Here is an 82269-nt window from a genome sequence, read left to right on the forward strand (position 1 = left end):
TTTCTTAGGTTAATAATTATTTTATGATTCTACCGTTATTATTAGCAATTTTAATGCACTTATGTTCAACCAGTAACGTTTACCTTTCTCGTCTGCGGTGGCTGTGTTCAGTGCCGTTGTACATTAGTTAATAACGTAGTTTATGAGGAGAATAGTTTTCTTTTTCTTTCTGCTGCTGCTAAGTCAGCAGGCCTTTGCACAACGCAACATAGAAACCCGCCTGGGATATAGTTACAACGATGATTTTGTGTTTTCAGATGAGTGGCAGTATCTCTCCACTGATATTTACCTTTTTAACGGGAACAAATTTACACGCGTACTGAATGAACTTGAACGGGGTGTGAGAAGGCCGAAGAAGAAATACGGTAATGCGCTGGAGTACCTGTTTATAACTGCGCAGCTCAAGAATATGAAACTCTTCGGTAACGACGCAATTGTATACCCGCTTTATAATTTCTACATCAACCAGGACAAAAGGGAATATAAAACGCAGGTAAGCGACTACCTGGAGGTGGTGCGTATCATTGACAAAATGCCACTTTCCTCTACTCAGAACAGTATAGATGCGGTGATCAATGCCAAAGCTGTTACGAACAACGAAGGAGATCAGGTATTCAGTCTGGTGGCAAACCAACTGGTCAATCTTTCAAAACTTACAAATCCGTCTGGCGCTGTACTTTCTTTGGTTGGGGAGTTCGGGAATCTGCTAAATGCGCGTACCACGAAAAGAGAGTATAAGTTCAGCTCTACTATCCGTTTATATGAAGGCCAGGATTTTGACACGCGCCTGCACTCTGTGCGCATCTATGTGTTTGTGCCCGGCGATGTGAAAACAGTAACCATTAAGTCAGTTAAGTTAACAGATTACCTTTCAAAAAACTCAAATAAGCTCGATCGTAAAAGCCTGGAAGAGTTCATCGGCTACAAAGACTACCCTTACATGGTGGTGGCTAACTACAAATCGTTGTACAAGATGGATGTGCTGACAGGGGATGAGGTGACACTTGACCTGATAGAAAAGCGCAAGCAGAAGATCCAAAATGCTTATGAGCATAAACTGGTGAACGACGAGACGTATCGGCAGGAAAAGCTTTATGTAGAATTCTTGCGTGTGTTTGCAGAAATGAAGCAGAACCTGAATACTTATCGCCTAAACTACCGGAATAACAGCCCGGAAGTAAATGCCAAAAATCTGTTTGGTATTATTCAGGAATACAAGCGACTTAAGAGCACCTTTGATGCCCGTGAGAAAGAGTTTGATAAAAATACTACTTATCAGAATATTTTCAGGACAGAGTATGAAGCCATACTTGGCAACGCAGATCTGTACCTGGAAGCAGACCATAACCTGAAAAACGGTAAGGTGCTGGTAAATACGCTGCGTGATCTTGAGAATGATCCTAAAGCCTGGAATAACCCTGAAAAACGTGAGGTGGCGCTATCGAAACTCTATGCCGTAGAGCTTCCTAAGCCGGAGTATTTATCTGCCTCCGTAGAGGGAGAGGCCATAATCAGGCTGATCAAAAAGTTGGAAGACCTGCAGTTTAATGAAGTATACGCTAAGGAAATTCAGAAACTGATCGAGCTTCAGGCAAATGATGATACCTTGCCGCAACGGAATGCCATACTCGAAAAGGTAACATCCAGTAAGTGCCAGAGTTGTCGTGAAAAAGTGCGTGACGCGATAGCAGATTACAACAAGCGATACGATTCTTTTAAGCTGAAGCAGGCCTTGAAGAAGAAGGATGAACTGAACCAGGCTGCCGAGCAAACTGTGTTCAAGCACCTGAAGCGGCAGCTCTGCATCGAGAATAACCTGCAGACAGTGGCAGCTACTACTAACCAGATGCTGGACCAGTATATAAGCCGGATGCATGAAAAGAATAATGAGTTTGGGAAAAGTATAAAAGAACTGGATCAGCTGAACAAGCAGGAGCCCGAGTTGGTAAAACTACTGAAGGTGCAGGAGTACAATGCGAAGCTGCAGTCTTTGATGAAGGAAGTAGAAAGTAATTTTGAAGTGCTCAGCTCCCTGGATAAGAACTTATGTAACTGCAACGACGCAAGCTAAGCCGAAAAACCTCAAGCTGCACAGGCGCGTTTCAAGGCTATATGCAGGAATTTTTAGATACCGTACTTGGCTTAGGAGATGATTCGCTGAATTGGTGGCAGATGTCTATAAGAGCAGTGTTGGTATTTGCAGCAGCGCTTCTTATCGTAAGGGTAGGTAATCAACGCATCTTCGGGAAGAATACAGCTTTTGATATCATTTTGGGTATCATTTATGGCTCTGTGTTAAGCCGCGCCATAACAGGCAATGCACCGTTTTTCCCTACCATAGTAGCTGCACTAGTGCTTGTATTGCTTCACAGGTTGTTTGCCATACTGGCTTACCATACCAGCTTTTTTGGGAATGTAATAAAAGGTCGACCAAAAATGCTTGTAAAGGACGGAGAGTTGCAGGAAGATGTGATGGAGACAAACAGCGTTACCAGACATGACCTGGAAGAGGCCATGCGGATCAAAGGAGGCATCGACGATATTAAGGATGTAGAGAGGGCCTGCCTGGAAAGAAGTGGTGATATCAGTATTATAGTCAAGAAAGACACGAAGTAAAAGTAAAAGGGGCTCCTGCAATTGCAGGAGCCCCTTTTACTTTTTTATACTAATACCTTTTAGACTTACGCCATTTGGGCATCAAGTTTCTGCGACAATACATTTTTAGGCACAGCGCCTACTTGCTTATCAACGATCTCACCATTCTTAAACACTAAAAGAGTTGGAATGCTGCGGATACCGAACTTAGCAGATGTTTGCGGATTAGCGTCTACGTCTACTTTACCGATCACGGCTTTACCTTCGTATTCGCCTGCCAATTCCTCCACTATTGGGCCTACCATGCGGCATGGGCCGCACCACTCTGCCCAAAAGTCTACCAATACTGGTTTATCTGAATTGATGATCTCATCAAAATTTGCATCTGTGATCTCTATTGCTTTGTTAGCCATAACTTTAACGGTTTGTTGTGTTAAATTCAGTTATTAAATATAGTAACAATTGTAGGTTTGGCAAATATCTGCCCAAAGTGTGTTTACCTGACAAGCTGTCCTGTTACTATACTAAGTATTTATAATTGTTTATACTGATTACTTACGTCTATTTACACTTATAGATATAAATCATTTGTATCAACAAATGTTGTGAATAAAAGTTTATTCCGCAATAGCCAATGCAAAAAAATACGACAAAAAGCTGCTTTGTAGCTCCTGGGGCTCTAGAACACCATTAAATTATTATGATGATGGGCAGGGACTCACAAAACAAATTAGCAGGCAACCGCTCTGGTAAAAGTAGCATCTAAGGTTAAGTAGCAGCAGAAAAGCATGTTAAAACAACTGTTACAAAAGCGTTAAAACGTAATCTTTAGATCTACTTAATCAATAAAACTATGAAGTTGTCCAACTACTGCTTTTCTTTTGCGCTGGTGTGCGTTACCTGCGCTTCGGTGTTTGCCGCTCCGGGCTCGCTCGATAAAAAAGCTACAGACCGGGTGGCGACGCTCACCAAAGTATGGGGGCTGATGAAGTACTACCACTCAGAGGCAGCAGCCGGAAGTATAAACTGGGACTCCGTGTTCGTGGCTTATGTCCCTAAAGTAGTGGCTGCCAAAGACCAGAAGGAGTTTGCTCAACTAATGGATAAGTTTTATACTGAGGTGCCTGCACCAAAGCTTGCTGCTACTTTTAATCTACCGAAAGCGGATACCATAAGAGCTGTTTTCTCTGCAAAAGAGATTAGTGGTTACCATGTTAGTCTAGGGTTAAAACGGCAATTGCAAGAATTATATGAGCGCCACCTGCCAGTAAAAAGCAAGTTCATTACAGACAAGTACAAAGAGTATACCTTGGATTATGTGCTTTTTCAGGAGAACCCCATGGCAGAAACCGCCTACCCAGACAAGGCAACCCGTTTGCTGGCATTAGCCCGCTACTGGAATACTATCAACTTCTTTTACCCGCATAAGCTAACCATCGGCAAAAGCTGGGAAAGTATACTGCAGCACTACATTCCTGTTTTTGCCGATGCCCCGAACAAACTTGCTTATCACCAGGCCATACTTCGCTTAAACAAAGAATTAAAGGACAGCCACACGTTTGTGAACAGCCCAGCTATCAATGCCATGTGGGGTCCTAATCCTTATTTCTTTGTGAAATACATCGAAGGCAAATTTGTGATTACTAAACTGCAGTCTGACTCTCTTGCCAAAGCTGAAGACATTAGAGTAGGCGATGTGATCGAAAGTATAAACGGAAAGCCGGTAAGGCAGCGCGCAAACGAGCTGCACCCATTTTTGGCAGGCTCTAATGAGGCTGCCACCAACCGCGATATTGCTAATTACCTCCTGAATGTAGACAGTGATGCCAGCGTGACTTTAGAGATAGGGCGAGGAGGCAAACGCTTTACCAGGAAAATAAGCCGCTATCCTTATCAGGAACTGATGAAGCTAAGTGATAAGCCACAGGAGCAGTACCAGCCATGGAAGGAAGTTGAAGAGGGTATATTTTGGGTTGATTTTGCTGAAATAAAAGACCCTGTCAAGCTTAATGATCTGTTTGAAGACCTGGAGCGAGCTAAAACGGTGATTATGGATTTAAGAAAATATCCAGACTTCAAGGTTTACCAGCAAACGCTGCCGACCCTGCTTGCCAATAGCTTTTTTGCTTCTACTACAACAAATGCCATAGTAAACTACCCCGGCTACTTTACTCAAAGCAAAAGTATGTTTGAGCGTACAGATACTTCAAAACTTGTTCCCTACAACGGCCGGATGGTTGTGTTAGTGGATGAGTACACCCAAAGTCTTGGCGAAAGCTTTGCCTGCATGTTGGCGCAACGACCAAATACCATCATCATGGGTTCACAGACAGCCGGAACCACAGGCAACATAACCTGGCTGCCTTTGCCCGGTGGTGCCAATGTAGCTTTTACAGGTGTGGGAGAGCGAGGTGTAAATCATACTTTTGAACAACGTAAGGGAGTGAGAATAGATAAAATGGTGAAGCCAACTGTAGCCAGTATAGCCGCAGGTAAAGATATTGTAATAGAAGCGGCTGTAGCAGAGGCAAGAAAAGAGACAACTGCAAAGGCGACAGTTAAGAACCGGTAATAGGCCGTAAGTACAAAAGCAAAACGAGGTATGCTACTGTGTAACATACCTCGTTTTATACTTTCCGGACATCCAGAATTAAATCCTGATCTAAAGAAGCTTACACTCTCCCAGCCCCATATCCTTGATGGAAGTCAGGAACACCTTCGGATCAATTCTATACTTGCGGGAGTAGGTTGGCAGGGCGAGTTTCTCGTCCGGCACGTGCAGGGTTATCTCCAGTCGCTTCTGTCCGGCGCTTTCCATGATAGCCGTTTCCAGCGCCTCCGCCAGGTTCGGTGTAAAGTGCTGCAGGTTGATGTTGAGCTGCACACCCTGCGCCATCTTGTCCATCACATCACCTAATAGCTGTATGTTTTGCGGCTTCAGTTCCCACTGGTCCTCGGTCTTGTAGCGCAACTGCACTTTGCCCCGGATGAACAAGTATAAACCCATCTTCAGGTACGGCGAGAACTTTACGTAATCCTCTCCGAACAGTGCCATCTGCATGGATGTGTCATAATCCTCAATGGTAAACAACGCAAAGGGGTTGCCGTTGCGGGCGGTGCGTATCACTACATCGGTTACCATGCCGGCCACGTTCACATCGCGGTTTTTGTACTCTTCTATAGTAGAAAGTGCGCAGGTGCAGTAGGAGTCTATTTCCAGCTTAAACTGGTCGAGCGGGTGGCCCGACATGTAAAAACCTACCACTTCTTTTTCGCGGCGAAGCATCTCGGCCTGCGTCCAGACAGGTACATCCGGGATTTTAGGCATTGGCGCGGCCACGGCGGCACCGCCACCAAACAGCGATTGCTGCGCGGCCTGTTGCTCTGCCTGGTAGCTGTTGCCGTAGCGCACAGCCTTTTCCAGCAAAGGCATACTTTCGCCTTCCGGTATCTCGATCAGCTGGGCGCGGTGATACAACTCCCAAGAATCGAAGCAGCCTGCCAGCGCCATACTTTCAAAGGTCTTCTTGTTTACCGCACGCAGGTTAATGCGCTTAGCAAAGTCAAAGATATCCTTGTAAAGGCCGTTTTCGCGCTCAGAAATGATAGCGTCTACAGCGGATTCGCCGGTTCCTTTTATTGCACCTAAGCCAAAACGGATGTTGCCTTCTTCGTTCACGTTGAACTTGAGCAAAGACTCATTCACATCCGGACCAAGTACCTGTACGCCTTGCTTTCGGGCTTCCTCAATAAAGAACGTCACCTTTTTGATATCGTTCATGTTGTTGGTCAGTACCGCAGCCATGTACTCTGCCGGGTAGTGGGCCTTCAGGTAGCCCGTCTGGTAAGCTACTACCGAGTAAGCGGCGGAGTGGGAGCGGTTGAAGCCGTACTGGGCGAACTTCTCCATCACGTCGAATACCTCTGAGGCCTTCTTAGCCGGGATTTTATGAATTTCGGCGGCTCCGGCAATGAATTTCTCACGCTCCTCGGCCATTTTCTTCATGTCCTTTTTACCCATGGCACGGCGCAGCAAGTCGGCGCCTCCCAGTGAGTAACCCGCCAGGATCTGGGCGGTTTGCATGATCTGCTCCTGGTACACCATGATGCCGTAGGAGTAATTCAGGATCGGCTCCAGCAGCTCATGCGGGTATTCCACCTCTTCCCGGCCATGCTTACGGTTAATGAAGTTCGGGATGAACTGCATCGGACCCGGACGGTAAAGGGCGTTCATCGCGATCAGGTCTTCAATGTTGGTAGGCTGCAGGTCCTTAAGGTACATGCGCATACCCTCCGACTCGAACTGGAACGTACCTATGGTGTCACCGCGCTGGTAAAGCTGGTAGGTTTTCTCGTCGTCAATCGGAATCTCATCAATATCAATCACAACGCCGTGGTTCTTCTTGATCAGCTCCAACGCATCTTTGATGATGGTGAGGGTTTTCAGACCCAGGAAGTCCATCTTCAGCATGCCCGCACTCTCGATCACCTTACCATCAAACTGCGTTACCAACAGGTCGGAGTCTTTGGAAGTAGAAACCGGGATGTAGTTCGTGATATCGTCCGGGGCGATGATCACACCTGCCGCGTGGATACCAGTATTACGAACAGATCCTTCCAGCTTTTCGGCCAGCTTCAGTACGGCGGCACGATGATCTGTCCCTTCGCGTATGGCTGCCAGGTCCAGGTTCTCCATAAAGGCCTTCGCCAGGGTAGTACCCGGGGTGTCCGGCACCATCTTGGCCAGTTCGTTCGCCTCGGCTAGTGGCAGAGAGGTAGAGCGCGCCACGTCTTTGATAGACGATTTAGCGGCCATGGTACCGAAGGTGATGATCTGGGCCACCTGCGTTTTGCCATACTTCTCCACCACGTAATCGATCACACGCTGGCGGTTCACGTCGTCGAAGTCAATATCAATATCGGGCATCGACACACGCTCCGGGTTCAGGAATCGCTCGAACAGCAGGTTATACTTTATCGGGTCGATGTTGGTGATACCGATGCAGTAGGCCACCGCCGAACCGGCAGCAGAACCACGACCCGGGCCAACGAACACGCCCATGTCGCGGCCACGGTTAATGAAATCCTGCACGATGAGGAAGTAACCTGCAAAGCCCATGGTCTCTACAATGCGGAGCTCGTAGTCCAGGCGTTCCTCTATTTCAGGGGTGATGTCGGTATAGCGTTTCTTGGCACCCACGTACGTCAGGTGGCGCAGGAAGGCATCCGGACCGGCATGCTCCGGCGGAATCGGGAAGTTGGGCAGCAGGATATCGCGCTTCAGTTTAGGCGGTGTTATCTTGTCTACGATCTCGTTGGTATTGTCCACAGCTTCCGGCACATCCCTGAACAGCTCGTTCATCTCGGCCTGCGTCTTGAAGTAGAACTGGTCGTTGGGGAAACCAAAGCGTGTTTTCGGGCCAGCCTCGTCAATGCGGTTCAGCATCTGGCGCACGCTCGATTGGTGGCCATACTTGCTGCGCACGTTCACCACGGTGTCGTAGATCACCTTCTGGTCATCCGACAGGAAACGGTAATACTTTGTGGTGAAGTCACCAACCGGGGTGCTCTGGTCCTCGCCGGTGTTCACGCAAAGCAGAATGTCGTGTGCGTTCCAGTCATCCTGGTCCACATAGTGCGAGTCGTTGGTGCAGATAACCTTAACGTTATACTTTTGGGCCCACTTCAGCAGCACCTGGTTTATGTCTTCCTGGCTCTTGCCGGTGCCATCGATATTCTGCAGGCCGTGACGCTGAATCTCGATGTAGTAATCTTCACCGAACACATCGAGCCACCATTTGAAGATCTCTTCAGCTTCTTCCTCACTTTTCCAAAGTATGGCCTGCGGCACCTCGGCGCCAATGCAGCAGCTGGTCGCGATCAGGCCTTTGCTATACTTTAAAAGCAGTTCCTTGTCGATACGCGGCCACTTGCTGTAGATGCCCTCGATGTAAGAGAGCGAGCACAGCTTGGCCAGGTTCTGGTATCCCTCCTGGTCTTTGGCGAGCAGCAACTGGTGGTGGCGCACGTCTTTTACCTCTTTGCTGAAGGTTTTCTGATGGCGGTCCTTTACCAGGTAAAACTCGCAGCCCACGATCGGCTTCACGTTATACTTGTTCGCCTCTGCCACAAAGTTGAAGGCAGCGAACATGTTGCCGTGGTCGGTCATGGCCACGGCGGGCATGCCATCGGCCTGCGCCTTTTTCATGAGCGCGCTGATGCTGGCCTGGCCGTCGAGCAGCGAGTACTGGGTATGGGTGTGTAAATGCGAAAAAACTGGCAAATCTCTAGGAATTAGAAATTAAAAATTATGAATCAGAAATGACCTGTCTATAATAAGTTGTCAAATCACAATAGGCTTTTTTGGGATGTTAAAATTACGGAAAATAGGATGGCTGCCCAAACTAAATCAATCAATGTGCTAACAAAAAAGCAGCAGGAATAATCTCCTGCTGCTCCTGATTTTTATGGTTAGTTCAGCCCTACTTTTCAAGCGCCTTGTTTTGTTCTATCTGCGGATTTACGACAAAAAGCGTTCTGGTTGGGTAGGCTATTTCTACTCCCATACTATCGAACTCCCTGTAAATAGCCAGGTTAATAGCTTGTTGGGTATCCATGTAAAAAGTGTAATCAGGGTTTAGTACATAGTATACCACCTCAAAATCGAGGCTGGAGTCGTTGTAGGTTTTGAAATGCGCACGATCAAACTCAACATCTTTCTGGTGCTGCACAATAGCTCTTAACACGCTCGGGATTTTTTCAAGGTGCTCGTAAGAAGTCTGATACGTTACGCCGATGGTAAAAACAATACGCCGGCGTTGCATGCGCTTAAAATTATGGATGCGCGAACTGGTAAGGTCGCTGTTGGCAAAAACAAGTTGCTCACCTGAAAGGGTTTTAATCCGGGTGGTCTTTACGCCAATATGCTCCACAACACCGTTCTTATCATCTACCACTAAAAAATCTCCGACCTCAAATGGCTTATCCAGGAATATCACGAAGTAGTTAAACAAGTCACCGAGGATGTTTTGCGCTGCCAGAGCCACAGCTATACCACCCACTCCTAAACCTGCGATAACGGCAGTAAGGTCGTAGCCCATGTTGTCGAGCAGAAAGCCAAGCCCGATGAACCATATAACAAAATTCACAATCAGTGAAATTGCCCCCAGTTCATTCACAGTGTCACGGTTCGGGTGTCTTTTATTTAAGTATGATCTGATTATCAGAAGTATAACAGAAATTAGAAACCTGATAACCATGATAGTTACAGCCACTGTTATGGCTATTTCTAAAATATTGCTGGCTTTGGCTGAAAGGGTAAGGTAGTTTAATGCAAAGTAGACGATAAGAAAATATAGAACAGGTATGCCAAACCTGCTAAAGCTCTCAATAACGTAATTGTCCAGGCGTGTTTCTGTGTTTTCTGTCCATTTTACCAATCGAAGCAATATGGAGCGTTTCAGGAACTTGACCAGCAGAATGCCAATCAGAATTGCACTTACTACGATGATGTAGTCTCTGACCGTATTGTGGTAGTAAACTCTATCCAGTAGTTCTTCCATGTAAAGAATCTGTTTTAAATTAATGTTCTGACAGTTATACCTCGATGACTGCCTAATGTTTTACACGGCTTATTGGTATGTGCTTTAGAAGGGCCGGCATACAAACGGATTCAACCTGCTGGTGTTTGCCGGATTAACCAGATTTATAAGTTTTAGGATGCTGGTTTAAACTATAACTCATATACTTGGGCCATACGTAAGTATAAACCTGTGCCGGAACAGGTGCAGCGAACTATAAAACTATGACGGAAACAGTACCAGGAGGAAAATTAAGTGAGATGTTCAGGTCGTTGCGTTCGCGTAACTACAAGCTATTTTTTGTGGGACAGGGAATTTCACTGATCGGTACCTGGATGCAGCAGATTGCACTTAGCTGGCTGGTTTACCGACTTACAGACTCCGTTTTCTTACTAGGCGCTGTAACTTTTTCAAGCCAGATTCCCTCTTTCTTACTGGGCCCTTTTGCGGGTGTGGCTGCCGATAAATTTGAGCGCCGGAAAGTACTCCTGGTCACGCAGGTACTTTCCATGCTGCAAGCTTCTACGCTGGCAGTGCTGGTTTTAACTGATAGCATAGAGATCTGGCATGTGCTGGCACTGAGTGCTGTATTGGGCACTATCAATGCTTTTGATATTGCCACGCGGCAGGCATTTGTAGTTGAACTGGTAGAAAAACGGGAAGATGTAAGTAATGCTATTGCCTTAAATTCTTCCATGTTTAACATGGCGCGCCTGGTAGGGCCAACGGTGGCAGGTTTGATCATTGCGGTAGTAGGGGAGGGTATCTGTCTTCTGATCAATGCTATTAGTTACATAGCTGTTTTGGCTTCGCTACTGATGATGCATTTAAAGCCGTTCGAGCGGGTGCAACAGCAACGGAAAGCATGGCAGTCTTTGAAAGACGGGTTTGAGTATGCTTTCGGTTTTGCGCCCATTCGTGCCCTTATACTTATTGTAGGGCTGCTGAGCCTTTTTGGGATGCCGTTCACTGTACTGCTGCCCGTGTTTGCCAGAGACATACTGCATGGTGGGGCAAACACGCTGGGCTACCTGATGGGTGCATCCGGGTTTGGGGCGCTGGCAGGCGCCATGTTCCTGGCCCAGCGGAAATCAGTGGTCGGGCTCGGTAAAGTGATCATCTTTACCATGCTGCTTTTTGGTTTGTCTCTGATGGCATTTTCCTTCTCGGAGCTACTGGTGTTGTCGCTGGTGCTGATGCTGGTCAGTGGATTTGGTATGATCGTGACCATGGCTTCGTGTAATACATTACTGCAAACAATTGTGGAAGACGATAAGCGGGGGCGTGTGATGAGTTTGTATGCCACGGCGTTTATGGGAATGGCCCCAATCGGAAGTATGCTGGCTGGTTCTGTGGCCGAGCATGTGGGGGTGGCTTATACTTTGCTGGGTTGCGGTTTTTTATGCGCTATGAGTGTTATTCCTTTTGCTGTAAACCGGCCTAAGCTGAGACAGATGGTGCAGCCAATTTATGAGCGGCTGGGTATTGTGCCTGAAATTGCCACTGGCTTGCAATCAGCCTCGGTTTTAACGGCTCCACCGGAAGAGAGGTAGCGCATTTATCTGTCGCAGGCTGCCCATGAGAACTTGAGAATATAGTAAAGCCATTTGAGTAGTCCTGAAATAGGTTGACTATTTATTGATTGCACAAACATTGTTAAAAAAGCTCAAACATCCACCAAAGGTGTTTGAGCTTTTTTGTTGTAGGACTTAAGTTTGATTTCCTTTTGCTGATGCATTTGGACCGGTGTTAGCATGTGGCAGCTCAGGTGAGGTCTGCTATTGTTATAGACACTAATGCTTTGAGCAGCTTGCTGCATTGCTTCGCTGATGTTGTTAAGTTGCTGTGATAAGCCGAACTCATCTTTGAGGATGCCATTTACGCGTTCTGCAATCGCGTTCTCGTACGGATCGCCGTTCTCGGTCATGCTAATGGTGATGTGGTTATCCTTCAGGTGGTCCGTGTACAGCTTACTGCAGTACTGTAGCCCTCTGTCGGAATGATGTATAAGTGCCTGGTCATTGTATCTCCTGTTCATAATGGCCATTTGTAGCGCTTTCAACGTAGAGGCAGCCTCCATGTTTCCGCATAGTTCATACCCCATGATCTGCTTGGAATATGCATCTGTTATCAGGTGCAGATACCCATGGCCGTCTTCACTAGTGTCGATATAAGTTATGTCAGCGACCCATACCTGTTCAGGCCGGACAAGCTCAATGTCTTTGATGAGATTGGGGTACTTGCGCATCCAATGCTTTGAGTTGGTGGTGACCGTATAGCGCCTTCTTTGGCAGACGAGCAGTCCTTCCACCCTGAGCAGGTCAAACAACTTATCTCTACCGATGCCAATCTCATTTTTCAGCAGAAAATGCAGCTTTCGGGTTCCCAGCCGTGGCATCTGCCGGCGCAGGCCAAGCACTAGCTCCCTGGCTCGTTGCTGCTTGTTCATTACTGAAGAATGCTGGGCTTGCGCTTTATAATAAGCTTGTTTGCTATAGCCAAACAACGCACAGAACGTGTTTACTTTTCTTGGGTAGGTTCTGGCAAGCTCCCGGATTGTTTGGCTCCGTCTTTTTTTAAGATACTGATCCCTTCTTCTTGTTCGGCAATCTCGATCAGCTTTTCATAGGCAACCAGCTTCAGCTTGGCGTCTGCCAGCTGTTTCTCCAGGTCTTTGATTCGTTGCTTTTGCGGGTCTTTCATCGGGCGGCCCAAGGCACCTGCTTTTGGGTAGTGCAATTTACCATACCTGCGGCACCATTCCAATACCCGCGAGTTGCCTTTGATGCCATACTTGGCCTGGATTTGGTCTTTGTTCAAAAGCCCTTGCTCATACTCGGCCACTACAGATCGCCTGAAGGCCTCACTGTACTTAAACTGCGGGGCCGCGCCTTTTACTTTGATTACTTTGTAACTCATGCTGTTGACTGTTTTTTAGTCAACTTTTTTTAGGACGTGACAATTACACTAAAAGAGCCCGCTTGTGTAGCGGGCTCTTTTAGTGTAATCAGGAAATCCTGTGATCTCTATATCTTAAGCATGGTTAAAACTACTTCTTTTTTACAAGTAGCTTCTCGCCAATACTCACCGAGAAATCAGATTTGTTATTCCATTCCATAATGTCTTTGATCGTGGCGCCATACTTACGTGAGATCTGGTACATGCTTTCACCGGCGGCTACGGTATGATATAACGTGCCCGAAGTTGAGGCCGATGCGTTAACCACTTTTTCCTCTTCAGAGGCTTTAACAGGAGAGGCTGCGCTGGCAGGTGCTGAAATTCTTAACTCCTGACCAGGCCTGATATTGTTGTCCGGTAGGTTGTTCCAGGTTCTAAGGTCTTCCAGCGAAACATTATAAGTTTTAGAAATCTGGTAAAGCGTTTCTCCTTTCACAACTGTATGATAGCCGTTTGCTGACTGACTAACACTGCTAACAGCCACAGGATTGGATTCTTGTACAGGCTTTGCAGCCGGTGTGGTAAGAGGCTCAGCTATCAATAGTTCCTGTCCTAATTTCAGAGGCTCATCACCTAAAATGTTCCAGGTGTTCAGGTCATTTACTGTTACAGCGTACATTCTGGAAATGCTGTAAAGTGTTTCGCCCTGCTTAACCTGGTGCCTTGCAGGTTTAGGGGCAATGGCCTTTACTTGAGTTTTTGGAGTAGATTCAACAGCATCAGCCTCTTCCTCAATTTCCTCAACAGGTTTCTGAAGCAATGGCTCTACCTCCTCAACTTCCTCTTGTTTTTTTGCTGTTAAAACCTCTTCTGCTGCTTTTACAGGTTGAGCATTTTGCTTGGGTTCTGTTTGTGTGGCAGCAGGTTCTTTGGTAACCGGATATAACGCTGCAGGTGCCGGCTTTGTATCTGTTACCGGTACTTGACTGGTAGCCTGTTCTGGTTGTGAAGTCGCAGGGGTACTGATTGATTTTACCGCAGCTTTTTCATTCTTTATCTGAGGCTCTTCCTTCACAGTAGGCACAGGGGCAGCCTGTGCTACAGGTACTGGGGTCGTTGCAGTTTCCTGTTCTTCTTCCTGTTCAGGCTCTTTTTTGAAGCGCTTAAGGCTATTGATAAATCGTTTAAAGATATTCTCTTGTGGCGCATCATTTTCCGCAACAGTCTGCTTGTTCGCTACTACCCTGGTATTATCGGGAGTAGTGGTAGCTATACTTTGTTTCTGATTCAGGTCGCGTACCTCCACTGGTATGCTGGATGGCCTGCGTTTCTGTAGCCATAGCACACGACCCGGTACCGGTACCTCGGAGCGGCTCATGCGGTTTTTGAAAAGCAAGTATGTTAACCGGATTCCGTAATGCTGTGAGATCATCTGCATCGTTTCACCGGGCTGCACTACATGGTAATCTTTTTCCGCACTTAAATTTTTCTTCTCTATGTAATAGGCTGTTCCTGGCACAATGGGGTCAAAATTGTGCAGGTCGTTGTAGCGGAGAAACTTACGTGTAGAAATGCCTGCCTGGAGTGCTAGCTTATCTTTAGTATCATTAGGACGGGCAATCAGCGCATTCAGGCCATTTCTTTTCACCATAACGGCCGCAGCCATCTGCTGTGTAGTTGTAACAGGTTTTGAGATTTCTGACTTTGATGCAAAAACGCCGCGTTCACCGTTACGAACCGGCACCATCACATAATAATCCTTATCTGAAGGAATGGAATTGCCTAAAAGCCATTTATTATACTTCTCCAGTTCTGCAAAGTCTGTTTTTGTTGAAAGTGCTATGTCAGCCAAGCTCTGACCTGGAGTGGCACGCATTTCGTGAAGCGAGAGTGCAGGCTTGTTCTTACCTACAAAATTATCGTAAGCGATCTTGTGCGCCAGAAAGGTAATGACATACGGGTGTGATTTCTCCGTAACTTCCATCTTCTTTGATCCCTTGTCTGATGGGCTGGAATAAGTTTTTACGCCTGTATAACCCAGGTAGTAGGATAAAAGCGAGGTAAACCAATTATCGTAGTTGCTGTTGCTGCGCTTAAAGTATTTGGCTGCACCGCGGCTGGCCTCAATAATATGCCGGCGCTCGTCCACCACATTATCCATGCGCAGGTTAAAGTCCATGGCTGCCTCTTTTTTGAATTGCCAGTATCCAACAGCATTAGACGTAGACACAGCATCCCCGATCAAACCACTTTCCTGAAGCGCGAGATATTTGAAATCATCCGGAACACCTTCTGCTTTAAAAACACGCTCTATAATTGGGAAATAGGCATCTGCCAGCTCTACTTTAACCTGGAAGTATGATTGGTTGCGGTGCAGTGCATCTACTTTTTTCTGAATCAGTTGTTGTGCCTCGTCAGATATTCTGAGATGCACATCGGCAAAGTAAACGTTTTTGGGTACAGTAACATTCTGTGCCAGTGTTAACAATGGCAGAAGCAGTAAAACGAGAAGGGGTAGCTGTTTTCTCATACGGTGGTAAATTGGTAATTATACTTTGGCTATAATAATTCTGAACTGGCTCTACCTACAGTTGAATGAACCTAGGCTAATCATCTCTGCTTTAATATATTCAGAAAACAATATAGAGTCTGCAAAATTACGGGATTTTATCTCTCTTTATAAAGTAACAACGAAGTATTTTTGGCCAAATTTTTTGAAAGGGTGAGTAAATATTCTTTGTAGAGCAGTGCGAGAAGGATATAAAAAAGGCGACAGGTCGTAATAACCTGCCGCCTCTTCTTTTATAAGTAAGCTGTTTATTTTTTCCGGGCTATCATCAGACCATCGCGTACGGGTAACAAAACATTCTCCACACGGTCATCCTCCTGCACCTTTTGGTTAAAGGCAAGTAAGGCGGCCGTATCTTCATCTAGTTTCTTTCTATACTTTTCCAGCACTTTACCACTCCACAGCACATTATCTACAATAATATAGCCGCCGGTTGCAAGGCGGTCTATCACCAGATCATAATAATTCGCATTATTTATCTTATCGGCATCAATAAATACCAGATCAAACTCAGCGTTTATATTTGGGATAATATCTAAGGCATTCCCAATATAGTATTTGATACTTTCCGAAAACCCTGCCTCTGCAAAATATCCTCGCACTCTGTCTTCCAGTTCCTCATTCTTATCGATGGTATACAGCGTGCCACCTTGCTGTAGCCCTTCAGCCAGACAAAGCGCAGAATAGCCTGTGTAGGTGCCAACCTCCAGTATCTGCTTAGGTTTGATCATGTGCGAAAACATAGCCAGTAACCTGCCCTGCATGTGTCCTGAAAGCATGCGCGGCTTCATTACGTTCAGGTGCGTTTGTCTGTTTACTTTATGCAGCAACTCACTTTCCGGAGATGTGTGTGCCTCCGCATAGTGTTGTAAATCTTCGTCTATAAATTCCATAGGTATGTGTTCGCGTTGCTTAATTCATTTTTATAAATAAGCTTTCCGGGCAACTATCAGGCTGGTACGTAGTTCAGGAAGCTTAGCCTTTCCTCCCGAAGTACATCGTTGGCAATATCTACCAGGTCGCCGGCTTTTATACTTTTGATCTGATCAAATATCTCGTTTAACGACTCCACCTTGCCCTGATCCAGAATACTTTTACCGATCATCATCATCAGGCCCATGTTGCTTTCTTCTGCCATTGCCAGTTGGCCCATCAGCTGTTCTTTAGCTGTGTGCAGTTGTAATGAGCCCAAGGGCTTTTCACGTAACTTCTTCAGCTCTTTTAGTACAAGGGAAGTAGTACGTTTCAGCTGTTTTTTCTCTGTGCCAAAGTAAATGGTAAGTAAGCCGGTATCGAGGTAAGTGGCATAGTTGGCATCAATCGTATACACCAGGCCGTGCTTCTCGCGTACTGCAAGGTTCAGACGTGAATTCATGCCGGGGCCGCCTAAAAGGTTTACCAGCATGAAAAACGGGATGCGCCGGTCATCTGACAATGCATACGCCGGACAACCCAGCACGCAGTGTGCCTGTGAGATAGGTTTTTCAAGCGTAATTATTTTCGGTTGATAACTCGAAAATGCCTGGCGTTCCCGATGCTTATGTACCACCGGAATATCTTTCAAATACTTTTCAGCCAGTTTCACTACCTTCTCAAAAGGCAGGTTGCTTACTGAACAAAAAAGTAATGAATCGTTGCTAAAGTTACGGTTAATAAAATTCAAGAAATCCTGCTTCGTAAAGCTGGAAACACTTTCTGTGGTACCTAGTATATTGTTTCCTAACGGATGGCCGTCAAACACTACAGCGTCAAACTCATCTACAATGGCCTCTTCCGGAGTGTCCAGATACATGGCCATCTCCTCCAGGATCACTCCACGCTCTTTTTCAATCTCTTTCTCCGGAAAGATGGAGTGAAAGGTAATGTCGGTGAGCAGCTCAAAAGACTTTTCGAAGTGCTTGTCGAGCACTGAGCTGTAAAAGCAGATCTTTTCTTTGGTAGTATAGGCATTAAGTTCGCCACCTACTGATTCTAAGCGGTTAAGTATGTGAAAAGACTTGCGTTTTAACGTGCCTTTGAAAGCCATGTGCTCCCAAAAATGCGCCAGCCCTTGCTGTTCAGGCAGTTCATCACGACTGCCGATGTCCATAATAAACCCGCTGTGGGCTATTTTGGTGTTCAGCACCTGCTTGTGCACTACTCTTATTCCGTTTGGTAATGTATGGATATGATAATCAGGCATTCAGTTCTAAATTAGCCTGCAAAGGTACGGCAAAGAGTAATGAGTTAAAAGTTATGTGTGGTGAGTATTAGGTTAATTGACGTTGTTGCGCCCTCCCACGTTTATTACGAAGCCAAGGGAAAAAACAGAGTAAGCAGCTGTAAGGGTATCGCGGTTTCTTAAACCGATATTGGTGCCACTTGTATACTGCAGCTGTACAGAAGGATTTAACGTTAAGCGTGTATAAAAAATTGGCTCAAGAAATATGTTGTCTTCTTCCTGGCCTGCTACATTGTTTAATTTATAGTCATGCATGTTAACGTAGCTGGCTCTCAGAGCAGTGCCGTAGTTTAAAGGAAATTCCTTACCTAGCAATCGTAACGACTCTTTACGCTTAGAGGTGAAGTTTACCTGCACGAAATATTTGTTGAAGTTCGCTTCGTGTCGGTTGTAAGTGATAACTCCCGTTTCATCGTTCTCCTTTTTGTCTGTCCGGTCGCTGCTGCCACTGCCAAAGCCTCCATAAACTTCCAGTATCCGGTTATTCTCAGCGCCAAATGTTGTGAAATAACCTCCGCCTGCTTCCAACTGGTTATAACGCATGTCCCTTTTCCGGCGCTCGCTGCTTAGCATCGATCCATTCAGCATCACTGCAAAATGATCAGAAACTGCATAAGCAGTGTTAAAAGTGATGTTGCCTTTAAGCGTTGCATGCCCTCCGGCACTAAGCTCCCCTTTCTTCGTGAACATGGGTACATTCGGGACAGTAGGCATATAAGCTGAAGGGCCGCAACCAGTTAGCAAGAGCAAAAAGAAAATAGACAGAAGTAGGAGTGGCTGAGTAAAGTTCTTCATGAAAGGGTATGATTGTATGCTACTACATTTGATTTTTTAGATAGATGCATGGCCTGCAGGCACTGCTGTGACGTTGCGCAAAACAACAAAGCAACGTTAAGCCATGCAAAATATTCTTATTTACAAAGGTAAAATGATTTTAAGAACCGCAAGCTGACTCCACGAGTTTATCTGCGATTTTTTGTGTATTACTTGCAGATAATCAAATATATAGATAAATATATACTTAGGCTTTTAGTACCTGGAGGTAGAGCTGGTGCAGTTGCGCAGTGGTCTGTTCCGGCCTGAAGAGGAGGGCGTGCTTATACCCTTCTTTGATCATTTGCTCCCGCAAGGCTGCATCAGTGTCTAGCTGCCGGATGGCTTTTGCTAATGCATCTACCTGTCCTTGCTCTGGCATAACGTAAAGTGCTGCATTACCACCGGCCTCCCTGAAACAGGACCCTGAAGATGTGATGACAGGAACCCCGCTATTCAGCGCCTCTAGTATAGGGATGCCAAATCCCTCAAATACGGAAGGGTAAGCAAATAAATCAGCCATCTGGTAAATAGCAGGTAATTCATCGAACTGAACGTAAGGCAAGAAATGCACGCGGTCCTGAAGATTTTCCTGCGCAATGTATGATTTTAGTTGGGTAGTGTAGGCAGTTTGGCGCCCAGCAAGCACCAGGTGATGGTCTGTGCCTGCCTGATGCCATGCCTTGAGTAGGTTTAACTGGTTCTTGCGGGGCTCGTGAGTGCCTACACTTAAAACATACTTGCCTGGGAGCTGATACTTTTGCCTTACCTGAATTTTAATGTTTTCATCAACAGGGGCATGAAAAACCGGGTCACAATCCTGGTAAATAACATCAATTTTTGCAGGAGCTATCTTAAAATAGGAAACGATGTCTTGCTTGGTTTGCTCACTAATGGCAATTATCCGGTGAGCCTGCTTGCAGGCGCTTCGGAATTTATAAGTATAAATTGCCCTGTCGATTGGGTTGTATAACGCAGGATAACGCAGAAAAATTAAGTCGTGAATGGTGACGATAGCTTTTGCGCCACTCTTCCTTACATTAACAGGTAACTCATTACTTAAACCATGGTAAATGGCTAACTGATCTTTTCTTATTTGCGCCGAAAGCCCTAACACCCGCCATAAAGAGGATAGCTTTTTGCCCCATCCTTCTGGCTGAATCACGTGCACATTTGCATTTGCTGGGTAAAAGTTGTTAAATAGTTGATTCTGACGCGGCGTATACAACAGGTATTCATTATTAGGGTATGCAGTTGCAAGAGAGGAAATAATAAAGCGACTGTAGTTACCTAAACCGGATGTATTTGTAAATGCGCGCTTGGCGTCGAATCCTATAAGCATAGTGGCTGGGGCAAGTTTACATGCAATATTACAAATTGTTTTGCCTAATAGTGAGAGTTGCCTTGCCCATCATAAAATGATAAGATAGAAACTTTCCATAACGGGAGTAGTTATAGGGTGTCCTAGCCGGGCCGATGAAAATTTGTTTTATCTCGTTTTTACAAGCATAAGCGTTTGTTTAGGTGTAGGCAGAATTGCTGACAATGACTATCTTAGATTTATAGAAATAACTGTTATAACTAATAAAAATTAGCAGGTAAAATGAAGTATCTACCCATAAGCCAGGATCTGTTTGTGCACAATCGCCACCATCTGGCAAAGCATCTAAAAACCTCCTCATTGGCAATTCTCAATTCTAATGATGTAATGCCTACCAATGGCGACGGAACCATGCCGCTTCATCAGAACAATGATTTATTCTACTTATCAGGCATTGACCAGGAGGAAAGCATTTTGATTCTTTTCCCGGATGCCAGAGACGCTAAGATGAAGGAGGTGCTTTTTATCAGGGAAACCAACGAGCATATCCAGACCTGGGAAGGTTATAAGTTGACTAAACAGCAGGCCAGGGATGTATCAGGAATAAGTACAGTATACTGGACGACCCAGTTTAATGATGTGCTCAATACCCTGATGACTGAGGTGGAGCATGTATATCTTAATTCTAACGAACATCAGCGGGCAGTAATAGAAGTTGAAACCCGTGATGCCCGTTTTACTAAGTGGGTAAGAGAGCGCTACCCTTTGCACAAATACGAAAGACTGGCGCCACTAATGCATCAACTCAGGGCTGTGAAATCAGAAACAGAAGTTGAGTTGATCCGCCAGGCATGCCACATAACTGAAAAAGCTTTTAAAAGGCTTCTTAGCTTTATTAAATCAGGGGTTATGGAATATGAGATCGAAGCAGAATTATATCATGAGTTCCTACGTAACCGATCCAGGGGGCCAGCTTATCAACCCATCATTGCCTCTGGTGCAAATGCGTGTATCCTGCACTACACGGATAATAACCAGCAATGTAAAGAAGGTGACCTTGTATTAATGGATTTTGGGGCAGAGTACGCACATTATGCTTCTGACCTTACCAGAACTGTTCCAGTCAGCGGCAGATTTACAAAACGGCAAAGGGAAGTATACGAGTCGGTTTTGCGTGTGATGAAAGCTGCTACGCAGATGCTGGTGCCAGGAAATACGCTGGATCAGTATCATGCCTTTGTAGGAACTGTAATGGAAAACGAACTGATCAGGCTGGGCCTCCTGGAGGAACATGATGTGCGTAATCAAGATCCTCAAAAACCGCTATATAAAAAATATTTTATGCATGGTACATCTCATCACATCGGCCTGGATGTGCATGATGTAGGAGACCGGTACAGACCCTTTGAGGCAGGGATGGTATTTACTTGCGAGCCGGGTATTTATATAAAAGAAGAGAATTTAGGGATTCGATTAGAGAACGATATCCTGATAACAAGTAATGGGCCTGTTGATTTAATGAAAGACATTCCGTTAGATGCAGATGAGATTGAGAATCTGATGCAAAAGTAATTTTGATTAAATTAAAGGAAAAGGAGGTTGCTGCTTTGATTCAGTTACCTCCTTTTTTTTATGTATTCGCACTGTAAATCAGGTTCTTAATTCAATTTATCAGAACCAGTACAACTTTGTAATATCTTATCAGGTTGAAGTATTATATAACTATGCTTAGCCAGGGGTAGCACTGCTATTTGATAGTAGTGCAATTTGATGCGAATACTGTTGTTCGGTATTTTAACTTAAACTAGCATTGCTTATGGAAAATAATTACTCCTCTCTTTATACAAGTACAAAGTATACATGCCATTCTACTTTGTTGCATTCTAATTGACTTATGACTTATGGAAGCATGTGAATGGTTTCATTTATAACTAATAATTACATCTTATGAAAACAATAGCTACTAAATTGACTGCAGTAATAAGTATGCTACTATTTTTGGTAGTGTCCATTCCTACTACGGTAGTTGCTCAAAACTCCGATAGGCGGACAAACCTTCAGATATATGGAAGCGCTTTGCAATACGATGGAGAACTTGAAGATCAGAAATTTGAAAGCAACAGGTTAGAGTGGGGCGGGGGCATCTCACTAAACCGTTACCTGAATTCAGCTCTGGACGCTGGCCTGCATCTGACTTATGGAAGCGCTGAAGCGAGCAACAGTGCTCTCGGTAATTTTGATGCTCAATTAGGTACTGCCATGCTAGGGTTGCGCCTTAAAATGTATGGTAACATTTTAAAAGAAGATGCTTTTATAGGCCCATACTTAACCGTTGCAGGTGGTGGTGCCTGGGTAAAAACAGATGCCACCAGAGCCGACGGTACCACACAAGAGGATGATAAGTTCTTCACAGGTGCCTTAAGAGGTGGTGCTGGACTTCGGTTTCAGTTCTCTGAATCTGTGAGTGCATTTATCGAATCAAATTACATGATTATCGGGCAAGATAAGATCGACGGATATGATATGGGGAACAATGATCGTTTCCTGATGCATAATGTTGGTTTAGGGTTTAACTTAGGCAAGGCCAAAGACACGGACATGGATGGTGTTCCGGATCGCCGCGACAAGTGCCCTGATACGCCAACGGGTGTGCAGGTGGACAAAGAGGGTTGTCCGGTTGACACCGACGGTGACGGGGTGGCTGACTACCAGGATGCCTGTCCAACGGAAGCCGGTGTGGCCAGCCTGCAGGGCTGCCCTGACCGCGACAACGACGGCGTAGCCGACAAGGATGACCAGTGCCCGGATGAGGCAGGAACGGCCGCCACTCAGGGTTGCCCGGATAGCGATGGCGACGGTGTGGCTGACAAGGATGACAAGTGCCCGGACACGCCGGCAGGCGTACAGGTAGGCGCCGATGGCTGCCCAATGGATGCCGATGGTGATGGCGTGGCTGACAACGAGGATGCCTGCCCGAACACCCCAGGTCCTGGCACAGCCAATGGTTGTCCGGAAGTAGACGCGGCCACCAAGAAGCTGATCGAGGAGAAGGTGCGCTTTGAGTTTGACAAGGCCATCGTGCAGGAGGCTTACAAGCAACTGCTGGATTCAGTGATCGTGGCCCTGGAGAAATACCCGGATCATGTGCTGCTCATCAAAGGGCATGCGGACTTCATCGGCAGCGAGGAGTACAACCAGGCGTTATCAGAGCGCAGGGCAGAGGCCGTGAAGGAGTACCTGGTACAGCGTGGGGTGAAGAACCCGGATCGTTTGGTGACCCGTGGCTATGGCGAGAGCCAGCCGCTGGTACAGGTCAACCAGCGCCTGAGCAAGCGCCGCACCGAGACAGCGCGCCGCATCAACCGCAGGGTGGGCTTCGAGCTCAACACCCCGGACATGCAGCTCAACATGGAATAGAAGCTTCGGCTTTTAAATAAAAACAGGAAAGGCGCCGCAGAGAATTCTGCGGCGCCTTTCCTGTTTTTATGCGACATCGGGGCTGTCTTAAGTTATTTGCTTGTATACCTATTGCTATTATGTAGCAAAATTTATGTGAGAGAATGGGTGGTTTGTTTGATAAGTGATTTGAACATTTTACCGAACCTATACAACCAAGTTGAAGATTAGAAAACCAAAATGATATCTGTTGATAAGGTTATAAATAAAATAAATTGATGGCAATCAATTCTTTTTAAACTATTTAAGACTACTTGTTACCTAGTATAAAGCTTCTCTACACGCGAACATGTAAGAATTACCTGAACGTTCTTTATCTTTTGGTCGTATGTTGTACCTGCATTTAGCGATAGTAAAAGACGCTAATAGTAACAACTGATTAAAATAAGTAAATCGGAAGTTAGTAGTTATGGACATTAAAGAAGTGGAGCTTTCCCTATGAATGTATAGACAAATGTTAATATGTTTGTTACATTTGTAAAAGCAAACAGAAATGCCTCTTGTTTAAAGCCTGTTAAATTTGACAATCTTTATACTTTTAGGCGGATCTATACCATAGATTTTGTTTTTTAACTATATAGTGCATTTATAATATTAAGTTTTTATATATCTTTCGAACTTGTATACAACATGCACGTATTGTCATATATAAATATATCCTTTAGAATTATGCGAACAAGAATTACAAAACTATGTAAAACTGCGTTTGTGCTGGCATCCTTGCTTTCTGCAAGTCCATCTCTGCTTGCGCAAACCTCGGATCGACCGAATAACATACAGTTGTATGGAACGGCTCTATCCTACAAAGGTGAGCTGGGTAGTCAGTTCTGGGAAAGCACTTCCAAGGGAGGTGGCCTCTCTTATTATCGTTTCATAAGCCCGTCTTTCGATGCTGGTTTAGACCTGACATATAATAGAGCAGAGCGGAATTATACAAGAACAGCAAAATTTGACGGTAATATGGTTTCGGCTATGCTTGCTGTTAAGTTAAAAATGTATGGTACTATTCTGAAAGAAGACGCTTTGATCGGACCCTACTTAGTAGGTAAGTTTGGTGTAGCTCGTCTTGATTTCAGTGGTATGAATGATGCTGGAGCATTTACTGAAAAAGGAGCAACTGGTATTGGTGCTGCAGGTGCCGGTATACGTATTCGTTTGACAGATGCGATCAGCTTGTTCGGAGAAACAACTTGGATGGCTACTGCCAGCGATAATATTGACGGAGTTGACCAAGATGAATGGGAGCAATTTTTAGAGCATAGAGGTGGTATCGCCTTTAACTTAGGCAAGGCCAAAGACACGGACATGGACGGTGTTCCGGACCGCCGCGACAAGTGCCCTGATACGCCAACGGGTGTGCAGGTGGACAAAGAAGGTTGTCCTGTTGACACCGACGGAGACGGCGTGGCTGACTACCAGGATGCCTGTCCAACGGAAGCCGGTGTGGCCAGCCTGCAGGGCTGCCCTGACCGCGACAACGACGGCGTAGCCGACAAAGAAGACCAGTGCCCGGATGAGGCAGGAACGGCCGCCACTCAGGGTTGCCCGGATAGCGATGGCGACGGTGTGGCTGACAAGGATGACAAGTGCCCGGACACGCCGGCAGGCGTACAGGTAGGCGCCGATGGCTGCCCAATGGATGCCGATGGTGATGGCGTGGCTGACAACGAGGATGCCTGCCCGAACACCCCAGGTCCTGGCACAGCCAATGGTTGTCCGGAAGTAGACGCGGCCACCAAGAAGCTGATCGAGGAGAAGGTGCGCTTTGAGTTTGACAAGGCCATCGTGCAGGAGGCTTACAAGCAACTGCTGGATTCAGTGATCGTGGCCCTGGAGAAATACCCGGATCATGTGCTGCTCATCAAAGGGCATGCGGACTTCATCGGCAGCGAGGAGTACAACCAGGCGTTATCAGAGCGCAGGGCAGAGGCCGTGAAGGAGTACCTGGTACAGCGTGGGGTGAAGAATCCGGATCGTTTGGTGACCCGTGGCTATGGTGAGAGCCAGCCGCTGGTACAGGTCAACCAGCGCCTGAGCAAGCGCCGCACCGAGACAGCGCGCCGCATCAACCGCAGGGTGGGCTTCGAGCTCAACACCCCGGACATGCAGCTCAACATGGAATAGAAGCTTCGGCTTTTAAATAAAAACAGAAAAGGCGCCGCAGAGAAATCTGCGGCGCCTTTTTTTTGTCCGACTGGAAACATTATAACGAAGCCTATAAGCAGGGGAGTAAGCTGTAGCTTTTGCCTAAATGCCTCATTCGACCTCAACTATCTTTGCTTCTATCATATCTGTTTGATGGTAGTGGGAGTAAGGGGGTAGCTTAATTATCTCTGGTACTTTTTGTTTAGCTTGGCTTACCAGTTGAGCTAAATTTCAGAAACAAAGCAAGTAGAATTGTCTTTAGAGGCATTGCAAAAACTTACTGCCTGACTAAAAAAGTTTTTTCGCTTCAGAGTAGCCTGTAATTAATAACTTGATCATTGTATGTACGTATTGGCATATATAAATATATTATATGCCCATTATGCGAAAATATTTTACAAAATATTATACATCTGTTTTAATACTGGTGTATGGTTTGTTGTCTGTCTCAAGTGTATTTGCACAAACTTCTGGTCGGCCAAACAATCTTCAGTTGTTTGGAACAGCTATGTCTTACAAGGGAGAGCTAGGAAACCAGTTTTGGGACAAAGCGGAGAAAGGTATTGGTGTTTCTTACAACCGTTTCCTGAGCCCATCATTCGATCTGGGATTTAGCTTGGTCTACAATAGCCCAGAACTTTATCTCACACCTCCTACAACCTATTTCACAGATCAATTGGCATCTGCCATGCTGGGGATCCGCCTTAAAATGTATGGGACCATACTTCCAGAGGATGCATTAATAGGCCCTTACCTCACTGTATCGGGTGGAGGTATGTATGTGAGCGCAGAGGGTGCTACAGATGGACAGGAATTCAATGATAATTTTGTAACAACGGTATTGCAAGGTGGCGCTGGAATCCGTTTACGGGTTACAGACGGATTCAACATATTTGTTGAATCTAATTATTTACTAACCGGTAATGATGAGTTTGACAACAAAACGGGAGGAGATAATGATCGCTTTTTAGAACATAGACTTGGAATAAGCCTGAACCTAGGCAAGGCCAAAGACACGGACATGGATGGTGTTCCTGACCGCCGCGACAAGTGCCCTGATACGCCAACGGGTGTGCAGGTGGACAAAGAAGGTTGTCCTGTTGACACCGACGGTGACGGGGTGGCTGACTACCAGGATGCCTGTCCAACGGAAGCCGGTGTGGCCAGCCTGCAGGGCTGCCCTGACCGCGACAACGACGGCGTAGCCGACAAAGAAGACCAGTGCCCGGATGAGGCAGGAACGGCCGCCACTCAGGGTTGCCCGGATAGCGATGGCGACGGTGTGGCTGACAAGGATGACAAGTGCCCGGACACGCCGGCAGGCGTACAGGTAGGCGCCGATGGCTGCCCAATGGATGCCGATGGTGATGGCGTGGCTGACAACGAGGATGCCTGCCCGAACACCCCAGGCCCTGGCACAGCCAATGGTTGTCCGGAAGTAGACGCGGCCACCAAGAAGCTGATCGAGGAGAAGGTGCGCTTTGAGTTTGACAAGGCCATCGTGCAGGAGGCTTACAAGCAACTGCTGGATTCAGTGATCGTGGCCCTGGAGAAATACCCGGATCATGTGCTGCTCATCAAAGGGCATGCGGACTTCATCGGCAGCGAGGAGTACAACCAGGCGTTATCAGAGCGCAGGGCAGAGGCCGTGAAGGAGTACCTGGTACAGCGTGGGGTGAAGAACCCGGATCGTTTGGTGACCCGTGGCTATGGCGAGAGCCAGCCGCTGGTACAGGTCAACCAGCGCCTGAGCAAGCGCCGCACCGAGACAGCGCGCCGCATCAACCGCAGGGTGGGCTTCGAGCTCAACACCCCGGACATGCAGTTGGATATGAAATAAAATGTATTGAGGAGACTGTAAAATAAACTGTGTCAAAGGATTAGGAGTATTACCTTTAACACAGTTGACATGGAAGAAAAAAACGAGCTGGATCTGGAAAAGATCAAGCGCCAGTTCCTGGAAGAGTTTAGGAGCGGCAAACCCACCTTTGGCAAAGACGGCGCCTTAGGCCCTCTGTTAAAACATTTCTTAGAAGCCGCTTTGGACGCGGAGATGGACCTGCACTTGGACGCTGAGCAGCGCCAGCAAGGCAACCGCCGCAACGGCAAAGTATCAAAGCAAGTTCGCACCTCAGATGGAATGATTGAAGTAGAATCATCCCGCGATCGCTCGGCAAGCTTTGAGCCGCAGATCATCCGCAAACGGGAGACGGTGCTGGCCGAGAACCTGGAGCCCCGCATTTTGAGTATGTACGGTTTGGGCATGAGCCTTCGGGACATCTCTTCGCATCTGAAGGAGATGTATGACATGGACATCTCCCACGACACCTTAGCCGCCCTCACCGAGAAGATCGTGCCCCAGGTCAAGGAATGGCAGGCCCGGCCATTGGATGGGCTCTACTGCATTGTCTGGCTAGACGCCATGCACTACAAGGTCAGACAGGAAGGGCGCACCATCTCTAAAGCTGTCTACAATATTCTGGGCATTGACCGCCACGGCCACAAAGAGCTGCTGGGCGTGTATGTATCCGAAAGCGAAGGGGCTACTTTCTGGCTCTCGGTACTTACCGATCTGCAGCAGCGGGGCGTGGAAGATATGCTCATCGCCTGCATTGACAACCTCAAGGGCTTTGCCGAGGCCATCACAAGTGTTTTCCCCCAGACCGAGGTGCAGAGCTGTATCGTGCACCAGATCCGCAACAGCATCAAGTATGTGGGCTCTAAGGACCAGAAAGAATTCATCAGAGACTTAAAGCCCGTGTACCGGGCAGAAACAAAGGAATTGGCCGAGCTGCGGCTATTGGAGTTGGAGGAGAAGTGGGGTAAAAAGTACCCCAAGGTGCTCGAGAGCTGGCAGCGAAACTGGGACAAACTGAGCACGTACTTTAAGTACACCGAGCCGATCAGAAGGCTGATCTATACCACAAACACGATTGAAGGCTTTCACCGCCAGGTCAGGAAGGTGACCAAGACCAAAGGAGCTTTCTCAACGGATATGGCTTTGCTAAAACTGATTTACCTGTCTCACCAGAACATCAGCAAAAAATGGGTCATGCCGCTAAGCAACTGGAGCCAGACGGCCCAGCAACTCTCTATCTGGTTTGGGGACAGAATGCAGCTGGACTTGAAGTGAGACGCACTTTAAAAGTTTGGCCCTGTTGCTGTAAGGATTCACACCAGTACACCAACAGGGCCAATAAATGAAAATATGGAAATGACACAGTTTAAATTACACTCCCGTATTGAGCATTACAGGTGTTGGATAAGGTTGATCCACACCTGTAATGCTAATTAGGTTGATTGGTAGGGTTGTTATAGTTTCGAATGGTTAGCCCTTAAAGCAGAAGCGCCTGTTTCCAGATTTGGAAACAGGCGCTTCTGCTTTAAAACAAGCTTTAACTTAATTCAAAGCGATTGTTTGCTTATTTATAAAAGTTGTGATCTGATCTGCAGTAAGAACTTCATTTAGTTCAGCAAAATACTTGTTGTTGAGTTCCTGGATCTTAGAATCTACTGTGGTTGACGTAGCATTAATCTGATCAGCTTCTTCTTTATATTTCTTATTCAATGTTCTAAGTTGAATGTATTGCATCTCATTTAACTGTAGCTCATTTATAAGCGATCTATCTACTTGCTTGAACAGGATGGTTAAAGCTTTCTTTTTTTCGATGGAGCTATTGTTACCATTTGCCATAGCCGCCTGAGTGCTTGTAGAAACAAGTAATATTGAAGTTACTGCTAAAAGGGTAAAATACTTTTTCATCTTAACTTAATTGTATTCTTAGATTCGATACAACTAAATCAACCTTTGTGCCAAAAGTATTAATACCTATATATATAGCTTTAAAGCGTTTAAAATAGGATTTACTTTACTTGATATTCCCAATTTGGGATGGCATAATTTGCTTATGGGAAATCATGCTATTTTTTTGAGGCTAAAAGGTACAAAACTGCCATTCGTATAGCTACTCCGTTTTCTACCTGGTTCAGAATTATGGAATGATGTGAGTCTGCAGCATCGGAACTTAATTCAACTCCACGATTAATCGGGCCCGGATGCATCAACACAATCTCTTTGTCGAGGTTATCCAGCATTTGCTTATCAATGCCATAGTACAAAGTATATTCCCGTAAGGATGGGAAATACTTCATCTGCTGTCTTTCTAGCTGAATACGAAGCACATTGGCTACATCGCACCAAGCCAATGCCTTTCGAACATCCAGCTCCACTTTTACTCCAAGCTCCCTAATATACTTTGGTAGCAACGTGATCGGACCACAAACCATTACTTCTGCGCCGAGTTTCTGTAATGCAAATATGTTTGATAGTGCAACTCTTGAATGCAGTATATCACCGATGATAACAACTTTCTTCCCGGCTACTTCTCCAAGTTTTTCCCGAATCGAGAATGAGTCCAAAAGCGCTTGTGTAGGATGCTCATGAGTGCCATCTCCAGCGTTTACAATATTGGCGTTTATATGCTGGCTAAGGAAATGAGGAGCTCCAGGACTTGAGTGGCGCATTACAATCATGTCCACTTTCATTGCCAGAATGTTATTTACTGTATCCAGCAGCGTTTCTCCTTTCTTTACAGAACTACTGCTGCTGCTGAAGTTAATAACGTCGGCAGACAATCTCTTTTCAGCTAGTTCAAAGGAGAGGCGTGTTCGGGTTGAGTTTTCGAAGAATACGTTGGCAATGGTGATATCACGCAGCGAAGGAACTTTCTTAATAGGCCTGTTCAGGACTTCCTTAAAGTTATCAGCAGTCTCAAAAATGAGCTTTATATCCTCTGTGGTAATATCTTTGATGCCTAACAGGTGCCGGACGCTGAGTTCTTGCATGAATGAGAAATTTAATCGTCGCTTTTAGTAATTAGCCAAATACTGTCTTCAGGGGTATCTTGCCCTTTCCACTCCACCAGTACCCGTTGGCTACTGAGTGAGTTAACGTTGCGGCCTACATAAGTAGGCTGGATGGGCAGGTGGCGCGTGTATAGCCTATCGATCAGGACCAGCAACTCTACACTAGCCGGACGCCCGAATGCAATCATAGCGTCTAATGCTGCCCTTACCGAACGCCCGGTATAGAGCACATCATCCACAAGAATTACTTTCTTGCCTTCTATAAGGAAGTCGATCTTGGTGGCATTCGCTGTAAGAGGAGAGTCGCGGCGGCGGAAATCGTCACGATAAAAAGTAGTATCCAGATGGCCGGTTAGTATTTGCTTGCCTAGAATAGTAGCAAGCGTTTGCTGTATACGCTCAGCGACATAAACGCCGCGGGGCTGCAGGCCAAGTATCACGGATTCAGAAAAATCACCATGGCTCTCAATTAGCTGATGGCAAAGGCGCATCACCATGATCTCGAGTAGCTGGTGGTTTACAATGAGTCTTTTCTGCATAACCGGAGGTCTTGATTACAAATATAGAAGAGTTAAGTGTAAATGTTAATGATGAACATCTAAATAGTTTAAAAGCCGGCATGATAGGGGCTTTTGTTTAAACATTTAAAGTGGCAAAGGCGTTGAACGGCAGGTTCTGATGATGTGGGGCGCTTGCTTGTGCAAAAGCATTGTGTAAGAGGTACTAAAAATTTATTTTATTGATGTAAAAAACCGTCCTAGCCTCTGCCCCTTCTGGTTTGACCCGCTGAAACCCGAAAGCGGCGAAATTTGCCCCATACCATTTAATAAGTCCTGGGTACTCTGAAAGCTGGATCTTTTCATTTTTGTTGTAGGTCATGATCTCTACCTCATGGTCCTCATCGTCGAACTGATTTTCGGTTAGTATGTGGTAGATGATTTTCTGTTCTCTTGGATAGGCCATAATAACCCTTCCATCTGGCGTGTACGCTACTTCCAGTGCATGCTCCAATTCTTCGGTTGAAACATTACTGAGCGGGAAAGTATTGTCCCATAAAAGTATGCCTTGCTTGTCAAATCCAAGAGCTACGGCATGTGTTCTCTTATAACCTTCCTGTGCGCGACTTGGTGCACTTTTTCCTGTTGTCATCCAGGAGCTGCTGTTGGTACTGTACTGGGGATAATAGATTTCACCTGCAAGCACAAACCCCTGTGGTGTAGTGATCAGGTCATGAAGGAGCACGCGATAACGGAAAGTGGTTTCTTTGCCTGATCGTACCCGCTCTGATTCGCGCCTGCGTGTGCGGGCTTCTCTGCGGGGCTTCATATACTTAAGAAAGTTTTGTAGTTGCAACAGGCTATAAAAGTTGCCGCCATTAAAGGTGGAGGAAACAGGGGAGGTAAAGAAGCCCCGGGTGTAGCGTAAATCGCGTGAGCCGTACGTGCCAAACAGCATTTTATGGGTGCTGTCGCCGGGGGTTATCTCAGCATTAAGAAGGCTTTTGTCGTTTTGCTGAAGTATAAAGTGGTTGCTTAGCAGCTTACCATCCGCATTAAAGCTTTTCACCTGCAGCCTGGAGATCCTTCCGTTAGATTCTGTCATCACCACATCAATACGATTATGGGCGGGGTCAGCCAGCATGTCTGAGAATGAAGACTCATCGCCATAAACAGCTGGTAAAATCTTCACTTCTTTATCTGTCGGGTTCAGGTACAGAAGCAAAGGTTTGAGGGTGTCGCGGTTGCGGCCAATCAGGAAGTATTTGCCTTGCAGTACATTAAACTCATAAATAGCATCCACATCTTCCAGTTCGTACGTGGCAGTTTCAGTTTTTCCGTTCTCCAGGTTCAGCTTTACGAAGGTGAACTCCTCAGGCATATTGCCGCTGAAAATAAAATAACTGAAGGGGCGTTCGGTAAAGTGGCGGATAAGTTCCTGGTCCGGATCAATTGTGAAGGATGTCTGCCAAGTTTCTTCCAACTTATAGTTATACTTCGTGAAGTGGAAGTCAGCTTTAGTATTCCAGGTGTTGTTTACCTTGTGGTATAGAAGCAGGCTGCTGTCTGGTACTGCAAATGCTTCTGCCTTTGTTTCCTGCATATCAAATGGTAATTCCAGGCGCACAGGTTGACTGGGTTCCTGCGCCCATACAGGTGCAGAAACAAATATCAGGAACAAAAAAAGCAGGCAGCGTACGTTCGCCATAATCGGGTGTATTGCTGTTTGTGCAGAAAAAAATGGCGTCTAAAGTGATGTACTCCTTTTTGACGCCATTCGTTGTATTGCAGGATTATATCAGGCTTAACTTGCTCAGGAGTTAGTTTCCTAAGGCCAGCAGAATATCAAACTCTTCGGCTTTAAGCGGCATAACAGACAAGCGTGACTGGCGCAGCAAAGCGATACGCTCTAAGCGCTTATCTTGCTTGATTTGCTCCAGCGTAACAGGCTCCTTAAAATCGCGGAAAGGTACCAGGTCAACTACTACCCACTTGCCCTCCTCAGCAGTCGGATCCGGATACGCCGCTTTTTCAACTTTTGCGATCCCAACTACTGCTTTTTCTGATACGCTGTGATAGTATAAAACCAGATCGCCGGGTTGCATCTGCTGCATGTTATTGCGGGCCTGATAGTTGCGTACGCCATCCCACATAGTTCTTCCATCTCTTACAAGGTCTGCCCAGGAGTACTTTTCAGGCTCTGATTTAACTAACCAGTGTTGCATTGGTATGAAGGGTAAAAGTATGAATCTTGAATATAAATATTAATCACATTGAGAGCCTGCAGGAGCTGATCGATCAGGAAGCTGCTGAAGCAGTTTACTCCTGAATGCTACCTGATAAAGCCGCACCTGCATCCTTTACTGATCAGATGAAGGAAGTTTTTTTAATTTTAGAATATCATCTTTTAAAGAGACTACCTCTACGGTATAGCTTTGGGCAGGTTGACCGTTGCCTTTGATGTAAATATGTACCTTGTCGTCACCAACTTTTTCCCATTTACCAACGTGCTCTTCCAGACCATCTGTGGGTGCAATATCGTATTGTTTTAGAACACCACCTTTTTCAAGCTCAAAGCCTGTTCTGCCTCTTGATGGCGGAAAGTCATACGAGTTAAGGCGGTACACCATCACATCACCCTCATCTTCCTCGTAGGAGTGCAACCACGTTTTGCCAATCAGTTCTGATTCCATTGTTGCTTTTTTACAAGTATTAGCGATAAAAATAAGGCAAAGCAGGCAGATTAAAGTTGCGTGTTTCATGGGTTGGGAATAGTTGCTATGGCTAAGGTAGCGATTTCTTTCTTTATATAGAAGTTTAGTAATATAAATGCCCGAGGCAAAGGGTTTGAGCGCTTTTTCTATCTTTGTAGGTATACGGGATATTGCTTTGGAAAATAAGAAGATCATAAAACTGTTCAAGCTTACAGCGGAACTGCTGGAGCTGCACGACGAGAATCCATTTAAGGTGCGTTCATACACAAATGCTGTAGGCGTACTTGAACTTGTAGAAGCCCCTCTGGCAGGTATGAGCCAGCGTGAACTGGAGAGCATGCAGGGTGTGGGCAAAGGCATAGCAAGTAAAATAATTGAAATAAATACGACAGGCTCTTTCGAAGAGCTTGACCAAATGCTGGCAGCCACTCCTCCCGGAGTAGTGGAAATGCTACGCATTAAAGGCATTGGCCCCAAAAAAGTGCGTAACCTCTGGCAAGAGCTTGGTGCTGAAACGGTAGAGGAACTACTGGAGGCTTGCGAACAGGATAAGGTGAGCAAGTTGAAGGGCTTTGGTGCCAAAACACAGGAAAATATAAAGCAGGCCCTCCTCTTTACACAGGAAAACCGGGGTAAACTACTCTACGCCGAAGCAGAAGCAGGTGCCGAAGAGCTCCTGCAACGATTAAAAGAAGCCTTCCCGGATACGCAGGTGGAATTAGTAGGGCAGGTGCGTCGGCGGTTAGAGATTGTGGAGGAGCTCCAGTTTATACTTGCCACTGACACCCCTGTTTCGGTACAACAGGAGCTGAACATGCTTGAGGAACTAAGGAGGGATGAAAAAGCTTCAGGGCCGTTTGCCTGGCGTGGTTACCATACAGTCAGTGACCTCAGAACTGAAATAAAACTGGTGCCAACAGAGCATTTTGCGAATGAGGTGCTGCTACATTCTGCTGCTCCGGAGCACCTGGCGCAGTATTTTACAAGCAGCACAAACCTGCTGACTGTATTGCGGGAGCAGTCCTATACTTCCGAAGCAGACATTTATAAGTCAGCGGGAATGGCCTACATTGAGCCGGAGTTACGGGAGGGTACCAATGAACTGACTCTTGCTCTGGAAAACAAGCTGCCGAAGCTACTGGAGATGTCTGATCTTAAAGGCGTTTTGCATAACCACAGCACTTACTCTGACGGTGCGCATACCCTGGAGCAGATGGCAACCTACTGTCGCGACATGGGCTACCAGTACCTTGGTATTTCCGATCACTCTAAAACAGCCTCTTACGCAGGTGGTTTAAGAGAGGGCGATGTGCTAAGGCAGCAGAAAGAAATTGACGAGTTGAACAAAAAACTTGCTCCGTTTAAGATCTTCAAAGGGATTGAATCCGATATTTTAGGAGATGGGTCATTGGATTATGATGCCGATATCCTCCAGACTTTCGACTTTATTGTAGCGAGTGTCCATAGCAGCCTGAACATGGATGAAAAGAAGGCAACCACGCGCCTGATCACGGCTATAGAGAATCCATATACCACTATGCTGGGGCACCCGACAGGCCGCCTGCTATTGCGCCGCGAAGGCTATCCTATAAACCATCGCATGGTGATAGACGCATGTGCTGCCAATAACGTGATCATCGAAATCAACTCTAACCCGTGGCGCCTGGATCTGGACTGGCGCTGGGTGCAGTATGCGCTTGAGAAAGGAGTAATGTTAAGTATAAACCCTGACGCTCACCATACCAGTGGCTATAATGATATGAAGTATGGCGTACTGATTGGTCGGAAAGGTGGACTTACCAAAGAAATGACCTTTAATGCGAAGCCGGTGGAGGAAGTGGAGAAGTATTTCAGGAGCCGCAAGGAGAACATAAAATAGCTGTTTTTTTGCTGTGAACTGTAAAACCGTAAGCTGAAAGCTTACTTCAAGTAGAACCACAAACTGAAAGTTTGCGGCAGCATTTGCTTAAAGTATACCATGCCTAAAATTCTCATACTTCGTTTTTCCTCTATCGGGGATATTGTACTTACCACACCTGTTGTGCGCTGTATTAAAGAGCAGGTGCCGGATGCTGAGGTGCATTATTGTACTAAAAAGGCTTTCCAAACCATACTTGCCAACAACCCGCACGTGGATAAGGTGCATGTGCTCGGGGATAAGCTCAGAGATCTCATCAGTGAGCTTAAAGCTGAAGACTTCGATTACGTAGTGGACCTGCATAGCAACCTGCGAACACGAATTATCAAGGCAAGACTAGGCAAGCCGGCGCAAAGCTTTAACAAGCTGAATTACGAAAAATGGCTAATGGTAAACTTCAAAAGAAACCGCCTGCCAGACATGCACATTGTGGACAGGTATTTAGAAGCAGCTGTTGCGTTAGGAGTGAAAGATGATGGCAAGGGGCTGGATTACTATATTCCTCAGCAGGATGAAGTTGCTATTCAAACATTGCCGGAACCATTCAGGCAAGGGTATGTTGCCTTTGCTATTGGAGCGCAGCATTATACCAAACGCCTGCCAACTGACCGGATTATTGAACTGTGTGAGCGCCTGCAGCAGCCAGTTATACTTTTAGGTGGTAAAGAGGATGCCAGTACCGGAGAAGAAATTGCTGCACATTTCTCAGCAGGAAAAAGTCTGCAGCAATTGACAATCATCTATAATGCATGTGGTAAGTACAATCTGAATGGATCAGCTTCGCTGGTGCGCCAGGCGAATAAGGTTGTGAGCCATGATACAGGTTTGATGCATATTGCCGCAGCATTTCAAAAGGATATCATCAGCGTTTGGGGTAACACTATTCCGGAGTTTGGCATGTATCCGTTCCGGACAAAGTATAAAGTGCTGGAGGTGAAAGGACTCAGTTGCCGCCCTTGCTCAAAAATTGGTTATAAGAAGTGCCCAAAGGGACACTTTAAGTGTATGCGGGATATTTCGTTCGATGATCTGTAAATTCGATAAGAAGGAGGTGGATGATGCCAAAGTATAGTTTGACATGGGAAACAACTGACGTGCAGCTTCTGGAGGCTTTGCTGCTTGCTACTAGTGGAGAGGGAGGTGTTCCGCTGCAGGAAGTGCTTTTAATGGCAGATGCCATTGACGGTACCGTGTTCTCATTAGATGAGGTAACACAGGGCCTGCTTAAACTGACAGCAGTTGGTTATGTTATAATCCGGAAGAACAAATTGATGCCATCGCAGGAGGTGAGCGATTTTGCTGAAAGTATAGCCGGAGCCGCCTCCGAACAGGAAGAGCTAAGCAACCTGCTACAGGCAAAAGAATTAACCACTGCTAACATGCTGGAGGCTGAAGCGGAACTTAAAAAGTATAAACTGAAGAGCTATTACCAGCAGTACACAGAGCAATATGGGTAAAGCAAAAGAGCCGCTGAAAGTATACTTCAGCGGCTCTTTTGCTTTATCTGAATTTGGCTTTGTGAGCCATCACACTAGCTGATCTTATCAAATCCTAAGTATGGGTGCAGCACCTTCGGCATGTTGATACCTTCGGGTGTCTGATTATTCTCTAATATCGAAGCTACAATACGCGGCAGGGCAAGCGCACTGCCATTTAATGTATGGAGCAGCTGCGTTTTGCCAGACTCAGTTTTATAACGCAACTTGAGGCGGTTGGCCTGGTACGTTTCAAAATTTGAGGCAGAGCTTACTTCCAGCCAACGTCCCTGCGCTGTAGAGTATACTTCCATATCATAAGTTAGGGCAGAGGTGAAGCCCATGTCGCCACCACACAGACGCAGTACTCTATAAGGTAGCTCCAGTTTCTGTAACAGTCCCTGGATATAAGTACTCATCCCTTCCAATGCCTCATAAGACTTTTCAGGAAGTGTGATCTGTACGATCTCTACCTTATCAAACTGGTGCAGGCGGTTCAGACCGCGTACGTCAGCACCCCAGGAGCCAGCCTCACGGCGGAAGCAAGGCGTATGACCAGCGTTTTTGATAGGCAATTGATCAGCAGGTACAATCACATCGCGATACATGTTTGTGATCGGTACCTCTGCCGTCGGGATCAGGTACAAATTATCAACGGTGGCGTGGTACATCTGGCCGTCTTTGTCTGGCAACTGGCCGGTTCCATAACCAGAAGCTTCATTAACCAGGATTGGCGGCTGAACTTCCATGTAGCCTGCATTAATTGCCTCATCCAGGAAGAAGTTGATCAATGCTCGCTGCAAGCGGGCACCCTGCTTCTTGTAAACCGGAAAACCTGCGCCAGAGATCTTGTTACCAAGCTCAAAGTCTATGATGTCATACTTCTGAATCAGCTCCCAATGTGGCAGCGCCCCTTCATGTAAGGCAGGAATTTCTCCGTGTTGCAGAACTACTTCGTTGTCTTCGGCTGTTCTACCGGTAGGCACACTCTCATGAGGTAGGTTGGGCAGCTTGTATAAGGCAGTCTGAATTTCATCTTCAATAGCGGATAGCCGGTCAGCTAAAGACTTGGTCTTTTGTTTCAGCTCCGAGGTTTCTGCTTTTGCAGCTTCAGCTTTTTCACGCTCTCCGTTCTTCATCAGCATACCAATCTCTTTAGAGATGGCGTTTGCTCTGCCCTGTAGTTCGTCGTGCTCGTGCTGAACCTGGCGGCGCTGCTGGTCAAGTTCCAGTAGAGCGGCTACTTCCTCGGCCGCGTTTTTGTAGTTTTTCTTGTTCAGGCCTGCAATCACCTGCTCGGTCTGTTCTCTTAAAACTGTTAACTGTAGCATAGTTAGGTGTTGTGTATACCCACAAAAATATACTTTTTTGAGTAGTAAGCGGCATTTATAAAATCTTTTAAGCTAAATCTGAAACTTTTTGTATAAAAGACTTCGTAATATTTGTTAATTAACATGCATTACAATAACATTGCAGTGCAATTTAAAGAAAGGCGCTTCCTAAGCCTTATAAACTCTTTCGCAACCTATTCTATTTCCTAGTTTATAAAATAAATTCTCTCGCTACGTTCGCCTCTGCGTTACCTGGCAAGTTTAGTTAACTACCATACCACTATTTATGTACAATATTGAAGAATTGAAAGATAGACTTCTTTCAGAGCTCAAGGAAATTGCTGAAGATCTGGGTGTTAAAAATTTCAAGAAGCTTAGTAAGCAAGACCTAGTCTACAAGATCCTGGATCAGCAAGCCATTACCCCTCCCGAAAAAATAGCAAAAAAGTACAAGCCCTCCCCTCGTTCTAACGAAACCAGTACTGAAGAAGCGCCTGAAAACACAACTGTTGCCGTAGAAGAAATGGCAGCAGAGGCCCCAGCACCAGCACCAGCACGGGCAGAAAGAGCAGAACGGGTAGAGAGAAGACCTGCGCGTGAGCAAGTTGCCCGTAAAGAGGGCGACTCACAGACAATGGTGCAAACGCCGGCGCCTGTGAAAGACCATGGTCCACAAAATCAGCAACGTGAACGCCGGCGCGATAATCGCAACGAAGGCCGTGAGCAGAGAGATGAAAACCGCAGCGATCGTAACGATAACCGGAACGAGAGAAGCAGCGATAACCGCAACGATAACAGGGAAAACCGTTTCGAGCGCAATGACAGCCGCAACGAGCAGCGCGGCGATCAAAGTAACCGTAGCGACAACAACCCGCGTCGTAATAACCAACAACAAGTGAGTAGTAGTAACTTTAAAGAGTTTGACGGAATAATCATAAACGAAGGTGTGTTGGAATTAATGCAGGATGGGTATGGATTCCTCCGCTCCACACACTATAACTATCTGGCAAGCCCTGATGATATTTATGTTTCACCTTCACAGATCAAATTATTTGGTCTGAAAACAGGTGACACAGTAAAAGGACAGATCAGACCTCCGAAAGAAGGAGAGAAGTATTTTGCACTGCTTAAAGTGGAGACTGTAAACGGACGTACGACAGAGGAGATCCGTGATCGTATTCCATTCCAGCACCTTACACCTCTTTTCCCTGAGGAGCGCTTAGAGCTTACAACAAGACCTAGCCAGCTTTCTACCCGTATCCTGGACCTTTTTGCACCAATTGGTAAGGGGCAGCGTGGTATGATCGTGGCGCAGCCAAAAACTGGTAAAACAGTATTACTGAAAGAGATTGCCAATGCTATCTCAGAAAATCATCCGGAAGTATACCTGATGATCCTGCTGATCGATGAGCGTCCGGAAGAAGTAACAGACATGGCCCGAAGCGTTAAAGCTGAGGTGATTGCCTCTACATTTGATGAGACTGCTGAGCGCCACGTAAAAGTATCGAGCATTGTGCTTGATAAAGCGAAGCGTATGGTAGAGTGTGGCCACGATGTGGTTATACTTCTAGACTCTATCACACGTCTGGCACGTGCTTATAACACCGTAGTTCCGTCGTCTGGTAAGATCTTATCAGGTGGTGTGGATGCCAATGCATTGCACAAGCCGAAGCGCTTCTTTGGTGCCGCCCGTAATGTAGAAAATGGCGGCTCGCTTACCATCATCGCCACTGCCCTGATCGACACTGGCTCTAAGATGGATGAAGTGATCTTCGAAGAATTCAAAGGTACAGGTAACATGGAACTGCAGTTGGATCGTAAGCTTGCCAACAAGCGTATCTACCCTGCTATTGATGTTCCTGCATCCGGTACACGCCGCGAGGATCTGTTAATGGACAGAGACGAACTGAACCGTGTTTGGATCCTGCGCAAGTTCATGTCGGATATGAATTCTGTAGAAGCGATGGAGTTTCTGAAAGACAGAATGAAAGGGACAAAGAGCAACGAAGAGTTCCTGATTTCGATGAACAGCTAATACGCTGTAGTAGCATTATAAATATAAAAAAAGCAGCCTGCCGGTTAATTCCGGCAGGCTGCTTTTTTTATTTGTAGTGAAGCAGGGTAGTTATGAGGGAGTTTTCAATACTTCAGATCAGCAATTTTATTACCACCAGAACTCATATGCGGGCTGCAGGAGCAGGTAATATACATAAGTGAGCACAAAGCCGAAAACTACATGTGCGGCAATTTGTGTTAGAAGGTAAGTCTTAAGCCTGATCAGAGGGGGCTTTGGGTGTAGCATAAAAAAGAAATACCACAGCGTCATCCCTATCACACCATGGGCCAGTCCGAAAAGAAGGCCCCAGGAGGCAGATACAAGGCCTACTCCAGAATCCCAGAGAGCAAGGTATACTATGGCAAACAACACACCTAAGGCATAATGGGCCACTGTTCCTACCACCTTGGTGCTCACTGCATCCGAAGGACTGCCATCAGGTTGTGTCCTGTTGGTGAGCATGGTACCAAGTATCTTGATCACCTGCATAACACGGTGCGTCAGGTGCGAAAGGATGTATAAGAAAGCGGTCATGGCAGCAGTAGCTGCCAGACCAGCCAGTATAACGTAGAGTAGCTTCATGTTTAAATTTTGTTTAAACTATATACGGAACATGCCTGTAAGGTTTGTATCTAGTCCCGAAACCCTGATCATAATCATTAAAAAAAAGGCAAAGCTGATGCAAAGTGAAGATAGTTTGTTCATCTGCATGGTGTTTTCAAAATTCACAGCGCTGCTATCTTTCTGGGCACGCATTACCCAGCCAGAGAAGTAGAAAACTACAGGTGTAGTGCAGATGAGGAAGATGAAAATATTATGCACCTGCCCGGAGCTAAGGTAAAGCCAGATCAGGAGGCTAGTGCCGGCAATTAAACTCAAAGCTGCAAACAGGTAGGTGCCTTTTATGCCCAGTAACAGGCTCAAGGTCCTGTCGCCCCTTTTAAAGTCTTCCTGGTGCTGGTAAATTTGAGTAAGGGGGTAAGATCCGCACAAGAAAAGGGTACTTACAAGAGCAAACCAACAGTTAGGGCTTTGAAGAACTTCAGAAAACCTAAGACCTACCCCGATCTGCACCATAGCAAAAGTAAAAGCTCCCTGAAAAAAGATAACCACAAAAGTGCTGATAAAGGGGTACTTTTTTAACCGAACACCTTCATAACTATACGCTTTTGATACAAGCAGGTAGATGGCCACCAACGCTCCAAAGATAGGAGAAAGCCATGTGCCTAAAGCTACTGCCAGTATATCGAACAGCAGGACCAGGTGCATAAGCTGTTGGTTTACTTTGGGAGGGTTTTTCAGGCCGCCAATGCTGCCCTCATCACGATCATAATAAGAGTTGTAGCCGTTGCTGGCCGGATATACAAGCAAATGCAAGAGCAGGAATACCACTAAGGCACGCCATACATCAAAGCCGGTTAGTGTACTTAATGCAAACCAAAAGATGGGCATCAGGTAAATGGAGAAGGGAATGCGCATGAGTGTGAGTGCACTGCGGTAGTTTCTCATAGTATATAAGCAGAGTTAATAATAAGTAACGTTGGTTTTGAGATGTCGGAGGTTAAGCCTCCGGATACCCTATTAAATAGATAACATGTTTTCCAGGGCCTTTGCCCACTCTGCCTGACTTCCATACATAGCCTGGAGATTTGATATGCTGCACCATTTTCTGAAGCCTTTCAGGAGGGTAAATGCGGAGCAGTGAAACGGTGCCATCCCAAAGGATCCCGATCGGAATAAGAGGAAGTATGTAGGTGAAAAAAAGCCTGCTTAATTTGAAAGGCTTGATGAATGGGGTAATGAGCAGTATCACAACAGGAAAGGTTAGCCAAAGCATCAGAAGTTCGGACCAACTTTTCTTAGCACCCTCAAAGATGCCGATAGCCGCGCCTTTCTTTACAGCATCCTGTAAAATTCCCTGGGCAGTGGTGGGCGGAAAATGGTGGAAAGATGAAAAAATAGTGCGTACACCTTTTACATGAGAGGGTACATTGAGGGCATTTACAGGCTCTGCTACAAAGTCAATAGCCCCTCTCGACGCAATTTTCAGGTATTCATAGGCGTCAATGTTTGGATAAAGATCTGTGAGGGTAACATGTACCGGAACTCCCATTCGCTTGCTAAGTGCTTCCTGTAAACCAGCGATACCTCCTCCGGCTCCGGAGCACAGATCAGTAATATACTGCTGCTTTGTATTAGTTAGAAGCTCCTCTAGCTGCGGCAAAGCTGCTTCATAGGTATCCAGCTTACTGATCATGAAGCGCAGGTAGTCCTGCATGCCTTCACGTACCACTTGCGGAAACCATTGCTGGTCTTCCAGTTCAAAAAGTTGAAGGCGGATTTTCAATAGCTTCTGTTTTTTATCTAAACTACTGTAGAGCCGCCCTAAAGGTTTTTACGATACTTAATATCCTTTACCTGCAGCAGCTTACTCTATAAAACCGCCAGGTCCGGCCCCAAACCTCAGTTTTTCTTCTGTGTTACTGAAAAGCTGCCAGTACTCCTCCGTTACCTCTACAGGATCGGGTAATAAAGTTAATGTACTGCCATCGCTAAAATATAATATCAGGCCATATGCGTCCTGCTGTTCTATGCGTTCCACAACCAGGTTTGGATTGTCATGCACCAGTTCCATCAGGCGTTGGTCCCGCAGGCTGGAGCCTGGCGTTTTCCAGTCCCATACAGGGTTAGGGAGGCCGGCTTCGCGTTTTCTGATAAAAAGGTGCTCATGCTTGATGAGTTCGGACCCAATCTGTTGCAGTTGCCACGGGCAATTTACAGCCAATGTCATCTCGCCAACATCTAACACCAGGCCTTGTGGAGTTGTATAGTGCGTTGTGCCAAAATGGAAGAACTGGACCTGCCCGTTTCGGGTTGTTTTTGAGAGGGGGAGGCCAATTAACTTATCAAAAGCCTGTTGTTGTGTGTTTTCCATTTTAAAATGAACAATGAGTTGGCGTGTGCACAAATATAGTGAGTCCACTTAAATCCGCGACGTTTTTTACCTGTTGTGGGGCAAGTTTTATACGCATTACCCCATAGATGTTCACTACAAAAAGTATATTTGCAGTTGTTTTATTTGGAGTGCGTTTGGGAATTTTAAGGGGGCAACCTCTGTTTGGTAAAAATGCTGAAGGAGCAAGAGAAAATAGAAAAGCCTAAGAGGCCTGTATATAAAAGTATAATTCACTTTGCCTGGAAAGGATTCTTTTTAGGCATTGCTGCAGTTTTAATTTACCTGTTTAGCGTAGAATACAACCTGCTTTTCCTTTTTGGCTCCTCGCCAAGCCTTGATAAGCTGGAGAATCCCCGATCAGACCAGGCCTCTGAGCTTTATACCGCTGATGGCCAGCTGATCGGTAAGTATTTTAAGGAAAACCGTAGCCCTGTATCGTATCAGAAGATATCGCCTATGCTTATTAAGGCGCTTGTAGCCACCGAGGATGCACGCTTTTATGAACATGCGGGCATTGACCCGGCAGCTATCGCTTCGGCTGTCTACGGCAGCTTTAAGGGCGATGCCAGGGGAGCCAGTACCATTACACAGCAGCTGGCCAAGAACCTTTACAAGACAAGGACCGATGGGGCAAAGGGCGTGTTGGGCCATGTACCTGTTCTCAACATCGTTATATCCAAAACAAAAGAATGGCTGACGGCCATTAAGCTGGAGCAACGCTATACAAAAGAAGAGATTCTTGCCATGTACCTCAATACGGTAGATTTTGGTTCTAACTCTTTTGGTATCAAAGTAGCCTCAAAAACTTTCTTCAATACTTCTCCGGATAGCCTTAAGATTGAGCAGGCTGCTGTACTGGTGGGGCTGCTAAAAGCTCCTACTTATTATAGCCCAAGGTTTAATCCAAACAATGCAACCCGCCGCCGTAACACCGTACTTGGGCAAATGGCAAAGTATAACTACCTGCCTGCAGCAAAAGCCGACTCACTGAGCAAACTGCCTCTGGTGTTGGACTATAGCGTGGAAAATCACTATGATGGTCCTGCTACCTATTTCAGAGGAGCCGTAGCGGATTATCTACAGGAGTGGTGCAAGCAGAATGGGTATGATCTGTACCGGGATGGCCTGAAGATTTATACTACCATTGACTCCAGAATACAGGCGCACGCTGAGGAGGCAATGGAGGAGAACATGCGCAGGCTGCAGCGTAAGTTTGATAGCCACTGGCAGGGCAGGAACCCCTGGGTGGATGAAAAAGACCGTGAGATACCGGGATTTATAGAGGAAACGATCAAACGCACTGCCTATTACCGGCGCCTGAAACAGAAGTACGGTAATGATATGGCAGCTATAAACAAAGAGCTCCACACACCTCGCGAGATGAAGGTGTTTACCTGGGACAACGACTCGTTGGAGAAGAAAGTAGTTATGAGTCCTCTCGATTCCCTGGCTTACTACAAACACTTTCTCCATGGCGGTATGATGACCATGGATCCATTTACCGGGTACATTAAAGCTTGGGTGGGCGGTATCAACTTCAAATATTTTAAATACGACCACGTGAAACAGGCCCGTCGCCAGCCTGGTTCTACTTTCAAGCCTTTTGTATATGTAGCCGCCATTGATAATGGCTACTCACCCTGCGATAAGATTGTAGATAAGCGGGTGACCATTAATTATGTTGAAAACGGAGAAAAGAAAAGCTGGTCACCAACCAATGCTGACTGGGAATACACGGGTGCACCCATGACCTTACGCCGCGGAATGGGTAAGTCAGTAAATTCTGTAACAGCACAGCTAACTGAAAAAATAGGATGGGAGACAGTGGTGAAGTATGCTAAACGCCTTGGCATTAACAGCCCTTTGCAGTCTGTGCCTTCTATCGGATTGGGCCCAAGCGATGTATCCATTTTTGAGATGGTAGGCGCTTACAGTACCTTTCCCAACCATGGTTTTCATACGAAGCCCATGTTTATCACCCGGATAGAAGACAGAAACGGGAACCTTATCCACCAGTTCACACCAAAGCAGAAAAAGGTTTTAAGTGAAGAGACGGCTTTCCTGATGATGCATATGCTTAAAGGGGGTATGGAAGAGCCAGGAGGTACCTCTCAGGCACTTTGGGAGTATGACCTATGGAAGCAAGGCAATGAGATCGGAGGGAAGACAGGGACTACTTCTAATCATTCTGATGGCTGGTACATGGGCGTAACCAAAGATCTGGTGACAGGTGTATGGGTTGGAGGAGAGGACCGTAGTATACACTTCCGAACTTCGCAACTAGGAGAGGGCTCAAAAACTGCATTGCCTATGTATGGCCTTTTCATGGAGAAAATATACAAGGATAAAAGCCTTGGTTATACGATGGGCCGCTTCCCGGGCCCCACTGTTAAAATAAGCAAGGAGTATAATTGCACTACAGTACTGCCCAAGAGCACCATGCCAGACTCTACGGCAATGGATGAGATCCTGAAGACGTTGAACATGGATAGCATACTGTAAAGTCATTCTATTTATAAAACACGTGGGCCAGCTGTATGATACAGCTGGCCCACGTGTTTTATAAATAGAATAGATAAATCGGGCTAATCTTCTGTTTCGTAGAACGACTCCAACGCTTCTTCCAGGTAATTATACTCAAACGTAAAACCTGTCTGGAGTACTTTGTTTGCACTTACCCGCTGGCCACTAAGCACTACTTCGCTCATCTCGCCCATCATAAGGTTAACGGCAAACGCAGGGACTTTTGGTAATACCAGAGGCTTATGCATGGCGTTGGCAAGGCTTTTGGTAAACTCAGCGTTGGTGACAGGGTGCGGCGCAACAGCATTATAGATCCCTTCAAACTGCGTGTCTTCTATTGCTCTGATGAACAGGTCACACAGATCATCGATGTGTATCCAGGACATGTATTGTTTACCAGACCCCAGAGGAGCCCCAGCCATCATCCTGACAGGTTTTGCAATCTGGGGTAATGCACCGCCTTTATTACTAAGTACAATCCCCTGTCGTAAGATAACAGTCCTGATCTTTAACTCATGCATTTTCCAGGCAGCTGCTTCCCATGCTTTACAGACTTCAGCCAGGAAGTCGTCACCATAAGTGCTTTCTTCAGATACCAGCTGCTCTCCGGAGTCACCGTAAATGCCGATAGCTGAACCTGAAATAAAACCTAAAACGTGATGATTCGTCTTGTTGAGGCACTCATAGAGCAGGTTCGTACTGTCTACACGGCTGCTTAAAATCTCTTTCTTGCGTTCTTCCGTCCATTTTTCTTCTGCTACACTAGCTCCGGCTAAATGGATGATATAGTCTGCATACGAGATGGCGTTATCGTCGATATAATTGTTCTTTACATCCCACTTAAACGTCTTGTAGCTGGATACTTTATCAGGATTCCTGCTTAGGTGAGCCACTTCATACCCCTGGTCAATCAGTATTTCAGAGAGGCGCATGCCAATCAAACCTGAGCCACCTGTTATTAGAATTTTACCTGGCATATTACTTTTTTAGCATAAAAATATAGAATTCATCCCATACGTACATATGGTGGTATTCCGTTGTCCTTGTTTGCAGCAGAGCTAAATAAGTATGTTTTCAGTGGTAGGTTGTGCTGTTAGGAGCTTCTTTATTTATTCCGGATATGAGCCAGAAATTCATTACGGAAATGGTCTTCCTGAAACAGGCCTGCGTATTCTGCAGTGATGGTACTGCTGGTCACATCGTTCACACCGCGACTCATTACGCACAGATGATCTGCTTCTATCAAAACTGCCACATTCTCGGTCTGAAGCGCCTGCTTAAGTTCATTGGCTATCTGCATTGTCATACGTTCCTGCACTTGTGGGCGACGGGCATAGTACTGTACAATACGGTTCAGTTTAGATAAACCAATAACGTGCTCATTAGGCACATAAGCCACGTGTGCTTTGCCAATGATCGGCACAAAATGGTGTTCACAGGAAGAGTATATGGTAATATCACGCTCAACGAGCATGTGGTTATACTTATACTTATTCTCGAAGCGCCTTAACACTGGTTTATTATCCGGATGTAAGCCATGGAAAATTTCCTTTACATACATCTTTGCCACTCGATGCGGTGTACCTTGCAGGCTGTCGTCTGTCAGGTCGAGCCCGAGGGTATGCATAATTTGAGCAAAATGCTCTTCTATAATGGCAATCTTTTCATCATCGGATAAGTCAAAAGCATCTGGGCGCAACGGCGTGTCCAGTGAGCTTAGGATATGATCATCCATTTCTTCGTCGTGCACCCTGTCTTGGTTATCCATTATATTCAACAAAGTTTCGTTCTGTTTCATAAAGAGTTACCCCTAATTCGTAGTCCGTACTAATTTTTTCACGCAGTTTATGCCAGATCGCAACGGCAATGTTCTCAGCTGTTGGGTTTACATCCCTGAACTCCTCAGTATCCAGGTTCAGGTTTTTATGGTCATACCTTTCTATGATCTCCCGCTGCACCAGGTCGCTGAGTTTTTTCATGTCATACACGTAGCCGGTATCAGGGTCTATAGCCCCGGTAAGCTTTACAATCAGCTCATAGTTATGACCATGATAGTTGGGGTTGTTGCACTTCCCGAACACAGCGGCATTTTGTTCATCGCTCCAGGCGTTGTTGTGTAGCCTGTGGGCAGCATTAAAATGCTCCTTACGGCAAATGGTAATTCTCATATCGGTGTCAACAACCATTAGCAGACAATGTTTTACCTATTGCAGAATATTAGCAGGACTAGTTTTGCTATAAGCTTACAAAGGTAAGCCAGTAAGTTCTAATCCCAAACCATATTTTAGCTAAAATAATCCCCTTGTTCTCACTGTTTCTCAAGCCGATTAGCTATTTTCGTAGCTATAACCCAACATAAATAATACAAAAAGCACCCCTGGAGAATGAAAATGAGAACAACTTTACTCGTACTGTTGGTCATGGTAACTGGTCTTTGCAAAGCACAGCAAGTTAAAGTAGAAGAAAGTGAGCAAGCCATAAACGGAATGCTTCGGCGTGGGCAACAGCTTACAGTGCAACTTGATCCAAAAACTGTAGAGAAGTCCTGGAAAGATTACCTGGGCGAGAAAGCGGGCAAGGTAAAATCCAGTAGAGGTATTTTTACTATAGAAGGTGCCACGATCGATACCATTACTACGGCACCTTTACGAGTTCTCTCAACTGTAGGTAGCTCCGCCACAGGCAGCAACATTTGGTGGAGCCTGGATATGGGAACAGCTTATGTTGACAAAATTGCTACTCCGAAGGAATACGCAGCCGCAGAGGACTTTTTAAGAGGGTTTGCCCGTAAGCTTTACCGCGAAGACGTTTTGAGGCAGATAAATAATGCAGAAGATGTGCTGAGGTCTACTAAAGCGGAACAGGAGCGCGTAGTGAAGCAGGCAAATGATATCCAGTCTACTATCGAGAAAAACAAAAAGCGGAAGCAGGAGTTGGAAGCCGAACTGGTGCGGAATGCAGATGAATTGAAGCAACTGGAACAGGAGGTGATCAATAACAGAAAACAGCAGGAGGTAAGCCGGCAGCGGGTATTAGATATGGAGAAGGCGGTAGAGGTTGTTCGGGCCAAATTGCTGGAAATTAAGTAGCACATGAGATCAACTCATGAGGTGAATAAATCAAAAGGGCAGGCTATTGTAGCCTGCCCTTTTGATTTATCTTTTAAAGTCGTTTTTGGCTATAGCGGTAACAGCTAGAGCTTCATCCAGCGTTGGATCTCCTGGTCGGCAAACTTTTCATCGCGCCAAGCCACAAACCGGGTTTCAATGGTTGGGTTCTTATGCATGAACCACTGGCGAAGTATTTCTTTTGCAGCTGGATAGTCTTTTGACAGGTTTGCTAAAGTAGTTGCTTCAATCGTTCTTTCACTGGGCCGTGCAGGCACGGCAACAATAATAGGTTTTAGGTCACCGTCTTGCTCCAGTTGAAGCACTCCTACGGGTATTACCTCCAGCACAGAACCTGTTTCAGCTCTTTCAGACAAAACGATGATATTGAGTCCTCTGCCATTTTTGCCAACCTCAGTAGATGGTATAAACCCATAGTTACCCGGAAATGGTAAGAATTCTATAATGCGGTCTTGGCCTGCGTCTTTATCTTTTACAAACTCCCGCTTATCGGCATCATAGCGTAGCTGCAGGTTATTTCCTGCGGGTACTTCTATCACTGCCTGTAGCTGCCTGGCACCAGTAAATGTTGGCAGGTTAGCATAATCCGTTTTACAACCAGCAAGTGCCGTTGCAGCAATCAATAGCAAAGTATAGAGCAGTTGTTTCATGTGGTTGTTACTTTATACATCTGCAAATATAAGCAGATAGAGGTATGGCTCAAGTGTAACAATATGTAAAGAGGTACTGGCGACAAACGAAAAAAGAGGAGTTGTCGAAACAACTCCTCTTTACTAAAACTACGGAAAACGTATTTATGAAAACAGGTATTCTTAGCGTCTTTCTTTGATACGAGCAGCTTTACCCTGTAAACCTCTCAGGTAGTACAGTCTAGCTCTTCTTACTTTACCTCTTCTTACCAGTTCAATCTTTTCGATAGCTGGAGAAAGAAGTGGGAAAATACGCTCTAATCCAATTTGGTTAGATACTTTTCTTACAGTGAAAGTTTCACCATTTGTGTTCACGTTCTTACGCTGAATCACAACGCCCTGGAACTGCTGGATACGCTCTTTGTTACCCTCACGAATTCTTACGTGGATATTGATAGTATCACCCGCCTGGAAAGCTGGGAATGAGGCGCGCTTGTCAGTAGATTCCTGCTCAATAAATTTAATTAGTTCGCTCATGATGGCTATGTTCTTAAAGTATCTTCTTCAAATTTCGGACTGCAAAGATATGTAAATATTTATTACATAAGAATTTTTGCAGAAAAAAAATATAGTTTTTTCTGTTCTGTCTCTTTCATTAGAGCTCAGACAGTTAGTTGTTTAATTAAAATGATTCCTGGCGGCCTTACTCGTCAAGTAGATCGGGTCTGCGCTGCCGTGTACGTTCTACCGCTTTTTCGAACCTCCAGGCTTCAACTTTTGGCAAATCACCGGAAAGCAGAATATCAGGAACCTTCATGCCTTTATATTCAGCCGGGCGTGTGTAGACAGGTGGTGCTAAAAGCCCATCCTGGAAAGAGTCTGTCAGTGCAGATGACTCGTCGTTCAGCACACCCGGTATAATGCGTATGATCGCATCTGCCAGTACTGCTGCACCCAACTCACCCCCTGAGAGTACATAGTCGCCAATGCTTATCTCATGTGTTACAAAACGTTGCCGTACACGCTCATCCACGCCCTTGTAATGGCCGCAAAGTATAATAACGTTGCGGAGTAGCGAAAACTGGTTTGCGATTGTCTGGTTTAGCGTTTGCCCGTCCGGTGTCATGTAAATGATGGCATCGTAGGAGCGTTCAGCCTGTAGTTCGGAAATACACTTGTCTATCGGCTCAATCATCATCACCATGCCGGCACCACCTCCAAAAGCATAGTCATCTATCTGCCCGTGCTTGTTAACAGCATATTTGCGCAAGTCGTGGATATGAACTTCCACAAGGCCTTTTTGCTGGGCACGTTTAAGTATAGAATGGCTAAAGGGGCTTTCCAGCAAGTCGGGTTGACAGCTGATAATATCGAAACGCATTACTTTTCCTCCTCGGTATCCTCGTCTGAGTCGTCGGCTTCTTCGGGGCTGGCAGGTTCAGTGTATACTTCCAGGAGTCCTTCTGGCAGGGTGATGTGAAGTTCTTTCGCATCATGGTCTGCACGCAGTATGATCTCATCCATTACCGGAATCAACATTTCCTGGTTCATGTACTCCATGGCCATCAGCTGTTGCTGGGGCAGGTCGTAAAACTCTTTAACAGTACCTAGTTTGCCATGGTTCTCATCCACTACCTGGTACCCGATCACTTCATGGAAGTAAAACTGGTCTTCGTCCAGTTCTGGGAGCTCATCAAGAGGCAGGTATAAAGTTGTACCGCGCAATGCCTCTGCCTGTTCCATCGTTTTGATGTCCTCAAAAGAAATGATGAAGCGGCTGTTCTTTACAGGGTCCATGGACGCTATAAAAAAAGGAATCAGTCTTCCTTTTTGTTCAAGGAAAACTGATTCCAGATCTTCATAATCTTCGGGGTAATCTACGTCAAAGAACGCGACTACTTGCCCCTTGGTGCCATGGGTTTTGACAATGTGTCCTAGCAGAAAGCAGGCATCAATATTCATGGCAAACTTAAATTATGCCTGCTCTTCAGTAGACTCGCCACCTTCAGCTGCTGCCTCAGGAGCTTCTTCTGTAGTCTCTTCAGCCGGAGCGCTAGCAGCAACCTTATCAGCCTCACGCTGACGGATAGCCTCTGCACGAGCTTCTTTAACTTTAGTCTCTGCCTCAAGAGCAGCTTTTCTCTTCGCTTCTTTATCAGAAACTAAGCCCTGGCGCTTGCCTTCGATCTTAGATTCTTTCTCTTTCTTCCACTCTTCTAAACGAGCGTCAGCAGTTTCCTGAGAGATAGCGCCTTTAATAACACCAATTTGTAAGTGTCTTCTGTAAAGAACACCAGTGTAAGAAAGCATTGCCTTTACTGTGTCAGTTGGCTGTGCACCGTTCATCATCCACTGAAACGCTTTGTCCTGATCGAAATTGATGGACGCAGGGTTAGTGTTTGGATTGTATGTGCCCAGTTTCTCAATGAATTTACCATCACGTGGTGATCTTGAGTCTGCTACTATGATATCATAGATAGCTGCTTTCTTGCGACCTCTGCGGGCCAATCTGATTTTTACTGCCATTTTGTTATAAATTGTTAAGTCGGCGAAACCCGTTCGCCAGTTTTAGAACCGCAAAGGTATTAAAATATTCTTGAATAATCTATTCCTTGCCCCGAAATATACTTGCCTGATCATCAGAGGAAAATAAATGGCGCAAACAATGTTTTATAAGGCCTGAGAGGAACAATCCTGCTCACGAGTCATCAACAAAAAAGCCTTCCGGTCCGGAAGGCTTTTTTGTTGATGACTATGCTGCCACCTTAATTTTCTGTTTTACAGGTTTCGGTTCTTTTAACTTAATGATATGAAGCTTATCCAGTGTCCAGATCATCGGCCATGTTGGGTCTACCTCCCACCATTTTACACCGAAGTTAACCCGGTTAGGTAATTTGTGGTGATTGTTCTGGAAGAGTTCTCCCCCCGTCAGGAAATCGAAGAAAAGCGAGTTTCTTGATTTATCATTATTATCAAAGTTCTGGTAGCCATACTTGTGGCCGCTCCAGTTTACAATAGCTCCGTGTACCGGACCCATCAGGAAATGGATCGGAAGCAAAAGGAACATCCACCACTGAGTGGCAAACGCAATATAAAACAGGACATAAAACACTCCCCAGCCAATTCTGGAGTAGTAAGAATCGCCAATCTTCTCTATTGCTTTCCAAACCGGGTAGTCGCCATCAAAGCGACGTTCCGGCTCCACACGGTGATTCAAAACATTGTTATAAATTTCTTTAGTCTTCCACATCATCGTAAACGCATTGTTAGAGAAATGCGGTGAATGCGGGTCACGCTCCGTGTCAGAAAACGCGTGGTGCATGCGGTGTAAGATGGCGTAAGCACGCGGCGATAAAAATGAAGACCCCTGCGCTATATAAGTTAACAGGTAAAATGCCTTTTCCCAAAAAGGGTTCATGGTGAACATCTTGTGGGCTGCATAGCGGTGCAGGTAAAAGGTCTGTACAAAAAGCGACAGGTACCAGTGCACCACAAAAAAGATAAGAATAGCCATTAATTTAGAATATTGATGATACTGTTTTAGTTACGATAGTGCAGTGTACAGGCCATAATCATGCCACGTACGGTACAAAGCTACAACACGAATTTTAAGTAAAATAGAGAAGCCGGTGTAAAAGTTCAGGAAATGATAAAAATCATTTTTTGCAGGGGATAAATACCCGCTTCTGTACATGTGTTTTCTTAGCTCCTGAACGGTGCCCAGGCAGCGGATTCCGGAAGGGGAGCACTTACAGTTACAGGTGTTTTCAGGGTTGGATGCTCAAATACAAGTTGCCGGGCATGCAGGGCTATACTTTTGTCTGGTAAAGGCTGAGGGGCACCATATTTAAGATCTCCTAGTATCGTACACTTCATAGATGCCAACTGTACCCGGATCTGGTGAGGGCGGCCTGTAATGGGATTTACTCCTAAAAGGTGTTTGCCTCCCGCCACATTGATTAGTTTGTAATGCAGCTCTGAACGCAAACCTGCAGGGTTTTCTTTGCTATAAGCTTTTGTTACGTTGCGGGAGCTATCCTTTACCAGCCAGTGTACCAGCGTGCCTTGTTCTGTTTTAGGCCTGTTCGATACGATTGCCCAGTAAGTCTTCTGTGTTTTCTTGCTCCTGAAGAGTTCGTTTAGCCGGGTAAGTGCTTTTGAGGTTTTTGCCAGCAGAACCACACCACTCACAGGCCTGTCCAGGCGATGGACAACGCCCATGAACACATTGCCGGGCTTGTTGTATTTCTCCCTGATGTACTCTTTGGCCAGGTCAGCTAAGGTTATGTCTCCTGTTTCATCGCCGTGCACCAATAAACCGGCGGGTTTATTAACCACCAGCACATGGTTGTCTTCAAAAAGTACCTCTAAAGCCATAGCCTTTTAATTGGAGGGGTAGGGGTTGAGGAGCAGAACAGGTTTTTTTGCTGCTCCTTGGTCCCAGGTTAATCAATAAGCTTCTTTCTCGTTCGGGAAATCATGACTCTTCACGTCTTTCACATAATGCTGCACGGCATCCGTCATAATGGAATGCAGGTCGGCGTAGCGACGTAGAAAGCGGGGCTTGAACTCTTTGTTGATCCCCAGCATATCATGTACAACTAATACCTGCCCGTCAACGTCAGGGCCTGCCCCAATACCGATAATGGGTATTTCTAAAGATTCGGCAACGCGTTTCGCCAAAGCAGAAGGTATTTTTTCCAGCACAATGGCAAAACATCCAAGCTCCTGTAGCAGCTGTGCATCTTCCAATAATTTTTGTGCCTCAGCTTCTTCTTTTGCACGTACTGTGTAAGTGCCAAATTTATATATGGATTGTGGTGTAAGACCCAGGTGGCCCATCACCGGTACGCCTGCACTAAGTATGCGGGTAATGGATTCTTTTATTTCGGCACCGCCCTCCAGTTTTACACCATGCCCTCCAGACTCTTTCATGATTCGAATAGCAGAGCGCAACGCTTCGGAAGAGTTGCCCTGGTACGAGCCAAAAGGCATGTCAACTACAACGAAAGCTCTGTTTACACCTCTTACAACAGAAGAAGCGTGGTATATCATTTGGTCCAGGGTAATGGGTAAGGTCGTTTCATGACCAGCCATAACATTGGAGGCAGAATCACCGACTAAAATAACATCCACCCCGGCAGCATCCAGAATCGTGGCCATTGAAAAGTCGTAGGCCGTGAGCATAGATATCTTCTCGCCCCGCTCTTTCATATTCTGCAGCTGGTGCGTGGTTACCTTTTTTACGTCGCTTTTATGAACTGACATAGTAGAAGCAATGGTTAAAATGTAAAGCTATAAAATCTTTAAACAAAAACAGCCACATTTAGGTGTGGCTGCTTCTTTAGTAGTTGTTTCTGGCTGAGCGGTTTTTGGTAAGCCGCAGGTCCTGTAGCAACGAGGACTTAGCATTTATTGTAATGTTGTAGCCCTGTGCAAATCCGTAAGGGATCCAGCCGATGCTCATCTCCCAGCAATGCAGGTCGCGGTAAATCTGCAGCCTTGCGTTTGCTATGTTATTGTTTGCAAAGTCGTAGGAGGCGAAGTATGTAATCTTCCAGTTTTCTGTCAGATTCAGGGAGCCATCCAGGCCAAGGGTTTGAGTTAGGGTGTTATCGGCATTCGCACCAAACCTTTTATAATAGCCAATGGTGTAGTCAAGGCTAAGGGTCCACGGAATTTTGAAGTCCACATAATCAGGCATCAACGGGTCCATGTCTGGTTGCAGCGATGGCAGGTTAGACGGTGTTCTGGTTGGTGTCCTTCGGGCTTCCGGGTTAAAGCTGGCACTCACCGAGAAGTTGGCGTTTGTTAAGTTAGCCAGCTTTAGTTTTTTAAAATCAAAAACATATTCATCTACTTGCCTGCCCAGAGAATCACGCTTATAAGGCTCAAAAGTAGAAGTAAAGTTGACATTGAATATCTTGAACAGATTCGTGTTCATCGACATGTTGATCGGTGACAATTTGAGTGAATCAGCTGCAAAGTTATAAGCTGAGGTAAGGCTAAGGTTATCGATAAGTCTTATCTTCTCAAATTTTTGATCTGTAGAATCGTTCTTTGACCTCACCTTCATCTCCAGGTTATTTTGGATGTTGAAGGAAAGTTGGTTCTGGAGTCCAATTCCAGGTGCGTTGTTTAACCTGGGCAGCAGCCTGTATGGGTCCTGACCAGGGCCAGGGAAGGACGTTGTCTGTACGCGTTGGTAAAAGCCGAAGCTTTCACGGCCAAAATCAGGGCGGTAGCTATACCCCAGGCTGGGGCGAATAAGATGACGGATTGCCTGAATACGCTTGCCTTCTTTAAAGTAAACTGTTCCGTAGATGGTTGTGCTGAGTGAGGCGCCGGCACTATACTCATATACTCTGCCAAAATTTGTAGTGTCTACTGCTATTTTCTGTGAATCCGGGTCAAACCGGAAAGAGTACTTTTCATCCGACCAGGTTTCCCGGTAGTTAACAGAAGGGGAGAAGTTAAAATATCGAAGTAGTTTATAGCTACCCAGGTTTAACTGCAGATTATGGTTGGCAGTGCGTTGCCCGTTCTCCCATAGTCTGTTAAAGTCACTCAGGCTGATAGTGTCTGCATCTCCTCTCTGCCCAATAACAGGTACCCCCTGGAAGCTTTCCCCGGCAGGTCTGGTTACATTAGAAATCCTGCTTTGTGCTGTTACATTGTATCCCAAGGTAAACTGTTCGTACCAGCGGCCTGTCGGAAGATCGTTGGTCAGTATCTCGAAAAAGCTGATCGGGGTCATCGAGAAGTTCAGGTCTGGCAGTACAAAATTATAAACGCCGCCTATACTCTGGCTTTGTGATAATTTGGCCGTGTAGCTGAATGGGGTGTTCTCGATATTTTTCTGGTAAGATATATTCGAGTTGAACGTTGGCGACAGATACTGAGAAGGACTGTTATAGTTAAGGCGCTGATGCCCGTTGCTACCCGCATTTACACTGGCAGAAAAACGTCCCTGCCCTGGCTTAGGGGTAGGCGTATGCGACCAGTTTATCCAGATAGTGCGCTGAGTTGGTGGTAGTGCAGAAATAAAATTATCCGATGTGCTTCGTGATCTTTCCACATCTGCCTCATCATTTTTGAAATACTGATACTGCAACCCAAGATTACCACTGTAGGCATAGCGCTTGCGGTAAGTATTATCCATTCTGATATTATATCCTCCCAAAGAATATACATCACCAGTCAGGCGGGTGCCGATATAATCGTTCCAGGCAAAGTAGTAACCGCCGTTGCTCAGGTAAAAACCCTGGGCGCGAGATTCTCCAAAGCTAGGCACAATAACACCTGATGCCCTGTTATTCTGGCGCGGTGTCGGGAAAAGGCCGAACAGAAACCCGATAGGAGTAGGTATATCGCCAATCACTAAGTTAAAAGGCCCCGTCATCACTTTGTCGTTCGGGATACCTTTCATTTTGCTGGCTCCAATATAAAAGTGAGGGTGCTCCAGGTTACAGGTAGTGTATTGTGCGTGCAAACCGAAGAACTCGTTATCCTGATTCTTTTTTACGACCTCGGCATGTATATAACCCTCTCCCTGTTGCGTTACAACCTCGGAGATACGTCCTTTTTTGGTCTTATAATTATAAGCAATGCGTTTAGCAGCATAAGTTTCGCTACCTTGTGTGAAAAGGGGAGTTCCTGTTTCTTTGCCTGTAGAGTCGGGGAGCGTGGTAGCGGTTAAGGTATTGGTTTCGTAGTTGATCTGGATATAGGCAGCCTCCAGGGACATGGTGCCATAGTTGATCTTGGCGTCACCGTAGAGGTTTACTACTTTGTTGCCTACTTCAAAAAGTATAGAGTCTCTGGCAGAGTATTTGATTGTGGTCTCGATGTCTCCTTGCGGTGCAGCAAGCTGAACAGAGTCCTGCTTAACGGTAGTGGCTGTGTCCTGGGACAGAGGGACAGCCTTTAGCACGCGTTGCCCTACTACTGCCAGGGGAGAAAGTATAGCGAACTGCAACAGCAGTAAAAATGTCAAAATGTAGCGCAACTTCTTCAGACTTCCCTAAAGTTTTATTTATTTTGTACAAAGTTATTGTTTTAGCTTTTAACTAACGAACGTTGTGAGAAATATTGTTACTGTTTCATTCCTGGCTATCGTTTTCTTGCTTTGCTCATCCAACAAGTTAGAATTCAGAAAAGATTATAAAGTTCGCACTGTCGTTATTGATGCCGGCCACGGTGGTAAAGACGTTGGTTGTAACGGAAAGTTCTCGCAGGAGGCAGATGTGGCATTAAAACTGGCTTTACAGGTAGGAGGCATGATCGAGAAGAGCCTGCCTGATGTAAAGGTGATCTATACCCGTAAAGACGATAACTTTGTGGAGCTGGTAGACCGCGCCGGTATAGCCAATAAGAACAACGCTGACCTGTTTATTTCCATCCACCTGAACTCAGGCCCATCCGCAGCGTACGGTACAGAAACCTATACGATGGGTTTGCATACTTCAGAGGGTAATTTAAGAGTGGCCAAACGGGAGAACTCAGTTATTCTTCACGAAGACAATTATAAGGAGAACTATGATGGCTTTGATCCGAATTCTCCACAGAGCCATATACTGTTTGCTTTACATCAAAGCGCCTACCTGGATAACAGCCTGCGCTTCGCTGATAAGATAGAGAAAGAGTTTCGCCATAAGGTGGGTCGCCACAGCCGCGGCGTAAAACAAGCTGGTTTCTTGGTGCTCTGGAAGTCTTACATGCCAAGTGTGCTCATTGAGTGCGGTTTCCTCACAAACCCTACCGAAGAAAAATTCCTTAACGATAAGTCCGGCCAATCGTATATGGCATCAGGAATATATCGTGCCTTCAAAGAGTACAAGCAAGAACTGGAGGCAATGAACTAAATGCATTAAGAAACACCCCTACGTGAATATATCCAAAGAAGTAAAAGTTGCGCTGCTCGGAGTAGTGGCAATAGTTATCCTGTATTTCGGGTTTATGTTCCTGAAGGGATCGGACCTTTTCTCTGATTCCAAAACATATTTTGTAGTTTATGATGATGTGGATGGTCTAACTCCATCAAACCCTGTTATACTGAATGGTGTGCAGGTCGGATCGGTGCAGAAGATGCGGCTGATGACAGAAAAGAACAACAAGATATTGGTTCAGATTGAAGTACAGGAAGATCTAAATGTAGGCGATTCTACCATAGCGGCACTGGGTAACTCCGACTTATTGGGCAGTAAGGCGATCACACTTTACCTGGGTAACAGTACAAAATTATTTGAGGGAGGAGAAACGCTGATACCCTTCAAGGAAAGCAGTATCGCCCAGTTGATCTCTACTAAAACAGTACCTGTGATCGATAAAGTAGATACAACTCTTGCCCGTGTAAACAGGCTGCTTGATAGTGAGGCCAAACAAAACCTGCAATCCATACTTGCTAATACAAAGGCAACAACTGATGCGCTGAATCAGATATTGCAGGCAAATCAAAAGAACATCAATTCGATCACGTCTAATATGAGTGCCCTGACAGCATCTTTGCGTCAAACGGAAAGGCAGATTAACCAGCTTGCCCGAAACATGACGGAAATCACGGACACGCTGAAACAGGCGAAGTTTAACCAGCTAGTTGCCAATGCCAATGATGCAATGCAGGAGCTGGAAGCTGCTGCTACCAAACTTAACTCAAGTGAGGGTTCTATCGGCAAGCTTATGAACGATGAGCAGCTTTACGAAAATCTGAACCGCTCAACTCAGGCGCTCGACCTGCTGCTACGCGATATACAGGCATACCCGAAACGCTATGTGAGTTTTTCTGTGTTTGGCCGCAAAGACAAGTATAAAGTAGATGAAACAGGACGTGTAATAACCTTGGATGAGGTGAAAGAGATGCAACAGAAGCATCCGGAAGAGTTTCGAACTGTTCCGGACACAGTTTATGTGCCTGTGCCAGATACTATTAAAGCTCTTAATTCGGCGACCAAGTCTAATGGAGTAAAATCTAAAAAGCCATAAAGTAAATATTGTATATTTGTAAAATCCGCTTTTATAAGCGGATTTTGCATTATATGTCTACCCATATTCATTAAAATACCCTGCATGGATATCGAATTCAATAAGAACGAAGACGCACTGAAACAGCTGATATACCAGCTAAATAATAAGCTACAGAAAGTACACCTTGGTGGTGGCGAGAAGCGGATCCAAAAGGAGCATGACAAAGGAAAGTTAACTGCCCGGGAGCGTGTAGATTACCTGGTGGACGAGGGCTCCGAATTTCTGGAAATTGCTGCTTTTGCCGGAGACGGGATGTACCAGGAAGTAGGTGGCTGCCCTAGTGGAGGTGTAGTGACAGGTATCGGTTATATAAAAGGACGCCAGTGTATAATCGTGGCCAATGATGCTACCGTAAAGGCCGGTGCCTGGTTTCCGATAACTGCTAAAAAGAACCTGCGTGCACAGGAAATAGCTATCGAGAACAAGTTGCCAATCGTGTACCTGGTTGATAGCGCCGGCGTATTCCTGCCGATGCAGGATGAGATTTTCCCTGATAAGGAGCACTTCGGACGCATGTTCCGGAACAATGCGGTAATGAGCTCTATGGGTATCGTGCAGATTGCGGCGATCATGGGCAGCTGCGTGGCTGGCGGCGCCTACCTGCCAATCATGAGCGACGAAGCATTGATCGTTGAAGGCACAGGGTCTGTTTTCCTGGCCGGATCGTATTTAGTAAAGTCTGCTGTTGGTGAAACAATAGATAATGAAACCCTTGGTGGCGCTACCACACATAGCGAGATCTCAGGTGTAACCGATTATAAGTGCAAAGACGATAAGGAGTGCCTGGACCACATCCGCAACATCTTTGACAAAATGGGTGATTATAATAAAGCAGGGTTCAGCCGTGTAGAGCCTGCAGCGCCTAAACTGGATGAAAAAGAAATCTATGGGTTAATGCCTGCTGACAGGGTAAAACCATACGACATGATGGACATCATTCTGCGCATGGTGGATAACTCTGAATTTGAGCCCTATAAAGAACATTATGGCCAAACGCTGATTTGCGGCCTTGCCAGAATAGATGGTTGGGCCGTGGGTATAGTAGCCAACCAGCGCAAGATCGTGAAGAGCAAAAAAGGCGAGATGCAAATGGGTGGCGTAATTTACTCTGACTCTGCTGACAAAGCAGCCCGCTTTATCATGAACTGCAATCAAAAGAAGATACCGTTGGTGTTTCTGCAGGATGTTTCCGGATTTATGGTTGGCAGCAAAGCAGAGCACGGAGGTATTATTAAGGATGGTGCCAAAATGGTAAATGCCATGGCCAACTCTGTTGTGCCTAAGTTTACCATACTGCTCGGAAACAGTTATGGTGCCGGTAACTATGCCATGTGCGGTAAAGCTTATGACCCACGACTTATCTTTGCCTGGCCAACAGCGCAATTAGCAGTAATGAGTGGAGCTTCAGCAGCTAAAACGCTGCTTCAGATACAAGTATCGTCTCTTAAGGCTAAAGGAGAAGTGATTACTCCGGAGGCAGAGCAGGAATTGCTGGAACGTATCACAGCAAAGTATAACGAAGAGTTATCTCCATACTATGCTGCTGCCCGTTTGTGGGTGGATGGCATTATTGACCCTCTGGAAACACGGAAAGTTATCTCTATGGGGATTGAGGCTGCTAACCATGCCCCAATCGAGAAAGCCTATAATGTAGGTGTTATCCAAACGTGATTTGATGGATTGAAAATTATGAACCAGAAATTAGAAACTGTTTTGGGCTTTAAGCTTGTTAAGTTTTAATCACTACATTTCTGATTTTTAGTTTTGCATTTCTAATTGATACTATACGTGACAAAGAACGAAATAAAGGCGCTCATCTCTCTTTTAGATGATAACGATCATGAGGTGGCGTCGCATGTGGAGAAGCAGATAGTGGGTTTGGGAACGGGTGTCATTCCTTACCTTGAAGAGGAGTGGGAAGAAACGCTTAACCCGGACCTTCAGAAAAAGATTGAAGACCTGATCCACGACCTGCAGTTTGAAGGCTTGTCGGCTAGAATCAGGGAGTGGAAAGAAAATGGTGCACAGGACCTCCTGGAGGGAATGTACCTGGTTAATTCTTACCTGTATCCGGATATAGAGTTTGCTGATATTTCAAAAACAATAGATCAGCTTTACTTTGATGCCTGGACGCACATGAAAGAGGAGATGCACCCGTATGATCAGGTAAAAGCATTGAATAACGTGCTGTTCCGAGAAAAGCGTTTTTCAGCTAATACAAAAAATTTCCATTCGCCGGCAAATTCTATGTTGCACCTGGTGCTGGAAACAAAACGCGGCAATCCGCTTACCCTGTGTGTCATTTACATGACGCTGGCACAACGCCTCGGGATGCCCGTTTTTGGTGTTAACCTGCCAAACCTTTTTATATTAACTTACAAACAGGAGGGCATTCAATTCTATATAAATGTGTACAACAAAGGGTTGATCCTGTCTAAAGCTGATATTGATAATTACATCCTGCAGCTTAACCTGAACCCAATTGATATCTTTTACGAGCCTTGCTCTAACCTGGAAATTGTGAAGCGCGCGCTCCGCAACCTGGCTTTCTCTTTTGAGAAGATGAATGATCCGGAGAAAGCAACAGAAGTGACAAAGCTGTTAGCCATCATTACGGACGAAGACCCTGTTGTTTAGGGCACAGCCCACTAACAGGCATCTATAAACAATGAAGCCGCCCTGCTAGCAGGGCGGCTTCATTGTTTATAGATATATATTCTGGATTAATATTTCTTGATCAAACAACCCGTGGCACGTTTATCTTGTGCGGTTACGGCCTTGTTTGCCAACACTTCATCTATCACATTACGAAGGTAATAGTTCTTCACGCCGGTCTCTACCTGGGGGTTATCGTCAATGGCACCTTTATACTTTAAAATAAAGCTGTCGCCGGTATTGTGTAGCACAAAAACCTCCGGGGTTTTAGTGGCGCCAAACTGGGTGCTAATCTTTTGCCCACTATCGGCCAGGTAAGGGAAGCTGTAGTTCTTTTGAGTTAGCTCCTGTAAAGTTTCTGCACCATCGCTTACGCCAGGGTTAATAAATACAAACTGTACGCCTTTACTGGCATAAGTACTGGCAAGTGTTACCAAACGGTTCTCGTACAGTTTAGCATATGGGCACTGATTGTTAGTAAAAACCAGCACTACGGTTTTAGCGTTGGCAAAGTCGTTTAGCGAAACCGTTTGGTTATTAGCTCCTTTCAGCGAGAAGTTGCCCACTTTATCACCTAACTGGTAGCCACTACCCGTTTGTGCAAAAACTCCTACTGTAAGCAGACAGGCTGCGGCAAAAATTGCTAAATATTTCATATCGGTTCAGTTTGCTCGTTTAAGTTGTTTTGTTGTCGTAGCAATAAGTCAGTACGTGATTCTGAATTTCTTCGTGATGAATCTCATACAATTTATCAAAAAATCCGATCTTTATCTGCCCTTGCATCATTTGGTTTTCAGAAGGGGGGATAATGATCAGGTTATCCTTAAAAATAAGCTTCTTACGGCTATACAACTTATACAACGTTTCTTTGGCGCTCCAGTAAAGGCAGGTTCTGTTCTCGTTGCTTGCTGTATACGTTTTTTCAGCCTCACTCAGGAACTTGTCTGCAACCCGCAGCGCCTTTTGCGATACAAGTTCAATATCTATGCCAACCTCATATTTATCTGAAAGAATAACAGCTGCCAGCTGTGGCGAATGAGAAATAGAAATATGAAAGGGCGCATTGCTAAAGTATGGCCTGCCATGCTCATTCCGTTCCAGGATAGGCGGAGAGTTGGTAGAGTTGGTAAAATATTGAAGTAAACTGTAAGCCAGTACCCGGCTTGCCAGCCACTCCCGCTCCCGCCTCGGATGCACATGGGCCATACTTGCAGCCTCCATGTGGGCAGGTAAAAGCTTTTTAAGTGTTTCTGTAGTCTCTTCAGTTTGCCAGATACCGATAATAGTATGAGCGTTTAACAGTGATGTTTGTAAAAGCGGCATAGGCAATAAAGAAAGCTTGTACAGGTTTAATAAGTATGAACACTTCTGATTCGCCTTAATTGTTGTAAATTTAGCTAAAAATTAAGTTACAAAAGCATCGTGGCACCATGGCCGGCAAAGTACAAGTACAAAAAGTAGCAACCCTTACCGGTCACCGGGACTGTGTGTATACCCTGGAAAGGTCAGGAAAAGAAAACATCTTTTTCTCTGCAGCCGGAGATGGCATGGTGGCCGCCTGGGACCTGGAGCAGCCTGAGAACGGCGAACTGATAGCCCAGGTGAGTAATTCAGTTTATGCGCTGCGCTATATACCGGAGCGTAACCTGCTTCTTATCGGCCATAACCAGGAGGGGGTGCAGGTGATAGACCTGAACAATAACAAAATACTTACCTCTGTTGCACTCCCTAAAACTGCCATATTTGATATCGTGTATGTAGCCGGACAACAAAAGGCTTATGTTGCCATGGGCGGTGGGGCTATCAGTGTTTTGGGTGGAGAGAATTTAGAGCTGCAAACCATTATTCGCAAATCTGACCAAAGTGCACGCTGCCTGGCTTACAACAAATTCAGTAATGAACTGGCTGCCGGTTACAGCGATCATATGATCCGTGTTTTTGATGCCGCTACAATGGCTGTAAAGTATGAATTAAAGTCGCATACTAATTCAGTGTTTTGTTTGGCCTACTCACCGGACGGGAAGCTACTGCTGAGCGGCGGCAGGGATGCGCACCTGCGTGTCTGGGATGTGGAGCAGGCGTATAAGGAACGTGGTTACCTGATCGCGCACATGTACACGATCAACCACATTACCTACAGCCCCAACGGGCAATATTTTGCGACCTGCAGCATGGATAAATCTATCAAGTTATGGGATGCCAATACTTTTAAATTGCTGAAAGTGATAGATAAAGTGCGTAATGCCAGCCATGGTACTTCGGTAAATAAATTATTTTGGTCAGCTCACAAGAATCAGTTAGTTTCGTGTAGTGATGACCGCACCATTTCGGTTTGGGACATAAATTTAGGTTGAGTTATGAAGATTACACCATTAGAAATCAGGCAAAAAACGTTTGAAAAGGCATTCAGAGGGTTAGACAAGGATGAGGTTAACGCTTTTTTGCTGACCCTTTCACAGCAGTGGGAAAAGCTGCTGGATGAGAATAAGGATCTGCGTATGAAACTTGATGCTTCGCACCGCGAAACACAGAAGCTGCGTGAGGTGGAGTCATCGCTTTACAAAACCCTGAAAACAGCCGAAGATACTGGGCACAGTATCCTGGAGCAAGCTAATAAGTCTGCAGAATTAAAGTCTCGGGAGGCTGAATTGCATGCAAACGAGTTGCTGAACCAGGCCCGTGGGCAGGCACGCCAGATGTTGGAAGAAGCAAAGAAGGAAGCCGATAAAGTAGTGGCAGAAATGCAGCAGGAAGTTAAAACCCTGGAGCAGGATTATCAGCTAATGGAAGGCTATCTGGACACAATGGTAAGGGATCTGAAGAACCTTGCTAATGAAGCGTTGGAGCGTGCTGAGAAAACCAAATCAAAACCAAAATCAGGAACACAGAGTATTCTTTCAAGAGCAGCTGGCGTAAAAGTTGAAAACGCTGAGCTATTAAAAAGCCTGAAAGAAATGGAAGCAACTAATAACCATACCTATAAATTAACGGAGTCTACAGCCGAAAACGCTCCTATAGCAATCCACAACGGTTACAGCAGTGGCCCGATTGGAGATCCGGCACCGGATGTGACACAGCCCAATGAAGTACCTACTCCAACTACGCCTGTGCCGAATGTGCCTTCTCCGGAAGTAGAGCCTGTAGAGCCTGATTATCCGGGGCGTGTACCTGCTCCTGAAATAGAGCAGCCGATACCGGACGTGCAACCTGTAACACCTGACAAGCCAGAGATACAGCCTCCGCTTACTGAACCGTCACGTAATAGTTATGCTACAAACGGCGCAACAGTAAAGCCAAGTTCAGGGTCTTTCTTCGACGAAATAGGGTAGCCGCAGCCATGGGACAAATTGCGCTGGAAGGCATGGAGTTCTTTGCCTTCCATGGCTATTATGACGAAGAGCAGAAAATAGGCAACAAGTATGGCATTGACCTGGTGATAGATACAGACCTTCGCCGAGCTGCTGAAAGTGATGACCTACACGAAACGGTAAACTATGAAGTGCTTTATAAACTGGTGCTGGAAGAGATGAAGATCCCTGCCAGGCTGTTGGAGCACCTCGGGCATCGCATTATCGATAAAGTGTATGACCGGTTTCCGTTTGTGCAGTCTGTAAAAGTGAATGTTTACAAATTTAATCCGCCGCTTGGAGGAATTTGTAAGTGGGCAAAGGTAAGTTTAGAAGAGGCGAGATAGATTTATAATTAAGAGGGAAGCTTGGGTTTACACTAACTTCAGCAAGTCGGCAGCAGCGGCAAAAGCAGACTTCTGGCCCTCTTTGACCTGCTCAGCTATACCTGGCAGCTGTTCTTTTATCTGTTGGTGACTATAAAAATGGTCTTCCAGGCCTTGCCTGATCGCCTCATACATCCACTGCAGATTCTGGTCACGGCGCTTCTTTTCAAAATAACCGTTCTTTTGGGTTAGCTGTAAATACTCTGCAATGGTTTGCCAGATGGTATCCAGTCCTGTGCCTTTCAGAGCCGAGCAGATACTAACTTTAGGCATCCAGCCAGAGGCGGCTAATGGGTAGAGGTGCAATGCATTCTGGTACTCGACCCTGGCACTTCTGGCCTTTTGTATATTCTGCTCATCGGCTTTGGTAATGGCAATGGCATCAGCCATCTCCATAATACCCCGTTTTATGCCCTGTAGTTCGTCGCCGGCACCGGCCAGCATCAGTAGCAGGAAAAAGTCTACCATGCCATGTACAGCAGTCTCCGACTGCCCCACACCTACAGTCTCCACCACAATGGCGTCAAAGCCAGCGGCCTCACAAAGTATGATGCTTTCGCGGGTGCTGCGGGTTACTCCACCCAATGATTTTCCTGCCGGTGAGGGCCTGATAAAAGCCTGTGGGTTAATAGAAAGCGACTCCATCCGGGTCTTGTCACCCAAAATGCTGCCTCCGGTCCGCTGGCTGGTAGGGTCAATAGCTAATACGGCCAACTTTTTGCCTTCCTCCTTTATCAGGTGGTTTCCGAATGCTTCAATAAATGTACTCTTACCCACACCGGGTACCCCTGTTATACCTATGCGGATAGAATTGCCAGCCTGTGGAAGCACTCCGTTTATAACCTGTTGCGCCAACTCCTGATCAGACTGCAGCTTACTCTCGACCAGCGTAATAGCACGACTCAGCATTACGCGGTCTCCTGCTAAAATGCCTTGTACATAGGTTTCGGTGCTGTAACGTTTCGCCAAGATGCTTCTGGATTTTAAATATTAAATAATGCCTTCTACAAATTTAGAATTTCTAAGCTTGATGCAATGCCTGATTCTTGAACTATAGATATGTATTTTTTTAATAAACGAATAAGTTTTCATCAACATAAAAATTAAGAAAAAATAGTCAGAACTTGTAGCCTCAAGCGGCGACTTTATAACTCCTTTAGGGTTAGTATTTTGGTTGAGATGCTTTCCTTTTTTTATCAGTAGTCATTTAATTTACATTATTCAATTTCCAAACACTTCTACCTTTTATGAAAAGATTCTTGATGCTAGCTGCTGTTGTTTTTGCAGCACAGACAGCTGCACTAGCGCAAATCGAATTCAACAGTTTCTCGGTTACAGGCCGGGGCGGTGTCATGAACACTTTTGTTCATGATTACCAGGCCATCGGGGTCAATCCTGCCAATATTGGTCGCAGCACTTCGATTGTAGCATTTACTATTGGCGAGGGTGGTGTTGGAGCCAGCTCGCAGGCACTCACCCGGAAAACCCTGAACAGTTTTATGGATGCAGCTCAGAACGAAGAGCTGACCATTGAAGCCAGACGTGATCTTGCCAAAGCTTTCACAAGCAATAACGTGCTTAATGCCGGTGCAGATGTGAATACCTTCGCTGTTTCAGTTAACCTGCCCAAGATCGGGGGCTTTGCCTTTAGTAACCGCCAGCGTGTGCTCAGCCACGTTGCCTTTAATAAGAACTTTGCCGAACTGGTTTTCCTGGGGCAGGACGCGCAGCTTTACCAGGATTTTGCACCTGGCCAGACAGTATATGTTTCTGAGTTATTTGATGGCACAGAACTGAAGGCTTCCTGGTTAAATGAGTGGAACATTTCGTATGGCCGGAAAATAATCGACCTTCCCGCATTAAACATTTATGGTGGCGCCGGCTATCGTTACATCCAGGGCATGGCTCTGTATGAGTTCAGTGCAAAATCGTCGGGAGAAGTAAAGGCGTACAGTGCTGCTTCACCTATTCTGGATATCGACTATGAGCGCTACCTGGTTAATCCACAATTCAGCTACAAAGATGCTGACGGACTTCTGAGCCCTGTTGGCCGTGGGCATGGCTTTGATGTAGGCTTATCTGCTGAGATCGTTAAAATTGTGAAAGTAGGTGTTTCGGTAACAGACATTGGCCAGATGAAGTGGACGGACAACCTGCTGGAGGCAAAAGATAATGGTTTTAAACTGCCGGAGTATGATGGTACCGAAGAATATGATTTCGATAATGCAGCAGACATGGTGAAAACCATCATAGATAGCGCACTTGTGTTTGCACCTGTAAATGAGATCACAACACAACTACCAACTCGTTTCAGAGCAGGTGTAGGTGTTAAGCTTGGGAACAAAGTTGAAGTAGGCCTTGATTACGTACACGCTTTAAATGATGCACCAGGTAATATTTCTGATGATTTTGTAGGCTTAGGCATAGATATAAGCCCTATACGTTTTGTGCGTTTGAGTACGGGCGTATCAACTGGTGCCGGTGATAAATTGAACCTGCCCATTGGCTTTGCCTTTGTAACTCCAGTGTATGAGTTTGGCGTGAGTACCCGCGATATAACTGCGCCTTTCTCTGCCAATAACCCGGGAGGTTCTTTTGCCATGGCTTTCCTGCGTTTTAAGATCGGAAAACCGCAGATACTTTAATTTGCCAGCACCGGGTATTTTTGAACAGTATCCTGTGCAGGTATAAAAGCAGAAGGTCCGGCCTATACTTAGGCCGGACCTTCTGCTTTTATACTTAAGATGCCTTATCTGGCAGACATATTTTGTTTGGAATCTATTTGTTGAAAATTAGGTAAACCAAGATCGCTTTTCTGCTTACCCAGATGGAAGCCATTGTCCACAAAGTCACAGGCAGTACCTTTTACATTTGGCTTGTTGATCACGCCAAGGTAGTAATTATCCTTTCGGGCCATGTAGATCCTGCCATCCGGGCCCAACTGTAAAGCGCCTATTTTCGGGCTGCCTGATATACCTGCCACCACAGCTGATTTTGCTATTGCATCCGGACTTCCGGCCCTCATGTCAAATTGAACTACCTGCCCTTTTCCGGATTTTTTATCATAAGTAGTGCCATATAACTTGCTGCCATCCGGTGAGAACACAACTCCGTAGGCTTCGGCATATCCTTTTAATAATATAGGGTCAGACACCTTACCAGTTGATCTGTCAAATTTCAGGATCTCAAAATTGCTGTCATCGTTCCAGAGGGCTGCTGCCAGTCTGGTGCCATCAGGGGAGGGTACTAAGTAACCAATTGCCTTTCGGTTTGGTCCGCCATGCACCGTGCCCACCATACTCATTACAGGTTTAGTGGCTACGCCTTCAGAGTTTACCAGAAAAGCCATGTAGCCATTGCTGTTCCAGCGGTGTGCCAGCACCCACCAATCACGGCCATTGCTGTGCTGAACCGCAGTGAGTTTCTCTGTGGCAGGGGCAATCATAAAATTGTTCTTGAAAACCAGGTCACCGTTGCCGCCATCCTTGCTCATATCCACAATGCTGTAACGCAACCCGTCTGACTGAGCCTGTATATCGGTGGTAAAGATATAGTAGATGTTGCTGCTGCCTGGCTTGGGGAGTATTAGGGCCGATTGTGTAGATGATTTGCCTCCCATCAGGCCATTGCCATTTGGCATTACCTTGTGGTTGCGGTTCCAGACGGTTATCCCATTGGTATAAAGAAGCAAATTGCCATCCTTATCAGAAAGCGAGGCGCTACCTTCTTCGGTAAAAAGCCTGCTGGAGGTGGCAATAGCCGAATCACCTGAAAAAATGATTCCTGCTCCCTTACCGAAATACCAATTATTTTTTTCGCCCTGCGCAAACACGGTCATGCTGGTGAAGGCAAGTATGGCTGCGGCTGCTAAGTGTTTAAATCCTTTCATAACTATCGAATAAACGTCTGTTGATAGCAGAAAGTACAAATGCAGTGCCAAGCTTTAACTTTTTACCTTACTTCTGATGTGTGGCCGCTTCCTGTTCTGTTAACTTGTACAGGGCAGGGTATTCTGAAAGTAATTTTAGAAGTACACCATTCGTCCAGCCAAAGCCATCCTGGTTCGGGTATTCTCCTCCGCCAGCCTTTAGGGTAAGGTCTTCCACGTTATACTTCTCCATGAGTTTACCCGTGGCCTGGTACACATCTTCATTCAATAGCACCCACTTTTTGGCAACAGTGTTTGCCTGCTCCTCAAATCCATAGTTACGCAATGCCTGAATTGTCATCCATTGCAGGGGAGCCCATCCGTTTGGTGCATCCCATTGCTGGCCCGTGTGGTTAAGCGTTGTTACTACACCTCCGGGGCGCAAAAAGTCCGCCATGATTTTCCGTGCCACTGCTTCAGCAGGTTTCCGCTTCACCATACTAAAATAAAGCGGGTAAACAGCAGCAAGTGTAGGAATGTTGGTAGTAGACCTTTTTACAAAATTATAATCATAGAAGAAGTCATCCTTATCATTCCAGTTGTACTTTAGCACTGCATTTCTTCGTGCCCAGGCTAATTTTTCATACTTACGTGCCTCAGCGCTGTTTCCGGCTAAAACGGCCATCTCCTGCAGGGTCAGTTCCATGTGATAGAGGAGTGAGTTCAGGTCTACGGGTATCAGCTGAGTAGTTTGAATTGTGCTTAGGTTATTGCCATCGGCAAACCAGCGACTACTAAAGTCCCAGCCAGACTCAGCGGCAGCTCTGATGTCGCGGTAGATCTCCTCCGGGTTTCTTCCTGAGCTTTCTGCCAACTCTACATCCTCTATAAATGATTCGGGCCGTGGCTCGGGGTTGTCGTCCCAGTAGCGGTTCATAATGCTGCCATCGGGCAAGCGCACTACCCGGCGGTGCGTAGGGTTGGCCGCTGAAAGACTCTCTGCACCTTCCATCCAGAACTCATATTCTTTTTGCAGGGCGGGAGCGTACTTTACTAATACATCCCTCCCTTTTTGCTGTGCCAGCACCCGTAGCATAAGAGCGTAGAAAGGTGGCTGGGAACGGCTGAGGTAGTACGTGCGGTTTCCGTTTGGTATGTGGCCAAACGTATCAATGAGGTGTGTGAAATTATCAACCATGCTCTGGATCAGCTCTGTTTCTTCGCTGGCCTGTAAACCAAGCATCGTAAAAAAGCTATCCCAGTAATAGATCTCTCTAAAGCGGCCTCCCGGAACAATGTACTTATTTGGCAGCGGAATAAGTGAACCTCCATCTACACCTGAATGGCGTGTAAGTATAGGCCAAAGCCGCTCAATATGCTCTGTTACAGAGTGGCTGGAGTCTGTGGTGAATCCGGTGGCAGGCATGGGCGGAAGCGCAAAGCGTTCCAGCACAAAGCTTTTCAGATTGAAGTCAGATAATTGCTTTTGCTGCTCGTATTCATACTTTATCTGTTTAGGATCAAGGAGTGGCACACAATCTGGAAACGTCTTGGAATCCTTAAAAATGTGCTGCAGTTGTACGTGCTCAAACAGCTCTCCCAGATCTCTTTCCGGCCGGTATAATTGCTGCGCCTGAGCAGGCTGCATAATAAAGGTGAGGGGTAAAAGTAGCAGGAGGTATAGTTTTAAAGTACAATTAATAAATTTCATACTCCGTTATTTTTTGAATGTGAGTGATTGACTACTCATACGCGTTTACGAAGTAAAGCGACAAGTATACTATTCCTCCGGGTACTGCACAAATGAAACTTGTCCCATTGCGTCTTTTTCGTATTTGGCTACAGCAAATTCTTTAAATTGTGAATTATAGTTCGTCTTACCGGGGTACACTTCGGTAGGTGCCGGCTTACCTTTTAAGAAGAAAAACACTTTGGTGTTACCGTACTTGGTGTGCGGCATATAGTTTCCATACTGCTTCATCTCCTGCCAAAGTGTATCGGCCACTGTTACAGCATAAATCCTAATTACAGGGCCGGTATTATTCTCGTTGCGATACATGGCCACTTCTTTAAAATCACCTTTTAAGTCATCGGTGCCAGGAATCGTCAAAGCATCATACACGAACCAGGCAATTAGTGCAATGGAGAGGGCGATGAGGATGTGTTTTACTTTCATGAGCAGTTAATTGTCCTGTAGGTTTAATTGGATGTCATTTTTTGTGTTGATGAAAGTTATCTATACACAACATAACACGCTACGATAGCGCTTACCAGTATAGATCGCAAAAGTTTACAGGTAAACAGGTATAGGGAGTATAAAACAAAAACTAAAAGCCGCAGCTAAGTTTAGTTAGATGCGGCTTTTAACTCTGTCCCGTTAAAATAGTTTAGACCTCTACTCGCTTTATCAGCTTCTCCAGGATATTCTGAGCAGCAACCGAGATGATAGTACCCGGGCCAAATACGCCTTCTGCCCCGGCTTTGAAAAGGAAATCATAATCCTGGGCCGGGATAACGCCGCCCACAATCACCATGATATCCTCACGACCTAGCTTGCGAAGTTCTTCAATTAATTGCGGTACCAGTGTTTTGTGGCCTGCTGCCAGCGAGGATACGCCTACCACGTGTACGTCGTTTTCAGCGGCCTGCATGGCTACTTCAGCAGGTGTCTGGAACAGTGGTCCTATATCTACGTCAAAGCCCAGGTCGGCGAAGGAGGTGGCAATTACTTTGGAGCCGCGGTCGTGGCCGTCCTGTCCCATTTTTGCAACCATGATCCGTGGTCTGCGGCCTTCCAGTTCTTCAAACTTATCGGCCATGGCTTTGGCACGTGCGAAGTTCTCATCGTCTGAGAGCTCAGCAGAATAAATACCTGATATTGATCTGATCACAGCTTTATGTCTTCCGTAAACTTTTTCCAATGCATCCGAGATCTCACCCAAAGTAGCTCTGCGTCTGGCTGCTTCAACGGCCAAATCCAGCAGATTACCTACTCCAGAGGCAGCAGCGTCAGTTAAAGCCTGTAGCGCGTTCAGCACACTTGCCTCATCGCGGGTATCTTTTATACTTGCCAGGCGGCGCAACTGGGCTTCGCGTACGGCAGTATTATCGATGTCCAGGATATCGATCTCCTGAATCTGCTCTGGTTTATACTTGTTTACACCTACAATAATGTCTTTTCCGGAATCGATACGCGCCTGCTTACGGGCTGCGGCTTCTTCGATGCGCATTTTAGGCAAGCCGGTTTCAATGGCTTTGGCCATGCCACCTAATTCTTCCACCTCCTGCATCAGTGCCCAGGCTTTGTGCGCTATTTCGTGTGTCATTGCTTCCACATAAAAAGAACCTCCCCATGGGTCTACCACTTTGGTAATGTTGGTTTCCTGCTGCAGGTAGATCTGTGTGTTACGGGCAATCCGGGCAGAGAAGTCAGTTGGCAAAGCAATGGCCTCATCCAGTGCATTGGTGTGCAGGCTTTGTGTACCGCCAAGGGCAGCGGCCATGGCCTCAACACAGGTCCTGGTCACGTTGTTAAACGGGTCCTGCTCGGTCAGGCTCCAGCCGGAGGTCTGGCAATGTGTGCGCAACGCCAGCGATTTCGGGTTCTTCGGGTTAAACTGCTTGATCAGCTTGGCCCAAAGCATACGCGCGGCGCGCATCTTGGCAATCTCCATAAAATGGTTCATTCCGACGGCCCAGAAGAAGGAGAGGCGCGGCGCAAATTCATCGATATCCATACCTGCTTTCAAACCGGTACGCACATACTCCAGGCCATCTGCTAAGGTGTAAGCCAGCTCAATGTCAGCGGTGGCACCTGCTTCCTGCATGTGGTAGCCTGATATGGAGATAGAATTAAAGCGCGGCATGTTCTTCGAAGAATATTCAAAGATATCCGCTATGATCTTCATACTTGGTTCTGGCGGGTAGATGTACGTGTTGCGCACCATGAACTCCTTCAGGATATCGTTTTGGATAGTGCCACTGAGTTGCTCCGGTTTAACGCCCTGCTCTTCGGCGGCCACGATATAAAAGGCCATGATAGGAAGTACAGCGCCGTTCATCGTCATGGATACAGACATCTGGTCCAGTGGAATCTGGTCGAAGAGTATCTTCATGTCCTCCACAGAGTCAATGGCTACACCAGCTTTACCTACGTCGCCTACCACCCGCGGGTGATCCGAATCATAGCCGCGGTGCGTGGCAAGGTCAAAAGCTACAGACAAGCCTTTCTGGCCACCTGCCAGGTTACGGCGGTAAAAAGCATTGGATTCTTCTGCAGTAGAGAATCCGGCATACTGTCTGATTGTCCAGGGCTTTTGCACATACATCGTGGTGTAGGGGCCACGAAGGTAAGGCGGCAGACCAGCGGCAAAATCCAGGTGCTCGAAGTGCTTGGCGTCATCTGAAGTATAAAAAGTTTTTACTTCGATCTGCTCAGGCGTTTTCCAAGTTTTAGGCTGCAATAGATCTTTTGGTCCGTGCGCTGCCCCTGCAATTTTGTTTATATCTATCTTAGAAAAGTCAGGTTTCATGATTCTAATATTGAATGAGTAATTGAGTGAATGAGCGAATACGAAACAGCCTATGCTGTATCAAGTATTCAAAATTCAGTCATTGTTCAACTAGCATGCTCTGAAGTAACTACCCATCGGCTGTCTTTCTTTTTCCAGAGCTGAGAAGAAAGGCCGCCCATTAGCTGCTTACCATCCAGGTCGATAGACCACCGGAAGACAAAGTATACAGCCTCCGGCGATACCTGCTCAATATGTAAAGGCTCATAGGTGTAAACACCCATCTTGCTGCTGTCAGCAAAATCCTGCCGAAACATCTCTAACACCTGCTGGTAACCCTTCTCAATACCATGCTTGTTTACCCACAGCATTTCCGGCGAGTTCCAGTAGTAGGTCATGGCTGTTTCCAGGTCGCCCTTATTCCAGGCTGCAATTTGTCCTTCCAGTGCCTTTACCACCTCTGCTTCAGGAGTGCTTTTAGGTGCTGTAAAAGACGTAAGCATGGTTGCTAAGCTCATGGTGCATATGCTAATTAGTATAAACTTCATTTCTCGCCGTCACCTTCCCCATGAAGTTTTTTGTGGATCACGTTCATGATAGAGGACATGTCGCAGTCCTCGAAAATAAACTCATCGTATCCATTGGCCATCATCTCTTCCTTCATGTGCTCAGGGTTGTTTGCGAGGATAATAGTTGGTTGGGCATGGTGGTTACGCAGCCTCGGACCAAACTCCTGCACAAATGCATTTTCAGACGAAGAAACCACTACTACCTCTGCAGATGTGTTGGAGATATTGTCAGACGCTTCCTCTACGGACTTGAACTGCAGCACCTCTGTATCAAAACCTGCACAAGAGAAAAACTCCTGGGCAAAAGTGGCATTCACATGCCGTTGCACAGCTTCACCAACTACAGCTATAATGGCTTTAGGGCGCCGTTTCAGCTTACGCTGGTGCAGCTCGGTAGCCATACGCATCACTTCCGTTGGGTATGCAGCGCGTGTAGTGTCAAAATCGGGACTCTGGATTAACTCTTCCGGGTTAAAGTCTATTTGCTCCTTGGGGTTAGGGTATTTATTGGTACCTACCAGCACGTCCCGGCCAGTGGCTATGTTTCTGAATTTTTTGCGGCTTACCTCTGTAATGCTGCCCAGTATATAGCCGCTTTTATAAGCAGCTTCAAATCCGCCGGAGTTTTCCAGCTCCTTAAACAGATCCCAGGCTTTCTGGGCCAGCTCGTTCGTGAGCGATTCCAGGTAATAAGAACCTGCTGCAGGGTCAATTGCTTTGTCTAAGTAAGCTTCTTCTTTCAGGATAATAGACACATTGCGGGCGATGCGTTCAGAAAACTCCTCTGAAGGTCTGAAGGTGTTATCGAAAGGAAGAACAGTAAGTGAATCGCAGCCGGATAACACCGCAGCCATGGCCTCGGTTGTAGTGCGAAGCATGTTCACGTACGGGTCCAGGGTTGTTTGGTACCAGCTTGAGGTTACGCTATGGATGCGCAGTTTAGCCGCCATTGCCGGTTCTGCCATGTAAGCCTCCGTAACAGAAGCCCACAGCAGGCGCAGCACCCGCAGCTTGACAATCTCGAAAAAGTAATTTGTTCCGGAGGCCATTTGGAACTGCATGTTTCGCAACACCGACTCCAGTGCTTCGCCAGCATCAGTAAGCCTGTCGGTATAAGCTACGGCAGCACTTAAAGTATAGGCAATCTCCTGCGTTATAGAGGCGCCTATGCTGCTAAAGCTGGTGCCGTTCACCGTTATGCCATAAAAGTCAGGGCTGTCTTTGGTAAGTTCCAGCACTCGTATAATTGCTCTGCTCTCTTCATGGCCTATCTCGCATTTAATAGTTATAGGATCGAAGTTTACAGAACCCTTCAGGTTGCGGTGAGACACCTGGCAGGCTTCCAGCTCTGCGTAAAGATGCTGGATAAATACATCGGGCTGCTCCTGTAGGGTATAGTTTACAGTGTGGTGGCTCAGATCTATCCTGCTAACCAAATAAGGTATATCAAACAACTCGGGGTTATGAATGACAAAGTGAATCCCATCTGCCCCTCTTTGCAAAGCATCCGCAGCCTTATCGATGGCGTGCCTGCTGTTACCACCTTTTGCTTCTATTTGCTGAATATTGAGCCAACTGTTACTGCCGGTCTTTTTGCCGCGTAAAAAAGGAAAGTCGCCGGGCTTCTGCTGCACGAAAGGCAGGTTGGCTATATCTTCGCGGGTGTAGTAGGGCTTAACGTCAATATTTTCGTAGGTATGCCAGGTCAGGCTTTCCAGGGGTGTGTCACGCAAATCTTTGCGTGCCTTCTGCTCCCAGGTAACCGCTGTAAAAAGAGGGTCTTTCCCCCCGGCAGTATTGAACTCCGCAAAAAGAGGATGCGGATTTTGCTGCTCTTCCGTCATTATACTTGTGTTCTAATTTCTTGTAAAGATAGAATTTTTAACCTTATTATGTTCATACGGGAATAGGGTATATACAGCTATGGCTATACTTTAGTCTATTTGGTCCATGTATGCCTGGTAAGCCCAATAGCCTACCAGCAGCCAGATAATCACGATCACAGCTGCCATAATGTAATTAGGCTTGCGTTGCATCATCTGTTCTTTTGCCTTCTGGCGGTAGTGGTGTAATACGGGTTCCGGAATTAACCTGATAGACAGCCAGATACCCAAAGGTAACAGCAGCAGATCGTCTAAATAACCAATAACAGGTATGAAGTCCGGGATCAGGTCAATCGGGCTGAAAGCATAGGCCACGGTAATTACCAGCACCACCTTGGCAATAAACGGGATGCGGGGATCCCTGGAAGCAAGGTATAAGGTATAGACGTCCTCTTTCAGTTTACGAACGGTTTCTTTCCATTTTCGAAGCATGCTAACTTGTACGGGAAAGGCCTTTATTAGGTCTTGCATGGCAAGCGGCAGCTAAAGAGCGCTGCTAATTGGAACAGGCCTGAATTATCTTTGAAAAAATGATTAACTTGATACTTCACTTAAGCACAAAATTCATGTATAAGACGCAACAATTTATACTTGCTGCATTCGGGCTAGGCTTGCTTGCGGTGCCCGCCCTGGCACAAGACAGTAAACTGATAGCCAGAGCGAATGCCATGGCAGACAAAATAGAACCTAAGGTAATAGAATGCCGCCGTTACTTTCATGAGAACCCGGAGTTGAGCAACCGTGAGGTAGAAACAGCAAAGCGCATTGCAGACGACTTGAAAAAGCTGGGGATTGAAGTTGAAACAGGTGTGGCCAAAACTGGTGTGGTTGGTATCCTGAAAGGAGGGAAACCAGGGCCTGTGGTGGCTCTACGCGCGGACATAGATGCTTTGCCAGTGACAGAGCGTGCAGATATTCCGTTTGCCTCTAAAGCGAAAGGCGAATATAATAATCAGGAAGTGGGGGTGATGCATGCCTGTGGCCACGATACGCATATCGCCATGCTGCTTGGGGCTGCAGAGGTGCTGGCAAGTATGAAGAAGGATCTGCATGGTACTGTGAAGTTTATTTTTCAGCCAGCCGAGGAAGGTGCTCCGGCAGGGGAAGAAGGAGGAGCTTCGCTGATGGTGAAAGAAGGTGTGTTGGAAAAGGGCCCCAAGCCGGATGTTATCTTCGGCTTACACATCAACTCCCAGACTGAAGTAGGAACGCTTAAGTATCGGCCCGGCGGCATTATGGCTGCTGCGGATGTGTTCCGGATCAAGGTAAAAGGCAAGCAGGTGCATGGCGCATCTCCGTGGGCAGGAATAGACCCGATTGTGGTATCGTCGCAGATCATTTACGGCCTGCAAACCATTATCAGCAGGCAGACAGAGTTAACAGCAGATGCTGCTGTGATTACTGTAGGTATGATCCACGGTGGAGTGCGTAACAACATTATCCCTGAAGAAGTGAAGATGGAAGGTACTATTCGCACCCTGGATACAGACATGCAAAAGAAGATACACGACAAGATTAGATTAACAGCTACCAAGATCGCTGAAAGTGCAGGGGCAACTGCAGAAGTAGAGATCATAGAAATGGCACCTGTTACTTACAACGACCCTGCGTTAACCAACAAAATGCTGCCTACGCTGCAAAGTGTGGCAGGTAAAGATAATGTCGTGCTGATGAATGCGATGACCGGCGCCGAGGACTTTGCCTATTACCAGCAGAAGATACCGGGCTTATACTTATTTGTAGGAGGTATGGCAAAAGGGCAGGACCCAGCCACCGCACCGGCTCACCATACCCCTGATTTTTATATTGACGAAAGCGGGATGAAACTTGGGGTTAAAGCCCTTACCAACCTGACGTTGAATTATATGGAAAGTAAAGGCAAGAAATAGTTAAAATATAAAAAGCTTAAAAAAGCGGAGCCAGTCAGGTTCCGCTTTTTTATCTCTTTACGGGAGGGCTTATTCTAACATTAATTTTCCGCTTTTAATGAGCTTGTTGCTGCTGCTGATGCGATAAGTATATAAGCCGGCAGACAACCCCGGAGATCTTTTAACTGCATTTTTCCCGGGCTTTAATACAGATTGCGTAACGATCTTACCTGTGGCATCATACAGTTGCCAGCTCAGATCATGCGCTGCAGGTGCGTCTATTATAAAACTGTCTTGCACAGGGTTCGGATAAACCAAGGTTGCATTAAGTTCTTCTGATCCTGGTGATGCTGTGGTTTGTTGTGCTTCTACTATAATGTAAACAAATTCCCATCCAAGTTTTACAATAAAAGGGGCTGCTGGTCTGGTAACTGTTCTTCCCTGTAAGCCAATGGTATATACATTATCCCTGATGAGGAAACTTTCCGCAGTCAGTTCTAGGGTTATTGCTTTCCCATTAGCCGAATCTCTGGCAGTTACAACCGGGGTTGCAAGGTCTAAAGTATCCAGGTCACTTAGTTGCCGGGCAGATAATTGGTCGACAGTGGCCGAAGCGTTTTCAACATAAAACTCCAGTTTTAGCTTGTCATTTGCTCTGGCAAGTATAGCGCCGTCAGGAGTAATCCTTAAGCGCTCTTTATTTAGTAGAGTAACTTTTGGTTCCTGGGTTCTATCTGCCACTATTATTTGAAAATCGACAACAGTATATCCCATTACTTGCCCCTCCCTGTATTCAGTGATCTTAACTGACAGGGCATATTCACCTTTAGCAGTAGGACTTTGCCAGTGCATCTCCCCGAATTTATCAATCGTTAAACCTGCAGGAATCTGATAGCCTTGTATGGGGCCTACTGTGCCACTTCCATAATCTTTGTTGAAGCTTGGTACAAATTCGTAGGTAAGGTTGTCTCCATCGGCATCGTAAGCAATTAAATTCATCTTAAAAGGTTCGCCGGTAAAAGCTACTGCTTTTGGTGGTAATGCGGTTCTAACACTGTTCCGGTTCAGTTTAAAAGCGCTTATATTAACGCTGGTATAAATATACTGTGTCAACAGGTCCGAGGGGCCGGCTATGTTGAGGATATTCGGGTTTCTGTTAATGCCAGTCCAGGCAACAATATAACTGCCATACTGCAGGTATATGTGGCTCCACTCAAAAATTTCTAAACTACTTTGGTCACCATATGGAATACTAGCCTTCTTTGGTACCCTTACAACGTTACCATCCCCCATGTTTATTTCAACAATAGGGTCATCTGCCTGCGAAACATCATCAGAAGCTACGGTAAGTCTGAAGTTATACTTAAAGGAATATTGTGGATCAACTGTGTAACTTATGTAGCCCCCTAAAATATGCGTAGCATTGCAAAACAGCGGGAGCAACAGGAAAGGCAGGAAAATCAATAACAGTTTTGTTTTCATTGTTTTATAATTATCTGGATAATATACTGTATTAACTTGCAAAAAGCTAATTATAGCTAGCATTTTTGGAAAAGTTTATACAATTAATTTACAGTGGATTATCTGTCTTAGAACTTAGCAGATTTGGTAACTGTTGAAGAGGCTGGTAACTTTATACCCGGACTTTACGCACATTCATGAAAAGACAACTAGCAAAGAGTGTAGCAGGCCTGCTTCTCTTACTCAGCTTTGTATCCTGCCAGCGCACTTGGGTAGCTTCTCCAAGTCTCGAAACTACTGATGTTCCTGTTGATAAAACCATCCCAGCCGACCCGCAGGTAGAGGCGAAGATCCAGCCGTACAGGCAGGAGGTGACCGATAAAATGTCGGAGGTGGTAGGTACTGCGCCTGTTGCCCTTGTGAAAGGCGATTATGAGTCGCCGCTGGGGAATTTTGTGGTGGACCTCCAAAAATCGCAGAGCGAGCCACTCTACGGAAAACCCATCGATCTGTCGTTAACCACTAACGGAGGTTTGCGGGTACCACTGCCGGCAGGCAACATTACAACAGGTAATGTATTTGAACTGATGCCTTTCGAAAACGAACTGGTTGTACTGACGCTGAAAGGGGAGACGGTACAGCAGTTATTCGATTATGCTGCTGAGAAGAAAGTAGCTTCTATCGGTAACGCCACTTACACAGTTCAGACGGATAAAGCGAAAGACATTAAAATAGCCGGAGTGCCTTTTGATCCCAGGAAAACTTATACTCTGGTTACATCTAATTACCTGGCCGGGGGAGGCGATGACTTAAAGATGCTGAAAGATGCTGTAAAGTATGAAAATGTTGGCTTGCTGCTACGCGACGCTATCTTACAGGAGATCAGGCAACGTACTGCAGCCGGAAAACCCATTACAGCCGAGATCAAAAACCGTGTAACCATCCTCCCTTAAGCATATTTGAAAAATGAAAAGAAGAGACTTTTTAAAGACATCAGCAGTAGGGGCGGCTGGTATTAGTTTACTGGGTATGCCTTTCTCTGCAGAAGCAGCACAAAACATTACCCTTACCATCCTGCATACCAACGATCAGCACTCCCGCATTGATCCGTTTCCGGATGACGGCCGCCAGTACGGCGGAATGGGCGGCATGGCACGCCGGGCTACCCTGGTAGAGCAGATACGGAAGCAGGAGCCAAACGTGCTGTTGCTTGATGCCGGTGATATTTGGCAGGGCACACCATACTTCAACTTTTTTAAAGGTGAAGTAGAGTATAAGCTGATGAGCCAGATGAAGTATGATGCCGCCACGCTTGGTAATCATGATTTTGACAATGGGTTAGAGGGTTTGCAGCAGCAACTGCCAAAGGCAAGCTTCCCGTTTGTGTCTGCTAATTATGATTTCAGCAAAACCATCCTGAAGAATCAGTTTGAACCCTACCGCATTTTTGAAAAACAGGGGGTGCGTGTTGGCGTTTTTGGACTAGGAATTGAACTGGAAGGCCTGGTCAGCAAAAATAATTACCGTGATACCTTGTACTTGGATCCGGTAACAACGGCACGCGAAATGGTACAGGAATTACGCGAAAATCAGAAGTGTAACCTGGTAATTTGCCTTTCTCATTTAGGTTACAAATATGAGGACGATAAAATAGATGACTTGAAGCTGGCCGGGCAGGTAGAAGGCATTGACCTGATAATAGGCGGACACACGCACACTTTCCTGGATGAACCAACTGTTATAAAGCACGAAAGCGGCCACGAGACGTTGGTTAACCAGGTTGGCTGGTCGGGTATTTTCCTGGGCCGGATAGACTTCAGTTTTAACCGCAGATCCAAGAAACGGACAGATGTGAGAACTGCACTGCTTCCGGTAAACACACCTGTAACAACTTCGTGAAAAAATAATTTTTTGTTTACATTAATTTGAGCAAATTTGTAACCCCCCTGCCGATAAAAGGAGAGGTTTGTTTAACCAAACGGATCTTAGTGTGTTTTGGAAAATTGG

The 82269-nt window shown here is 46.0% G+C and carries 68 protein-coding genes and 1 pseudogene; 26 read left to right on the forward strand and 43 right to left on the reverse strand.

Annotation, left to right across the window (positions count from 1 at the left end; genetic code table 11):
• The first annotated feature begins 142 nt into the window (after positions 1-142).
• Positions 143-2071: a hypothetical protein gene (locus ACSX1A_RS20410; protein WP_439881480.1), complete on the forward strand. Its 1929-nt coding sequence runs from the start codon at positions 143-145 to the stop codon at positions 2069-2071.
• A 41-nt stretch (positions 2072-2112) separates the two neighbouring features.
• Positions 2113-2616, forward strand: a complete 504-nt coding sequence (locus ACSX1A_RS20415) for a DUF421 domain-containing protein (protein WP_439881481.1) — start codon at positions 2113-2115, stop codon at positions 2614-2616.
• Positions 2617-2681: 65 nt separating this feature from the next.
• Here ACSX1A_RS20415 and trxA read toward each other — a convergent pair whose 3' ends face one another.
• The gene (trxA, locus tag ACSX1A_RS20420; RefSeq protein ID WP_439881482.1) at positions 2682-3008 is read right to left on the reverse strand and encodes a thioredoxin; all 327 of its coding nucleotides are present in this window, start codon (positions 3006-3008) and stop codon (positions 2682-2684) included.
• Between the two features lie 440 nt (positions 3009-3448).
• Here trxA and ACSX1A_RS20425 point away from each other — a divergent pair, with 440 nt between their 5' ends.
• Positions 3449-5167, forward strand: coding sequence for a S41 family peptidase (locus ACSX1A_RS20425; protein WP_439881483.1), 1719 nt, complete (start codon positions 3449-3451; stop codon positions 5165-5167).
• 90 nt (positions 5168-5257) lie between these two features.
• On the opposite strand, the gene dnaE is transcribed toward ACSX1A_RS20425, so the two are convergent.
• Both dnaE and ACSX1A_RS20435 read right to left on the reverse strand, forming a co-directional pair.
• Positions 5258-8878 carry a DNA polymerase III subunit alpha gene (gene dnaE / locus ACSX1A_RS20430; protein WP_439881484.1) on the reverse strand — a complete coding sequence of 1207 codons (3621 nt, stop codon included), beginning with the start codon at positions 8876-8878 and terminating at the stop codon, positions 5258-5260.
• A gap of 199 nt (positions 8879-9077) precedes the next feature.
• Positions 9078-10157: a mechanosensitive ion channel family protein gene (locus ACSX1A_RS20435; protein WP_439881485.1), complete on the reverse strand. Its 1080-nt coding sequence runs from the start codon at positions 10155-10157 to the stop codon at positions 9078-9080.
• Positions 10158-10399: 242 nt separating this feature from the next.
• Here ACSX1A_RS20435 and ACSX1A_RS20440 point away from each other — a divergent pair, with 242 nt between their 5' ends.
• Complete coding sequence (locus ACSX1A_RS20440; protein WP_439881486.1) at positions 10400-11728, forward strand: MFS transporter; 1329 nt, start codon at positions 10400-10402, stop codon at positions 11726-11728.
• A gap of 113 nt (positions 11729-11841) precedes the next feature.
• On the opposite strand, the gene ACSX1A_RS20445 is transcribed toward ACSX1A_RS20440, so the two are convergent.
• From ACSX1A_RS20445 to ACSX1A_RS20470, 6 genes are all read right to left on the reverse strand, one after another.
• A protein-coding gene (locus ACSX1A_RS20445; protein WP_439881487.1) for an IS3 family transposase occupies positions 11842-13094 on the reverse strand; the annotation gives its coding sequence in 2 pieces (ribosomal slippage) (positions 11842-12746 and positions 12746-13094; 1254 coding nt in all).
• A gap of 130 nt (positions 13095-13224) precedes the next feature.
• Positions 13225-15603 carry a LysM peptidoglycan-binding domain-containing protein gene (locus ACSX1A_RS20450; protein WP_439881488.1) on the reverse strand — a complete coding sequence of 793 codons (2379 nt, stop codon included), beginning with the start codon at positions 15601-15603 and terminating at the stop codon, positions 13225-13227.
• A 287-nt stretch (positions 15604-15890) separates the two neighbouring features.
• Positions 15891-16535 (reverse strand): O-methyltransferase, encoded by a 645-nt coding sequence (locus ACSX1A_RS20455; RefSeq protein WP_439881489.1) that lies wholly within the window; start codon positions 16533-16535, stop codon positions 15891-15893.
• A 56-nt stretch (positions 16536-16591) separates the two neighbouring features.
• Positions 16592-17824, reverse strand: coding sequence for a M16 family metallopeptidase (locus ACSX1A_RS20460; RefSeq protein WP_439881490.1), 1233 nt, complete (start codon positions 17822-17824; stop codon positions 16592-16594).
• A 72-nt stretch (positions 17825-17896) separates the two neighbouring features.
• The gene (locus tag ACSX1A_RS20465) at positions 17897-18658 is read right to left on the reverse strand and encodes a hypothetical protein (RefSeq protein ID WP_439881491.1); all 762 of its coding nucleotides are present in this window, start codon (positions 18656-18658) and stop codon (positions 17897-17899) included.
• 226 nt (positions 18659-18884) lie between these two features.
• Positions 18885-20018 (reverse strand): glycosyltransferase family 4 protein, encoded by a 1134-nt coding sequence (locus ACSX1A_RS20470; protein WP_439881492.1) that lies wholly within the window; start codon positions 20016-20018, stop codon positions 18885-18887.
• Between the two features lie 261 nt (positions 20019-20279).
• Here ACSX1A_RS20470 and ACSX1A_RS20475 point away from each other — a divergent pair, with 261 nt between their 5' ends.
• The 5 genes from ACSX1A_RS20475 to ACSX1A_RS20495 all read left to right on the forward strand — a co-directional run bounded on the left by ACSX1A_RS20475 (position 20280) and on the right by ACSX1A_RS20495 (position 28731).
• Positions 20280-21569, forward strand: coding sequence for an aminopeptidase P N-terminal domain-containing protein (locus ACSX1A_RS20475; protein ID WP_439881493.1), 1290 nt, complete (start codon positions 20280-20282; stop codon positions 21567-21569).
• A 375-nt stretch (positions 21570-21944) separates the two neighbouring features.
• Positions 21945-23414, forward strand: coding sequence for an OmpA family protein (locus tag ACSX1A_RS20480; RefSeq protein WP_439881494.1), 1470 nt, complete (start codon positions 21945-21947; stop codon positions 23412-23414).
• Positions 23415-24122: 708 nt separating this feature from the next.
• Positions 24123-25577 carry an OmpA family protein gene (locus tag ACSX1A_RS20485; protein ID WP_439881495.1) on the forward strand — a complete coding sequence of 485 codons (1455 nt, stop codon included), beginning with the start codon at positions 24123-24125 and terminating at the stop codon, positions 25575-25577.
• Positions 25578-26106: 529 nt separating this feature from the next.
• Positions 26107-27438 carry an OmpA family protein gene (locus tag ACSX1A_RS20490; RefSeq protein ID WP_439881496.1) on the forward strand — a complete coding sequence of 444 codons (1332 nt, stop codon included), beginning with the start codon at positions 26107-26109 and terminating at the stop codon, positions 27436-27438.
• A 69-nt stretch (positions 27439-27507) separates the two neighbouring features.
• Entirely contained in the window at positions 27508-28731 is a 1224-nt protein-coding gene (locus ACSX1A_RS20495) for an IS256 family transposase (protein ID WP_439879586.1), read from the forward strand.
• Positions 28732-28998: 267 nt separating this feature from the next.
• Here ACSX1A_RS20495 and ACSX1A_RS20500 read toward each other — a convergent pair whose 3' ends face one another.
• From ACSX1A_RS20500 to ACSX1A_RS20525, 6 genes are all read right to left on the reverse strand, one after another.
• Complete coding sequence (locus ACSX1A_RS20500) at positions 28999-29361, reverse strand: hypothetical protein (protein WP_439881497.1); 363 nt, start codon at positions 29359-29361, stop codon at positions 28999-29001.
• Positions 29362-29519: 158 nt separating this feature from the next.
• On the reverse strand, positions 29520-30443 hold the full coding sequence (locus ACSX1A_RS20505) for an aspartate carbamoyltransferase catalytic subunit (RefSeq protein ID WP_439881498.1): 924 nt from the start codon (positions 30441-30443) through the stop codon (positions 29520-29522).
• Positions 30444-30454: 11 nt separating this feature from the next.
• On the reverse strand, positions 30455-31003 hold the full coding sequence (gene pyrR / locus ACSX1A_RS20510) for a bifunctional pyr operon transcriptional regulator/uracil phosphoribosyltransferase PyrR (protein WP_439881499.1): 549 nt from the start codon (positions 31001-31003) through the stop codon (positions 30455-30457).
• 184 nt (positions 31004-31187) lie between these two features.
• Positions 31188-32669: a hypothetical protein gene (locus ACSX1A_RS20515; RefSeq protein WP_439881500.1), complete on the reverse strand. Its 1482-nt coding sequence runs from the start codon at positions 32667-32669 to the stop codon at positions 31188-31190.
• A gap of 112 nt (positions 32670-32781) precedes the next feature.
• A complete protein-coding gene (locus ACSX1A_RS20520; protein ID WP_439881501.1) occupies positions 32782-33186 on the reverse strand; it encodes an EVE domain-containing protein in 405 nt (134 codons plus the stop codon).
• Between the two features lie 135 nt (positions 33187-33321).
• Positions 33322-33654: a hypothetical protein gene (locus ACSX1A_RS20525; RefSeq protein ID WP_439881502.1), complete on the reverse strand. Its 333-nt coding sequence runs from the start codon at positions 33652-33654 to the stop codon at positions 33322-33324.
• A gap of 136 nt (positions 33655-33790) precedes the next feature.
• On the opposite strand from ACSX1A_RS20525, the gene polX reads away from it, so the two are divergent.
• From polX to ACSX1A_RS20540, 3 genes are all read left to right on the forward strand, one after another.
• Positions 33791-35554 (forward strand): DNA polymerase/3'-5' exonuclease PolX, encoded by a 1764-nt coding sequence (gene polX, locus ACSX1A_RS20530; RefSeq protein WP_439881503.1) that lies wholly within the window; start codon positions 33791-33793, stop codon positions 35552-35554.
• Positions 35555-35653: 99 nt separating this feature from the next.
• Positions 35654-36628 carry a glycosyltransferase family 9 protein gene (locus ACSX1A_RS20535; protein WP_439881504.1) on the forward strand — a complete coding sequence of 325 codons (975 nt, stop codon included), beginning with the start codon at positions 35654-35656 and terminating at the stop codon, positions 36626-36628.
• Between the two features lie 20 nt (positions 36629-36648).
• Positions 36649-37050, forward strand: a complete 402-nt coding sequence (locus ACSX1A_RS20540; protein WP_439881505.1) for a hypothetical protein — start codon at positions 36649-36651, stop codon at positions 37048-37050.
• Between the two features lie 74 nt (positions 37051-37124).
• Here ACSX1A_RS20540 and serS read toward each other — a convergent pair whose 3' ends face one another.
• A complete protein-coding gene (gene serS, locus ACSX1A_RS20545; protein ID WP_439881506.1) occupies positions 37125-38399 on the reverse strand; it encodes a serine--tRNA ligase in 1275 nt (424 codons plus the stop codon).
• Between the two features lie 286 nt (positions 38400-38685).
• On the opposite strand from serS, the gene rho reads away from it, so the two are divergent.
• Positions 38686-40434, forward strand: a complete 1749-nt coding sequence (gene rho, locus ACSX1A_RS20550) for a transcription termination factor Rho (RefSeq protein ID WP_439881507.1) — start codon at positions 38686-38688, stop codon at positions 40432-40434.
• Between the two features lie 129 nt (positions 40435-40563).
• Here the strand turns inward: rho and ACSX1A_RS20555 are convergent, their stop codons facing one another.
• From ACSX1A_RS20555 to ACSX1A_RS20570, 4 genes are all read right to left on the reverse strand, one after another.
• Positions 40564-41037 carry a hypothetical protein gene (locus tag ACSX1A_RS20555; RefSeq protein WP_439881508.1) on the reverse strand — a complete coding sequence of 158 codons (474 nt, stop codon included), beginning with the start codon at positions 41035-41037 and terminating at the stop codon, positions 40564-40566.
• Between the two features lie 18 nt (positions 41038-41055).
• Positions 41056-41964 carry a UbiA family prenyltransferase gene (locus ACSX1A_RS20560; protein WP_439881509.1) on the reverse strand — a complete coding sequence of 303 codons (909 nt, stop codon included), beginning with the start codon at positions 41962-41964 and terminating at the stop codon, positions 41056-41058.
• Between the two features lie 52 nt (positions 41965-42016).
• On the reverse strand, positions 42017-42802 hold the full coding sequence (locus ACSX1A_RS20565) for a class I SAM-dependent methyltransferase (RefSeq protein WP_439881510.1): 786 nt from the start codon (positions 42800-42802) through the stop codon (positions 42017-42019).
• An 81-nt stretch (positions 42803-42883) separates the two neighbouring features.
• Entirely contained in the window at positions 42884-43390 is a 507-nt protein-coding gene (locus ACSX1A_RS20570) for a hypothetical protein (protein ID WP_439881511.1), read from the reverse strand.
• A 192-nt stretch (positions 43391-43582) separates the two neighbouring features.
• Between ACSX1A_RS20570 and ACSX1A_RS20575 the strand changes: the two genes are divergently transcribed.
• Entirely contained in the window at positions 43583-45913 is a 2331-nt protein-coding gene (locus ACSX1A_RS20575) for a penicillin-binding protein 1A (RefSeq protein WP_439881512.1), read from the forward strand.
• A gap of 83 nt (positions 45914-45996) precedes the next feature.
• Here the strand turns inward: ACSX1A_RS20575 and ACSX1A_RS20580 are convergent, their stop codons facing one another.
• The 3 genes from ACSX1A_RS20580 to ACSX1A_RS20590 all read right to left on the reverse strand — a co-directional run bounded on the left by ACSX1A_RS20580 (position 45997) and on the right by ACSX1A_RS20590 (position 48102).
• Positions 45997-46911 carry a TIGR01777 family oxidoreductase gene (locus ACSX1A_RS20580; protein WP_439881513.1) on the reverse strand — a complete coding sequence of 305 codons (915 nt, stop codon included), beginning with the start codon at positions 46909-46911 and terminating at the stop codon, positions 45997-45999.
• Positions 46912-47039: 128 nt separating this feature from the next.
• Positions 47040-47702, reverse strand: a complete 663-nt coding sequence (gene folE / locus ACSX1A_RS20585) for a GTP cyclohydrolase I FolE (RefSeq protein ID WP_439881514.1) — start codon at positions 47700-47702, stop codon at positions 47040-47042.
• Complete coding sequence (locus tag ACSX1A_RS20590; protein ID WP_439881515.1) at positions 47695-48102, reverse strand: 6-pyruvoyl trahydropterin synthase family protein; 408 nt, start codon at positions 48100-48102, stop codon at positions 47695-47697. Before ACSX1A_RS20590 ends, folE begins: the two co-directional genes overlap by 8 nt.
• Before the next feature lie 216 nt (positions 48103-48318).
• Between ACSX1A_RS20590 and ACSX1A_RS20595 the strand changes: the two genes are divergently transcribed.
• Entirely contained in the window at positions 48319-49023 is a 705-nt protein-coding gene (locus tag ACSX1A_RS20595; protein WP_439881516.1) for a DNA repair ATPase, read from the forward strand.
• A 104-nt stretch (positions 49024-49127) separates the two neighbouring features.
• Here ACSX1A_RS20595 and ACSX1A_RS20600 read toward each other — a convergent pair whose 3' ends face one another.
• The 9 genes from ACSX1A_RS20600 to ACSX1A_RS20640 all read right to left on the reverse strand — a co-directional run bounded on the left by ACSX1A_RS20600 (position 49128) and on the right by ACSX1A_RS20640 (position 57687).
• Complete coding sequence (locus tag ACSX1A_RS20600) at positions 49128-49712, reverse strand: inorganic diphosphatase (RefSeq protein ID WP_439881517.1); 585 nt, start codon at positions 49710-49712, stop codon at positions 49128-49130.
• Between the two features lie 162 nt (positions 49713-49874).
• Positions 49875-50228: a 50S ribosomal protein L19 gene (gene rplS, locus ACSX1A_RS20605; protein ID WP_439881518.1), complete on the reverse strand. Its 354-nt coding sequence runs from the start codon at positions 50226-50228 to the stop codon at positions 49875-49877.
• Positions 50229-50394: 166 nt separating this feature from the next.
• Positions 50395-51072 (reverse strand): tRNA (guanosine(37)-N1)-methyltransferase TrmD, encoded by a 678-nt coding sequence (gene trmD / locus ACSX1A_RS20610; RefSeq protein WP_439881519.1) that lies wholly within the window; start codon positions 51070-51072, stop codon positions 50395-50397.
• The gene (gene rimM, locus ACSX1A_RS20615) at positions 51072-51653 is read right to left on the reverse strand and encodes a ribosome maturation factor RimM (RefSeq protein WP_439881520.1); all 582 of its coding nucleotides are present in this window, start codon (positions 51651-51653) and stop codon (positions 51072-51074) included. The genes trmD and rimM overlap by 1 nt, the downstream gene beginning before the upstream one ends.
• Positions 51654-51665: 12 nt before the next feature.
• Positions 51666-52217 (reverse strand): 30S ribosomal protein S16, encoded by a 552-nt coding sequence (locus ACSX1A_RS20620; RefSeq protein ID WP_439881521.1) that lies wholly within the window; start codon positions 52215-52217, stop codon positions 51666-51668.
• Between the two features lie 226 nt (positions 52218-52443).
• Positions 52444-53205: an acyl-CoA desaturase gene (locus ACSX1A_RS20625; protein ID WP_439881522.1), complete on the reverse strand. Its 762-nt coding sequence runs from the start codon at positions 53203-53205 to the stop codon at positions 52444-52446.
• 188 nt (positions 53206-53393) lie between these two features.
• Entirely contained in the window at positions 53394-54068 is a 675-nt protein-coding gene (locus tag ACSX1A_RS20630) for an RluA family pseudouridine synthase (protein ID WP_439881523.1), read from the reverse strand.
• Positions 54069-54140: 72 nt separating this feature from the next.
• Positions 54141-54959, reverse strand: coding sequence for a 3-methyl-2-oxobutanoate hydroxymethyltransferase (gene panB, locus ACSX1A_RS20635; protein WP_439881524.1), 819 nt, complete (start codon positions 54957-54959; stop codon positions 54141-54143).
• 76 nt (positions 54960-55035) lie between these two features.
• The gene (locus ACSX1A_RS20640) at positions 55036-57687 is read right to left on the reverse strand and encodes a putative LPS assembly protein LptD (protein ID WP_439881525.1); all 2652 of its coding nucleotides are present in this window, start codon (positions 57685-57687) and stop codon (positions 55036-55038) included.
• Between the two features lie 85 nt (positions 57688-57772).
• On the opposite strand from ACSX1A_RS20640, the gene ACSX1A_RS20645 reads away from it, so the two are divergent.
• From ACSX1A_RS20645 to ACSX1A_RS20660, 4 genes are all read left to right on the forward strand, one after another.
• Complete coding sequence (locus tag ACSX1A_RS20645; RefSeq protein WP_439881526.1) at positions 57773-58555, forward strand: N-acetylmuramoyl-L-alanine amidase family protein; 783 nt, start codon at positions 57773-57775, stop codon at positions 58553-58555.
• A gap of 22 nt (positions 58556-58577) precedes the next feature.
• Complete coding sequence (locus ACSX1A_RS20650) at positions 58578-59672, forward strand: MlaD family protein (RefSeq protein WP_439881527.1); 1095 nt, start codon at positions 58578-58580, stop codon at positions 59670-59672.
• Positions 59673-59756: 84 nt separating this feature from the next.
• Positions 59757-61385 carry an acyl-CoA carboxylase subunit beta gene (locus ACSX1A_RS20655; protein WP_439881528.1) on the forward strand — a complete coding sequence of 543 codons (1629 nt, stop codon included), beginning with the start codon at positions 59757-59759 and terminating at the stop codon, positions 61383-61385.
• Between the two features lie 117 nt (positions 61386-61502).
• Positions 61503-62351: a transglutaminase-like domain-containing protein gene (locus ACSX1A_RS20660; RefSeq protein WP_439881529.1), complete on the forward strand. Its 849-nt coding sequence runs from the start codon at positions 61503-61505 to the stop codon at positions 62349-62351.
• Positions 62352-62437: 86 nt separating this feature from the next.
• Here the strand turns inward: ACSX1A_RS20660 and ACSX1A_RS20665 are convergent, their stop codons facing one another.
• Both ACSX1A_RS20665 and ACSX1A_RS20670 read right to left on the reverse strand, forming a co-directional pair.
• Positions 62438-63025 (reverse strand): thioredoxin family protein, encoded by a 588-nt coding sequence (locus tag ACSX1A_RS20665; protein WP_439881530.1) that lies wholly within the window; start codon positions 63023-63025, stop codon positions 62438-62440.
• Between the two features lie 19 nt (positions 63026-63044).
• Positions 63045-63692: a 4'-phosphopantetheinyl transferase superfamily protein gene (locus tag ACSX1A_RS20670; RefSeq protein ID WP_439881531.1), complete on the reverse strand. Its 648-nt coding sequence runs from the start codon at positions 63690-63692 to the stop codon at positions 63045-63047.
• Positions 63693-63799: 107 nt separating this feature from the next.
• On the opposite strand from ACSX1A_RS20670, the gene ACSX1A_RS20675 reads away from it, so the two are divergent.
• From ACSX1A_RS20675 to folB, 3 genes are read left to right on the forward strand one after another with little or no spacing between them, the layout of a single operon-like run.
• Positions 63800-64723 carry a WD40 repeat domain-containing protein gene (locus ACSX1A_RS20675; protein ID WP_439881532.1) on the forward strand — a complete coding sequence of 308 codons (924 nt, stop codon included), beginning with the start codon at positions 63800-63802 and terminating at the stop codon, positions 64721-64723.
• 3 nt (positions 64724-64726) lie between these two features.
• Positions 64727-65698, forward strand: coding sequence for a DivIVA domain-containing protein (locus ACSX1A_RS20680; RefSeq protein WP_439881533.1), 972 nt, complete (start codon positions 64727-64729; stop codon positions 65696-65698).
• An 8-nt stretch (positions 65699-65706) separates the two neighbouring features.
• Positions 65707-66063, forward strand: a complete 357-nt coding sequence (folB, locus tag ACSX1A_RS20685) for a dihydroneopterin aldolase (RefSeq protein WP_439881534.1) — start codon at positions 65707-65709, stop codon at positions 66061-66063.
• 27 nt (positions 66064-66090) lie between these two features.
• Here folB and meaB read toward each other — a convergent pair whose 3' ends face one another.
• Complete coding sequence (gene meaB, locus ACSX1A_RS20690; protein ID WP_439881535.1) at positions 66091-67071, reverse strand: methylmalonyl Co-A mutase-associated GTPase MeaB; 981 nt, start codon at positions 67069-67071, stop codon at positions 66091-66093.
• A 278-nt stretch (positions 67072-67349) separates the two neighbouring features.
• On the opposite strand from meaB, the gene ACSX1A_RS20695 reads away from it, so the two are divergent.
• The gene (locus tag ACSX1A_RS20695; protein ID WP_439881536.1) at positions 67350-68747 is read left to right on the forward strand and encodes a DUF5723 family protein; all 1398 of its coding nucleotides are present in this window, start codon (positions 67350-67352) and stop codon (positions 68745-68747) included.
• Between the two features lie 104 nt (positions 68748-68851).
• Here ACSX1A_RS20695 and ACSX1A_RS20700 read toward each other — a convergent pair whose 3' ends face one another.
• The 7 genes from ACSX1A_RS20700 to ACSX1A_RS20730 form a co-directional block, all read right to left on the reverse strand.
• Complete coding sequence (locus ACSX1A_RS20700; protein WP_439881537.1) at positions 68852-69991, reverse strand: hypothetical protein; 1140 nt, start codon at positions 69989-69991, stop codon at positions 68852-68854.
• A 67-nt stretch (positions 69992-70058) separates the two neighbouring features.
• Positions 70059-71681, reverse strand: a complete 1623-nt coding sequence (gene treF / locus ACSX1A_RS20705; protein ID WP_439881538.1) for an alpha,alpha-trehalase TreF — start codon at positions 71679-71681, stop codon at positions 70059-70061.
• Positions 71682-71750: 69 nt separating this feature from the next.
• Positions 71751-72146, reverse strand: coding sequence for a hypothetical protein (locus tag ACSX1A_RS20710; protein ID WP_439881539.1), 396 nt, complete (start codon positions 72144-72146; stop codon positions 71751-71753).
• Between the two features lie 211 nt (positions 72147-72357).
• Positions 72358-74502: a methylmalonyl-CoA mutase gene (gene scpA / locus ACSX1A_RS20715; protein WP_439881540.1), complete on the reverse strand. Its 2145-nt coding sequence runs from the start codon at positions 74500-74502 to the stop codon at positions 72358-72360.
• 86 nt (positions 74503-74588) lie between these two features.
• On the reverse strand, positions 74589-74999 hold the full coding sequence (locus tag ACSX1A_RS20720) for a YybH family protein (protein WP_439881541.1): 411 nt from the start codon (positions 74997-74999) through the stop codon (positions 74589-74591).
• A 26-nt stretch (positions 75000-75025) separates the two neighbouring features.
• Positions 75026-76894 (reverse strand): methylmalonyl-CoA mutase family protein, encoded by a 1869-nt coding sequence (locus ACSX1A_RS20725; RefSeq protein ID WP_439881542.1) that lies wholly within the window; start codon positions 76892-76894, stop codon positions 75026-75028.
• Between the two features lie 90 nt (positions 76895-76984).
• A complete protein-coding gene (locus ACSX1A_RS20730) occupies positions 76985-77404 on the reverse strand; it encodes a YkvA family protein (protein ID WP_439881543.1) in 420 nt (139 codons plus the stop codon).
• A 95-nt stretch (positions 77405-77499) separates the two neighbouring features.
• Between ACSX1A_RS20730 and ACSX1A_RS20735 the strand changes: the two genes are divergently transcribed.
• Positions 77500-78822 carry an amidohydrolase gene (locus tag ACSX1A_RS20735; RefSeq protein WP_439881544.1) on the forward strand — a complete coding sequence of 441 codons (1323 nt, stop codon included), beginning with the start codon at positions 77500-77502 and terminating at the stop codon, positions 78820-78822.
• Positions 78823-78891: 69 nt separating this feature from the next.
• Here the strand turns inward: ACSX1A_RS20735 and ACSX1A_RS20740 are convergent, their stop codons facing one another.
• Entirely contained in the window at positions 78892-80283 is a 1392-nt protein-coding gene (locus ACSX1A_RS20740; RefSeq protein ID WP_439881545.1) for a T9SS type A sorting domain-containing protein, read from the reverse strand.
• A 176-nt stretch (positions 80284-80459) separates the two neighbouring features.
• Between ACSX1A_RS20740 and ACSX1A_RS20745 the strand changes: the two genes are divergently transcribed.
• A complete protein-coding gene (locus ACSX1A_RS20745) occupies positions 80460-81215 on the forward strand; it encodes a 5'-nucleotidase C-terminal domain-containing protein (RefSeq protein ID WP_439881546.1) in 756 nt (251 codons plus the stop codon).
• Positions 81216-81225: 10 nt separating this feature from the next.
• Positions 81226-82161, forward strand: a pseudogene (locus ACSX1A_RS20750) (metallophosphoesterase); the annotation flags it as partial.
• Positions 82162-82269 lie beyond the last annotated feature (108 nt).

The sequence above is a fragment of the Pontibacter sp. MBLB2868 genome (assembly GCF_051904785.1).
Classification (GTDB): Bacteria; Bacteroidota; Bacteroidia; order Cytophagales; family Hymenobacteraceae; genus Pontibacter.

What these genes read in the sequence shown, in the direction of transcription:
- ACSX1A_RS20495 (WP_439879586.1), top strand. Translation starts at nt 27,508, where the DNA reads ATGGAAGAAAAAAACGAGCTGGATCTGGAAAAGATCAAGCGCCAGTTC.
- ACSX1A_RS20735 (WP_439881544.1), top strand. Translation starts at nt 77,500, where the DNA reads ATGTATAAGACGCAACAATTTATACTTGCTGCATTCGGGCTAGGCTTG.
- ACSX1A_RS20465 (WP_439881491.1), bottom strand. Translation starts at nt 18,658, where the DNA reads ATGAAGAACTTTACTCAGCCACTCCTACTTCTGTCTATTTTCTTTTTG.
- ACSX1A_RS20450 (WP_439881488.1), bottom strand. Translation starts at nt 15,603, where the DNA reads ATGAGAAAACAGCTACCCCTTCTCGTTTTACTGCTTCTGCCATTGTTA.
- trxA (WP_439881482.1), bottom strand. Translation starts at nt 3,008, where the DNA reads ATGGCTAACAAAGCAATAGAGATCACAGATGCAAATTTTGATGAGATC.
- polX (WP_439881503.1), top strand. Translation starts at nt 33,791, where the DNA reads ATGCCCGAGGCAAAGGGTTTGAGCGCTTTTTCTATCTTTGTAGGTATA.
- ACSX1A_RS20540 (WP_439881505.1), top strand. Translation starts at nt 36,649, where the DNA reads ATGATGCCAAAGTATAGTTTGACATGGGAAACAACTGACGTGCAGCTT.
- ACSX1A_RS20490 (WP_439881496.1), top strand. Translation starts at nt 26,107, where the DNA reads ATGTCTTACAAGGGAGAGCTAGGAAACCAGTTTTGGGACAAAGCGGAG.
- ACSX1A_RS20520 (WP_439881501.1), bottom strand. Translation starts at nt 33,186, where the DNA reads ATGCAACACTGGTTAGTTAAATCAGAGCCTGAAAAGTACTCCTGGGCA.
- rimM (WP_439881520.1), bottom strand. Translation starts at nt 51,653, where the DNA reads ATGAATATTGATGCCTGCTTTCTGCTAGGACACATTGTCAAAACCCAT.
- ACSX1A_RS20435 (WP_439881485.1), bottom strand. Translation starts at nt 10,157, where the DNA reads ATGGAAGAACTACTGGATAGAGTTTACTACCACAATACGGTCAGAGAC.
- ACSX1A_RS20440 (WP_439881486.1), top strand. Translation starts at nt 10,400, where the DNA reads ATGACGGAAACAGTACCAGGAGGAAAATTAAGTGAGATGTTCAGGTCG.
- ACSX1A_RS20455 (WP_439881489.1), bottom strand. Translation starts at nt 16,535, where the DNA reads ATGGAATTTATAGACGAAGATTTACAACACTATGCGGAGGCACACACA.
- ACSX1A_RS20555 (WP_439881508.1), bottom strand. Translation starts at nt 41,037, where the DNA reads ATGAAGCTACTCTACGTTATACTGGCTGGTCTGGCAGCTACTGCTGCC.
- serS (WP_439881506.1), bottom strand. Translation starts at nt 38,399, where the DNA reads ATGCTACAGTTAACAGTTTTAAGAGAACAGACCGAGCAGGTGATTGCA.
- ACSX1A_RS20675 (WP_439881532.1), top strand. Translation starts at nt 63,800, where the DNA reads ATGGCCGGCAAAGTACAAGTACAAAAAGTAGCAACCCTTACCGGTCAC.
- ACSX1A_RS20600 (WP_439881517.1), bottom strand. Translation starts at nt 49,712, where the DNA reads ATGAAACAACTGCTCTATACTTTGCTATTGATTGCTGCAACGGCACTT.
- ACSX1A_RS20410 (WP_439881480.1), top strand. Translation starts at nt 143, where the DNA reads ATGAGGAGAATAGTTTTCTTTTTCTTTCTGCTGCTGCTAAGTCAGCAG.
- ACSX1A_RS20570 (WP_439881511.1), bottom strand. Translation starts at nt 43,390, where the DNA reads ATGGAAAACACACAACAACAGGCTTTTGATAAGTTAATTGGCCTCCCC.
- ACSX1A_RS20525 (WP_439881502.1), bottom strand. Translation starts at nt 33,654, where the DNA reads ATGGAATCAGAACTGATTGGCAAAACGTGGTTGCACTCCTACGAGGAA.
- ACSX1A_RS20710 (WP_439881539.1), bottom strand. Translation starts at nt 72,146, where the DNA reads ATGAAAGTAAAACACATCCTCATCGCCCTCTCCATTGCACTAATTGCC.
- rho (WP_439881507.1), top strand. Translation starts at nt 38,686, where the DNA reads ATGTACAATATTGAAGAATTGAAAGATAGACTTCTTTCAGAGCTCAAG.
- ACSX1A_RS20740 (WP_439881545.1), bottom strand. Translation starts at nt 80,283, where the DNA reads ATGAAAACAAAACTGTTATTGATTTTCCTGCCTTTCCTGTTGCTCCCG.
- ACSX1A_RS20670 (WP_439881531.1), bottom strand. Translation starts at nt 63,692, where the DNA reads ATGCCGCTTTTACAAACATCACTGTTAAACGCTCATACTATTATCGGT.
- ACSX1A_RS20620 (WP_439881521.1), bottom strand. Translation starts at nt 52,217, where the DNA reads ATGGCAGTAAAAATCAGATTGGCCCGCAGAGGTCGCAAGAAAGCAGCT.
- ACSX1A_RS20470 (WP_439881492.1), bottom strand. Translation starts at nt 20,018, where the DNA reads ATGCTTATAGGATTCGACGCCAAGCGCGCATTTACAAATACATCCGGT.
- scpA (WP_439881540.1), bottom strand. Translation starts at nt 74,502, where the DNA reads ATGAAACCTGACTTTTCTAAGATAGATATAAACAAAATTGCAGGGGCA.
- ACSX1A_RS20625 (WP_439881522.1), bottom strand. Translation starts at nt 53,205, where the DNA reads ATGGCTATTCTTATCTTTTTTGTGGTGCACTGGTACCTGTCGCTTTTT.
- panB (WP_439881524.1), bottom strand. Translation starts at nt 54,959, where the DNA reads ATGTCAGTTCATAAAAGCGACGTAAAAAAGGTAACCACGCACCAGCTG.
- ACSX1A_RS20590 (WP_439881515.1), bottom strand. Translation starts at nt 48,102, where the DNA reads ATGAGAATTACCATTTGCCGTAAGGAGCATTTTAATGCTGCCCACAGG.
- ACSX1A_RS20730 (WP_439881543.1), bottom strand. Translation starts at nt 77,404, where the DNA reads ATGCAAGACCTAATAAAGGCCTTTCCCGTACAAGTTAGCATGCTTCGA.
- ACSX1A_RS20695 (WP_439881536.1), top strand. Translation starts at nt 67,350, where the DNA reads ATGAAAAGATTCTTGATGCTAGCTGCTGTTGTTTTTGCAGCACAGACA.
- ACSX1A_RS20665 (WP_439881530.1), bottom strand. Translation starts at nt 63,025, where the DNA reads ATGAAATATTTAGCAATTTTTGCCGCAGCCTGTCTGCTTACAGTAGGA.
- ACSX1A_RS20515 (WP_439881500.1), bottom strand. Translation starts at nt 32,669, where the DNA reads ATGGCGAACGTACGCTGCCTGCTTTTTTTGTTCCTGATATTTGTTTCT.
- ACSX1A_RS20480 (WP_439881494.1), top strand. Translation starts at nt 21,945, where the DNA reads ATGAAAACAATAGCTACTAAATTGACTGCAGTAATAAGTATGCTACTA.
- ACSX1A_RS20720 (WP_439881541.1), bottom strand. Translation starts at nt 74,999, where the DNA reads ATGAGCTTAGCAACCATGCTTACGTCTTTTACAGCACCTAAAAGCACT.
- ACSX1A_RS20505 (WP_439881498.1), bottom strand. Translation starts at nt 30,443, where the DNA reads ATGCAAGAACTCAGCGTCCGGCACCTGTTAGGCATCAAAGATATTACC.
- rplS (WP_439881518.1), bottom strand. Translation starts at nt 50,228, where the DNA reads ATGAGCGAACTAATTAAATTTATTGAGCAGGAATCTACTGACAAGCGC.
- ACSX1A_RS20725 (WP_439881542.1), bottom strand. Translation starts at nt 76,894, where the DNA reads ATGACGGAAGAGCAGCAAAATCCGCATCCTCTTTTTGCGGAGTTCAAT.
- treF (WP_439881538.1), bottom strand. Translation starts at nt 71,681, where the DNA reads ATGAAATTTATTAATTGTACTTTAAAACTATACCTCCTGCTACTTTTA.
- ACSX1A_RS20580 (WP_439881513.1), bottom strand. Translation starts at nt 46,911, where the DNA reads ATGCCAGGTAAAATTCTAATAACAGGTGGCTCAGGTTTGATTGGCATG.
- ACSX1A_RS20460 (WP_439881490.1), bottom strand. Translation starts at nt 17,824, where the DNA reads ATGCCTGATTATCATATCCATACATTACCAAACGGAATAAGAGTAGTG.
- ACSX1A_RS20595 (WP_439881516.1), top strand. Translation starts at nt 48,319, where the DNA reads ATGAAAATGAGAACAACTTTACTCGTACTGTTGGTCATGGTAACTGGT.
- ACSX1A_RS20415 (WP_439881481.1), top strand. Translation starts at nt 2,113, where the DNA reads ATGCAGGAATTTTTAGATACCGTACTTGGCTTAGGAGATGATTCGCTG.
- ACSX1A_RS20475 (WP_439881493.1), top strand. Translation starts at nt 20,280, where the DNA reads ATGAAGTATCTACCCATAAGCCAGGATCTGTTTGTGCACAATCGCCAC.
- ACSX1A_RS20560 (WP_439881509.1), bottom strand. Translation starts at nt 41,964, where the DNA reads ATGAGAAACTACCGCAGTGCACTCACACTCATGCGCATTCCCTTCTCC.
- folB (WP_439881534.1), top strand. Translation starts at nt 65,707, where the DNA reads ATGGGACAAATTGCGCTGGAAGGCATGGAGTTCTTTGCCTTCCATGGC.
- ACSX1A_RS20535 (WP_439881504.1), top strand. Translation starts at nt 35,654, where the DNA reads ATGCCTAAAATTCTCATACTTCGTTTTTCCTCTATCGGGGATATTGTA.
- ACSX1A_RS20575 (WP_439881512.1), top strand. Translation starts at nt 43,583, where the DNA reads ATGCTGAAGGAGCAAGAGAAAATAGAAAAGCCTAAGAGGCCTGTATAT.
- ACSX1A_RS20700 (WP_439881537.1), bottom strand. Translation starts at nt 69,991, where the DNA reads ATGAAAGGATTTAAACACTTAGCAGCCGCAGCCATACTTGCCTTCACC.
- ACSX1A_RS20655 (WP_439881528.1), top strand. Translation starts at nt 59,757, where the DNA reads ATGGATATCGAATTCAATAAGAACGAAGACGCACTGAAACAGCTGATA.
- trmD (WP_439881519.1), bottom strand. Translation starts at nt 51,072, where the DNA reads ATGCGTTTCGATATTATCAGCTGTCAACCCGACTTGCTGGAAAGCCCC.
- ACSX1A_RS20485 (WP_439881495.1), top strand. Translation starts at nt 24,123, where the DNA reads ATGCGAACAAGAATTACAAAACTATGTAAAACTGCGTTTGTGCTGGCA.
- pyrR (WP_439881499.1), bottom strand. Translation starts at nt 31,003, where the DNA reads ATGCAGAAAAGACTCATTGTAAACCACCAGCTACTCGAGATCATGGTG.
- ACSX1A_RS20425 (WP_439881483.1), top strand. Translation starts at nt 3,449, where the DNA reads ATGAAGTTGTCCAACTACTGCTTTTCTTTTGCGCTGGTGTGCGTTACC.
- ACSX1A_RS20500 (WP_439881497.1), bottom strand. Translation starts at nt 29,361, where the DNA reads ATGAAAAAGTATTTTACCCTTTTAGCAGTAACTTCAATATTACTTGTT.
- ACSX1A_RS20745 (WP_439881546.1), top strand. Translation starts at nt 80,460, where the DNA reads ATGAAAAGACAACTAGCAAAGAGTGTAGCAGGCCTGCTTCTCTTACTC.
- ACSX1A_RS20680 (WP_439881533.1), top strand. Translation starts at nt 64,727, where the DNA reads ATGAAGATTACACCATTAGAAATCAGGCAAAAAACGTTTGAAAAGGCA.
- ACSX1A_RS20630 (WP_439881523.1), bottom strand. Translation starts at nt 54,068, where the DNA reads ATGGCTTTAGAGGTACTTTTTGAAGACAACCATGTGCTGGTGGTTAAT.
- folE (WP_439881514.1), bottom strand. Translation starts at nt 47,702, where the DNA reads ATGGATAACCAAGACAGGGTGCACGACGAAGAAATGGATGATCATATC.